Here is a 97,263-nt window from a genome sequence, read left to right on the forward strand (position 1 = left end):
CAAGTGGGTAAAAGCACTTTTAGCAGTATTTTTTGTTTTTGTAATAGGTGCTACAGTCTTTATTTTTAGTAGAGTGCCAAATGAAGTTGCTGAGAAAACTAAAGAAGTACCAAGAAGTAACGAAAATCTAAAATTAAGTTTGGAAGCTCTTGCGCAGAAGGATATTTTAGACTCTTTAACGAACTTAAAATTAGCTTATGATGTTGCTATACTTGAGAAAACATCATTGGCACAGCAATTAGAAATCGAAAGAGAAAACGTTGAAAATTTGATGGAAATCATTAAGGCTTCCAAAAATCCATCTATTGAGCAAATTCATATTTATCGAAAACAACTTTCAAAGATGAATGCTTCACTAGTTTCTAAAGGTATAGAAGTTAAAAATTTAAAATCTCAAAATAAAAGTTTGTTAACCGAAATTGAAAGCCAGAATGTTGTCATGTACAAACAAAAGGTTGAAAATGATACTTTGATTTCGAAACAGAAAAAATTAGAATCGACACTAAAAGATGCTTCGAGACTGTCCTTGAATAGTTTTAAAGTCATTGCGCTTCGGGAGAAAAAATCAGGAAAAGAACTTGAAACAAATAAAGCAAAAAGTACAAAGAGACTCAAAGTAAGTTTTTCTATCAATGGAAATACGGTTGCTAAAACAGGAAAAAGAATCTTTTATATTCAGGTTCTGGATCAAAAAAACACTGTTTTGGGAGAAAATAAATTGATTGAATTCGGAAATGATAAGGCTTTAGTTTATAGTTTTATTGTTGCGGTCGATTTTCAGGGTAAACCGGCAAATGTTTATGGAGTTTTAAACTCGGATGAAAATCCATTTACTAAAGGAACTTATTTTGTCAACTTCTTCGACAAACAAGAAATAATGGGAAGCGCATCGATTACGCTTGAATAATTTATTGGAGCGTTTTTAATTTGAATTTTTTAGCATAAGGAGATTGGATTTCCTAGCTTTGTTTTCTTATTAGAAATTTACGCTCATGAAACTTTACCCTATAGAATCAGGAAATTTTAAGTTAGATGGAGGTGCAATGTTTGGCGTTGTACCCAAAACAATCTGGAATAAAACCAATCCTGCGGACGCCAATAATTTAATCGATATTGCTGCACGTTGCCTTCTTATTGAAGATCAGAATCGTCTGATTTTGATTGATACCGGAATGGGAGATAAACAATCGGAGAAGTTTTTTGGCTATTATTCGCTTTGGGGTTCTCACTCTATTGATAAATCTTTGGCAAAATATGGTTTTCACCGAGATGATATTACGGATGTTTTTATGACGCATCTGCATTTTGATCATTGTGGTGGAAGCGTGCAATGGAACGCAGATAAAACGGGCTACGAACCAGCTTTTAAAAATGCTAAATACTGGAGCAATGAAAGCCATTGGGAATGGGCGACAAAGCCTAATCCTCGAGAGAAAGCTTCTTTTTTGTCTGAGAATATTCTGCCAATGCAGGAAAGCGGACAATTGAATTTTGTAAATCGTTCTGAAAGCGATTTTGAGTTTTCTGAAGAATTGAATTTCGGAATTTACTATGTTGATGGTCATACCGAAAAGCAGATGATTCCGCATATTAAATACCAGGGCAAAACCATTGTTTTTTGTGCAGATTTATTGGCGACAGCCGGACACATTCCGTTGCCGTATGTTATGGGTTACGATACACGACCTTTATTGACAATGCCCGAAAAATCAAAATTTCTGAACGCAGCGGCAGATCATAATTATTATTTGTTTTTAGAACACGATGCACACAACCAAATTATAACGGTCGAACATACAGAGAAAGGTGTTCGATTAAAAGAAGTTTTTACTTGCGAAGATGTTCTTTAAAGGATATTAAAAATCATAAAAAAATCCCATTTTCAGTATGTCGAAAATGGGATTTTTTAGTTAACTAATTGTAATTGTAAAATTTTAATTGGTTTTGAATTTCCAAACCTGACCAATAGTTTCTCCTCCTTTATTGTCTTTTACAACAACTTTCCAGAAATATTCTTTTGAAGCTTCAAGTGTGACATCAAATGAAGTTGAGCTTGTATTTTCGCTAACTTTTGCCGTTGGCGGATTTGTAGTTCCAAAATATACATCATAAGAAAGAACATCTGTTGCATCAACATCAGCCGCATTCCATTTAAGGGTTGCAGTTGTTGTGCTTAAAGTTGAATTTATTGCAGGCTGAACCAATTCAGGAGCAAAAGGCAAATGGTTGACTACAGCTTCACCAGCAGTATAAAGCTTAAATGTTGACGAAAAACTGCTTGATAATCCTTTGCTGTCAGTAGCTTTTATTCTCCAATAGTAAGCTGTGTTTTTTTCTAATTCTGTAGAAGCGCTATTAGTTGTTGCTTCTAAAGTTTTTACAACTTGAGAGAATGCATTGTCTTTTGAGACTTGAACCTGATAGGTTATTGCGTCTTTATTTTCGTCAGTAGACAAACCCCATTGAAAAGGAACTGTATTGCTCACGCATAATTTATTATCAACCGGCGCTACTAAAGTGGGTACTGTAGGAGCAACATTTGCAACTTCGGGAGTTGCTGGATCATCGCTTCCGCCACCACATGAAACAAGTGAAAATCCAATAATTGATAGGTATATAAATTTCTTCATTTTTATTTTTTTATAATTTTTAGATATTCCGGAGTTTCTAAATAGACCTTGGCAGCATAAATTCCAGAAGCTTGGTTTTCAAGATTTAATTGCGCTTTTCCATTTTCGATGATATATGCTTTGTTAGAGATTAATTGGCCTCCAAAATTGTATAATTCTATTTTAACCGCATTTTTACTTGTTGGGATTTCGATTTCAAAACTTCCAGAAGTTGGATTTGGATAAGCAGATAATGTTTCTAAAAGATCCAATGTTGCAATTTTTTTAGAAAAAATACCTTCGCAAGCTTTAGCGGTAGCAACTTCTAATAAACCGCCAGAATTTAAATTCAGACTGAAATTTGAATCAGTTGTTTGAAATTGCTGTGTTCCATCTAAAAATACAGTAAAAGGGGCAGTTCCATCTGTAATTTCAACGTTCACTTTTTTGCCTGTTGTATTCGAGTTTCCTGAAACTGTAGTTGCTTTAGCAATTGCCAGATTAAAAGTTTGTTCATAAACTTCTCCTGGAATTGTTATGATAACTGTATAGGTTCCCGGTGCGAGATTATTAGCTTTTAAACTATTATTTGTAAATGTGGCGGGTTTTCCATTTATGCTTGCAACATAAGGGAATTGTGCAGTTGCTGTAATGGTAATTTCGCCATTATTTTCACCAACACAAGATTCGCCTTTTGATGCTACAGTAAAGTTTTTAGAAGGTAAGCTAAAACTACATTCTGTATTATAACTTGCAGTTGCATCTTTGTATTTGGCCCATGCTTTATTAGAATAATCAACATCATCAACAAGTATGCAAAGTAAATTTGGATTGTTTGAAAAAATACTTTGGTATTCAGTTTCAAACTTTGTATTGCTACCATTTTTTAAATTTAATTTGCTCATATTATTGCTGCCACATAACAGTTGTTTAAGGTTTGGATTGGCAGATAAGTCTAAACTAGCTATTTTATTGCCACTGCAGTATAGACGTTCTAATGCAGGGTTTTTTGAGACATCTAAGCTTGTTAATTGATTATACTCGCATATTAAAAAAGTTAATGCTGGTTTTTGCGATACGTCTAATGTTGTTAACTGATTAGAAGAGCATTGTAAAGTTTCTAAAGCAGGATATTTAGAAAGATCCAAATTTGTTATTTGGTTAGCTTCGCAAGAAATATTTTTTAAAAGTTTATTGGCAGAAAAGTCAATAGATGTTAGTTTATTATTACTCACATTAATAGATATTAGCTTTATGTTTTTAGAAACATCTAATCCGACAAGTTTATCGTTTGAACTGCAGTTTAAAACTTCTAATTCAAGATTTTGGGAAAGATCTAAACTTGTTAATAAGCCTTGTCGTGGACTGTAATCACTTTCTACATTAGATGCAGAACAAGCTAAACTTTTAAGCTTTTTGTTTGCAGTAACATCTAAACTTGTCAGCCTGTTTACAGAGCAGTCAAGTTTGGTTAATTCTGAGTTTTTAGATATATTAAGTGTTGTTAAATTATTTCTGTAAACATTTAATTCAGTTAAAGCTAGATTATTAGAAACATCTAAAGTAGTAAGTTTGTTTTGATAGCAATCTAAAATTTTAAGTTTTAAGTTGTGTGAAACATCAAGAGTACTTATCGTTCCGTTTACACTGTTAGGTAGTTTTAATACTTCCAGAGCAGTAAAATCCTGAATACCTGTTAAATCTGTTATTTTTAGATTATAGTAATAATCACTAAAGTTTAAAGTTGTAACGGTTGCGATTCTTTTAGTAAATACTTTTCCATCTTGGGGGCCATCAATTCCTTTTTGAATTAAGAACTTTTCAAAATCAGGATCTGGAATAAGAGTATATTTTGCCGGGGCACATTCGGTTTCAGAAAACGTAGCTGAATCATCTTTATTTGCAGACCAATTAGCATTCGAATAAGCTGCATTATCAACTAGTATGCAGTTTAAACTTGGATTACTTCCTAGAAATAAATCAGTAGTTGTTAATAATGCATTTTTCCCGTTTCTTAAATCTATAGAAGTTAGTTTTAAATTGCCATTACTCTGTAATTTGTTCAAAGCTACGTTCTGAGAGACATTCAGAGTTGTTAAGTCATTGTAGGAAGTTTCTAAAATCCTTAAAGCTATGTTGTTAGAAACATCCAAATCTGTCAATTTATTCGAAAAACATTTCAAAGTGTTTAGTTTTGTGTTTTTAGATAGATCAAGAGTTGTTATTTGATTTTGATAACATTCAAATGCCAGTAAATCAAGATTTTTTGAGATATCTACAGTTGTAAATTTATTACTTACACAAGACAAAACAGTTAATTTAGTATTATTTGATAAATCTAATGTACTTAGTTTATTTTGAGAACATTCTAAACGAGTTAAATTGATATTTTTAGAAAGATCCAAGGTTGTTAAGTTGTTAGAACCACAATTTAATTCGTATAAAGATGGATTGTTAGAAACATCTAAGGTGGATAAAGAATTCCATGACAAGTCTAGTTTTATTAAAGCAGTATTTTTAGAAATATTTACGTTTGTAAGTTTATTAAAATACATGGTTAAAGAAGTTAAAGCTGCGAAATCCTGAATTCCCGTCAAGTCAGTAATAGAACTATTGGAAATGTTTAATGATGTTACTTTATTGATATTATTAGTTGAAACTTTACCATCAATTGTACCCGAATCAATACCTAATGAGATTAATTTTTTCTCAAAATTAGCATCAGGAATAAGAGTGTATTGTGTAGGAGCATCGGCAATATCTATCATAGAAACATTGTCAACCAAAATTTCGGAATTAAGAGATCCTGTTGTCCAAATATCAACTTCTACATTTTCGGTAACTGTTGGAGTATATTCAAATTCGATTTTTCTCCATTCTGTGGTAGAAAAAGTCACATCTGATTTTTTTATTATTTCTTCTTTAAAAGTGCCAGGTTTATGATATAAACTTAAATCGACAGAAGAGAAAGTTCCTTTTACCGCTCTGTGATACAAAGTTACGCGATAGGTTTTGTTTGCCGTAACCGGAAAATATTCGCTATTAATGTAATTGAAAGTACCACTGGCAACCATCATATTTGTGCTTGATGCGCCATTTTGTGCTGTTGTGCTTTGAGAGACAAAACCACTAAAATAGCGATACCAATTGTTTGGTTGTGATGACGAAGACCAAGTTTCAAAGCTTCCATTTGGAACTAAATTGGTTTGCGCATAAATAGAAAAATTTGCCAATAACAGCAATAAGAGTAGTTTTGTTTTCATAGAAAAGGTTTAGAATTCAGTCGCGCAAGAGTACATGATTTAAACGGGATTTCCTTACGGGAAGCCGTAAAGAGGTGTTTTTTTTAAAGTTGTCTGATAGAGAATAGATAATTGTTTAAATTAAAAAATCTCATTTCCAAATGAATGAAAATGAGATTTTTGTTAATTAACAATTTATAATTATTCAACAATAACTTTCTTAGCCGAAGCTGCATCCTGATTGATTAGGAAAACATAATACACTCCTTTTGGTAAACCGGTCAAATCGATTTTATGATTTGTATTTGTAGAGTTTAAGGTAAATGATCTTACCAATTGCCCTAATGTATTGTAAACAGTTGCTTTTTCCAGAGTTGCATTATTGATGTTTATTTCACCTTTTGTAGGATTTGGATAAACGGCTACTTTATCAAAAATAGAATCTTCAATGCCTAGAGAACATGTTGCCGAATAAATAGTTGTTGATTCTTTAATCTTAGACCAATTCGCATTTGAGAAATCAGCATCGTCAATCTTCACACAGCCAAGTTTATTTAGACCAAGAAAAGTCGTGGCTAAATTATTTGTTGAATTTTTCCCGGTCACATTTAATATAAGCATGTTTTTATTATTTCCGTTTTGAAGATTTAAGTAAATCAAAGGATTTGATATCACATAAGTAATTGTAAGTTTGTTGTTTTTAGATAAGTCCAATGTTGTAATTTGATTTGAAGAAGCATTCAATGTCTCTAAAAGAACGTTCTGACTCAGATCTAAATTCGTTAATTGATTATTGCTGCAATCTAAAAACGTTAGTGAAGTAAAATTTTCAATTCCGCTTAAATTTTTAATATTGCTGTTTGAAAGGTCTAAACTAGTAACAGAACTTATGTTTGTAGTTGTAATTTTTCCGTTTAAGCCATCAGTATCAATTCCTAAATCAATTAATTTTTGTTCAAAATTTGGTTCTGGAATTAAAGTATAATAATCGCAATCTTCGTTATAAGTAGCCGTAACGTCTTTAAAATTCAGCCAATTAGTATCTGAATATGTTTTATTATCGACTTGTATACAGCTTAGATTTGGATTATTCTCCAGATGAATATTGAAAGAATGTAAATTAGTATTGTTTCCATTTTTTAAATTCAAGCTTATCAATTGATTTGAAGAACAATTCAAATCCTTTACAAGAATATTTTTGCTAAGATCTAATTTGGTTAATTGGTTAGAAGCACAAAATAATTGAGACAATGCTTTATGTTGCGAAAGGTCTATGGAACTTAATTGATTTCCACTGAAATCTAAAAGATCTAAAGCGGTATTATTAATAATGTCTAAGGTTGACAATAAGTTGTTCTCACAGGTTAATGCTACCAAATTATTACTTTTAGAAGTGTATAATTCTGTTAAACGATTGTTACTGCTGTCTAAAATTTGTAATGCATAATTGTTGCTAAGATCCAAAGACGTTAATTGGTTTCCACTACAAATTAAATTAGTTAAAGCTGAAAAACCATCAATTCCTTCTAAGCTGGAAATTTTAGCTCCAGATACATTTAAGAAAGTCAATTTATTAATATTTGAAGTTAAAACTTTCCCATCTGAAACTCCTGTGTCAATACCAAGTGAAATTAATTTGTTTTCAAAATTCGAATCTGGTATAAGTGTATAAGTATTACAGTTTGTCGAATAATTAGCAGTAATGTCTTTTGCGCTAGACCAATTTTTATTTGAATAAGTAACATCATCTACTTGAATACAAATTAGATCTGGGTTTTGTATAAAATTCACAGTGGTAAGTAGTGTATTTGTCCCATTCTTAATGTTTAAATCGCTTAGTTGATTATTAAAACATTGTAAAATGGTAAGTGCTTTATTCTTAGAAACATTTAAAGTGGTAAGCTTTCCATTTCCGCAATACAATTCTTTAAGTGCTGTATTATTAGAAATGTCGAGAGTTGTAAAAGTCATCTTTTCACATAATAAAGACTTTAGTTTAGTATTCTTAGAAACATCCAGTTTACTTAATTTACTGTCTGAACATGCTAAATCAGTCAATTCTGTAAGCATAGAAATATCTAAAGCAGTTAGTTTATTGTAATAACAATTTAAATAAAACAAAGCTGTACTATTAGAAACATCAAGAGCTGTCAGTTGATTGAATCCGCAGTCTAAATATTGCAGAAGTTTGTTTTTGGAAACATCCAAAGTTATCAGTTTATTGCCATTACAACCAAACCAATACAAAGCCAAATTATTAGTCACATCTAAAGAGGTCAGTTGATTAGCAGTACATAATAATGATCCAAGATTCAGCATTTTGGTTACATCAAGCGATGTTATTTGATTATAAATACAATCTAATGCAGTTAATTTTAAATTTGCTGACAAATCCAAAACGCTTAGATTATTGTATCTGCAGTTTAGATCTGTCAAAAGTTTGTTGTTTGAAATATTAAGAGTCAAAAGTTTATTGGTTCCACAATCCAATTTGGTCAGCGAAACAAAATCTTCAATACCTGATAAATTTGAAATATTACTATTAGAGACATCCAAAGAAGTTATAGTTGATATATTACTGGTAAGTACTTTTCCATCAACAGCACCTGAGTCAATACCTAATTCAATTAATTTTTTCTCAAAATTAGTATCTGGAATTAAGGTATAATCGCCACATAAAACATTAAAAGTAGCCGTAGCATCCTTTTTAGCACCCCAGTTTGTGTTGGCATATGCTACATCATCAACCTGAATACAAGTTAAATTTGGATTTGTTTTAAAATTCAATGATGAGTTTAAAATAGTGTTATTGCCATTTTTTAAATTTAACTCGACTAACTTATTATTAAGAACACTTAGGTTTGTTAAAGCTGTATTTTTAGAAAGATCTAAGCTAGTTAAAAGATTGTTTTCGGCATATAGAGAAATTAGTAATGGATTTTGAGACAAATTTATATTTGTTAATTTATTGTCGGAAAAATAAAGATCATCTAAAAGAATATTTTTGGTAACATTCAGAGATGTTAGGTTATTTTTAGAACAATAAAGCCAGGTTATTTCTAAATTATTTGAAACATCCAAAGACGTTAATAAATTGACATTACAATTCAGAGTTTTTAAATGAATGTTTTTAGATAAATTAAGATTAGTTAATTTATTGTTATCACAGTTTAGAGTTGTAAGTGCTATGTTTTTAGAAATGTCCAAACTTGTTAAATTGTTATTACTACAATCTAATGACTTTAAATTAGTGAAATCTTGAATTCCAGTTAGATCAGATATTGAACCCAATTGCATACTTAATTCTTGTACAGTACTAATGTTAGCTGTTAATACTTTTCCATCAACAACGCCAGAATCAATTCCTAATTCAATTAATTTTTTCTCAAAATTTGCATCAGGAATTAAAGTAAAAGGGGAAGTACACACTTCATTATATTTTGCAGTATCATCTTTAGCTGCTCCCCAATTCAATGTTGAATAGGCTGCGTCATCTACAGTTATGCAAGTAAGGTCTGGATTCCCCATAAAACCTATGCTAAAATATTTTAATAAGGTGTTTTTTCCGTTTTTCAGATTTAAACTTTGAAGTTTGTTTGACATGCATACCAAATAAGTCAAGGCTTTATTATTAGAAACATCCAAACTGATTAATTGATTGTAGTGACAAGTCAAACCAGTCAAAGCCACATTTTTGGAAAGATCTAAAGTTGTCAATTGATTGGATTGACAGTATAAACCGGACAATGCGGTGTTGCTAGAAATATCCAAAATTTTTAATTGGTTGGTATGACAATATAAATCAAGCAATGCGGTATTTTTGGAAACATTCAAATCAGTTAATAGATTGGAATTACAATCCAAATAAGTCAGGCTTATATTGTTGGAAACATCCAAACTAGTTAATAGATTAGTAGAACAATTTAAACTTGTCAAAGCCACATTTTTAGAAATATTCAAATTCGTTAAATTATTGCTCCAGCAATTTAAATTGGTCAAAGCTACATTTTGAGAAATATCCAAACCTGCTAATTTATTATTACTACAATTTAAATCAGTTAAAGCCATATTATGAGAAAAATCAAAATTAACGAATTGATTATATCTACACTCTAATGATTTTAGAGTCAAATTTTGAGAAATATCCAAACTTGTTAATTTATTAACGCCACAAGATAAATCGGTTAAAGCTATATTTTGAGAAACATCCAAATCGGTTAATTGATTATATGTACACTGTAATGATTTTAGATTCAAATTTTTAGAAATATTCAGACTCGTTAAATTATTTATGTTACAAGTTAAATTAATCAAAGTCAGATTTTTAGTAAAATCTAATGTTGTTATAGAATTGCTATCACAATTTAATGTTGTTAAAGCTGTATTTTTGGAAAGATCCAAAGTTGTTAATCTATTAGTGTTACAGTTTAATGTTATTAAGCTCACAAAACCCTCTATCCCTTTCAAGTTGAAAATAGAACTTGACGAAACGTCCAATGAAGTTAAAGTATTAATGTTGTTGGTTAGCACTTTTCCATCCAACACGCCAGAGTCAATCCCCAAATTAATTAGTTTTCTCTCAAAATTCACATCAGGAATACTTGTATATTGAGCATAAATAGAAAAATTTGCCAGTAAAAGCAACAAGAGTAGTTTTGTTTTCATAAATTCAGTTTAAGATCATCGCGCAAGTATACCTATTTTAATTAGATTTTCCTTACGGGAAGCCGTAACGGGATTTTCTTTTTAAATTTTCTATAAATTTCCATCAAAGCGAAATCAATATATTTGTTAGAAAATTATTGCAAATTATTGCCTTAAAGGGATTTAATAAACTTTAGAATCTATTCTGGCAAGGATTAAAATTCATAACGCATTGTTAACAGTTAGTTTTTTGTAACAAAAAATCATAATTTAGGCCCATCTTTTAACTTTACATTATATACAGATACATGAGTCATATAAAACCCTTTACTTTATCAGCTTGGGTATTACTTGTTTTAGCAGGTAGTGCAACTGTTCAAGCACAAGTTTCAACGCCTAAACAAGCTATTACTGCACCTTTAGCGATTGTAAAAAAAGCACCACTTAGCGAGAATGAATTAAAAAGATGGAGTCACCTTGATCTGATTAAAGATTCAATTCCTGGAATGAGTGTTGATAGGGCTTATGCCGAATTATTACAAGGTAAAACCGGTAAAAAAGTAATCGTTGGTATAGTAGACTCAGGTGTAGATATTGAACATCCGGACTTACAAGGAATGATCTGGACAAACCCTAAAGAAATTCCGGGTAACGGAATTGATGATGATAAAAACGGATTTATAGATGATATTCACGGATGGAATTTTTTGGGCGATGCTGTTCATGAAAACCTTGAAATGACACGTATCGTTAAAAAAGGCGATGACGGATCAGCGCAATACAAAGCCGCTTTAGCACAATACGAAGAAAGATCAAGTAAAGCTCTGGAAGACAAACAACAAGTAGACTTTTTATTAGATGTTCATAATACTATTAAAAAGGAGTTAAATAAAACAACTTACAAACTTGAAGATTTAAGTACAATTACTTCAACAGATCCAAAAGTGACGAGAAGTAAAATGATCATGACTCAAATTTTTACTAACGGAGGACCAACTTTTGATCCGGAAGCAGAATTAGAAGATTATAGAGAATCTGTTTACGATCAGTTAAATTATAATCTGAACAAAGAGTATGATGGAAGAAAAATCGTAGGTGATAATCCTGAAGATATTAAAAACAATCATTATGGTAATAATGTAGTTTTTGGTCCGGATAAAGAAAAAGCACTTCACGGAACTCACGTTGCCGGAATTATTGGCCAAGTTCGTGGAAATAACTTAGGAGGAGACGGAGTTTCTAATAATGTTGAAATCCTGACTGTGAGAGCGGTTCCTGACGGAGATGAGTACGATAAAGATATTGCATTGGCAATTCGTTATGCAGTAGATAATGGGGCAAAGGTAATTAACGGAAGTTTCGGAAAAAGTTTTTCTCCACATAAACAATGGGTTTATGACGCGATAAAATATGCCGCTAAAAAAGATGTTTTAATCGTTCATGCAGCAGGTAACGATGGATACAATATCGATGAAACAAAAAACATCAATTATCCAAATGACTCTGAAGATAACGTAAAAGAATTTGCTAATAATGTAATTACAATTGGAGCTATAAACAACCAATACGGAGAAACGGTAGTTGCAGGATTTTCAAACTTCGGAAAAATAAATGTTGACGTTTTTGCTCCAGGAGAAGAGATCTACGCAACAGTTCCAAACAATAAATACAAATATTTACAAGGAACTTCAATGGCGTCACCAAACGCAGCCGGAGTTGCAGCGTTGATTCGTTCGTATTATCCAAAACTAAAAGCAGCTCAGGTAAAACAAATTTTAATGGATTCAGGAGTAGCACTTCCATCAAAGATTGTTTTAGGTGAAAACCCAAATAGGGACGAAAAACCTGTAGCGGTTTCTTCTGCAGAGTCATCAAGAACGGCTAAAATGGTCAATGCTTATAATGCTTTGTTGATGGCAGAAAAAATGTCAAAGAAATAAATAAAAATAGAATACTAATCTAATGGAAGAGTGGCAACTCTTCCATTTTTATTAAAACAACCATGCGAAAAATTATATTACTATCTTTTTTGAGTTTAGGTTTAAACTCAGTATTTGCACAAAATGCTCCCTATTGGCAACAACATGTTGATTACAAAATGGAAGTATCTATGGATGTAAAAAACTATCAATACAAAGGGAAACAGGAATTGGTTTATACCAATAATTCTCCTGATACTTTAAGAAAAGTTTTTTATCATTTATATCCAAATGCTTTTCAGCCAGGAAGCGAAATGGATGCACGCCTGCATTCTATAAAAGATCCTGACGGAAGAATGGTTAGTAAAATAAAAGGCGCAGATGGTAAAGAGGTAAAGCAAAGCCGAATTGAAACCTTGAAACCAAATGAGGTTGGATATTTAAAAATCACAAATCTTAAACAAGATGGAGTAACGGCTCAAACCAGAACCTCAGGAACTATTTTGGAAGTTACTTTGGCTAAGCCAATTTTACCGAATTCAAAAACAACTTTTACCTTAGATTTTGATGGACAAGTTCCGGTTCAAATTCGTCGTTCAGGCCGTAACAATTCAGAAGGTGTAGAACTTTCAATGTCACAATGGTATCCTAAATTGGCTGAATTTGATTTTGAAGGCTGGCATGCTGATCCTTACATCGCAAGAGAATTTCACGGTGTTTGGGGTAATTTTGATGTAAAAATCACAATCGATAAAGACTACATAATTGGAGGTTCAGGATATTTACAAGACAAAAATCAAATTGGTCACGGTTATGAAGATGCCGGTGTAACTGTTGTTTATCCAAAAAAGACAAAAACATTAACGTGGCATTTTATAGCACCAATGGTACACGATTTTACCTGGGCTGCAGACAAAGAATATGTACATGATATTGTAAAAGGACCAAATGATGTTGATTTGCATTATTTCTACAAAAACAATCCAAAAACAGCTGAAAACTGGAAAAAGTTAGAGCCACTAATGGTTAAAGTAATGGATTTTTATAACCATAAAGTTGGAGCATATCCGTACAAACAATATTCATTTATTCAAGGTGGAGATGGTGGAATGGAATATGCAATGTGTACTTTAATGCTTGGAAACGGAACTCTTGAAGGTATTTTGGGAACTGCAACGCATGAAATGGGACATTCTTGGTTTCAGCATATTTTAGCTTCAAACGAATCAAAACACCCATGGATGGATGAAGGTTTTACAACTTATATCGAAGACATGGCTTTGAACGAATTAAAAGGAGATAAAAAAGTAGAGAATCCGTTTAAAGGAAATTATACAGCTTACTATAAATTAGTAGAATCTGGAAAAGAGCAACCACAAACGACTCATGGTGATCGTTATGACGAAAACAGACCTTACAGTGTTTCATCTTATGTAAAAGGAAGTATCTTTTTGTCACAATTAGAATATGTAATTGGAAAAGACAATGTAGATGCAACTTTAAAAAGATATTACAACGATTTTAAATTCAAACATCCATCTCCAAATGACATTAAAAGAACAGCCGAAAGAGTTTCTGGAGCTGAGTTAGACTGGTATTTGGTTGATTGGGCAGAAACTGCAAACACAATTGATTACGGTATTGCAGCTGTTGCAGATAATGCAGGAAAAACAACAGTTACATTAGAGAGAATTGGAAGAATGCCAATGCCAATCGATTTAACGGTAGAATATACTGACGGAACATCAGAGAGTTTTTATATTCCGTTAAGAATGATGAATTTCATTAAATCAAATCCAAATCCGAATGTGAAAAGAACCGTTCTGGAAGATTGGGCGTGGGCAATGTCAAACTACAGCTTTACAATTGATAAAAACAAAACAACGATAAAAAAAATCACCATAGATCCAAGTGGATTAATGGCAGATATTAAAGCATCAAATAATGTTTTTGAAGTGAAATAATCTTCTGAATAATCTTAAAAGAGAAAGCCCTTAAATTATTTAAGGGCTTTTTTTTTAATTTATAAAACAGGTTTTATGTCAGTTATAGTATTGCTTTGTGAGATCTTTTTTAATGGAAACATTTTTCTGTAACTTAATACTCTCCATAGCCATTCAACAGGGCCATAATTGTATTTTGAAAGCCACCATTTACTTATGAACAACTGAATTGTAAATACAAAAACAGCTAAGAAAAAGTAAAACCAATATGGCAAAGTATTGTAAATTTTGAAACCAATTCCCGAAAAAAGAAAAGCAGCCAAAATGTTTTGCATCATATAATTGGTCAATGTCATTTTACCACTAACCCTAAAATAATTAAAAATTGTTTTCCATTTTCCGTTAGTATATAATAAACATATTCCGGATGCAATAAATAACATTGTATTTATGATTATCCAAAAAACCGGATGAAAATACGTAAAAACTACTTTCTGCTTAATCGCAATCTCAAAAAGAACACCAGAAATTATTGCTAGAATCAGGGTTATTATAATTGTTCTTTTTAATAATTTTTTGAATTCAGGTAAACGATTAAAGAAGTTAATTTTTTGAGCGTAGAAACCTAAAAGCATAAGAGCAAACATCACGACATGTACTGTAACAGCATAAGCAAGATTAATCATTTCCTGATAATACGTTCCCAGTAAATTAAATTTGAATACATCAAGCCAGTTATCAGAATAAAACAATTTTAAGTATTTAGCGGTAGATTGTACATCAGGCAGGGTTTGTTTTATTGAATGAATATAGGCAGTAAGAAATGGAACAGTTAAAAGAAGTATTCCACATGTTATTAGAATTGTTTTGGATGAACTTTTGTAAAAGAATAAAAGTAATAAACCTAAAAGAGCATAATCTTTTAAGATATCACCCAGCCAAAAAGCAGAATTTATAAAGGCGAATATAAACAGGATAAACATTCTCCAGCAAAAAAAAGACACAGGATTTTTGCCTTTATCAGCTACATTATTAATAAGAACGGCAAATCCATATCCAAATAAAATACTTAACAAAGTCCAGGATTTGGCAGAAAAAATATACAGATTAGAATAATTGATAATCTCAGAAAAAAAACCTTTTTTTGCAATAAAGCGCTCTAATCCAATGAAGCGAAAATCAACATAATTTCCTATTGCGACTCCTAATAAGGCCCAGCCTCTTAAAATATCAACAATAGCTGTTCTCTTATCTTCTTGAATGGGCAGAAATGAATTTGTCATAGATTTAACTGGTCTTTTGGTTTTTATAACTATTTCCGATTCAAAAGTAAGAAAATAACAATAAAATTATGTGAACCATAAGTTTTATGTGAAAATAAATTTCATAAAAAAGGGTATTGTTCTAAGAAGAATTCTTCTAAAATAATACCCTTTTCAAAACAAAAAAATTGAGTTCATTACTATAAAATAGCTCCCCAGATTTTTTCGTCTTTCAAGAATATTTCTCTCAGGATTTCAATAGGTGGTGCTCCGTTATCAAGCATAGCGTCATTAAATTTCTGTAAACTATAATTGCTGCCTTCTTGCTTTTTATAATCTTCTTGCAGTTTTAGGATCTGTAATTTTCCTAAAGTATAAAATAAATAACCCGGATCATAAGTGCCGCGCATTGCTTCTTGTCGGGAAGGTTTGTCGCCTTGATACCAATTGTCCATAAAGAATTTAGTAGCGTCGTCAACACTCATTCCGTAGCAATGTGTTTTAATCGAAACACATAATCTACAAATACGCAAAAGTGAATTTCCAGATTGAGCCAAACGGTATTTTGCAGCTTTAATAGGATCTCCGGTATTCCCGTATCCTTCATCAATCATCATTTTTTCAGTATAATGTGCCCAGCCTTCAACATAAGCATAACTCATAAAAACTTTTTGAATTTTAGACGTTTTTGCAGCATTTGAATGTAAAAATTGAGTGTAATGTCCGGGATAAGCTTCGTGTATAGAAACAATATCTGTCGAGTAATAGTTAAATTGTGCCAGCCATTCTTCCTGTTGTTGCGGAGTCCACTTTGGATCTACAGGAGTAATGTAATAAAAAGCCTGAGTAGCTTTAGTCTCAAACGGGCCCGGAGTATCCATTGAAGCCGTACTTGTAGCCCTTGCATAAGCCGGAGTTTCCTGAATTTTAACGCGTACTTCAGATGGTATGGTTGTAATTTTATGATCGATTACATATTGGCGAATCGCTTCAATATTCTTTTTTGCATGCGGAATCAAATCTGCAGCTGTTGGATGTTCTTTTTGCATGTCATTATAAACATCAACCGGTTTTTTATTTGGGTTAATGATTTTTGCAGCACTATTAAAGGATTCCTGTTCCTTTTTTAATTCTTTTAAACCAATAGCTAAAATAGCATCGGGAGATAATTTAATTTCTTCCTGATACAGTAACATTTTTTTATAATTTTCTATTCCAATGGCATATTTGTTATTGGCTTTAGGTAGTTTTTCTTTTTCTAAATAAGCAGCATAATCATTAATGGCAGTAATTGCTTTTTTATTAGTTTCGTTAAAAGCCTTCATTAAGCTGTCATTTTTTACATCTTTTAAGGCTATCAAAAGATCGTTTCCTAAAAACGACGCAGACCCTCTTGCAATGTTAATCGCTAAATTAATGTATGGTAATGCCAGAGAATCCTGCAAGTTTTCTTTAGCCTCTTTAAACAATCTTGGAGCCTCTTTTTCGATTGCAATAATCGATTTTATCTGTTGCTCAATAGGAGCGAAATTACGTTGAACGTAAATATTGACATCAATTATCCCCGCATAAGACATTGGGTTTTTATTGTAAACTTTTAAATCCTCAATGGTATACAAATCATTCTTTGCATTCGATTTAATGACTTTCCAATCATAATATATTTTTTTACTTAAAGTAGTAGAATCAATTGCAGCAAACTCCTGTTGGAATTTTTTAAGAGCAGCAACTCGTTTGTCAATATCAGTTTTACTATAATGACCTAGTTTGCCATCGTATTCATGCAATCCAAGGTAAGAACCCATTTGCGGATTCCACTCAAGACTTTCAGTAATATATTTTTCAGATAATTTTAGAAAAGCTTCATCACCAGGTCCCGAAGAAGCATCAGTATTGTCTTGTTTTTTGTTGCAGCTAAAAAGAACAAAAAGTAAGGCAAAAGAAAAAATAAGGGGTTTTTTCATAAAGTTTTTGGTTTGAAAGTTAAGAGAAATAATGAGTTGTAATTCAGTTAAATAACAAATCAAAAATAGCGAATTTTCAAACCAAAAACAGAAATTGTAGTATTATTATCCTAAATGTTCCAACATATCTTTGGTCATAGTTTCAAGATCAAAAGTATGTTTCCAACCCCAATCTTTTCTAGCCTCAGAATCGTCGATACTTGCTGGCCAGCTATCCGCAATTTTCTGACGGAAATCAGGCTCATAAGTAATTGTAAATTCAGGAATATGTTTTTTAATTTCATTAGCAATTTCAGTTGGAGTAAAACTCATCGCTGCTAAATTGTATGCAGAATGTATTTTGATATCCTCAGCCGGTGCTTTCATAATATTAATTGTAGCATCGATTGCGTCATCCATATACATCATTGGCATTTTTGTTTCTGATGATAAAAAGCACTCGTATTTTTTATCGGCAATAGCCTTGTAGAAAATATCAACTGCATAATCAGTAGTTCCACCACCTGGAGGCGTAGACCAGCTAATTAAACCAGGATAACGGATGCTTCGAACATCAACACCATAAATGTTATGGTAGTATTCACACCATCTTTCTCCCGCTTGTTTACTAATTCCGTAAACTGTAGAAGGTTCCATGACAGTATATTGAGGCGTATTTTCTTTTGGAGTGGTTGGCCCAAAAACCGCAATACTTGAAGGCCAGAATATCTTTTTTACTTTTTTGGCTTTAGCCAAATTCAAAACGTGAAATAAGGAGTTCATATTCAAATCCCATGCAAAAGCAGGATTCTTCTCGGCTGTAGCCGATAAAAGTGCCGCCATCAAATAAATGTCTGTGATTTTATGCACTTCAACAAGATGTTCAATTTGATTGAAATCTAAAGCATTTACCACTTCAAAAGGACCTGAATTAACAACATCAGTATTTAATTTTCGAATATCAGAAGCAATTACATTTTCTGTTCCGTACAACTTACGTAGTTTTTGAGTCAGTTCTGTCCCAATTTGACCGCAAGCGCCAATGATCAATATTTTTGGATTCATTTTGAATAGTTTTTAGAGACGCAAATATAACGTTTTCGCAAATATTTTTACTTTTTAGAAAAACAAATTATAAATTTAACAACTATAAAGATTCTTTTTTGGATTATTCGTTGTGAGAGCATTAATACAAAATTTAATCTGTAGATGAATTTAGCCACAAATTAAAATGATTGACGTAGACTAAACGGGTTTTCTTTGCCACGAATTTCACGAATTATCACAAATCAATGTGCTTAAAACTTAAAAATAATTCGCGTAGATTCGTGAAATTCGTGGCAACCTTTTTAGCATTCCAGAGACTCTTCCAAAATACATTAATCTCTGTAATACATAGCTAAAAACAGAATTCGTAATTGTAAAATTACTTTGTAACTTTGTAGCTTAATGTTTTACCAAATGAAATATAAAATATCTCTTTTTCTACTTTTAATTTTTGTGCTGAATTCATGTCAAAATGAAGATGAAAAACGTCGTGCAGAGAATGCAAAAGAAGCTAAGAAAAACGAAATTATTTTTAATAATATCAATAAAGCCTGGACGTTTATTGACGAGCCAATTAACGAAGTTGCGGAACAAAAAGTAAGCTCGTGGACGGAGTGGCGTGATTTCCTGAAAGAACTTGGAGATAAACCCAGAAAAACAATAGGAGCTTTTCAGAAAAAATCAGCAGCGATTTCAAAAAAAGCATTTGCTTTAAACAACAATATTCCTGTTGAGTTTAATGTTCCTCAAATAAAAAGCCGAATTTCAATTTTGATTACCAAAGTCAAAATGATGGATTTATTTATTAATCTGAGTACAATTCCGGACAAGAAAGTAACGTTCCTGATTGGAGAAATTAATAAAGAACTAGTTTCATTAGAACGACAAATGGATCAGGTTGTGGCAAAAAGCAAAATTCCAAAAGAAGAAGGAGAAGAAGATTTCTTGAGAATGTTAGATACAACGCGCGCCATTCAGAGTGGGAATATAGCTCCAATTCCGCCGCAAAAAATAGATAAAAATTTACCAAAAGTTGAGTAAAAACGCCTTATATACAACGTATGATAATCTGCCAAAATCACAGCAGATTGCCACACAATTACTAGAGCAAAATCAAATAAAAATGCATCTTAACGGATTGTTGGGATCTGCAGTTTCATTTGTTATTCGTGCAGTTTTTAAGAAAACCGAGTTGCCATTTTTAATTGTTTTAGACAATAAAGAAGAAGCCGCATACTATTTGAACGATCTGGAGCAAATGATCGGAGAACAAGACGTATTGTTTTATCCTGCATCATTTCGTCGTCCGTATCAGGTTGATGAAACCGATAATGCTAATGTTTTACTTCGTGCTGAGGTTTTAAACCGAATTAATTCCCGCAAAAAACCAGCCATAATTGTTACGTATCCCGAAGCACTTTTCGAGAAAGTAGTTACACGTCAGCAATTAGACAAAAACACTTTAAAAGTCGCTTTAAACGACAAAATTTCGATCGATTTTATCAACGAAGTTTTGTTTGAATATGAATTTAAAAGAGTCGATTTTATTACAGAACCAGGAGAATTTTCGGTTCGTGGAGGTATTGTTGATGTATTTTCATTTTCAAACGATCATCCGTATAGAATAGAGTTTTTTGGTAACGAAGTAGACAGTATCCGAAGCTTTGATGTTGAGACACAATTATCTGTTGAGACACATAAAAAAATCACCATAATCCCGAATGTCGAAAATAAGATATTTCAGGAAAACCGTGAAAGCTTCTTAGATTATATTGCCGAGAAAACCGTTATTTTTATTCAAAACACCGACGGACTTTTTAGTCAGTTAGACAAACAATTTGCAAGGGCAGAAGAAGCCTTTGGAAAGCTTTCGGGAGAAATAAAACACGCCACGCCGGAACAATTATTCTTAAACCAAACTTCGTTTATCAAACGAGCTTTAGATTTTTCGGTTGTAGAATTGGCTTCAAAACCCATTTTTAAAACTACTAAAAAGTTTGATTTTCATATTCAGCCACAGCCATCATTCAATAAACAATTTGATTTATTGCTGAATAATTTGAGCGACAATCATTTTAATGGATATAAAAATTATTTATTCTGTTCGAATGAAGCGCAGGCAAAACGTTTTCATGATATTTTTGAAAGCTTAGACGAAGCCAATTCAGAGAATATCCGCAAGCAATACCACACGATTGTATTGCCTTTATACCAAGGTTTTATTGACGAAGAGAATCAGATTACCGCTTATACAGATCACCAGATTTTTGAGCGTTATCATAAATTCAACATCAAAAACGGTTATTCGAAAAAGCAGAATATTACGCTTAAGGAATTAACCGCGCTTTCTGTTGGGGATTATGTAACCCACATCGATCACGGAATTGGAAAGTTTGGCGGATTGCAAAAAATTCAGGTTGAAGGTAAAACGCAGGAAGCCATAAAATTGGTTTATGCCGATAATGATATCGTTTATGTAAGCATACATTCGCTTCATAAAATTTCAAAATACAACGGAAAAGATGGAACGCCGCCAAAGATTTATAAGTTAGGATCGAACGCCTGGAAAATTTTAAAACAAAAAACCAAAGCGCGCGTCAAACATATTGCGTTCAATTTGATTCAATTGTATGCAAAACGCCGTTTAGAAAAAGGTTTTCAGTTTGCGCCGGACAGTTATTTGCAAAACGAATTAGAAAGTTCGTTTATTTATGAAGATACACCGGATCAAACCAAATCTACACAAGAAGTAAAAGCCGACATGGAAAGCGATCGCCCAATGGATCGTTTGGTTTGTGGAGATGTAGGTTTTGGAAAAACTGAGGTTGCTATTCGCGCCGCTTTTAAAGCTGTAGACAATAGTAAACAAGTTGCGGTTTTGGTTCCTACAACTATTTTGGCATACCAACATTACAGAACTTTTACAGAACGATTAAAAGATATGCCGGTTTCTGTTGGTTACTTAAACCGATTTAGAACTGCCAAACAAAAAACGCAAACCCTAAAAGATTTAGCCGAAGGAAAACTAGATATCGTAATTGGAACACATCAATTAGTCAATAAAAATGTCGTTTTCAAAGACCTTGGATTATTGATTGTTGATGAAGAACAAAAGTTTGGTGTAAACGTAAAAGATAAATTAAAAACCATTGCAGCAAATGTCGATACGCTGACATTAACAGCAACGCCAATTCCAAGAACGCTTCAGTTTTCGTTAATGGCTGCGAGAGATTTATCTGTAATTACGACACCTCCACCAAACAGATATCCGATAGAAACGAATGTAGTTGGTTTTAATGAAGAAGTAATTCGTGATGCGATTTCGTATGAAATTCAGCGAAACGGACAGGTTTTCTTTATCAATAACCGAATCGAAAATATAAAAGAAGTTGCCGGAATGATTCAGCGTTTGGTTCCAAATGCCAGAGTCGGAATTGGTCACGGACAAATGGAAGGTGCCAAACTCGAGGAATTGATGTTAGGTTTCATGAACGGCGATTTTGATGTTTTGGTAGCAACTACCATTATCGAAAGTGGATTGGATGTACCAAATGCCAACACGATTTTCATCAATAATGCCAACAACTTCGGATTGTCAGATCTACATCAAATGCGTGGTCGGGTAGGGAGAAGCAATAAAAAAGCATTCTGTTATTTTATCTGTCCGCCATATTCTTCAATGACCGAAGATGCCAGAAAACGTATTCAGGCTTTGGAGCAGTTTAGCGAATTAGGAAGTGGTTTTAACATTGCCATGAAAGATCTTGAAATTCGTGGTGCAGGAGATTTATTAGGAGGAGAACAAAGTGGTTTCATTAATGAAATTGGTTTTGATACCTACCAAAAAATCATGAACGAAGCCATCGAGGAATTAAAAGAAAATGAATTCAAAGATTTATATCCGGCAGAGAACGATATTGAAACTAAGGAATATGTAAAAGATCTACAAATCGATACCGATTTTGAGTTACTTTTTTCTGATGAATATATCAATAATGTTACCGAACGTCTAAGTTTATACAACGAGTTAGGTTCTGTGAAAAATGAAGAAGAGCTGGTTATCTTTCAAAATAAATTAATTGACCGTTTTGGACCAATGCCTCCTCGTGCCAATGCCTTGATGAACAGTATTCGCATCAAATGGATCGCGACTAATATAGGAATTGAGAAACTGGTGATGAAAAAAGGCAAGATGATAGGCTATTTTGTTTCTGATCAACAGTCTGATTATTATCAATCGAAACGTTTTCATAAAGTGATAAAATTTGTGCAAACGCATAGTAATATCTGTACGATGAAAGAAAAAGAAACTCCGAATGGTTTACGTCTTTTATTGACTTTTGAGAATGTAAAATCTACCAAAAGAGCTTTGGAATTAATGGAGATGTTGGGAGAATAAAAGAAAAAACGTTGCCACGAATTTCACGAATTTTCGCAAATTTTATATTGTAATGCGAAATTTTCATTCGTGCTCATTCGTGAAATTTGTGGCGAAAAGAAAATTAAGTTTTATTTATCTTTTACTTAAGAAAAACCTTAGAACTAATAAGTTTTCTTTGATCAAAATTTCAAAGCAAACTTCTTTATGCAATACCACTTTATTCTTTTGTTCTTGTTTTTCGGATTAACTTCAATTTATGCTCAGGAAAAGAAACAAATTGTTTTAAACGATTCTATTAAATCAGAAACAATTGATCCTTTGCGTCCTGCCAAAGCAGCATTTTATTCGGCTATTTTGCCTGGTTTAGGGCAAGTTTATAATAAAAAATACTGGAAAGTTCCTTTGGTTTATGGAGCGATAGGAACAAGTGTTTATTTTTATATCGACAGTCAGAAAAACTACAATATTTATCGCGACGAATATAAAAACAGACTTGCGGGAAAAACCAGTGATTCAAAATATTTGGCAGATTTAAGTGAAAGTCAATTGCTTTCAGTTCAAAAGCAGTTTCAAAGAAATAGAGATTTATCAGCTTTATTTATTGTTGGTTTTTATGTTTTAAACATCATTGATGCCAATATTGATGCTGCATTATCTCAATTTAATGTAAGTGAAAATTTGGCTTTTAAACCAGTTATGAATACGAGTACAATCACTTCAAAAACTGATTTTGGGATTGCTTGTGCTTATTCATTTTAAAAGTTTGCAAAAAATTAAGATTATTGGCAAAAAAAAATCACCCGATAAGAGTGATTTTGATGGTTAATGCGGTTTTTTGGTTTAGATAATCTCGTCATGAACGTGAAAAATGACTTACATTGATTCTAATGCTTTGCTCATTTGGTCCCTGATGTATTTATAGAGATGCCGAATTTCTGGCTAATTTCTTCATGACTTATTCTCTTCTTATCTGTTGAGAGTTTAACAAATATATAAAAATATTATTCTCAGTAAATAGTATTGAAAAAAACTTAATTCTATTTTTTTTAATAAATTTTATAGAAAATAGCAGTAAAATGATTGTCAAGCCGCCTTTTATCAAGTCTGTAGCTTTGTGGCTGATATTTTGTGTAATAAGTATGATGAATTTTAATTCTTACGAATATTCTTATTCTAAAATAAAATGATTGATAATTTTGTAAGGAGTGTAAAAAAAATCCTTTCATCTTTTCATTGAAAAAAGATAAAAGGATTTTATAAAATGAAGAATCCGGAGGGATTCTGATATGTCAAATTTGGATTAATTTTTCAAGTCTTTGATCACTTTAAAAGCAACATCAACCTGATCTTCTCCAACTAAAATTGTAAATTCATTTGAAGTCGAAATTACCTCGTTTATGATAATTCCTTCCCAGGCCAAACGTTGAAAAATGAAGTAATAAATACCAGGAACAACGATATTTTCTTTAGGTAATTTTACTGTAATTGAGGCTAAATTATCTAATTTTTGAATTAGTTTTTCGCGCATAAAATGTTTTTCAACCAAGTTATTTACGCTGCTGCTTACTACAATATTTGTTTCATTTACACCACGAGATGAGGTATAAAAAATATCAGATAAAGCGTTGATATCAGAGATTAAATCAGCTTGTTTGTTTAAGACAGTTTCTGAAGCTGCAAAAGTGTAATCCGTCAATTCAGATCGAACCGTGATCTCTCCAATATTCTTGATTACCTTATTAATTTTATGATTTAATTTAAAATCCAGTTCTTCCGTGAGTCGTTTAAGTGACATTACAACAGCGCCTTGTTTTACCTCTTTGCCAAATTCACTTTCCAGTTCGGTCATAATGTTCCGGGAAAGAGAAGTCAGGTTGATGATACCAAGTGATAATGCGTTTAATAAAAAAGGTTTTGTTTTGATGTAATTTTCGACGATTGAAGAAACGGTTTTCATAATTTTTTTTCTTTTTTTTTGTAACTTAATTGGGTTGGTTTAGTTAATGGGGATGTTATAAATTTATGCAAATATAAATAAAAAAACAATTTGTTACAATTATAACAATAAAAAATTATGTTAAAAGTGATAAAAAGCATCGGTAAGATGTTCAATTGCAAATGTTTCGCCATTTTTATGGATGGCAATGATATCAAAACGTATTTCGAGATTTTCATCAAAATCCATTTCCCTATCGTTTATGTAGGCATTTACTGCTTTAATAAGTAGTTGAATTTTTTTTGGCTTCACAAAATCTTGTGGTGAACCAAAATCTAAGCTAGATCTTGTCTTTACTTCGATAATAGCAATTATGGAATCTTTTTGAGCGATTATGTCTATTTCTGCTTTTTGAAAAGTCCAGTTTCTATTTAAGATTTTATATCCATTTTGGCGAAGATATTTCACAGCAAGATCTTCGCCTTTTTTTCCTAGTTCGTTATGTTCAGCCATTTTTTGAATTATGAGTTGTGAGTTATGGATTATGAGTTTTTATGCTGTAACGAGAAATTTGCACGCAAAGTCGCCAAGACGCAAAGTTAAATTCTTTACGTCTTGGCGACTTTACGAGATTATGATATGTGGTATTTAAAATTCCTTCGAGAAAAGAAATTTTCAGATAATATTATTTTTGAAAAACAACAGTACTTCCTGTTTCATTTACTTCAATAGAAATGGTATTTCCCATAATTAAAGCTCTGTTATCCTGAATATGTCCAGCCGGGAAATTAAAAATCACCGGAATATTGTATTTTTTGGTTACATCGTCTACAATTTCAAGTGCATTTTTCCCCCACGGAACTTCATTGTCTTTCATTTTTGTCATTCCGCCAATGATAATTCCTTTTAGGTTTTCGATGCATCCGTTACGTCTCAAATTCATCATCATACGATCAATATGATACAAGTATTCATCAAGATCTTCGATAAATAAAATCTTATCCTTGCAATCAATTGCAGATTGTGAACCTAATAAACTGTATAGAATAGATAAATTTCCTCCAACCAATTCGCCGGTTGCTTTTCCAAAACGGTTCATCTTATCGGGACCAATTGAGTAGGAAAGAGGCTCCCCAAACAAACTAGATTTCATAGAACTTATAGCCGCCGGAGTAGCACGCGGAACCGTTACAGGCATAATACCATGGATAGATTTGTAACCCATCGTATTCAAATGATTGTGTAAAACCGTTACATCACTAAAACCAATAATCCATTTTGGGTGTTGTTTGAATTTAGTGAAATCCAATAAATCAATCATTCTTACCGTTCCGTATCCGCCACGAGCACACCAGATTGCTTTAATATTAGGATTATCTAATTGATGCTGAAAATCAGCAGCACGTTGCTCGTCAGTTCCTGCCAGTTGATTAAAATCGAGTCCGATTGTAGTTCCAACAACAGCCTCTAAACCCCAACTGTGCAGTAAGTCTATCGTAGGTTTTAAGTTGTCATCAATATTTTTTCTGGCAGTTGCTAAAATGGCAACAGTATCTCCTTTTTGTAAATAAGGTGGTGTAATCATCTTTTGTTGGGATTGACAGGTAAATGAATGTAAAGCAAAAATAAGAAATACGAATGTACCAAAAGCAAAGCTTTTCCTGAAGTCTTGGAGTTTGTTCGTATTCATGTTTTCTTTTTGCTTAAAATTATAAATTATTTTTTAAATCGGGCTGAGATTAAAATATCAACCGCCATATTTGTTTTGCAATTGTTCTAATAGTAATAGAAGTCCTTTGTCAGCTTCTTCAGATTGTACATTGGCAAAAATTATAAAAGCTTTGTTGATTGGTCCGCAAATATACACTTTGGTTAAAAAAGTTCCGGGATTTCCGTTATGAAAAGAATATTTCAAGTTACTTTTTTCATTAATTTCTGAATTCCATCCAAACGAAAATTCGGGTAAACCATAATGCATGTATTCAAAATCTTCTTTCGTAAGCACTTTCGATTTCCCTGATAAACCTAGAAGCTGCATTTGAGTAAATTTGCAATAATCAGGCAAACTAACATTTATATTTCCTGCTGATGAAAGCCAGTTTAACTTATAATTTAAGGCAGGTTCTTCTGGTTTCAATTCCTCATCATGTCCCCAAGGTTGGTTTTTGTCCTTTAAATTTGGCTGACCAAAATCAAAATCGATGTTCAGGTTTTTGCCCAATTCTTTTACTAATGATTCATAGGTTTTGCCGGTTGCTTTTTCGAGCATAAGTCCTACGGCAACATAACTAGGATTTGACCAATATACAGGTTGTTTTTCTGTAACCGGATTTTGTTGTAAAAACCAAGCGATAAATTCATAACGTTGTTGCTGATTATTACCTTTAATTTCTTCCTGAGTTGGAGTGTCATTTCCGTATGACCAAGTGTTGATTCCCGCACGAAAAGTTATAAAATCCTGTAGAGTAAAATTATAAGTTGCAGGATTGCTTTTGGCTTTTAGTTCAGGATATAAATCAAAGAATTTAGTATCCCATTTTATTTTTCCTTCCTTAACTAAAACCGCAGCAAGGTAACTGGTTACTGTTTTTGTGATAGACCCCAGTCTAAATTTATCATCAATTCGTGCCTTGTATTTTGAGTTTATTCGCTGATATCCCAAAGCTTGAATTTCTAAAACAGAATCAGCAGAAACTACGGCATACGCCAGTTCCGGAATATGGTATTTTACCCGAATACTATCAGCAAACGAACTGTTTTTTTGAGCATTTGTGTTATTAAAAAGAATAAGAAATAGAAAGACAAGAAAAAGTTTTTTCATTTTTTAGAAAAGGCGAGTTTAAACAAGCAAGTTACAAGACATTCTGTGATAATCAAAAAAGAAAGTAATAAATAAATTGGAAATTTCTTACAAAATAATTAAAATTTCTTACATTGACCATTCTAAAGAATTATTTATGCGATCACTCTGGTTTAAGTTTTATATAATGACATTTTTTTCATTGTCAATTGTACAAGCACAATCAAAAAAATATGCAATTCATACGGTTGCATTTTATAATTTCGAAAATCTTTTTGATACGATTAATGATCCCAATACGAGCGATGACGAATGGACGCCAACCGGAGCGCAGCATTGGACTCAAGAAAAATACGAACAAAAACTAAAGAATCTTTCCAGAGTTTTATCTGAAATTGGAACGCCGGAAAATCCAAATGCGCCAACTATTATTGGAGGTTCTGAGATCGAAAACCGTGGCGTAGTCGAAGACTTAATTAAACAACCCAAATTAGCAGACTTTGATTACGGAATCATTCATTTTGATTCGCCCGATAAACGCGGAATTGATGTTGCATTATTATATCAGAAAAAACATTTCAAGCCCACTTCATATTCAAACGTTCCTTTATTTATCTACAAAAATAAATTGCCCGCCAAAGAAGATAAAAAAGAAGAAATAGATGATGATCTTGAACCTAAAATTGAAAATAACAATCGAATTTTTACACGAGATCAACTTTTGGTTACTGGTTTTCTTGAAGACGAAGAAATACATATTATTGTTAATCACTGGCCGTCAAGATCTGGTGGTGAAAAAGCAAGCAGTCCTTTTCGGGAAGCTGCCGCAAATTTAAACCGGAAAATTATCGATTCATTGCAGCAAATAAATCCAAATGCAAAAGTGATCACAATGGGCGATTTAAACGACGGGCCTTTTAATAAAAGCATAAAAATTGCACTTGGAGCCAAAGCAAAAAAGTCTGAAGTTCCGGAATTTGGTGTTTTTAACCCGTTTGAAGAAATGGCAAACAAAGGAATGGGAACAATCGCTTTTAGAGATTCCTGGGATATTTTTGACCAAATTATAATTACTGAATCGCTTATAAAACCTAATTTCTCCACTTATAAATATTGGAAAGCAGGAATATTCAACCGATCGTATCTTATTCAAACTTCTGGACAATATAAAGGTTATCCGTTGCGCCACAGTTTAACCGAAGTTGGTTTTAGCGATCATTTTCCGGTTTATATTTATCTGATAAAAGAGATGAAATTGTAGAGACGCACTGCTGTGCGTTTCTACACAAAACTTTTTCCTTAACTTAGCTACTTAGAAACTCAGTACCTCAAAAAAATGTCAATAGCAAAACCTTTCAATCTTACCAAATGGATCGACGAAAACCGTCATTTATTAAAACCGCCTGTTGGAAATAAAAATCTTTATGTTGATTCCGGCGATTATATTGTCATGATTGTTGCAGGTCCAAATGCCCGAAAAGATTATCATTACAACGAAACCGAAGAGCTTTTTTATCAGCTCGAAGGCAGTATAAAAGTTGTAATCCAGGAAGACGGCCAACGCAAAGAAATGGAATTAAATGCCGGTGATATGTATCTTCATCCAGCTAAAATTCCACATTCCCCAGTTCGTTCTGAAGGTTCAATTGGTTTGGTAATCGAGCGCAAACGCGCCGGAAAAGGATACACAGACGGCTTGCTTTGGCATTGCGATAATTGCAATCACAAACTTTACGAAGTGCTTTTTGAACTTCATAATATAGAGAAAGATTTCTTGCCACATTTCGAACATTTCTACAATTCATTAGAATTAAGAACTTGTGATAATTGCGGAACCGTAATGGAATCTGATCCTAGATTTGTTGCTAAGAAATAGTTTAATTAGGAGCTAATCCCGCTATTCGTTTCAATCTTTTGTGGCTCCCGAAGCTTCGGGACCGGCACAAAAGGATTTCCACTTCTATCGGGGCTATTAGACCTCGTTGATAAACACAATTTATAGATTTAAAATAATAAATATGGAAGATTCAGATGAAATAGAAAACACTGATGCTATTGCAAGTAGTGTTAAAGAAAATAACTTTAAAGAATTAAAAGCAGAAATCGAACAAGGAAAATTAGATTTTAAAGAAGGTAGATTTATAACACATGAAGAAATGCTCCTTGAATTGAAAAGTAAAGGAATTATATAATTAACTTAATAAGTCCAATCTGAGGCTAAAAAGAAATATTTAAATTAAGAATAAGTTTAAAAGATCTTTGTCAAAGTTTTAAACTTTGATAAAGGTCTATATCTTAGGAAGAATCCGTTTAATCCGCAAAATCCGTGGGCAAACACGCACTATAACTCAAATCGTTTCCCTTGTTCCGGATAAATAATCTTCAAACCTAAATCATTCTGATTTTTAAGTTGTTCTTTAATTTTTACAATATTTTTAGTTGGTGGTTTTAAATGTGTAATGATGATTTTGAAGCCTTTCAAAGAATCTTTTCCGGCTAATTCTTCTAAAGTATGAAGTTCTTTCATTAAATAATTTGGAGTCAAATGTCCGAACAAAAACTTGTCGGGTTGCTCGTTCGGGAAAGAAATTTCAATGAAAACTCCTTTTAGTTGTTTGTCTTTGACAAGTGGCGCAATTGCAGTCCATAAATCATGTAAGTCAGTGCTTTTTTCGACAGCGTCAGGTCCTGTGTCTCCTAAATATAAAGCATAAGCATCTCCATTTTTAACTAAAAAAGCAGTGCTTTCAAACGGATTTACGTGGCTTAACGGAAACGCTTTTACCGTCATTGTTGTATTCGTTAACGGAGTTTCTTCACCAATTGTTAAAGTCTGAAAATGATATTTTTTTAAAGGAAAACCAACTCCGGCATCTCCAAAATTTGCCCAGGTCTGATCGTTGAAATAATGGTTTTCCATCATTTCCATGCATTTATTAGTCGCATAAACAGTCTTTGAAGAATCAGCTGGCGAATTAATTATCAAACCCGAAACGTGATCTAAATGTGCATGTGAGATCAAATATCCTTTGATATATTTTCGCAAAACTTCACTAGTTGAAATTTTAAAAGCTTTATTTTTTATGGCAACTTCAATTCCTGCATTTATAGTTCCCGCATCAAGACAGATGTAATCTTTTGTATTAACCGGGGCTAATAAATAAGCCGAAAGATTTTTTTCGTCAATTCCGCCTTTTACTCCTAAAGGAACAACCTGAAAAGCAGGTTTTTGTTCTTTTTGAGCAAACGTATTAATTGAAATTAAAAAGAAGCAAAGCAGAAGACGATTGAAAATGGTCATATTTGAGTAATTTTGTTAGTGCAAATTTCAGGAATTATGGCGAATAAATTATAGTGTATTCCTTTAAATGCTATTAATTAACCCTAAATTTACTTTGATTTTAACAGCGGATTTGAGTTTAAATTCAACTCTAAATAATATCTTTACATTAAAAATATAACAATTTTAACTAAAAAAGTTACAATGACAACAATAGCATCGCAATTTGGAATGAATGAGGCTCTGGAAAAATTGGGCATCAAATTGATAAATGACGGAACATCAACAGGAACGCAAAACTTTGCTTCGGGAGGAAATTTGGATAGTTTTTCACCAGTTGACGGAAAACTAATTGCTTCGGTAAAAATGTCAACACAAGCTGATTACGAAAAGGTAATGAAGGCAGCTACGGAAGCTTTTAAAACTTTTCGTTTAATTCCTGCACCACAACGTGGAGAAATTGTACGTCAGTTTGGGCAAAAGTTACGTGAAAATAAAGAAGCTCTTGGTAAATTGGTTTCTTATGAAATGGGAAAATCATTGCAGGAAGGTTATGGAGAAGTACAAGAAATGATTGATATCTGTGATTTTGCAGTGGGTTTATCTCGTCAATTACACGGCTTAACAATGCATTCTGAAAGACCTGGACACCGTATGTATGAGCAATATCATCCATTGGGAGTTGTCGGGATCATTTCAGCATTTAATTTCCCTGTTGCAGTTTGGGCTTGGAATACAGCTTTAGCGTGGATTTCGGGAGATGTTTGTGTTTGGAAACCTTCTGAGAAAACACCTCTTTGTGGAATCGCATGTCAAAATATTATTGCTCAGGTTATAAAAGAAAATAATTTGCCGGAAGGGATTTCATGTCTAATAAATGGCGATTATAAAATAGGTGAATTAATGACGGCTGATACCCGAATTCCGTTAGTTTCTGCTACAGGTTCAACCCGAATGGGAAAAATTGTAGCACAAGCAGTTGCGGGTCGTTTAGGGAAATCATTATTAGAATTAGGAGGAAATAATGCTATTATTGTAACTCCGGATGCCGATATTAAAATGACTGTTATTGGAGCAGTTTTTGGTGCTGTAGGAACTGCAGGACAGCGTTGTACATCAACTCGAAGGCTGATCATTCACGAAAGTATTTATGATAAAGTAAAAGATGCTTTGGTTGCGGCATACAAGCAATTAAGGATCGGAAATCCGCTTGACGAAAACAACCATGTTGGTCCGCTAATCGATACTCACGCCGTTGAGTTGTATGCTCAGGCTTTGAATAAAGTAGTGGCCGAAGGTGGAAATATTTTAGTCGAAGGCGCCGTACTTTCAGGTGAAGGTTACGAAAGTGGCTGTTATGTTAGACCAGCAATTGCTGAGGCTCAAAATTCATTTGCAATCGTACAGCATGAAACATTTGCTCCGGTTTTATATTTGATTAAATACTCGGGCGAAGTTGATAATGCGATTGACCTTCAAAACGGTGTTGCACAAGGATTATCATCAGCAATTATGACAAATAATCTTCGTGAAGCCGAAAGATTTTTATCTGTTGTAGGTTCTGATTGTGGAATTGCAAACGTAAATATCGGAACTTCCGGTGCTGAAATTGGAGGTGCTTTTGGTGGAGAAAAAGAAACTGGTGGAGGTAGAGAATCAGGTTCTGATGCCTGGAAAGTTTATATGCGTCGCCAAACCAACACAATTAATTACACCACAAGTTTGCCTTTAGCGCAAGGAATTAAATTTGATTTGTAAAACTAATATTCTAATACTGAAAACCGCTTTTCAAAATATGAAAGCGGTTTTTTTTGTGTAGTATTTTGCTTAAGTTTGATTTAAATATATACTAAATGAAATCTAAAGTATTTTTGTTGTTAATGGCAATTTCTATTATTAGTTGTAATAAAAAGGAAGATGTAAAAGCAGTAGTGTCAAAAAAAGACACTTTGAATCAAGAAGTTGTTGACGAAGAATATGAAGATAATGCTCCGGATGAAGTAGTTTTAAAGGGGCTGGATTTTCCAAAAACGGGGGGAAATGTAGAAGCTTTTGTACCAGAGCCATGTGAAATTAAAATGAAGGCGGAAGGTTTTTTAAATGACGACGATCTTAAAGATATTGTAATTGTTTTGCAGAATAAAGAAAATAATACCGATTCGCGCGCAACACTGGTTTTGTTGCAACAAGAAACAGGAGGGTATAAATTGCAGGAACTTTCATGGGAAGCAATGGAGCCTGAGTATACCAGTGATGGATATAAACTTTATGATTATGAAGAAATTTCTATAGATAAGGAAAAAAAATTGAGGATCGAGCTTCAGGGGGTAGGGGCTATTGGTAATAGAGAAACAGTATATAAATACATAAATGATAAATTAGTTCTTGTTAGAATTGAAACTTTTCATTCGGGAGCGGGTTCTTACACCTCGAGTGATTATGATCTTGTTTCTGGAGAAGTTGATCATGAAATAACGAATACAATGGTTGATAGTATGCCGAGTGTACATGAAATTGAAAAGTTTAAATTGAAAGGACAAATGTTATTTACAAATGATAATCCAGATAGAGTTTTAGAAAACATGTATAAGTAAATATTATTAATTTAGATTTTGATAATAAAAAAGGCTTCCAATTTTTTGGAAGCCTTTACTTTTAGTATTACAGTTCTATTTCTTTAAAATAGTTTGGTTAAATGAACCATTAGCAGTGTAAATTTTCGCTAAATAAGTCCCGGGAATTAATCTCGTCATATCAATATTTTGAGCCCCTTTTTGAGCACTTTGAATCAATGTTCCTGACATATTATAGATCAAAACTTTTTCAACTTGTTGGCTAGAATCTGATAAATACAAAATATCTGTTACCGGATTCGGGTATAAAATTGTTTTGCTGTTTTCTGTAGTTTTTATTACTTCCGCAGTTTGAACCATACGAGCTGTGCCTCCTCCCGTATATTCAGTACTAATATAGAAAAGATTAGCAACAGATCCTTTAGTTATTGTATTTGTTCCCGCAGGAATTGATGTAGTAACGATTCCGGCTGACGCAGTATAAGACACGTTATTTACTTTAATTGTTCCTGTAAAGTTGGAATCAAAAACCAAAGTCAATGTTGAGGCGCTTGTTGTTGTGTAGGTAATTGATGTGCTGGTCTCAATTTTTAAACGTGCAGTCAATGTCAATCCTGCATAAGTTACTGATCCTGGAGTAGAGTTCATGTTTCCTGTAATGGAATAGAACGTACTTGTTTTTCCAGAGGTAGTAAAATTATGAATTTCATTTCCTGTTGGAGTTCCGGTTGTTACTGTTATAGTTCCTGATCCCGTAGCCGGAGTTCCGGTTCCCGTAGTTGCTATAGAATATGATACAGTAGCAGTTGGCGTTCCTGTAATTGTGATTGTTTTAGCGGTTGTGTTTTTTACAAAACTAATTCCTGAAGCAGGTAATCCGGTTACTATGGCATCTGTAGCATTTCCACCCCAAGTAAAAACTATTGTACCTATTGCTGTTCCGCTTGCTACAGTTTGGTTATTGTTTGTTGTAGAAGTAAGCGTTTGGCTTCCTGCGGCTGTCACGGTAATAGTTCCTGATCCTGTTGCTGGAGTTCCAGTTCCGGTAGTTGCTATCGAATAAGATACTGTAGCCGTTGGCGTTCCTGTAATTGTGATTGTTTTAGCCGTTGTGTTTTTTACAAAGCTAATTCCAGAAGCAGGTAATCCTGTTACTGTTGCATCCGTAGCATCGCCACCCCAAGTGAAAACTATTGTACCAATTGCTGTTCCGCTTGTTACCGTTTGGTTGTTATTTGTTGTTGAAGTCAAGGTTTGAGTACTTGTTGGAGGATTTCCTTCACCTTGTACAGCCACTAATGAACCGGTGTAATTGGTAAGTGCTGATTTTAGAGCTGTAATTACAAGCGATGATGTATCGTCGACACTATTGTTGAATGTCCATTGTAAATCTCCTCCAGAAACACGTCCTGAATATTGAGTTACTTTGGTTTTTGCAGCAGCGGGCTGATCAATAACTAAGTTTTTTACATATAAAGTAGCATCGGTATCGAAGTTGTTATAGGTATTTGCACCAGATTTAGATTTAACTGCGCTGCTTACTGTTTCGCCTCTTGTTGAAGCAACATAAGCGTCAAAATCTGTTACAGAGCTAATTTTTCCTGTGATATTGTATAAAGGATTCGTATCGCCATAAGCAACAAAACGCATATTGTTAGTCGCATTATCAGCATCAAAAGTATTGTTGAAGGCTTTAATAGTTCCTCCGGCTTCTCCAGAAAAAGTTCCCATTGTTCCTGCATTATTTACCTGATTAGCTTCATCCCAAATATCAGATCCCTGCAATGAAGTAAGCATTGGATGTTTACTATTGCGGTAATAATTTCCTTCTACAAAAAGCGATGATCCCAAAGTTGATCCTGCTCCATATTTTGAAACTCCGTCATAATAATTATTGTAAATATGTGCCGAGTAATAACGAACACGTGGATGACGAGAGTCAGAATGGTCAAACCAGTTGTGGTGATAGGTGATGTATAATCCAGTTGTAGTTCCTTCGCTCAAACCTAAAAGGCTCGCTTTTCCGTTATCCCAAAAGTGATTGTATGACAAGGTTATATATGTCGAAGATTTGTTGTCAAGAGCTCCATCGCCTTTTATTTGGTCAGCGTCACTACCTGCATTTCCATAAAATAAATCGCAATTGTGAACCCAAATGTGGTCATTATCCTGCTGCATCCCCACATTGTCTCCTGCAGTACTGTTGCAATTCATAAAACCAAGATTGCTAACTTCAATATTTGAAGCTGTCTTAAGACGTACACCCCAGCCATTTGCAACAGCATCGGTTCCAACACCTTCTATAGTTACATAACTTGCGGCATTGTTAGCATTTTCGATAACAACGTCTCCGCCTTCCATTACAGTCATGTCGGTTATATTTCCAATTAAACGAATGATAAAAGGTCTTGTGTCTTTTCCTTTTTTGATAGCGTATAGAATATTCTGTAGACCAACGCAAGGGTTTGCACTAGCACCGGTGATATTCATCGAAATGGTATTTTTAGTGTTTTGTGTAATGTATAGAATTACTGCGCCATCTTTAGGAGTACCATCTATTTTGTATCCTCCCGGTATGCGACCGCCATCAAAAGCAAAACCATTTCGGTCTTGTGCTAAAACAGTTAAATTACTTGTTGTAGATCCGGTTCCTTCTGAGCCTGAAATTACTGGTTTTACTTTGACAGTATAGGTTCCAGCTTTAAGTCCCGGAATATCAGCTCTGAAATAATTTCCATAGCTTCGGATCAATTGATCGTCTATTTTTTGGTCTGTAATTCCTTGTCCGGAATAATAGACGTTATAGCTTTGAGCATTGCTAACGGGCTGCCATTTTACAAAAGCAGATTCGAGCCAACCTGAGGCTTCGTTAATTTGAACTTGCTGTGCCCACGTTTGAAACGCGACAAGGAGAACAGCAAGGAAAAGTAGGTTTTTTTTCATAATTGTTTGTGGTTAAGATTGTTGATAATTAGTTAGTTGTATAGATGCTTAAAATTGCAATTTCAAATTGTAATCGATTACACAAAAATATATATTATTTTTGAATTCGTATTATTTTTATCATAAAAAAATAAATACCGTAAAAAAATATCAATTAATTCAATCATTATGTAATAAATTGCATTAATTGTAATTTATTACATAATTGATTAAGTCTTTGCTAAGTCTTGTTTTTTATGGTTTTTTAATCAAAGTACTTCGTGGAATTTTATTTATAGAAACAGTTTTTTATCATTTTATTTAATTTTGAAAGCAATTTTTTTAAAATAAGATTTATAGTGTTAAATTTTAAGATTACTCATAGATTTTCTAAATGAAAAATCACTTTAAGGAATGTTTTTGACTAAAATATAATCAGGAAAAAGTCTTTTTAAGGAAAAACTAAGTACGTATTTTATGATTGTATAAAAATTTATAAGGGGAAGAAATTGAATGGAAAGCATTAAAAAAGATGACTTTTATAATGCTTTAAAATTTAGTTTTGGAGTTGAAAATAAGGCATAAAAAAAGCCTTTTTGAATTTCAAAAAGGCTTTTTAATATAGTTAGAAAGAAATTAATTCTTGCTCGATAATTTTGATAATAATCTTATGAATTCGATATACAACCAAACCAGTGTAATCATTAACCCCATTGCGCCGTACCATTCCATGAATTTTGGCATTCTTTCCTGAACTCCTTTTTCGATTTGATCAAAATCTAAAAATAAGTTTAAAGCAGCGATGATGATTACAAAAACACTAATTCCGATACTCATCATTCCATTTCCATAATGAACAGGAGTGAAATTAAAAATCAAAGAAGCTACCCATGAAATCAAATAATAAGTAGCAATTGCCAAAGTAGCAGCAATAACTACAGATTTGAATTGCTCCGTAACTTTTACAATTTTAAATTTATATAAACCTAAACAAACTAAAAAAGTAACTAAAGTCGCTCCAACAGCATTAACTACAATTCCAGGATACATAGCTTCGAAGATTGCAGAAATACCTCCAATAAACAATCCTTCAAATAAGGCATAACCTGGAGCCAAATATGGAGAAAGTTGTGGTTTGAATGCTGAAATTATAACTAAAATAAGTCCAACTATAGCACCACCAATTGTTGGTAACATTGCATTCATTCCGTTAAATGCCATCCACCATGTAACCATTGCAGATCCGCATAATATTAAAAATAAAATAGCTGTTTTATTAATAGTACCTGACAAAGTCATTTCCTGATTGTAATCAATAATTTGGGCATGGTGTACTTCTTCAGCTTTTGAAACAGCATTTGATGAAAAACGCTTGTTGCTTAAAAATGGATTTTTTGAATTGAAGCTCATAGTTCTAATACATTTAATTGTACTCAAATATATGGAGTTTTTTCGAGGTCTTATAGTTTAGGTTAAATTTTTAACATGATTTTTTCTTCTGTAAAAATCGGCTTTAAATAAAAAAGTCCATCAAAAGAAACTCTTGATGGACTTGTATTTATTTTGATTGTATTTTATTTCAATAAGTCTAAAACTAAAGATGGGAACAAACCTAAAACGATATTTAAACCAATTGAAATTATGGCAACTGCATAAATAAGGAAAGGTTTTCCGGTACGTTCCTGATTTGGTTCTTTAGAATACATTGCTAAAATTAGTTTGAAATAATATCCAACACTAATAATTGAGTTGATAACAGCAACGATTACTAAAGCAATATATCCGGCTTGAATTGTTTGGTTGAATAAGAACAACTTAGCAAAGAATCCAGAGAAAATTGGAATACCCGCCATAGATAATAATGAACCTGTAAGGATAGCAGCCAATAATGGATTTGTTTTTCCTAAACCGTGAAAGTTTGTAATATCTTCGTTATCCTGATTTTTGCATACATATAAAATAACGCTAAAAGCAGCGATTCCGGCTAATGCATAGGCCGCTGTGTAATATAATAATACACCTGCAGATGTTGCAACGGTAAGCAATGTCATCAACATAAAACCTGCGTGTGAGATTCCTGAGAATGCCAACATACGTTTTACGTTTACCTGACGTAATGCCATTATATTTCCAACAGTCATAGAAGCTATTGAAATGATTACGACAATCGTTTCAAAAGTTCCTAAAAGATCCTGATTGTCTAAAGATGGAACCAAATTTAATGCTGCAACTAATTTATAAAGTGTTGCAATTGCTACAACTTTAGCCAAAGTACTCATTAAGGCAGTTGTCAATGCAGGAGATCCTTCGTAAACATCAGGAGCCCAGAAATGAAAAGGAACTGCAGCTACTTTAAACAACATACCAATAGTCATTAAAATCATTCCGATAGGAAACCAAATTGGTAATTCGGCAGACAAAGAACTTTCGTGAATTTCTGCAACATCAAAACTTCCCATTGCTCCGTAGATCAAACAAATTCCGAATAAAATAATTCCAGAGGCAAAAGATCCCATTAGGAAATATTTCATACCAGCTTCATTGCTTTTTAAATTCAAACGCTCACTTGCTGCAAGAACATAAAGTGCAATTGATAAAATTTCGATTCCTAAGAAGAACATCGCTAAGTTTCCAAAAGAAACCATTGCAACTCCTCCTGCTAATAAAAATACTTTTATAGCAACAAAATCTGAGATTTTGGTTGGATGATTTTCATAAAAATTATGACTTAATGCTACTAAGAAAATGGTTAGAATAATAAACAATGATGAAAACGCAGTAGAGAATTTACTCACAGTAATCATATTATTGTAATAACTCTGCTCTAATCCAAATTCGTAAAAGTTAAGTGCCAAAACCCCCAATAAACCAATAATGGTAATTGGAACAATGGCCTTTCTTAAATTAAGAATTTCAAACAATAGGCAGAAAATACCCAATCCTGTTATAGCTATTAATGTATTCATTTTTGTTTTTTTGATTTAGGAAATCTAAAACTAATGACGCCCTAATTTATTTTTATTTAAAATATTAATTTTTATTGATAACGTTTAGAATTGTTTCTAAACTTGGTGTAATCAAATCTGTAATTGGTTTTGGATAAAATCCGAAGAAAATTAAAACCGCAATAATTACGACTAATGAAATTCCTTCATTAACAGAAACATCAGCAAAAGTTTTTGAATTTGTTTCTCCCAACATTACATTTTGAAACATTTTAAGCATATAATAAGCTCCTAAAATAATAGTTGTTCCGCCTAAAACAGCAAACCAAATATTAATTTGAGAAAGGCTATACAAAACTGTAAACTCTCCAACGAAGTTAAAAGTACTTGGTAACGCTACAGAAGCCAATACCAAAATTAAAAACATAGAAGTGAATTTTGGAGATTGTGTACGAATGCCTCCTAATTTTGAAATTTCTCTTGTTTCGTATCTTCTGAAAATAATTTCAGCAGCAAAGAATAATCCAACTACAACAAAACCGTGAGCGATCATTTGCAAAACAGCTCCGCGTAAACCATCAATAGTTAATGTGTAGGTTCCTGCAGCAATTAATCCAACGTGCGCAAGAGAAGAATAAGCTAATAATTTCTTTAAATCCTTTTGTCTTAACGCAACGATTGATCCGTAGATAACTCCGGCAATTCCTAAAGCGATGAAGATATTCATGTATTCTTTTGCAGCCAATGGTGCAATTGGCAACTGCCAACGAATAACACTGTATAATCCCATTTTTAACATGATACCAGATAAAAGCATAGTTCCAACAGTTGGTGCTTTTTGGTACACATTTGCCTGCCATGTGTGGAAAGGAATAATTGGAATTTTAATAGCATAAGCTAAGAAGAAAGCTAAGAAAATCCAAAGTTGCTCAGAAGCAGATAAATCTAATTTGTATAAATCTTCGATTAAGAAACTTCCAGCTTTTTGGTATAAATAGATGAAAGCAACTAACATGAACAATGAACCTGCAAGTGTGTAGATAAAGAATTTAACTACTGCTTTTCTGCGTTCTTCAGCGTCACCATTACCCCAAATAAGCGCAATGAAATAAATTGGAATAAGTGCTAATTCCCAGAAAATATAATATAATAGACCATCTGCTGCAAGGAAAGTTCCTGTCATAGCAAAAGCCATAAATAAAATTAAAGCATAAAAAGCTTTAGCATTTTTGTATTCATTTCCAAAAGAAGAGAATATAATAATCGGTGTTAAAGCTACAGTTAATAAAAGCATTGCCATACCTAAACCATCTGCATTTAGAGCAAATGAAATTTTAGGTTGTGTAATCCAGGCATTGATCAAGCTGATGTTTTCGCCTGCACAAAAATGATTTAGTAAAACAATTGAACAACCTAAAGCCGCCAAACTAAAGAACAAAGCTACTTTTGATGCTAGTTTGTCACCAACAAAATAAGTGGCAAATGCACCAATTAGAAGAATAATTAATATAAGAGAAACGTTCATAGTTGTAAAATTATTTAGCTAAAAATATATAGGAAACAATGGCACAAAGCCCTAAAACAAAAGCAAAAAGATATAATCCGATACTTCCGTTTTGTAGTTTTTTACCTTGAAAAGCTAATTCGTTAGTTACTTTTCCTAATCCAAAAACAAGTGCAGATAATCCTGTTTCAACACTGTCTCTGAAAAATCTTGATAATCCGTTGATAGAGCGAACAAATATTGCATCGTAAGCTTCGTCTACATAATATTTATCATATAAAACTTTTGTCAAGCCAGTAATGTTTTCGTCTGCTTCAGGAACATTATCTTGTTTAAAGTATTTAATGTAAGCAATTAAAATACCCAATAATCCACCTACTACAGCAACAGCCATTAAGGTATATTCTGTTGTGCCTAAATGATGTTCTTCGCCTGCCACTTTTGTAAAAAGTGGAGCTAAATATTCATTCAACCAGCTATTTCCAGGTAAACTGATAAGTCCGCCAAAAGTAGCTAGGATTGCTAAGATGATTAAAGGGAAAGTAATCAATCCGTCACTTTCATGTAAATGATGTTTTTGTTCTTCAGTACCTCTAAAATCTTTAAAGAAAGTAAGGAACATTAAACGGAACATATAAAACGCTGTCATAATTGAAGCGATAGATCCAACAATATAAAGTGAAATATTGTGGTGGAAAGCCGTCATTAAAATTTCATCTTTAGAGAAGAAACCAGAGAAAAACGGAACACCAGAAATTGCTAATGAAGAAATCAACATTGTCCAGAAAGTGATTGGCATTGCTTTACGCAAACCACCCATTTTACGCATATCTTGTTCTCCGTGTAATCCGTGAATCACAGATCCAGAACCTAAGAACAAACAAGCTTTAAAGAAAGCATGCGTAATTACGTGGAAAACTGCTACTTCATAAGCACCGAATCCTAATGCTAAAAACATTAAACCCAATTGAGAAACGGTAGAGTAGGCCAAAACCTTTTTAATATCTGTCTGAACTAAACCAATTGTTGCAGCTACTAATGAAGTAATTGCTCCAATAACAGCAATAACAGTTTGAACATCGGGAGCTAAATCAAATACAAAGTTTAATCTTGTTACCATAAAGATACCAGCTGTAACCATTGTTGCAGCGTGAATCAATGCAGAAACCGGAGTTGGTCCAGCCATCGCATCAGGTAACCAAGTGTACAACGGAATTTGTGCTGATTTACCACAAGCTCCAATAAATAAACATAATGCAGCTAAAGAAAGTAACGGTAAATTCAGGTTTGTTGCTCCAGCAATTGCAGTTTTTAAAGTTGCATAATCTAAAGTAGAGAACATTGAACCAATAATGAACATTCCGATTAATAAACCTAAATCTCCAATTCTGTTCATGATGAAAGCTTTTTTCGCAGCATCATTGTAATCCTGGTTTTTATGCCAGAATCCAATTAATAAGTACGAACAAAGTCCAACACCTTCCCAACCAATAAATAGAACTAATAAGTTACTTCCAATTACAAGTGTAATCATGAAGAACACGAACAGATTCAAATACGCAAAAAACTTGTGTATATTCTCATCGTCGTGCATGTAACTAATAGAATATAAGTGAATCAATGATCCAATACCAGTTACAAAAAGTAACCAAAGCAAAGACAATTGATCTAATAAGAATCCAAGATTGATATGTAGATTACTAATTTGAATCCAGTCAAATAAAGTAACCTGAATGGCTTGTTTTGTTTGGCTAATTTGATTGAAAAAGAAAAGCGTAACGGCAAACGAAACTACTATAACAGCAGTTCCAATGATTCCTGATACTGTTTTTCCTAAGCTTTTCCCAAAGAAAACATTGATTAAAAATCCTAAAAAAGGAGCTAATACTAAAACTAAAGCTAAATTGGTATCCATTTCCATTTATCCTTTTAAATTTTTTAAATTATCGATACTAATCGAACCTAAATTTCTAAAGATCGAAACTAAAATAGCCAATCCAACTGCAACTTCTGCTGCAGCAACAGCCATCGAGAAGAATACAAAGACTTGTCCTTGTGCATCTTGATGATAAGTCGAAAAAGCAACAAATAAGAGGTTTACAGCATTCAACATGATTTCGATAGACATGAAAACGATAATAGCATTTCGTCTGTACAATACACCAAAAATACCAATACAGAAAAGTACAACACTTAAAAAGATGTAGTTTTCAATACCTATTTGATTTAATATATTACCCATTATTTATTTAATTTTTCTTTTTTAGACAATAATACAGTTCCAATCATTGCCACTAAAAGCAAGATCGAAGCAAATTCAAACGGAACCATATATTCGTTCAATAATATTTTACCCAAAACTTTAATAGATTGGAAATCTTCACCAGTCGAATCGTATTCACCAACAATTGGTTTAGAGTTGATAAAAATTGCAATCAATACAATACAAATCAAACAGAAAGAAACAATCGCGCCTAAACGTGTAATTCTAGGTCGGTGTACTTCTCGTTGTTCATTTAAATTCATTAACATGATTGTAAACAGGAACAGAATCATGATCGCTCCAGAGTAGACTATAATATGTACGACAGCCAAAAATTGAGCGTTTAATAATAAATAGTGACCAGCGATTGAGAAAAAACAGATTACTAAATAAATAGCACTATGAATTGGATTTCTACTATAGATAGTCAGGAAAGCCGTAATTACCGTAATAAACGCTAAGAAACAAAATATAATTTGTACAGTTGTTGCGTGTGCAAAATCAGGAATATGTATCATTTAGTTAGCATTATTAAGTTGAGCGTTTTTCATTGCCACGTCAAGAGGCATCACTAATCTGTCTTTTCCAAAAATGAAATCTTCTCTTTCATAGCTAGAAGGAACCAAAACTTTTGATGTCGTCAAATAAATTGCATCTTTCGGGCAAGCTTCTTCACATAAACCACAGAAAATACAACGCAACATATTGATTTCATATATCGAAGCATATTTTTCTTCTCTATATAAATGTTTTTCGTCTGCTTTACGTTCTGCAGCTTTCATCGTGATTGCTTCAGCAGGACATGATAAAGCACATAATCCACAAGCTGTACAGTTTTCACGACCTTGCTCATCGCGTTTCAACTGATGTTGACCACGATAAACCGGACTCATTTCACGCACTTGTTCAGGGTAGTGAATCGTCACTTTTTTTCTGAATAAGTGTTTAAGAGTGATAAGCAATCCTTTCACAATCGCCACAAGATACAATCGTTCCCAAAAAGTCATCTCTTTATTAGAGACCATCTTTTTTCTACCCGATAATGATATAGTTTCTATTGACATTTTTTAATGTATGATTTACGATTCGCAATTTGACGGTAAAATCAAATCCAAAATCTATTTTATTTTTTATTTGTAGCTAATCCTGCTATCCGCTATATCTTTTATCTGCCACGGCAGATAAAAGGAGCCGCTTCTATCAGGGCTAGGCATTACGGTTCTTACAATCCTAAAGCTGCTGCGATATCGTGTCTTAAAATAACAGCTCCGGTAATCATGATATTAATGATCGAAAGTGGAATTAAAATTCTCCAACCTAAATTCATTAATTGGTCATATCTAAATCTTGGAATTGTCCAGCGTACCCACATATAGAAAAATATGAAGAAACATAATTTTGCAAACAATGCTGCAATTCCTAATAGATTAGCAATATTTACTCCTGCATGTTCTACCATCCAGCTCATTCCAGGGTAGTTATATCCTCCAAAGAATAAAACAGAAATAATAGTAGCCGAGATAAACATACTTGCATATTCAGCAAATAAATAGAATCCCATTTTCATGGATGAATATTCTGTATGGTAACCTCCAATTAATTCAGATTCACATTCTGCTAAATCGAAAGGAGTTCTGTTTGTTTCTGCAAAAGAACAAATCAGGAAAATCAAGAAAGATAAAGGTTGGTAAAATACATTCCAGTTCATTTCTTCTTGTTGGTGAGAGATTTCTCTTAAACTTAAAGTTCCGGTCATCATCAACAATGCAATCATTGATAATCCCATTGCAACTTCATAAGAAACCATTTGCGAAGCTGCACGAACAGCTCCCATCAAAGAGAATTTATTGTTAGAAGCCCATCCACCAATCATGATGCCATAAACTCCAATAGAAAGTACTCCAAAGATGTATAGAATACCAATATTAATATCGGTTGCTTGTAAAAGAACATCACGACCAAAAATATGTAATTTGTCTCCCCAAGGAATTACTGCACTTGTCATTAAAGCTGTACTCATGGCAATTGCCGGTCCTACAACGAATAGGAATTTGTTAGGCGTATTTGGGAAAAATTCTTCTTTTGAGAATAATTTCATACCATCAGCAAGAGGTTGTAATAATCCTCCCCATCCAGCGCGGTTTGGTCCTACACGATCCTGAAGGTAAGCCGCAACTTTACGTTCAGCCCAAGTAGAATACATTGCCATAATCATTGTTATAGCGAAAACCACAACAATCACAACACTTTTTTCTATAATAAATGTACCATCTACCATCGTTATGAATTTTTGTTGTTAGTGTTTAATGGAATTTCTGCCATACTAATTTTTTTACGGTCGATATCTCTACCCATAAGGATTGTTTTTTCGGTATCGATTTCTACTTTCTCTAATTTCTGAGTGTAGTTATTTTGATTGATAACAGAATCTTTTTCAAATTCTCTTGGTCCTTCGATAACCCAGTCAGTTACATTTTTGTGTTCAAAACGGCAAGAGTTACAGATGAATTCTTCTACTTCATGGTACTCATCTTTACGACCAGTTACACGTTGAATTTCTCCTCCAAACATCCAAACTGTAGTTTTCCCACAACATCCGGGAGTTGTACACTCTCTGTGTGCGTTATAAGGTTTGTTGAACCAAACTCTTGATTTGAAACGGAAAGTTTTATCAGTCAATGCTCCAACTGGGCAAACATCGATCATATTTCCTGAGAATTCATTGTCGATAGCTTTTGAGATTCCGGTTGAAATATTAGCGTGATCTCCACGATCTAATACTCCGTGAACTCTGTTGTCTGTCAATTGATCTGCAACTTGTACACATCTCTGACATAAGATACAACGGTTCATATGTAGTTGAATATTTGGACCAATATCTTCTGGTTCAAATGTTCTTTTTTCTTCAATAAAACGTGTTTTTGGATTTCCGTGCTCGAAACTTAAGTTTTGAAGATCACATTCTCCAGCCTGATCACAAATAGGGCAATCTAACGGGTGATTGATCAATAAAAATTCTGTTACAGATTTACGAGCTTCTGTTACACGATCAGAAGATTTGCTGTTTACTTCCATTCCGTCCATACATCCCGTTACACAAGATGCCATCAATTTTGGCATTGGTCTAGGGTCAGCTTCGCTTCCTTTAGAAACTTCAACTAAACAACAACGACATTTACCGCCGCTGCCTTTTAATTTTGAGTAATAGCACATGGCTGGCGGCACCAAATCTCCACCAATCATACGTGCAGCCTGCAGGATCGTTGTTCCTGGCTCTACGTCTATACTTTGACCGTCTATGGTTACTTTCATCTCTTATTGATTTGAATGTTGAAAGTCGGAATATTGAAAAGAATTGCTGTCCTTTTTGATATTATTAACTTTATAACTTTCTGCTTTATATTTCTTTATACGATTACTTTACCGCCTACTAAATGTTTCACTTGCGAGAAAGGTTCAGCAACAAAGTGATCTCTGTTTTTTATTTTTTCAGGGAAACGAACGTGATATTCAAACTCATCTCTAAAGTGACGAATTGCTGCTGCTACTGGCCAAGAAGCTGCGTCGCCAAGTGGGCAAATTGTGTTACCCTCGATTTTGCTTTGAATACTCCATAACAATTCGATATCCTCTTCACGGCCTTGACCGTTTTCGATTCTCCATAATATTTTTTCTAACCATCCTGTTCCTTCACGGCAAGGCGTACATTGTCCGCAAGATTCGTGGTGGTAAAAACGTGCAAAATTCCAAGTGTTTCTTACCACACAAGCGGTGTCGTTATAAACAATAAATCCTCCTGAACCTAACATCGATCCGGTAGCAAAACCACCATCACTTAAAGATTCGTAAGTCATTAAACGATCTTCACCATTTGCTGTTTTGAAAATTAATTCGGCAGGTAAAATTGGCACTGAAGACCCTCCAGGAACAAACGCTTTTAAAGGTCTGCTAGAAGACATTCCGCCTAAGTATTCATCAGAATTCATGAATTCATCAACACTTAATCCTAATTCAATTTCATAAACTCCCGGGTTTTTAATATGCCCTGAAGCAGAAATTAATTTAGTTCCGGTTGAACGACCAATTCCGATTTTTGCATAATCATCACCAGAGTTGTTGATGATCCAAGGCACAGTTGCAATAGTTTCAACATTGTTTACCACTGTTGGATTTGCCCAAAGTCCAGAAACCGCTGGGAAAGGTGGTTTAATACGAGGATTTCCTCTTTTACCTTCCAGTGATTCGATAAGTGCAGTTTCTTCACCACAAATATAAGCTCCGGCTCCACAGTGAACATAAAGTTCTAAATCGTAACCTGTTCCTAATATATTTTTTCCTAACCAACCGGCAGCTTTAGCTTCGGCGATTGCTCTTTCTAATATTTTATAAACCCACATATATTCTCCACGAATGTAGATATATGATAGGTTAGCACCCAAGGCAAAACTTGAAGTAATCATTCCTTCGATCAATAAGTGAGGAATAAATTCCATCAAATAACGATCTTTAAATGTACCTGGTTCAGACTCGTCGGCGTTGCAAACTAAATGTCTTGGTTTTCCTGATTTTTTGTCAATAAAACTCCATTTCATTCCGGCAGGGAAACCTGCACCACCACGACCACGAAGTCCTGATTTTTTTACTTCTTCAACAACTTCGTCTGGCGTAAGTGTTTTCAAAGCTTTTTCTACAGAAGCATAACCACCATTTTGGCGATATACTTCGTAGGTTTTAATACCTGGAACATTGATTTTATCTAATAATATTTTCTGTGACATATTATTTATCGTGTAATATTATTTTATCATCTCTACAATCAGCAATTAACTGATCGATTTTTTCTTCTGTCAATTTTTCTTTGTAGAAATCTCCCAACTGCATCATCGGAGCATATCCGCAAGCACCTAAACATTCTACACCAGCAATGGTAAACATTCCGTCTGGAGTTGTTTCTCCCATTTTAATGCCTAATTTTTCAGAAGTATAATCCATTAAATTTTCAGCACCATTTAAACAACAACAAGAAGTTTGGCAGAATTCGAACATGTATTTTCCAATTGGTTTTTGGTTGTACATGGTATAAAAAGTAACCACTTCGTAAACTTCAATTGGTTTGATGTGCAAAATTTCAGCAACTTTATCCTGCAACTCAGTACTTAACCAGTTGTCGTGAGCATCTTGCACTTCGTGCAAAACAGGTAACAAAGCTGATTTTCTTTTGTCCTCAGGATAATGACTGATTAATTCATTGATGCGAGCCATCAATGCTTCAGTCATGTTTATTTCTTGTTTGTAATGTTTTCTTTCCATTCTTAATTTTAGATTTTAGATTTCTGATTTTAGATTTTTCAATCTGCAACCTATAATCTACATTCTGCAATCTTTTAATTTTAGATTTCTGATTTTAGATTGTTTTTAATCTACATTCTAAAATCTAAAATCGACAATATTTTTAGGCGTCTAATTCTCCAGCAATAACATTTAAACTTGATAGGATAACAATTGCATCAGATAATAAAGAACCTTTAATCATTTCAGGATATGCCTGATAATAAATGAAACAAGGTCTTCTGAAATGTAATCTGTATGGAGTTCTGCTTCCGTCTGTAACTAAATAAAATCCTAGTTCTCCATTTCCTCCTTCAACTGGGTGGTAAATTTCTGCAACTGGTACAGGAACTTCTCCCATTACGATCTTAAAATGGTAAATTAAAGATTCCATAGAAGTGTAAACATCTTCTTTTGGAGGAAGGTAGTAATCCGGAACTTCAGCATGGTATTCGTTTCCGGCCGGCATTTTAGCCAAAGCCTGACGAATAATGCTTAAACTTTCCCAAACTTCAGCATTACGAACACAGAAACGATCGTAAGTGTCACCTGATTTTCCAACAGGAACAACAAAATCGAAATCTTCGTAAGATGAATAGGGTTGTGCAACACGAACGTCATAATCAACTCCGGCAGCACGTAAGTTTGGACCTGTAAATCCGTATGCCATTGCTTGTTCTGCTGAGATTGCACCTACGTCTACAGTTCTATCAAGGAAAATTCTGTTTCTTTCAAATAAGTTTACAAATTCTTGCCAAGCGGCAGGAAAATCTTGTAAAAACACATCTAATTTGCGGAATGCTTCTGGTGACCAATCTCTTTCGAAACCACCAATTCTTCCCATATTTGTTGTTAAACGAGCACCACAAATTTCTTCGTAGATCTCGTAAACTTTTTCTCTAAATTGAAAAACGTATAAGAAACCAGTATATGCACCAGTATCTACACCTAGAATCGAGTTACAGATTAAGTGGTCTGTAATACGAGCCAATTCCATTACGATTACTCTTAAATACTGTGCTCTTTTAGGAACTTCAATATTTAATAATTTTTCTAAAGTCATCCACCATCCCATATTATTAATAGGAGAGGAGCAATAGTTCATACGGTCAGTAAGAGGAGTAATTTGATAAAAAGGACGATTTTCGGCGATTTTTTCGAAAGCTCTGTGGATATAACCAATAGTTGGTTCAGCCTCAAGAATTCTTTCACCATCCATCAACAGGATATTTTGAAAAATACCGTGAGTCGCCGGGTGCGTAGGACCTAAATTTAGCACTGAAAGTTCACTTCCGTCTTCGTTTAGTTTATCCTTAATTATTTTAGCATATCGATGCTCTGGTGGTAATAATAGTTCTGACATTTTATAATGTTGAATTATTTATTTTTTAGCAATTTGTTGTTGTTCTTCCAAAGAATCTGTCGTCTTTATCTGTTCTTCCGCTGTCTTCCATTGGGAATTCTTTTCGCATCGGGAAAGATATCATTTCGTCCATATTCAAAATACGTTTCAATTGTGGATGTCCAATAAAGTTAATCCCGTAGAAATCGTACGTTTCTCTTTCCATCCAATTTGAACTTAAGAAAATGTTTGAAATGGTTTTGATCTCTGGTTTTTCACCGTTTAAGAATACTTTGATTCTAATACGTTTGTTTTCGTACCAGTTGTGTAAATGGTATACGATTGCAAACTGACGCTCTGTTTCGTTGTCCGGATAATGAACACCGCATAAATCGGTTAAAAAGTGGAAACGTAAATCAGAATCGTTTTTCAAAAAAAGAATCAGGGCTGTGATTTTGTCAGCAGAAGTTTCTAGTGAAAAAATATCTCTTTCTTGTTGAAAGTTAAAAACACTTGTGTCAAATGTTTCTGTAAGTTTATCTTGAATCAGGGTATTTTCTAAAGCCATCTTATGAAATATTATATGAAGCTAGTAATTCTTGGTATTCTGGAGAGCTTCTGCGTCTAACAGATTCGCTTCTTACCAATTCTTGAAGTTTCATTACTCCATCAACAATTTGCTCTGGTCTTGGCGGACATCCCGGAACGTAAACGTCAACCGGAATTACTTTGTCAATTCCTTGTAAAACTGAATAAGTATCGAAGATTCCACCTGATGAAGCACAGGCTCCAACTGCAATTACCCAGCGAGGTTCAGACATTTGTTCGTAAACTTGTCTTAAAATAGGTGCCATTTTTTTAGAAATAGTTCCCATTACCATCAACATATCTGCCTGACGAGGAGAGAAACTCACACGCTCAGAACCAAATCGTGCTAAATCGTAATGTGACGCCATTGTAGCCATGAATTCGATACCACAGCATGAAGTTGCAAAAGGTAATGGCCATAATGAATTGGCTCTTGCTAAACCTACAACATCATTTAGTTTTGTAGCGAAGAAACCTTCTCCTACAACTCCTTCCGGCGGCGCAACCATATTTACATTTGAATCGCTCATTTTATTTTAGATTTCTGATTTTAGATTTTAGATTTGGGAAATCGTAAAAGTTAAAATCAATTTTTTTAATCAGTATATTAATTCGAAGAAATCAAATTTCAAATTGTGGTTTTATTTAAGCTCAGACATTAGCTAATTCTTAAATCTAAAAGTATCAATTTAAAATCTAAAATCGTGTTATTCCCAGTCTAATGCTTTTTTCTTGATGATGTAGAAAAAGCCAACTAAAAGAAGTGACATAAATACGATCATCTTAAGCATTCCTTCAATTCCTAATTCTTTGAAGTTTACTGCCCATGGATAAAGGAAAATTACCTCTACGTCAAACAATACAAACAAAATAGCAACAAGGAAATATTTTACTGAAAAAGGGATACGTGCGTTACCAACAGATTCGACACCACACTCAAAGTTTTTATCTTTTACTTCAGAACTTCTTTTTGGTCCTAATTTTCCAGAAATAATGATTGTTCCTACCACAAATCCAATAGCTAAAATTGCTTGCATTAAAATAGGAATGTAACTGTATTGATCAGATTGCATAAACTTAGGTTTTTTACTTAAAGAATAAGCCACAAAGATAACTTTCAACTCTGTAAATCACAAGCTAAAAAAGGATTTAAGTGTGTAACAAAAGGGTTAATATTTGTAATTTTTATTGATTATAAATAACAACTTGTTATTTTAAGTTTTTTTTAAGATTTGAGCAAAAAAAAACGTTTCGAAATTAATCGAAACGTTTTCAAAACCATTCAGAGGCAAAAAAAATAAATTGCTATATTTTTCTTAGATTACTGCTACTTTAGCAGCAACTTTCCCTTTTCTTCCTTCTTCTTCTTCATAGCTTACACGGTCACCTTCGCGTAATTCTTCCGCGTTAATTCCTGAAGCGTGAACGAAGATATCTTTTCCTGTTTCTTCGTCTGTAATGAATCCATAACCTTTAGATTCATTGAAAAATTTTACTGTACCTGTACGCATTGTAATTGTAATAATAATTTATAATGAAGCAAATGTAATATATAAATTCATACAAAAGACAATAAGGTGTTAATTTTTTGTAAAAATTATTGATTCACAGTGTTTTCGCTATTTATATTGCATCAATTTTGATATGCAGATACTTTATTTGAGAATCATCAATTGTCAAAATAAAAAGTTAAAAAAGTAGCTTATAGTTTACAAAAATTTTGTATATTATGCCAAACCCTTTCTGTAAATTTGAGTTTCTGTGAGAGAATACTTGTATTTATTGACTTCGCCTTTTTTAGTTAGTATTTTTTTAACACTCAGGCCGGAAGAAAATGCATAAAAAAACGGCAACTAAATCTTATTAGTTGCCGTTTTTATGTTTTTAAATTTATAAGAATTTATATCGTATCAAGTTTGATATGAAGTTCTTTTAATTGTGCATCGTCAATTTTTGCAGGAGCATCGATCATAACATCACGCCCTGAATTGTTCTTAGGGAATGCAATAAAATCTCTAATCGTTTCCTGACCTCCTAAAATAGCCACCAATCTGTCTAAACCAAAAGCTAAACCTCCGTGTGGTGGTGCTCCAAATTGGAATGCATCCATTAGGAAGCCAAATTGTGCTTTTGCTTCTTCTTCAGTAAAGCCTAAATATTTAAACATTAATTGTTGAGTCGCTTTGTCGTGAATACGAATCGAACCTCCTCCAATTTCATTTCCGTTAAGAACCATATCATACGCATTAGCACGAACCTTTCCTGGGTCAGTTTCTAATAATTGCATGTCTTCTGGTTTTGGAGATGTAAACGGGTGGTGCATCGCATGGTAACGACCGCTTTCTTCGTCTAGTTCTAATAGTGGAAAATCAACAACCCAAAGTGGTGCAAATTCCTCTGGTTTACGCAATCCTAAACGAGTTGCTAATTCCATACGAAGTGCCGAAAGTTGCGCACGTGTTTTATTTGCCGGTCCTGAAAGTACAAAAATCATATCGCCAGGTTTTGCTCCTGTGATTTTTGCCCATTGTCCTAAATCGTCCTGATCGTAGAATTTATCTACAGATGATTTAAAAGTTCCATCGTCATTACATTTTGCATACACCATTCCTGATGCTCCAACTTGTGGACGTTTTACCCAGTCAATTAATCCGTCAATTTCTTTACGGGTATAATTTCCTGCTCCCGGAACTGCAATTCCCACAACTAACTCGGCAGCATTGAATACTGGAAAGTCTTTGTGTTGTGCAAATTCGTTTAATTCGCCAAACTCCATTCCAAAACGAATGTCCGGTTTGTCGTTTCCGTATGTTTTCATGGCATAGTCGTAAGTAATTCTTGGGAATTTGTCTACTTCAATACCTTTAATTTCTTTTAGTAAATGTCTTGTCAATCCTTCAAAAACATTTAAAATATCTTCTTGCTCCACAAAAGCCATTTCGCAATCGATTTGCGTAAACTCAGGCTGACGGTCTGCACGCAAATCTTCGTCACGGAAACATTTCACGATTTGGAAATATTTATCCATTCCGCCCACCATCAATAATTGTTTGAAAGTTTGTGGCGATTGTGGCAATGCATAAAATTGTCCTTCGTTCATACGGCTTGGTACAACGAAATCTCTCGCTCCTTCAGGAGTCGATTTGATTAAGTAAGGAGTTTCAACTTCGCAAAAATCTAAATCAGATAAATATTTACGGACTTCCATCGCTACTTTGTGACGGAACAACAAGCTGTTTTTTACAGGATTTCTTCTAATATCTAAATAACGATATTTCATTCTGATATCTTCTCCACCGTCCGTTTCATCTTCAATAGTAAAAGGAGGAGTTAATGCAGCATTTAGAATCGTTAATTGGGTAACTAAAATTTCTATGTCACCGGTAATCATGTTTTTGTTCTTGTTCTTGTCTTCACGCTCAATTACAGTTCCTTTTACCTGAATTACAAATTCTCTACCAAGAGTTTTTGCTAATTCAAAAACGGTTTTATCGGTACGACTTTCGTCGAAAATTAATTGTGTAATTCCGTAACGGTCGCGTAAATCAACCCAATTCATAAATCCTTTATCGCGTGATTTTTGAACCCAACCCGCAAGTGTAACTTCCGTATTAATATTTGAGGCGTTTAATTCGCCACAATTATGACTTCTATACATGATCAAAATTTTAGACTGCAAAAGTAAACACAAAATTCAAATTAATATAATAAAGTGCATAACTAGATGACTATTAATTTGAAATATTTTGTTAATTCTTAAATTTTGCCGCTGTAATTTCTTTAGATTTGAATTACTAAAAACAAACTTTAATAATTATGAATAAATTTTTTGTAACTGGTCTGTTGATTTTTAGCGCTTTGAATGTCATCGGTCAAACTAAAAGTCAAGTTAAATTTACAGCTAAAATAGAGAACAGAAATAGTGACACTTTGGTCATTAAAGGGAAAAATAATTTTAGACAAGTTATTCCTATCAATAAAAAAGAGTTGTTTGTGGCTTCTTTTGATGCTCCAAAAGGGTTTTATATGTTTTCTGATGGTACAGAAGGTTCTAATTTGTATTTAAAACCAAATTCGGATATCAATCTGACAATGAATGCTAAAGAATTTGATGAAACTATTGTTTATAAAGGTAAAGGTGTGAACGAAAGTAATTTTCTGGCGCAGCAAGCGTTAAAAGACGAAAAGTTTCAGAACGAAGCTTTTTCTAAAGAGGCCGTAGAATTTGCTAATTTATTAGAGCAAAAGAAAAAAACGGATTTAGAGAATCTAGAGAAAGGAGATTTTGATCCTGAATTTAAAACAGCATTGAAAACTAGTTTCGAAAGTTTTAATCAATATGCTTCTGAAGAATATGAAAGAGCTTCAAAAACAAAAGGTTTAATAGGGAAAGTGTCGCCTGATTTTGATTATGAGAATTTTAGAGGTGGAAAAACAAAACTTTCTGATTTAAAAGGAAAGTATGTTTATATTGATCTTTGGGCAACCTGGTGTGGGCCATGTAGAGCTGAGATTCCTTATTTGCAAAAAATCGAAGAGAAGTATCACGGAAAGAATATTGAATTCGTGAGCATTTCTGTCGATAAAGCAAAGGATAACGAAAAATGGAAAAAATTTGTGACAGATAAACAATTAGGAGGAACTCAATTGTTTGCAGATAAAGATTGGGAATCTGAGTTTGTAACGAGTTATGGTGTTACGGGAATTCCGAGATTTATTTTGATAGATCCAAAAGGTAATATTGTGGCTCCAGATGCTGATCGACCATCCTCTCCAGAGCTTCAAACGCAATTAGACGCATTATTGAAGTAATTTATTTATCAAATTTATAACGTTATAGTAAGTTTTCGCTTTCGCGGAAATACCAGTAAAACCAATGCTTCGGCGTTGGTTTTTTTGTTTTTCAACTATTTCCAATGTTAAGTTTTTATTCAATGTTACCAAATTGTTAAGTAAAAGTTTGTTTAATGTAAACAATTAACTATATTTGATAACGATTTGATAACATTAAATACCTAAAGATATGAAAAAGTGTGTAATTTTAGTTGCAATATTGTTCTCTGGAATTCTAGTTGCACAAGAGGTAAAACCAGAATTAGAAGCTGTTGGAAACAAAGTAAAAGCTACTTACTATTATGAAAATGGTAATGTACAACAACAAGGTTTCTTTAAGGATGGTAAACTAGATGGCGTTTGGGTATCGTATGATGAAAAGGGAAATAAATTGGCAGTAGGAGAGTACACAGACGGAATGAAAACTGGAAAATGGATTTTCTTCAATGAAAAAAGTCTTTGTGAAGTTGCTTATGAAAACAGCCAAGTAAGTTCAGTAAAGAATTTACAAAAAAATGCTTTGGCAAACAGAAATTAATAAGATTTCGAAAACATAAAAAAACCGCTGACTAAGCGGTTTTTTTATGCTTTTATTTTTTTGCAGGATTTGTTTTTTCTTCCGTACCAAATTACAAAACCTGTTACGGGTAGTGCAGTAGCTATTAAACTAATTATAAAAGCGATTATTTTTCCGGGTAAATCCAGAATTTGACCTGTATGAATTCCATAATTCATTTCGACAACCTGTAAGCCTAAACTCTTTTTGTCATAAGGATCACTTTGAATTAATTTTCCATCATTTGGGTGAAAGTAATAATTGCTTTGATGATCGTATCTTAAAGTATGCGGATATGCTCCTGTACTAATAATATCACCTTTTTGTTGTGGAAAAATAACAAAACACATTTCGGCTTTTGGCTGAAGTTTCATGGTTTCGATAAAAGCACGATCAACTGCAACAAGCGAGTTACTATTAAATTTAGTAGTATCGATTACCGGAGTTTTTGTTTCGGCAGCTTTGTTTCCTCCAAAATTGAAAGTTTTATAAATTCCGTCACCAACCCATTCATACGTAAAAGTTAGACCTGTAATGGCAATAATTGCAGCGATAATAGCAATATAAAACCCGGAGGTGTTGTGCCAGTCATAGTTCACTCGGCGCCATTTTGCTGACCATTTTACGGTAAAACTTCGTTTGATATCATGCTTTCGTTTTGGCCACCACTGAATAATTCCTGAAATCAGCAATAAGATAAAGATGATTGTTGCGCCGCCAATAATATGCTTGCCAATATAATCAGGCAAAAGCAAATACAAATGAATGTATTCGACGATGATAAAAAAGTCTGTTTTAGGGTTTTCTGTTTTAAGATATTTTCCTGTATATGGATTAAAATAGAGGTATAGATTTTCAGAGTCAGAATACGTATAGACAATTGCAGATCTATTTTTTCCATAATAAGAAACCATACTTGCTTTGTTTTTTGGAGCAATTTCGTTGGCTTTTTCCTTTAAAACAGATGGTAATAAAAAGGGTTTGTTTTCAGGTTCGACCAAACGCCATTCTTTGCGGGTGATGTCTTTTATTTCGTCATGAAAACAAAAGATACAACCGGTAATACTTATAATAAAAACAATAAGCCCGGAAATTAATCCAAGCCATTTATGTAGAAAACGTACTTGCTTTTTGAACCCCATTTTTTAATAAAAACGTAAAAGTATATCCTTAATCAATAAGAGACAAATATTTTCCTTCATTTGAAATAAAAGCGATTATTTAAAATATATTGTTACTATTTTTCTTGAGCAAAATAGTAAGCAAATTTCAATTATTTTTCAGCAACAACCTCTTTTTTGGCTTTTAAATGATAAGCCACATATAATGAAATTGAGGCGAGAACAATCCAAAAAACATCAATAAAGAAAACCTGAACTTTATTTTGCATAAACGAATTCCAAAACCAGTTTCCGGAAACTATTCCGTTTGTAATTGGAATCAGAAATCCTAAAATGCTTCCTGAGATCAAACAGAATTTATTGGTAAAAGCATCGTTCTTTTTAATAATAAAAAAGATTGTAAGCACTAACCATCCTGCAAAATAAACAAGATACAAATTGTCCTGAGTCAGTGGATAAAATATTTTGGTTACAATAAAAGCAAGTGCTGTAATAGGGTACATGCTCAAACAAATTGCCAAATAAATGCGAACAACCGCAGCATTAAAACGTCTTTTCTTCTCTGGTAAATTGTTTTTCTGTCTGGCAACTAACCAAATCATTACACCTGAAATAATGACAAAACAAGTGATGATTCCTAAAACGAAACTCACGATTTTTAAAGCATATCCTCCATAATCTCCAAAATGGATTCGGTATAAAACATTCTTTACAACATCTAAATAATTGTTTTGTGTAACAGGATTTTTTCTGGCGATTTCTTTCCCATCGGCAATTCGGTAAACGACTTTTCCAATTCCTGTGAATTTTTTATGGTTTAGCATTTCACCTTCAACTAAAACGTGCATGTTGGCATCGCCATAATTTTGAATAAAAACGCGGGTAATTTCAAAATCTTTCCAGTTGTTTTTTGCTTTTGCAACTAATTGATCGATGTTAAAGGGTGTTGCTAATTTTTTGTTGTCAAATTTATACTCAGGATCGTTGTATTCTAATTCTTTGTATAATTTGTCCTGATCACCTTTGTACAGAGCCATTACGGCCGGAGCTACAATTAAAAGTTTAATCATGAAAAAAGCTCCCGTTACGGCATAAACAAACTGAAATGGCAATCCAATCATTCCTAATGCGGTGTGAGCATCGGTCCATAATGTTTTCAATTTCTCTTTTGGACGGAAAATATAAAAGTTAGAAACAATTTTTTTCCAATGCAATAAAAGCCCGGTTACAATGGCAAATAAAAAGAATAATGCCGTAAAACCTGAAAGGTAATAACCAACAGGATAAGGTATCTGAGCTAAGAAATGTAAACGGTATAAAAATTCACCTAACGAATAAGACTCTTCATAAGTATAGGTTTTGTGCGTTTTGGTATCAAGATAGAAAAATGATCCTTCTTTTTGTTTGGCTGGAGCCAAAGTATCTTTGGTACCTTCCATATAAATGGCAACTCTACGTTCGTTACTTGGTTTAGAAATAGTAATATTTCTACCGTGTAAAACATATTCTTTGTCGATTTTTTTTAAAGCCGTGTTGTAATCCAGTTGAATTTCTTTGGTAATTGCAGCTGACTCATTTCTTTCCCAATCGTTAATTTCATCTCTAAAAAAAGAAAAAGACCCTGCAAAGAAAATGACAAAAAGTACCACACTGATCACAATTCCGCTAACAGTATGCGTATGAAAATAGATGTTATAATTTCGGTTATTCATAGGTTAGTTATTGCGCCGTTGGATTATAGGTTTGACCTAAATAAATGAAAAGACAAAAAAGTAAAGTTAACAGGAGATAAACACCCCAGATTTTCCATCCATTTTTAGCTAAAAAAGCAATCACCATTAGCACAACCCAAAGAATGAATCCGCTAAAAGCCATCGTCATTAAGATATTAGCACGGTTAAACCAAGATGCTAATGCCAAATGAAAAGTGACTGAAACAAAATAGCCGCCTAAAATAGCAGCAGTTATTTTGGCAAATCGTTGCCATTTTGATTGGGTTAAATATTTTGGATTTGCTGGCATATTTTGGTTAGAAATGGTTTAGTTGTAGTAGAATTCTAATAAAGCAATTAGTATAAAAAGTGCCAGTATAACTTTACCGTTTACTTTTTTTAATGGTTTTAAAATGATTATTAAACTTCCGATAGTCATTAACTGAATAAAGAACATCAATGTGCCACAGCCCAATGATTGTGTAAATAACCATAAGGAGTAGGCTAATAACAAAAGTACGAATCCGCTAATTTTGGTTTGCTTCGGATTTTTTTTCATCCATTTCTCAAAACCTAAATCATAAGACAGAACGGCTCTTTTTGAAGTGTAATACAAAGTATAAAATGCTAAAAAAACGATAAGGCTGGCTATTGTTATCATGGTTTAATAGAATTTAAAAAGCATCTTTCATAAACAGAAAGATGCTTTTTGTTTAATTTTATTAGAATCTATAAGTAAAACTTGCGGCAAAAGTTCTAGGGTCTTTAGGATGAATTGTTGACCATCCATCATAAATCTCCTCGTTTGTAATATTGTTTACTTTAAGCGTGATATTGAATTTATCTGCATTGTAGAATAAAGACGAATTTAATACCCCATATTCATGAATTGTGAATGTTCCTGCAGTAGCTCTGTTCATGATTTTATTGTCACCAACATAATTTCCTCCGGCACCTAATCCAAATCCTCTTAATACACCGCTTGTAAATTTATAACTAGCCCAAAGGTTTGCTAAGTTTTGTGGTCCTGAACTTTCAGGTCTGTGATTTACAAAGTCAGGATCTCCAGCAGTTAATCTTGCGTCATTGTAGCTGTATCCCAAAACAATGTTTAAACCAGTAACTGGATTTGCAACGATTTCAGCTTCAAAACCTTTGTTGTGTTGTCCTCCATTTTGATAACTTGTTTGATTGTTTGGCTGAGGAACATCAGGTTGAGTTGGGTCTACATACGGGGTTTCTATTACATATACCTGATCAGAAACTTTAATATCGTAGTAACTAAAAGTAGCATAAAGTTTGTCATTAAACAGGTTCAATTTTGTACCTGCTTCAAATTGATTAGCATGTTCAGGATTGAATGATAAAGGAGTAACAATACCCGCGTTACGATTTTGACCCGGAGCAACATTTGCAAAACCATTCATATAGTTTGCAAAAACAGAAACTTTGTCTAAAACAGGCTGGTATACCAATCCGAATTTTGGAGAAAAAGCAGTTTGATTGTAATCGTCAACATCTGTAGAAGTATCTCCACTGTTTATAAAACGGTCTGCACGTAAACTTACCATTGCAGATAAAGCAGGAGTAAAGTTGATTACATCTGAGAAGTATGCGCTGAAAACCTCTTGTTTTGTTTTACTGTTATTTCTAGGACTATTGCCTACAATTGCATCTGATGCAGCTTTTGTTAAAACACCGCTATCCCCATTTGTAGTTTTATAAAGAGAATTGAAAGTTGCTACATCATCGCCTATGTAGATCGTACCATTTCCAAAATATCCTGAGCTGCGATCAAAAGTCGTTCTGTTAAAGTAATCAAGACCAACAACGATTCTGTTTCTTAGATTTCCTATTTTAAAATCTCCGTTAAAATTTTGTTGAACATCAATTGTTGAATTTTTATTGTCCTGATAATTGAAAAATCTATTCAGTACAATTCCTTCTTTAATCTTCGGAACGTATGCCGTTCCTTCATACAAATAAGCATAATTTCCAGTTGATTTTGCAGAGCTAGAAGAGAAAATAGTTTGTGAAGTCCATTGATCAGAAATCTTATAAAACATTTGCCCTTGCAAATTGTAGGAAGGTGTTTTTATAGTAAGTTCGTTACTAGTGTAAGAACGTTCGTTGTTGTATTTTAATTCAGAAATATTGTGAACTCTTAAAGGATTGCTTCGGTCTAAAAACAACATTGTTGGATTTGTTGTTTCATTGCTCATGAATTCAGTATTTACCAGAAATGATAATCTGTCATTTACTTCGTATGATAATGATGGAGCAATAAAAAATGATTCTCTAAAACCGGCATCCTGAAAGCTTTCTTGTTTGTTGTAAGCTGAAATAGCTCTAAAGTTTAAAGTTTTTTTATCGTTTAATGGTGTATTAATATCGGCAGTTACACGGTTTAAACCATAACTTCCAACAGTATAATTTACTTCTCCTCCAAATGTTTTGTAGGGTCTTTTTGTAGTTGTGTTGATTAATCCTCCGTAAGAGATTAAACTGCTTCCAAATAAAGTTCCTGATGGACCTTTGATAATTTCAATTCGGTCAACATTTGCAGGATCCAAACTTCCGTTTGTTAATCCAGGTAAACCGTTAACCATAGTTGGCTGAACCGCAAAACCTCTAAGAGCATAATAACCTGCACCATCGCCACCACGGCCAGTTGAAGCCCAAAGTTGTGTAATACCTGATGCGTTTTTTAAAGCATCATCAAAATTAGTTACTACTTGTTCTTTTAGAACTTCTCCTGTAATAGTGGTATATACTTGTGGATTTTCTAAGTTTTTAAGTGGTAATCTGGATACTTGTTGATTTTCTTTACGTGCAAAACGGTTTTTTCTACCACCATTTACAACTACTTCTGTTAGCTCTTCAGAATTTGAAGCCAAATTGAAGTTTTGAGTTAGTTCATCTCCTTCTTTAACGATGATTTTTTTTTCGGTAGGAGTATATCCAACAGCAGAAACTTTTAAAGTATATGTTCCGGGTTTTACATTTTTTATTTTGTAGTTTCCATTTTCGTCAGTAATGGTTCCTAATCTTGTTCCTTTTAATGCAATCGAAATACCTTCAGGAGAGTCATTGCTGCTTAAAGATATTTTACCTTTTAAGGTTGCTTTTTCTTGTGCGGAAATTGTTGTGCTTGCTAATAGAAAAAAACAAAAGCTTAAGAAAGAAATTGTAAATTTATATTTCATTTTTATTTAGAATTGATTTTAATAGCGCAAATTTAGTTGTTGAGTGTCAACTATACAAGCTATTTTTATTTATTCTAAATAAAATAATTTTTAAAGGGTGAAATTTACGTTTGTTTAAAAAATTAACATCTTAAGCAAGATTTAAGCTAATATTAAGAAAAAAAGCCTGTTCAAATTAATGAACAGGCTTTCTATTATTGTGGAAAATTATTAAAATTACAATTCTAAAGCACGTTTAGCATCGCCATTCATTAATAATTCTACTGGATTTTCTAAAGCTTCTTTTACAGCAACTAAGAAACCAACAGACTCACGTCCGTCGATGATTCTGTGGTCATAAGAAAGAGCCACATACATCATTGGGTGAATTTCAACTTTACCATTTACAGCAATTGGACGCTCAATAATATTGTGCATTCCTAAAATTCCTGATTGAGGAGGGTTGATAATTGGAGTACTTAACATACTTCCAAAAACACCACCGTTTGTAATTGTGAAAGTTCCTCCAGTCATATCGTCAACAGTAATTTGACCATCACGAGCTCTTAAAGCTAATCTTTTGATTTCAGCTTCAATTCCACGGAAAGTTAATAATTCAGCATTACGAACAACAGGAACCATTAAACCTTTTGGTCCAGAAACTGCGATTGAGATATCAGCAAAATCGTAAGCGATTTTGTAATCACCATCCATCATTGAGTTAACATCAGGATACAATTGTAAAGCTCTTGTAACTGCTTTTGTAAAGAATGACATAAAACCTAATCCTAAACCACCATGTTTTGCTTTGAAAGCATCTTTGTATTCGTTACGAATTTGGTTAATTGGAGTCATGTTAACTTCGTTGAAAGTTGTTAACATTGCTGTTTCGTTTTTAGCAGCAACTAATCTCTCAGCTACTTTACGACGTAACATTGATAATTTTGTACGCTCACTTCCACGGCTTCCACCAGTTGGAGTTCCCATAGAAGGTACTGCATTAAGAGCATCTTCTTTAGTGATTCTTCCGTCTTTACCAGTTCCTGAAACAGTTGCTGGTGCTATGTTTTTCTCGTCTAATATTTTTCTAGCCGCTGGAGATGGAGTTCCAGAAGCATAAGTTGCTGCTGCAGGTGCTGCTTTTGGAGCTTCTGCTTTTACTTCAGCCTTTGGAGCTTCTGCTTTCGGTGCCTCAGCTTTTGGAGCTTCTGCTGCCGGAGCAGATCCTGAAGGTTTTACACCATCTGTATCAATTAAACAAACTACAGCTCCTACTGCAACTGCGTCACCTTCTTCTGCTTTAAGCGTAATAATTCCGCTCATTTCAGCCGGTAATTCAAGAGTTGCTTTGTCTGAATCAACTTCAGCAATAGCTTGATCTTTTTCTACATAATCTCCGTCTTTTACTAACCAAGTTGCAATTTCAACTTCTTTTATTGATTCCCCTGGTGATGGGACTTTCATTTCTAAAATCATCTTATTTTTTGTTTAAGGTTTTTATGGTTTCAGTCCCGATAGCTATTGGGATTGAAACTTGAAACATTCTTTTTATCTGAATAAATTTTTATCGAAAACCATTCTAATTGCATCTGCATGACGACGTTTTGCACGTGTGTAACTTCCTGATGCTGGTGCAGCATAAGCTTTTAACGAAGCTAATCTCCATTTTACAAGATCAAAGTTCATTAACATAAAGCTGTAAGCTCCCATGTTTTTAGGTTCTTCCTGAGCCCAAACATAATCATCAGCATTTGGATATTTTGCAATGATTTCTTTGATTTGCTCAACCGGGAAAGGGAATAATTGCTCGATACGAACAACTGCAACGTCATTTCTTCCGTTGTTTTCTCTTTCAGCAACAATGTCATAGTAGAATTTACCAGTAACAAAAACCAAAGTTTTTACCGCTTTTTTATCTACTGCATTATCATCAATTGTTTCCTGGAAACTTCCTTTTGCTAATTCTTCTACTGTAGAAACACATCTTGGATCACGTAATAAACTTTTTGGAGAGAAAACTACCAAAGGTTTACGGAAATTCGTTTTCATTTGTCTTCTTAACAAGTGGAAGAAGTTGGCTGGAGTTGTACAATCTGCAACATACATATTTTGTCTTGCACAAAGTTGTAAGTAACGCTCCATTCTTGCAGAAGAGTGTTCTGCACCTTGTCCTTCATATCCGTGAGGCAATAATAAAACGATACCATTTTGGTTGTTCCATTTATCTTCACCACAAGAAATATATTGGTCAATCATGATTTGGGCTCCATTAGAGAAATCTCCAAATTGTGCTTCCCAAATCGTTAATGCATTTGGATTTGCTAATGCATATCCGTAATCAAAACCAAGAACTCCGTACTCTGATAAAAGAGAATTGAATACTCCGAATTTTCCTTTTTTGTTCTCGATAGCGTCCAGTAGAATTACTTCTTCTTCAGAATCTTCAACTTTTACTACAGCATGACGGTGAGAGAATGTACCGCGCTCTACGTCCTGACCAGAAATACGAACATCAAATCCCTCTGTCAAAAGAGATCCGTAAGCAAGAGCTTCTGCAGTTCCCCAATCGATAGTGTTATTATCGTATCCAGTTTTTCTGTCTGTGACAATTTTAGATATTTTACTGATGAATTTCTTGTCAGCAGGTAATGTCGAGATTGTATTGATGATAGAATCTAATCCTTTTTTGTCAAAAGCAGTATCTACTTTTTGAAGCATTTGAGTATCTGTCACCTGAACAAATCCGTTCCATTCGTTTTTCATGAATGGAGTTATGATTGTCAAATCTTTTTTACGAGAAGCTTCTAAATTCTCCTCCATATTAGATTTGTATTCTTTTTCTAAAGCATTTACATAAGAAGCATCGATTACGCCGTCTGACAATAATTGCTCTGCATAAATATCTCTTGGATTTTTATGTTTTGCGATGATTTTATATAAAACCGGTTGTGTAAAACGAGGTTCGTCACCTTCGTTATGACCGTATTTTCTGTATCCTAATAAATCGATAAATACGTCACGTCCAAATTGCATTCTGTAGTCTAATGCAAAAGATACTGCGTGTACAACAGCTTCAGCGTCGTCAGCATTTACGTGTAGTACTGGCGATAATGTTACTTTGGCAACGTCTGTACAATAAGTAGAGGAACGAGCGTCTAAATAATTCGTTGTAAAACCAACCTGATTGTTGATTACAATGTGGATTGTTCCTCCAGTTTTGTAACCGTCAAGTTGAGCCATTTGGATGATTTCATACAAGATACCTTGTCCTGCAATTGCAGCATCTCCGTGAACGGCGATAGGTAATACTTTAGAGAAATCGTCAGCATAATATTTATCTTGTTTTGCTCTTGTGATTCCTTCAATTACAGCTCCAACCGTTTCTAAGTGAGAAGGGTTTGGTGCTAAATTGATATTGATGCTTTTTCCTGATCTTGTTTTTTTGTCAGCCGTAAGACCTAAGTGGTATTTTACGTCACCATCAAAATATTCCTGATCATAATCTTTACCGTCAAACTCACCAAAGATATCCTGAGTTGATTTTCCGAAGATGTTTGCCAAAACGTTCAAACGACCACGGTGAGCCATTCCCATTACGAATTGTTCAACACCTTTTTCAGCAGCTTGTTCGATCAAAGCGTCTAAAGCCGGGATAATAGATTCACCACCTTCTAGTGAGAATCTTTTTTGCCCAACATATTTAGTATGTAAGAAGTTCTCGAAAGAAACTGCTTGATTTAATTTGTTTAAGATAGTTTTCTTTTCTTCAGAAGAAAAATTAGGCTGATTAACATTTACAGCTAATTTATCCTGAATCCATTTTACAACGCCAGGATTTCTGATGTACATATATTCAATACCAATGTGTTGGCAGTAAATAGATTTAAGACGCGTTACAATGTCTTGTAATGTAGATGGTCCCACTCCGATAGTCTGAGCAGCATCAAAAACTGTTGAAAGATCAGCAGTTGTTAATCCAAAATTTTCAATATCTAAAGTTGGAGACGAAGTTCTACGGTCACGAACAGGATTTGTTTTTGTAAACAAGTGTCCTCTTGTACGGTATCCATCAATTAATTTTAGAACGTTAAATTCTTTTTGCAGTTTTTCTGAAACTTTACTGTAATCTGTGTTGTCGCTAGTCACATATTCAACAATTCGTTGAACTGGATTTTCGTCATTATAAGTCGTTTGTCCAAAGTCGAAACCTTGAAAAAAACTTCTCCAGCTTGGCTCAACGCTATCTGGATTTACTAAATACTGATCATATAATTGTGCGAAAAACTCTGTATGCGCTGCATTTAAAAATGAAAACCTATCCATAATATGAGTGAATATACTTTTTGTTAAATAGAATGGCAAAAGTACAACAATCGCATTTATTTAAATCTTTTTTTTACGTACTTTTACGTAAAAATTTGTTAAAAATAGCTCTTACTATGAATATAAATCAAATTTCAATCGTTTTCAAAAGCTTTTTTGTGATTTTGATAGTCTCATTTTCAAGTTCTGCAATTGCACAGCAAAAGTATGTTATTGATAACAGCAATCATTTTTGGGAGAAAGTTCAGTTTGGCGGTGGTCTTGGTTTAGGAATTGGTTCTGGTTATACAGATATTTCGGTAATGCCAAGTGCGATCTATAATGTAAATGAAATAGTAGCGGTTGGAGTTGGTTTGCAATTCGGATATTTATCTTCAAAAAACTATTATGACTCCTTTGTTTACGGCGGAAGTTTGGTTACACTTATAAACCCAATTCCCGAAATTCAATTGTCTGCAGAGTTAGAACAAGTGCGTGTAAACACCGATTATGATGCAACGCAATATAGACCTTCTTACTCCGATAATTATTGGAATACAGCCTTATATCTTGGTGCAGGTTACAGAACCGGAAGCGTAACTATCGGTGCACGTTACGATGTTTTATATAATGCCGAAACTAGTCTTTACGGATCTGGATTTATGCCTTTTGTTCGTGTATATTTCTGATTTAAAGTTGCTAAGACTATGAGTTGCTAAGTTTCTAAGATTTAAAAAATACAAATTTGAAAAAATATATTTTTGTCCTTATTGTTATTGTAATTTCGAGTTGTAACAATTCTATTAAAGTAGATGTTGTGGATAAAAAAGTTGTAGAGAAAGAATTAACACCTTTTTTCGATTCAAATAAAATCGATCATTATTATTTGAATTTTTCTGAGGAGGATTTTGTGAAACTTACTAGTAAAATTCCCTCTACTAAAAAAGAAAAAGAATTCTCTAATTTATATATGGGGTATTATCCGGATAGTATTCCAAAAGAAAATTTTGAGAAAATACTATTAAAACACAATTATAAAAAATCAAACTTATCCATAAAGCAAGAAAAAAAGATTCAAAATGTTTTTAGTGCGCAAGATTCTTTAATGACCGAAGGGTATGCTTGTGTGGCAGAATATCGAGATATTTTTATTTTTAAGAAAAAAGAAAAAACAATAGGAATAGCAAAGATTTGTTTTAAATGCGGTCGCTTTCAAATTATAGGAAGTAAACTTGATGTTAGCGGATTTGGCCTTTGGTCTGAATTAGACAGATTAAAAAGTATTATCAGGCCCAACGAAAAACCTTAGTAACTCAGTATCTTAGCAACTTAGAGCCTTCTACTTAAAATTCTTTCGAAACCAAACCTTCTGCCATTCTCTTTTCAATACCAAAAACGAAACTTGTTCAGCCAGAATAACCAAATCAGAACCGTCTAGTTTTTTGATTTCACTTTCCGATACATCGATAATATAAAGCAGGTTTAAATATTCAGCGAATTTGTACTGAATCATTCGGTAGATTTTTTCGTGAAACTGAATTTTTAATTCGTCGGGAGAAATGCTTAACGGAAAATCGATGCCTTCATTTGCCAAATTAAAGTCTTTATTAATTTGTTCAATCAGGTTTAGGTATAGGTTTTCTTTTTCGGCATCAGCCAATAAAAAATCGGTATTTTCAGGAATTGGAAACATTGATGCTTTTTAAGAATTGACGCAAAGTTAAAACTAAAAAATCATTTAACGGTTGATTCTCTTTCAATGATTCTTGTAGGAAGTTCAATAATTTGATGTGTTACCGGTCGATGCTCTTTTATGTCCATAATTTCATCAATTAAAAGAGAAACTGCCTGATGTCCCATTTCGAATCCGGGTTGATCAATTGTCGTTAATTTGGGTGAAATAACCGTACTCATAAACCAATTACTGAATCCAAAAACAGCAACTTGTTCCGGAGTTTTTATTCCCGCTTCATTAAAATATTTTATAATCCCGATCGCAACCAGATCTGTAATGGCAAAAATGGCATCAATATCTGGATGCTCCGTCATTATTTTTTGAGCATTTTCGTAGCCATCTTCAAAATCAGTATTGTTGTCGCAAACATAAACCAGTTTGGAATCGTACTCAATTCCGTGTGCTTCAAGCGCTCTTTTATAACCTAGAAAGCGATCGATAGAATTTTGCGGAACATACGAACCTCTAAAATGGGCAATTTTTTTATATCCTTTATTAATAAGGTAGGTCACGGCATCATAAGCCGCTTTGGCGTCATTAATAACCACTTTAGAACAATCAACTCTTTTGGCAATTTTATCAAAAAGAACAACAGGAGTATTTTTTCGAATGGCTTCATTAATATGAGTGAAATCATCCGTTTCGTTAGAAAGTGACATTAGAACGCCGTCAACTCGTTTTTGAATTAATAATGCAAGTTGTTTTTTCTCGAGTTCGTACTTTTCATTTGATTGTAATATAATGACCAAATAACCTCTTTTTTCGGCTTCTTCCAGAATACCATTTAATACACTCGAGAAAAAATGATGCACAGTGGCCGGAATAATGACGCCAATTGTTTTGGTTTCATTAGTTCTAAGATTCACCGCAACCGAGTTTGGCATATAGTTCATGGTTTCGGCCATTTCGATAACTCTGGCGCGTGTAGATTTACTAATATCCGTATATCCTTTTAACGCTTTTGAAACCGTTGTAACCGAAATTCCCAGTGCCGAGGCTATATCTATTAATTTTGTGTCATTCATGAAATAAAAGTACTAAAAATAAACCGCATTGATAAAATTTTAAGTTCCGAAAACGTTTTAGGTGTTTTCGAAAACGTTTTCGATTTTTAATTCCTATATTCCTTATTATTAGTTACTAAGTTTGACAGTGATAACCATAATTACTAACTAACCGAACAAAAAAAATGAAAAAGCTACACTATTATTTAGGCACATTACTTTTGATGTTTTGCCTGTTTTTTTTACCAAATAATCTGTTTGCCCAAAATCAAAACACTGTTTCAGGAAAAGTACTCGACGATAGCGGAGTAACGGTTCCGGGAGCCAATGTATCTATTAAGGAAACAGGAAAAAGTACGATTACGGATGAAAACGGAGGATATTCATTCTCGAACATCGAAGCCGGAACTTATACTATTATTGCAACAAATGTGGGTTACAAAACCTTCGAGAAAAAGATTGCAATAAAAGAAGGAGAATCTTTAGAAGTGAATTTACTTCTTGAAGGAGAATCACAAAGTTTGAAAGAAGTTGTGGTTACAGGATCTTCAAGTCCGAGATCAAAACTTGAATCGAGCGTTGCAATTACTACAATGGGAGCCAAAGCAATCGAAGACAGAGCGCCATCAAGTACGGCGGCTTTATTGCAAACCATTCCGGGATTTGTAGTTGAGGCATCTGGGGGAGAAATTGGAAACAACCTTTTTGCAAGAGGAATTCCATCAGCGGGAGCTTATGAATATGTGCAAATTCAGGAAGATGGATTACCGGTTTTTGAAGACGGTGCATTGCAATTTGCGAATGCCGATACGTTTTATAGATTAGACGAAACCGTAAGTAAAATGGAAGCGGTTCGTGGAGGTTCGGCATCTATTTTTGCCAACAATGCTCCAGGGGGAATTATCAATTTCATTTCGAAAACAGGTCAGAATGAATTTATGGGAAGAGCAAAATTCACGACTTCAGATTACGGAATGTTCAGAACTGATCTTAATTTATCTGGCGCTTTAATTAAAGATAAATTATTCTTTAACGTTGGAGGTTTCTATAGAGCTGATAATGGCGTAAGAAATACTGGATTTACAGCAAATAAAGGAGGTCAGATAAAAGGAAACATTACCTATAAATTTGATGATGATGATTATTTGAGAGTTAACTTCAAACATCTTGACGACAGAAACACCTTTTATTTACCAATTCCGCTAAAAAGTAATAACGGAAAAATTGAAGGAATTCCTGGTTTTAATCCAAATTACGGAACATTGACTTCAGTAAACTTTAGTCATTTGAATGTACCTCAATATGGTGGCGGAACTTTTAGCGCAGATTTAGAAGATGGTTCTCATCCGGTTATCAACTCAATTGGAGCTGAATTCAAAAAGAAAATTTCTGAAAAAGTAACGTTCAAAAATGCTTTCAAAAACACCAATATCGATTTAAATTACAATGCAATTTTTCCAAACGGAGGTCCTTGGACACAAGATGCTTACGCAACAAGCGTTCAAAACACAACGGCTAGTAATCTAACCTATTCTTATGTAGATAACGGACAAACTCTTGATCCAAATGCATTGATTATGAGAGCTGATCTTTGGCATATTGATAAAAAGATGAACAATTTTGCCAATAATTTCTCTTTCAACTTTGATTTAGATCCTGTAAAATTAACTGCTGGTTACTATTATTCTAACTGGAAATCAAATCAATACTGGAACTGGAATTCTTATTTGGTAAATGTTTCAGACAATCCAAGATTATTAAATGTAAAAGACAATACAACCGGAGTTGATCATACCTGGAATGGTGTAGAAAGAATCACTTGGTTAGAAAGAGATGCACAAACCAAAGGACTTTTGAATGATATTTATGCTGACGCCGAAATTAAAGCAACAGATAATTTGACTTTTAACGCTGGTTTAAGATACAACAAAGACAAATATTCAGGTTACAGAGATAACGCCAGATTTTTTGCTGAAGATTTAGGAATTTTAGACAATAATACGGCCGATGACAAAGTTACAACGGTAAAAGGTAATCCTTATACATACTGGAGATATGATGTGAGCGAATGGTCGTATACTGCTGCAGGAAACTATAAATTCAATGACAATATGGCTTCGTATGTTCGTTACAGCCACGGTTTTAGATCGCCAATTGAAGAGTCATTTTATGATAATGCTGCCGATTTAAGCAAATTAGAAAATACCGAAGTAAATCAATTCGAATTAGGTTATAAATATTCTAATTCATTCTTTAATGTGAATGCCAATTTATTTCACATGGGCTTGAAAAATGTTGCCTTTACTGATATCTTATCTGACGGAAGTTCTGAGAATAAATTTGCTGATGTAAACAATATTGGTCTTGAAGTAGAAACCAATGCAAGATACAAAATGGTAAAAGTGAACTTTACATTTACGGTTCAAAAACCGGAGTACGATAATTTTACAGGAACAAATGCTGATGGTTCTACTTTTGATTTTAACGGAAATACAGCACGAAGAATCCCTAAGTTTTTCTGTAATCTAAGACCAGAAGTAGATATTACAAAAGATCTTACAGCGTATGTTCAGTTCTCTTATTTTGATAAAAAATTTACAAATCAGGATAACAAACAAGTTTTACCGGCTTATAAAGAGGTTGGAGCAGGTTTAAATTATACCTATAATAATCTTCGTTTTGCAGTTGATGCTTCGAATTTATTCAACGAAATTGGTTTAACCGAGGGAGACCCAAGACAAACGACATCCGCGGCAAGCGATGTGTTTATGGCAAGACCAATTTTAGGACGTGCCTTTAGATTTTCGGTAGCGATTAATTTCTAAATTTATATAAAATCAAATGGTATATGGTATTGTAGAGGCGCACAGCAGTGCGTCTCTCACACCATAACCACAACGTAGGGAAACAAATCACATCCAGAAAAATGAAAAACTTAGGAATCAAAATCTCTCTTTATCTTAATTATTTTGTCTTCGCTATTTTGCTAAATAGTGTAGGCATTGTGATTTTAAAATCGCAAAGAAATTATGGAGTAGATGAAGTTCAGGCAAGTATTCTTGAAGCTTTCAAAGACATGCCAATTGCCATTGTATCTTTTTTTATAGCCTCTTTTTTACCCAGAATAGGCTATAGAAAATCGATGCTTATCGGTTTAGGCTTAGTTACTTTGGCTTGTATTTCTATGTATTTTGGAAACTCATTTGATAATGCTAAAATCCTTTTTGCGACCGTTGGAGTTTCATTTGCTTTGATAAAAGTTTCCGTTTATTCATTAATAGGAACCGTAACCGAAACCAAGAAAGAACACAACGCTTTGATGAGCAGTATCGAAGGTTTTTTTATGGTGGGAATTGCATTGGCTTATTTTTTATTTCCGGCTTTTAATAATGAAGAAGATCCTAATTCATGGTTGAATGTATATTGGTTTTTGGCAGCATTATCATTCTTATCGTTTCTGTTTTTGCTTTTTGTAAAATTCGAAGAAGCTGAAGTTTCCGCAGGAGCAAATCTCAAAGACGATTTCATGCAAATGTTCAAATTAATAGCAAAATTGCTTACTGTTATCTTTGTTATCAGCGTCTTTTTGTTTGTCATGATTGAACAGGGAATTTTGTCATGGCTGCCTACGTTTAATACAAAAGTGCTTCATTTACCGGAGAATATCAGTATTATGATGGCGAGTATTCTGGCGATTTCATTAGCAATCGGGAGATTGATTGCAGGTATTGTAACCAAAAAAGTAAATTGGATTTGGGTTCTGAGTTTTTGTATACTTTCTGCAATGCTGATTGTCATTTTTGTACTTCCAAAAACAGTTGGATTAGAAGTAAAAAACATTAATACACTTTCAGATATTCCCTTAATTGGATTTGCATTCCCTTTAATAGGATTGTTTATTGCCCCAATTTATCCTCTTTTAAACTCGATTGTATTAAGTGCTTTACCAAAGAATTTACAAAGTTCAATGACAGGATTAATTGTGATTTTCTCGGCTCTTGGCGGCACATTAGGTTCCAGAATAACAGGTTGGCTGTTTAAAAATGAAGGACCGGAAAACGCATTCTATTTTACTTTAATTCCAATGTCTTTATTATTAATGTCCTTTTTTATTCTTAAAAAAATAACTGCAAAAGATGAAATTTAAATTACATATAACCCAAACGATCGAAAAATTATTGGCTCAGGAAGATACTGATGGCGATAAAAAAATAACGATTGATGATAATGGACCGAAAAGTTTTTTGCTGCATGATCTGAGTGGAAATCCAACAGTTATTGAAGGAACTTATCAGCTTTCAAACTTATTGCAGGAACTCGCTTTAGCGAAAAAAAACAATACTGAATTTGCGGAAATCGATTTAAACGAAATCACTGAAGACCCTGTAAAAAGGATTTCAAGAAAAATAAAAAATCTTTATTGGAAGGGTTTAACGAGAACAATTGATGCCAATGGCGTAAAGAAAATTCTGGAAGATAATAAGATCGAAAATGAAATAGCTTATTTATATGTTCCTTTTGGAGATGAAATTGTATTTGATTATTTCAAGAAATTAGAAGCTGCAACACCAAAGTTAAAAGTGGTTCAAATGCCTAAAAACATTTCGCCCGAATATGTTCTTTCGCTAAATAAACAACCTGGGATTCTGGCTTTAGCGCTTCAAATTAAGAACAATGAAATTTCAGGCGTTCCATTTGTGGTTCCTGGCGGAAGATTCAACGAAATGTACGGTTGGGACAGTTATTTTATAGCCAAAGGACTTTTGATTGACGATAAAATTGATCTTGCTTTAGGTATTGCAGAGAATTTTAAATATCAAATTGATCATTACGGAAAAATTCTGAATGCCAACCGAAGTTATTATTTAACCCGAACGCAGCCGCCGCTTTATACGTCGTTGATTATGGATGTTTTAGAAAAGTCAAATCCTGATATTTTCTGGATCGAAAGGCATTTAAAAACCGCCATAAAAGAATACCAAACCGTTTGGATGGAAGAAGGAAAACGACTTACAGCAAATGGATTGAATCGTTATAAAGCTGAAGGAATTGGACTTCCGTTTGAGGTTGAAGAGGGCCATTTTGATGATATTCTGGAGCAATACGCACCAAAATACAATTTATCGACGCGCGAATTCGAGAAAAAATATTTAGAAAGAGAAGTTGTAGATGCCGAACTTGATAAATACTTTATTCACGATCGAAGCATGCGCGAAAGTGGTCACGATACAACGAATAGATTGGTTGGGATTTGTGCCAATTTAAATACGGTTGCGATCAATAGTTTGCTTTATAAATACGAAACTGATATTGCTTTTCTAATTAAAAAGTACTTTAAAAACGAATTTCAATATTTTGAAGACAAGTCTTTTTCAAGTGAATATTGGATTTCGAAAGCTGCTTCGCGAAAAGAAAAAATCAATAAAATGTGCTGGAATGAGGAAAATGGAATTTATTTCGATTACAATTTTGTAACCGAGGAACAGCATTTCTTTGAAGCTGCAACTACTTTTTATCCGCTTTGGGCGAAAATAAGTACACAGGAACAAGCAGATATTTTGGTAAAAAAGACACTTCCGAAATTTAAAATGAAAGGGGGAATTGCGGGATGTACCAAAGAATCTATTGCAGATTTGGATGAAAATTCACCAATACGACAATGGGATTATCCGTTTGGATGGGCGCCGCACCAAATGCTTTTGTGGGAAGGTTTGCTGAATTATAATTTTCATGAAGAAGCACAGGAAATGGTTTATCGCTGGCTTTGGCTGATTACCAGAAACGCTGTCGATTATAACGGAACGATTCCGGAGAAGTTTGATTTATCGATAAGTTCACACAAGATTTTTGCAGAATACGGAAACGTAGGAACCGAGTTTGATTATATAACCGAAGAAGGTTTTGGATGGATGAACGCTTCTTATCAATATGGTTTAACGATTCTGGAAGAGGATTTGAAACAAAAATTATCGGATTTAGTTGATCCGGATGATTTGTTTTAGGTTTTAAATGACAAACCCGACAGGTTTTTAAAACCTGTCGGGTTTACTGTATGTAAAAATTTATTGCCACGAATTACACCAATTTTCACGAATTATTGATTGTAATAAATTAGTGAAAATTGGTGTAATTCGTGGCGAAAAAAAATCATTAAAATCTTTTAATCTGTGGCAAAAAAAAACTAAACTTTTCTGCTCATTAAATTCTCGCCAAAAGTTCTCAGAATATCTTTCTTTTCAGCGTTAATATCCATTTTTTCTAAAGTTTCAAAAGCTTTAAAAGTGTACATTTCTATCGCATCTTGTGTCGCTTTTGAAGCGCCTGATTCGTTAAAAATAGTTTTTGCAGTTTCTATCTTATCCGTATTATTTTCTAATTGGAGACTAAATAATTTTTCTAATTCAGAAGCTTTTTCAGGTGTTGAAAACTCTTTTGCTTTTAGATATAAATAAGTTTTTTTGTTTTCGATAATGTCTCCGCCAACTTGTTTTCCAAAAGTTTCAGGATCGCCAAAAGCGTCTAAATAATCATCCTGAAGTTGGAAAGCTAAACCTAAATTAAGTCCGAAATCATAAATTAAATCGCCATCTTTTTCAGAAGTTTTGGCTACAATTGCACCCATTTTCATGGCAGCAGCAACTAAAACAGCTGTTTTATATTCGATCATTTTTAGATATTCGGGAATCGTAACGTCGTTTCTTTTTTCAAAATCGACGTCCCATTGCTGTCCTTCACAAACTTCAAGAGCAGTTTTACTAAATAGTTTTGCTAAGTCTCTAAAAACGGTTGGTTCGTATTGCTCAAAATATTGATATGCTAAGATTAGCATTGCGTCTCCGGAAAGAATTCCAGTATTTAAATCCCATTTTTCATGTACCGTTTCTTGTCCTCTTCGCAAAGGCGCATCGTCCATAATGTCATCGTGAACCAGTGAAAAATTATGAAAAACTTCAACTGCCATTGCAGCCGGAAGCGCCACTTTATAATCGGTATCAAAAACTTCTGAAGCCATTAAAGTTAGTACCGGACGCATACGTTTTCCGCCAAGACCTAAAATATATGTAATTGGTTCGTAAAGGTTTTTAGGCTCTTTATTGATGCTTTGTTTTTCTAAATATTGTATAAAAAAATCCTGGTACTGACTTATATCGTGCATAAAATGAAATTCTGATTTACGAGGCTCAAAGATACAATTCAAATATGAATAATTCCTTTCTAAAAGTTAAATGCTGAGGAATATCTAAAACCGTTCATTTATAACCTTTTAAAATATTTTAAAAAAAACTTGGAAACTTTTTTGGTATTTAGAGTTTCCTGTCTATATTTGCACCGTTGATTGGAAACTCAGAACACTAAAAAAGTTTCCTTAGCAAATTTGAGTAACTTATAACCTCACTAAAATCAGATATTTATGAAAACAACATGGACCTTAGATTCAAGCCAATCAGATGTTTTAATTAAAATGAGACATTCGATAATTGCCTACATGGGAGGAACTACAAATAAATTTGGTGGTTATGTAAATATAGAAGACAACGAAATTGAAGATGCTTCGGTTGAGTTTTCTTTAGACATTAATAACAAAAAAGATAGCTTTCAGCAAATAGATACATACTTACAACTTCAGGATTTTTTTGATGTTGATGAGCATCCAATCATTAGTTTTAAATCGACTTCATTTCAAAAAGTAAACAATAATATCAATTTCTTTAAAGGTGATTTGACCATCAAAGATGTTACTAAAGTGGTAGAGCTTGATGCAGAATTTATTGGTGTGAACACGTATAATGGAGAAAGAAAAGTTGCTTTTGAAATTAAAGGCGATATCAAACGTCAGGACTTCGGTTTAGATTATAATTCATTTAATCATAATGGTGGTTTGGCATTAGGTAAGGATATTAAGCTTATTGCAAATTTAGAATTTAGCATATAAATCTTACTTAGTGAATAAATTAATGTAAAATTATTACAAATATATTGGAAACTATTTTTCAGTTTTTAGTTTCCTAAGTATATTTGTAATGCAATTTGAAAATCAAAATGAAAGAGAAAATTATAGCAAAAGCGAGTGAGTTATTTTTAAAACTCGGTTTTAAAAGCGTTACAATGGATGACATTGCAGGTGAAATGTGTATTTCTAAAAAAACGATTTACAAATATTTCTGTAATAAAGAAGTCCTGATCGAAGAGAGTACTTCAACTGTTCACAGACAAGTGCATGAGGTAATTGATTCGATTGTAGCAAAAGATTTTAATGCAATTCATGAAAATTTTGAAATTAGAGAATCGTTTCAAAATATGTTTCAAAACAATATTGATACTTCGCCTCTTTATCAGCTTAAAAAGCATTATCCTGAAATCTATCACAACTTAATGACACATGAAATAGATCAATGCAATCATTATTTTAAAGACAATATTTTAAAAGGAATGCGCGAAGGTTTGTATCGTAAAGATTTAAATATAGACATCTATGTCAAATTTTATTACACTCTGATTTTTCATATCAATGAAACTACGATTTCAGAAAGAGAAGCGCAAAAAATAGAATTAGAAGCGCTGGAGTATCACACCAGAGCAATGGCAACCGAAAAAGGAATAATCGAATTAGAAAAGCAACTTAAAAAAATTACTACTTAATCATCAATCTATGAAAAGAATAATTCTTATATTTTTGTGTACAATTGGCTTGTCTGCCAACGCACAAGTCAAAACATTAACCCTAAAAGACGCTCTTACGTATGCGCTTCAGAATAAAGCTGATGCTAAGAAAGCAAAATTAGAGGTTGAGAATAGTGAGTATCAAATTCAGGAAATACGTTCGAGAGCATTACCTCAAATTTCTGCAAACGGAAATTTAACTTACAACCCAATTTTACAGACAAGTGTAATTGACGGAGCAAGTTTTGGACAACCAGGAACAAGTATTCAGGCTACATTTGGTCAAAAATGGACTTCAGGAGCCGGAATTTCATTAACTCAGGCTTTGTTTGATCAGGCTGTTTTTACTGGATTAAGAGCTGCAAAATCTACTCGTGAATTTTATCAAATAAACGATCAGTTAACAGAAGAACAAGTGATTGAAAGGGTCGCAAATAATTATTACTCTGTTTATGTACAACGCGAAAGATTAATATTATTAGATAGTAACTATGTTAATACAACTAAAGTTCGTGATATCGTAAAAGGACAATTTGATAATGGTCTGGCTAAAAAAATTGACTTAGATCGTATCATCGTAAAAATGTCAAACATTGATACAGAACGTCAACAAATTAAAAATCAAATTACATTACAGGAAAATGCTTTGAAGTTTTATATGGGAATGCCTATTGAAACTCAAATTGAGATTCCGATAGAAGAATTTGAAGTAGTGCCAGCTTCTTTAACGGAAATTCCAAATGTTGAAAATAGATCAGAATATTTGCTTTTGAAAAAACAAGAAGAATTGTTAGTGTTTAAAAAGAAATCAGTTCAAGCAGAATATTATCCAACACTTTCTTTGACTGCCGGTTACAACTATATTGGTCAGGGTCCTGAATTTCCTTGGTTCGAAAAACCATCTTCAGGTGTTTACTGGTCTGATTATTCAGGAATTGGGTTGAATTTAAAAGTGCCAATTTTTACAGGTTTTGGAACTCGTGCTAAAGTAAGACAAGCCGATGTAAGTATCAGATCGCTTCAAGAGGATATCAAAGATACTAAACTTTCACTTGACTTAGATTACAGAAATGCAATGGCTCAAATTGAGAATAACCTTGTAACTATTGAAAATCAAAAAGAAAATATGCGTTTAGCATCTGAGATTTTAAGCAATACAAAAAACAATTACCTTCAGGGATTAGCATCATTAACAGATTTACTAGATGCTGAAAATGCATCACTTGAAGCACAGAACAACTATACCAGAGCAGTCTTGAATTACAAAATTGCCGAAGTAGCATTAATTAAATCAAAAGGCGAACTAAAAACTCTTATTAAATAACTAAATAAAATGAAGAAAACTATTATAACAATCGTAATCATAATTGGAGCTCTGGCTTCGATTGGATTTGTCTTAAATAATAATAAGAAAGAGAACAAAGCTAAAACAGATATCGTAGCAGAAAAAAATGCTGCAGTTTCGGTTAAAATTTCTCCTGTAAAAACAGAAGAAGTTTCATTGGACTTTGTTGCAAATGGAAATTTTCAACCAATTCAACAATTGACTTTCTCTGCTGAAAAATCAGGAAAAGTAATTAGTGTTTTGGCTAAAGAAGGAGACTATGTAAGAGTAGGTCAAACTTTGCTAACAGTAAGAGGTGATGTTATTAATGTAAGTGCACAACAAGCTCAGGCAGTTTATCAAAATGCAAAATCTGATTACAGCAGATACGAAAATGCATTTAAAACCGGAGGTGTTACAAAACAACAATTAGATCAGGCAAAATTGGCTTTGACAAATGCTGAGTCTAACCTTAAACAAGCTAATATTAATGTTGGAGATACTAAAGTAAAAGCACCAATAAACGGATTCATCAATAAAAAATATATTGAACCGGGATCTATTTTAGCTGCAACGCCAGCTACTGCATTATTTGATATTGTAAATGTTTCTAAATTAAAATTAGTAGTTACAGTAAACGAAAATCAAGTAGCTAGTTTAAAAGTTGGAAATAATATCAATGTATCTGCTAGTGTTTATCCTGATAAAACGTTCTCTGGAAAAATTACTTTTATTGCTGCAAAAGCAGATGAGTCTTTAAACTTCCCAGTTGAAATTGAAATCGCAAATAATACTAACAACGACCTAAAAGCAGGTATGTACGGAACTGCAAATTTTGCATCAAACCAACAAAAACAACATTTGATGGTTGTACCTAGAAATGCATTCGTAGGAAGTGTGAGCAGTAATGAAATCTTTGTGGTAAAAGATGGTGTTGCAAAATTAAGAAAAGTAACTGCGGGAAGAATTTTAGGAGATCAGGTAGAAATCATCAATGGATTAACTGACGGAGAAACTGTAGTTATTACAGGTCAAATTAACTTACAAGACGGTAATACAGTAGAAATTATTAAATAATTATAGGCTGTAAGCCGTAAGCAATAAGCTTTAAGCAATTTAAAAGCGTAAAGCCTATTGCTTATAGCCTAAAGCATAAATAAACATATATGAAATTAGCCGAAATATCCATAAAACGTCCGTCGTTAGTAATCGTATTGTTTACGATTCTAACACTTGGTGGACTGTTTAGCTACAGCCAGTTAGGTTATGAGCTGATCCCGAAATTCGAACAAAACGTTATTACAATTTCTACTGTTTATCCAGGAGCTTCTCCAAGTGAGGTAGAAAATACCGTAACCAAGAAAATTGAAGATGCGATCGCATCCTTAGAGAACGTTAAGAAAATTGACTCAAAATCATACGAAAGTTTGTCTATCGTTTCGATTACATTAACATCAAATGCAAAAGTCGATTTCTCTTTGAATGATGCACAGCGTAAAATAAACGCCATAATTAGTGATTTACCAGACGATGTTAAAACACCGGCACTGACCAAGTTCTCGCTGAGTGATTTACCAATTATGACACTTGGTGCCAACGGAAAAATGGACGAAGCAGAGTTTTATGACTTAATTGACAAAAAAATTGCGCCTATTTTATCTCGTGTACAAGGTGTGGCTCAGGTAAACATTATTGGTGGTTCAGAGCGTGAAATTCAGGTAAATCTTGATGCATTAAAAATGCAGGGTTATGGTTTGTCTGTTCCGCAGGTACAACAAAACATTTTGACTTCGAACTTAGATTTCCCAACAGGAAATATCCAGACTCGTAATCAAAAAATATTAATTCGTTTAGCGGGTAAATATAAAAGTGTTGAAGAATTAAGAAACTTAGTAGTTTCGTCTCAAAATGGAATTCAGGTTCGTTTAAGTGATATTGCCGATGTTCAGGATACTCAAAAAATTGCTGAAAAAATATCACGTGTAGATCAAAAAAGTGCGATTGTTTTACAAATCGTAAAACAATCAGATGCAAATGCGGTTGCGGTAAGTGAGCATTTATTAAAAACAATTGCTACTCTTGAAAATGATTATAAAGGAAACCAATTAAAATTAGAAGTTGCAAAAGACAGTACTGTTTTTACGCTTGAAGCGGCAGATTCTGTAGTACACGATTTATTAATTGCGGTAATTCTGGTAGCTTTTGTAATGTTGTTCTTCTTACACAGTATTAGAAACTCATTGATTGTAATGGTGTCTATTCCGGCATCTTTGATTGCTACTTTTATCGGAATTTATTTTATGGGATATACCTTAAACTTAATGAGTTTATTAGGATTGTCTCTAGTTGTAGGTATTCTGGTGGATGATGCGATTGTGGTATTAGAAAATATCTACAGGCACATGGAAATGGGTAAAAACAGAATCCGTGCCTCTTATGATGGAACTGCAGAAATTGGTGGAACCGTAACTTCGATTACATTAGTAATCGTGGTAGTATTCTTGCCTATTGCGATGAGTTCCGGTCTGGTATCAAATATTATTACACAATTTTGTGTTACGGTAATTATTTCAACGATGCTATCGCTTTTAGCTTCATTTACAATTATTCCATGGTTATCATCTCGTTATGGTAAATTAGAGCATATTGAAGGAAAGAATTTATTTGGAAGAATTATTCTTGGTTTCGAAAGTTATTTAACACGTTTTACAAACTGGGTTTCTCATTTATTAACCTGGTGTTTGGATCATTATGTTAAAACTATTTTAGTAGTTCTTGTATTGTTCTTCGGATCAACAATAGGTTTAATGGGTGGAGGTTTCATTGGAGGAGAGTTTTTTGCTTCTTCTGATAGTGGAGAGTTCCTAGTTCAAATCGAGATGCCAAAAGATGCTTCGTTAGAACAAACGAACTTCATGACTCAAAAAGCCGAAGCTTATTTAAAAGCACAAGAATACGTTCACAGTCAAATTACAACGGTAGGACAAACTTCTGAAGGTTTTGGAGCATCACAAGCAACAGCTTACAAAGCTGAGATTGACGTAAAAATGATCGAACAAAAAGATCGTACTGATGATGCTAACGTTTACGCAGCAAAAATCAAACGTAAATTAGAAAAAGTATTAGTTGGTGCAAAAGTAAAAACCGTTCCTGTAGGTATCTTAGGAACTGCTGAAGATGCTACGTTAGGATTAATCGTAACAGGTCCATCTACAGAAAGTGCTATGGCATTTGCTAAATTAGCTGAAGCTGAATTACGTACTATTCCCGGAACAACAGAGATTAAATTAACAGTTGAGGACGGAAACCCTGAGATCAACGTTAAAGTTGACCGTGATAAAATGGCTGCATTAGGATTAACACTTCAAACTGTTGGTTTAACGATGCAAACTGCTTTTAGCGGAAACACAGATGGTAAATACAGAGCTGGAGAATACGAATATGATATCAACATTAGATACAATGCATTCGACAGAAAAAGTATTACGGACGTTAGTAACTTAATATTCATTAACTCAGCAGGGCAACAAATTAAATTGTCTCAATTTGCTACCATTACAGAAGGTTCAGGACCTAGCCAGCTAGAGCGTAGAGATAAATCTGCCTCGGTAACTGTAAAAGGACAAAACGTTGGAGTACCATCAGGAACAATCGTTCAACAATGGCAGGTTAAATTAGATAAACTTAAAAAACCAGCTGGAGTAAACTATATCTGGGGTGGTGACCAAGAGAACCAATCTGAAGGATTTGGTACATTAGGAATTGCTTTATTGGCCGCTATTATTTTGGTTTACCTTGTAATGGTTGGACTTTATGATAGTTTCGTTCACCCGTTTGTCGTATTGTTTGCAATTCCACTTTCATTTATTGGTGCAATGTTGGCATTAGCTTTGACTAATAACTCATTAAACATCTTTACGATCTTAGGTATCATCATGTTGATTGGTCTGGTGTGTAAGAATGCGATCATGCTTGTTGATTACACCAACCAAAGAAGAGCAGCAGGAGAATCAATCAGAACGGCATTAATTCAGGCGAATCACGCTCGTTTGCGTCCGATCTTGATGACAACAATTGCGATGGTATTTGGTATGTTCCCAATTGCATTAGCATCTGGAGCTGGAGCTGAATGGAAAAACGGATTGGCATGGGTAATTATCGGAGGATTAATTTCTTCTTTATTCCTAACCTTGATTGTGGTTCCTGTAATTTATAATATCATGGAGAAAATTATTCATAAATTCTCTAAAGGAGAGAAAATCGATTACGAAGCTGAAATGTTTGCAGATTATACGCCAACAGAATTAAGCGAAGACGGTTTTAATCCTAAACATACCCATTAATTGATTTAATTTTAGACTGAAAAATCCCAAATTCCTTACAGAGTTTGGGATTTTTTTTTGAGATCAGTTTTGGAATTTGGAATTTTCAATATTGTAATTTATATTTTCAATATTTGTAATTTCTTATTTCAGGTACAAATAATGGTTATAATAATCTATAATTGCTTTGCCTTCAAGTAAAACATCAGCGCCAATGATACCATGAACAGGTTTTGTCTTAAAAGATTCTAAAGCCTCATTGACATGCGAAAGATCAAAAATTACGATTCCAAAGTCCGTATTTTTCCAACTTCCGAGTTGAAGTTTATTATGTGCAGAAATCTGGGTTTTCATTCCGGTTCCGCCAGCGCCTGAAGCCTTAGTTTTTGATTTTTTCGCATTTAATTCAAAATGCTCGATACTTTCAAATCCAACACAGGAATTTGATGCTCCAGTATCTAGAATAAACTTTCCAGAAACGCCATTGATTTTGGCTTTAACTAAAAGGTGTTGTGTCTTGGTAACTTTGAATTTTATTTTTTTGTATTTCTCTTTTTTGAGAACTTCGTGAAGATTTTCCATTTTCGATAATGATTGAAAACCAAAAATAAACCAATTACAGTCAATAAACTAATGATGTAAAAGATATAATTTGTTGATTTCTCTTCTGCCGAAATAGATCCATAATACACAAATGAACTCCAATAATAAGGAGACTTTTTAGCATTTGGAATAGATTTGTCGTTTAAAAAATCAAGTTTGGCATTGGCATTAGCTTCAAAATAAGGAACACCGTTTTTAATGTTTTTATAGAAATCATCCATAAATACAGATGTTGTATAATCGTTTACCTTCCATAACGAAAATAATAGATTCTGAGCTCCGGCAAACTGAAATCCTCTGGCAACACTCATCGCACCTTCTGCTTTGTACAATTTTCCAATTCCGGTTTCGCAGGCACTTAAAACCACTAAATCAGGATTAATATTCAAATTGTACAATTCCGAGTATAAAATTTCCTGATCGTAAAATTTGATGCTTGCCGGAGTTTCAATATCTCCCGAAGAAGCGTGAGTACTCAAATGTAAAATCGAATATTTGCTTGCATTATTTTTAAAGTTAGAAAAACTAGCTCCTGAATTTTCTAAATATTTTCCTTTGAAGTTATTTCGAATGGATTCCAATTCATTCTTAGAATACGCCAATTCAAAAGGTGTTTTTTCGAAAATTGGAAAAACTCCCAAAACTGTTTTTTCAGATTTTGAATTAGGTTTAGAATTCAGATAAATATTCGCCGAAGTATTATAAGTAATTTTAAAGTCATTCAATAAATAATGCATTTTGGCAAAATTTGTCGTTGATGATTCTTGTGTAATTAAAGCTTCAAAAGGAAGAAAATTCAAAATACCATCTGGAACAATGATGAGGTTTTTATACACAGAATTATTTGGCAATTTTAAAATATCAAAAACTTCTTTACCACATTTATTATAGCCAGGAATATCATTTGTAATGGCATCAGCCGAATCAAAAAAATCGACAAACTGTGCAATTTTTGGAATTGATACGTGAGACGTATTAAGGCGATTTAAACTAATTAAGTTGTTTTGCAAAGTAAAGTAATATTGATTCTCAAATCCCATAAAATAAAAAACCATAATGGCTTTGTCATTTTTTAATTTTGAAAACAACACCTTTAAATCACATTTTTCGGGAATATAATCTTGATTTTGTGATTGAGTTTCCTTAAGTGCAAGCATTAATTTATTCTGCCATTTAATAAAAGCATTTATTTCTGAAATATCTGCCGAATTTCCTTTTTGCTGTTCTTTTAAAATCGCATTATTTACATTTTGAAGTTCAAGAAAAAGCTGTTGTTCTTCTGAAGTAGCATTTTTAATATTCAAGCGATAACCTTTTAAAATTCCTGATTTTGTTTTTTCAGATAATTGAAAAGCAGTTTCCAAATAAGTAATTTTTCTTTCTTTGTTGTATAAACTTTCATAAATCGAAATGCATTTTTCAGTACGATTACGCGCCCGTAATTGTGCAATAATTTTTGAATTTTCGTAAACCAAAGAATTCATCAATAAGTCTTCAATGTAAAAAGAAAGTTCAAAAGCTGTGAGTGCATTTTTTGGTTTCTGAAGTCGCAGAATTTCTGCCTCTAAATCGAGCGCATCAACTAAAACCGTTTCCGCATACAATTGATTTTGGTTTGGAAGAATGTTTTTTGAATTATAATTCGGGATTAGAATTTTAAAAATGTCTTTTATTTGCTTTTCACTTTCATCATATTTTTGCTCATCAAAAAACAGTAAAGCTTTATCATAATAGAGTTTTGCCATTTTACGAGGTTGAAAGTTCGTTTCTGAAAGCAACTTTTCTGCTTTTACTAAATAAGAATTAGCAAGATCAAATTTTTCTCTTTTGCGACTTAATGTTGCCAGATTACGATAACAATTTGACAAAGATTCGGATTGATCTTTTTCATTTTTCAAATATTGAACAGCCAATTCAAATGAAGTTTTGGCTTTTTCATAAATCTCCGGTCGCATCAAATTTCCTATTGAACTCAACAAATAATTATTCCCAAGATTATTCAGTAAAATCCCTTTTTGGGCATTTGATAGTTTTTCTGTTTTTAAAGTGCTTTCTAATAATTTAATTGCCAAAGAAACCTTGCCGGAACTTTGATATACATTCGAAAGATTAAGAATCGCAGCAAACCTTTGTTTCTGCGCTTCAGGATAATTTTTAGAAGTATTTATAATAAAAAAGTATTGCTTTATCGTATTTTCGGCATTGTCATAATCACCCAAAACAGTATATAAATTGCCTAAAGGTTTTAGGCAAAATTCAATAATATCGTAATTTGAAAGTTTCTTTTTTTGATAAATTTGCAAGGCTTTTTCGTAACTCGCAATTGCTTTGTCGGTTTGCCCGAATTGATTTTCATAATAAGCTTTATTGCAGTTTAAAACCACAATTGCCAATAGTTCATCTTTGGTTTTTGGTTTCGGATTTTTCCAAAAATCAGTTTCTGTACTCGTTAAATTTTGCAACGCTTTCGCGGAAGGATTCGCCACAAAAACATCAACTGCATTGTATATTTGATCTTCTTGAGATGCCGATTTCTGTCCGAATGAAATCAGAGTGAAGAAGAAGAAAATGTAGCAATATAGTTTTATCATATTAAAGTTTTTTCTGCCACGAATTGCACGAATTTGCACGAATTATTTTTTAATTTAATTTGCGCATTGTTTTGCGTCCTGTATTTGTGAAAGTTTGTGCAATTCGTGGCAAACTTTTTTCTTTGTGAATCTCTACGGTTTAAGTCCTAAAACTTCCAGATTCCATAAAACTGGAAATAGTTAAAATTCTGTTCGAAATTAATCACATAACGAGCGCCTAAACTTGGACCAATTCTGGCAAAACCAGCTGTTAAATCAAATAAAAGGCCTGTTTTTAAATTGCCAAATGAGTTTTTAACCGAGTTTGACTCTATTCTCGTGTCTAATAAAAACTGATCCGTTCCACCTTCAAAACTTTCAATTTTTCGGGTTTTGGTTTGTTCGGATGAAACATCAAAATTCGCCTGAATCCCCGCGCCAATTCCAATATAGGTATTAATGTTGTATCGCAGTAAAATAGGAATTTCCCAGTTTACATTTTTGTTTTCCGTTGTCGTTGTGGTACGCTGAAATTGTTTTACCCCATTTAGGTTCACCACAGTCTGATCGACTACAGTTGCTCCACTTTCGTATTTATTTAAAGCATTTAACCATTCGGCTTGCCAATAAAAACGATATGATTTAAAAGGCGAAATCGTTGCACCTACAAAATAACTTGTCGATTTTTCTAAATCAGGATAAAGATTATACCCCGCTTTGACACCAATTGAGATTCCGGGTAAAAATCGGGTAGTGGCATAATTGGTAATTATAGGTTCGTTTTTATCAAAGATAATGGCAGTGCGGCTTCTGGTTTTTACTTTATGAAAGTCTTCATTAAATTTCATGGAGTATTTGACAAAACCTTTTGTGCTGTCTTTTTCGTGTACATTTTTTTGTTCGCTTCCGGGTAAATAAATGTTTTTGAACGTAAAGAAAATCTGTTTTTGTTTGATAATGGTATCGAGACAACTTACGGTTGGTTCTTCGCCTTTTGGACAAATTGGACATTTAGGATACATATCTTCTACCTGAAATGTTTTTTTGTCAAACATATCCGGAATATCAGTTTCAAGCCTGATCATTCTTGCCGGACCTTCGCCATTGTTCTGAAAACGTGTTTTAAAATTCACTCGTTTAAAACGAACCAATCGATAATTGATAAAACTTCCGTTTGAGCCCATTTTGTTGGGATCGTGAGAAGTTACGATTTCCATTTCTAAGTTTTTTATTTTATGGTTTTTGTAACTTCTGTTCGGGACAAAAATACCACGCATTGTAACTGTCGCGCTGGTATCTTTGATCATTTCCGGAGTAGTTTTAAAAGTATAAAATACATTTCGGGTTTCAGTAGGGTTTGCATCGTCAAATTCCAGAACAGACACATTATGATATAATTTATTAGCTTCTAATAACGATGCGTCAAGATCTTCTTCGGTAGTTGTATTTCTGTATTTTTTGGTCTTAAAATTGTTTTCGGCAGAAGCCAAATATGATTTTGTATTGTCTAAATCGTCTACAGAAGCAACGGTTTTTTCTTGTATTTCGCGCTCATTTGCATAAGTTCTAAAATCGACTAATTCGAAGTTGTTGCTTTTAAATTGTTTCTCATTATAAAAAAGATAAAGCTTTCCGCTTGAAACATAGTTTTCCAGATTTTGATAACTTACTACGACTACCATTTCCTGATCCGGAATGGGATCACAGTTTTTTAAGATCGCAAATCCGTTTTGATCTTCGATTGAGGCAATGTCTTTATAATTGGTATCGGTAATGTCGTTTATGACAACTTTTTTTGGTCGTGTTGCAGGAGGTTTTCCGTTGTCGTAATTGTTGGTTACGGCAAGTCTGGTATTATAAGTCCCTTTGTTTTTATAGACATGTTTGGGTTCGGCTTCTTTGCTATAATGTCCGTCTCCAAGTTCCCATAAATAAGAATAACTTGGTTTTGGCGCGCCCGCAATCGGAATTAATGACGGAGTTTCCGGTTTGTAAGTAACAACGTTTCCGTTTTGGATAAAACCAATATTGGCTCTTCGGGTTATGGTGTCTTTTACTTTGGTTTGTGAGAAAGAGAATATAGATAAAAGAAGAAAGAAGATAGATGATAGTGGTTTCATAACTAGAGGTTTTTTAGCCCTGATAGTAGTGGAAATCCTTTTGTGCCGGTCCCGATAGCCATCGGGAGGCATAAAAGATTGCAACGAATAGCAGGATTAGCTTCTGAAAATCATCAGAATAAATTTGAAAACTTGATTAAATGTAAAAAAAAGTGATGAGCAAATCACCACTTTTTCTTAAAAGTATTTTGTAAGTTACTGAATAGCATTGATTGCCGCTACCAGTTGAGCTTCGGTGCCGACTGTTGTTTCGGCAAGAGTAAAGGTGTAAACATCGTTGGCAGCAACGGTTACAGCTTTGATCGCATAGCGCCATTGTCCATTATCTTCGGTCACAAAAATCACATGACAAGCTAAACCAATCGGGATTTGACCGTAATGTTCGCTAAATAATCCGGCAGGCGTATAAGTGTCTAATTTAGCAAGTGCATTTGTTCCTTCGCCATCATAAGACAGATAAACGGCGCTGTTTTCGTTATCATAACCATCAGGAGCATCAACAAGAAGTGTTGTTTTTGGTCTTGGATCACTGTAAAAACGGTCAACATTTGTCCATCCAAAGTTTCCAAAAGTTACATAGTAGTTGTTTCCTTCACCTTGTACACCACCTTTTCCGCCAGTTCCGTCAGCATTTGGTTTAGGTTGTTCCCAGGCAAGTTCGCCTTTGTCATTAATTACCCCATTCCATAAAGTCATCGTATTGTCTACACCATCGGTTAAACTTGCCGGAACGATCATATTCATATAACAAGACGTTTTAAGTTCAACTCCGCCTTGTGTAGCTTTGATGAAAAATTCTCCACCAGAAATCAGCAAGTTTTTCTTGCCGTCAGCTGTAACTCCCATTGTTGGTTTGTTGGTAACCAACATCGTTCCTTTGTCAAAAAGTTCGATGTATTCGATATCAACAGCTCCGGTTACAGCAACTCCATTTTTAGTCAAACAATCTCCATTGATGTTTAGTTTTACTCCTTTTGCAGATGTTATCGTTACAACACCAGTTCCTGCTGTAATGGTAAATTTTTGAGTGATTTTCGTCACTCCTTTTGAGCTGATGCTTTTAAATGCTGCTGCGGTTGGAGGCAAAACAAGATTGTTGTCACCTTCGTCGCTTGTACTGCAACTTGCAAAAGTGATCACTAATAAAAATAAAAGTCCGATTTTCTTAAAGTGTGTGTTCATGATTTCTAGTTTTTATAAATCTGTCCTGATTATTATCAAGTGGTTTTTCAGATTTGGTTGTTAATTATAGTTTTATGTTGTTATATCAATTAGGGTTTGATATTGTTACCCTTGTTTTTGAAATTATTTTTTTTGAACGTATTTTATAATGCTATATCAACTGGTTTCTAAAATTGTTACCCCTGATTTTTATTTTTTTTAATTTATGCTGAAAGGCATTTGTCTTCAAACAAGTTTCCGTCTTCGTCTACGGCAACAAGAATGTTTTTTTTCCGCGAAAGCGTAACGATTAAATAAACCCAAACAATTGCCCAAAGCCCGAATGTGATACAAGTAAGAAAGAGATGAAGGAAATGGTTAATGGCTTTTTTTTCTTTGGATAAAACCACATAAGGTAATTTCTCATTGTGTTCAATGATGATAAAACCATTGCGTTTTTTGGCAGCAATCATTTCGTTGAACTGATCTAAAGTTTTCTCGTTTGTAAATTGATACGTTTCCATTTCTCTTAAATTTTGATGGTTTTTCCGCCACGAATTGCACGAATCAGCACGAATTTTAAATTAAAGAATCAAAAAAAATCTGTGTCAATCTGTTTGATCCGTTTAATCTGTGTGCTATTTCTATCAATAATAATTCTGCGAAAAAAATATTGTTTTGATTTATATCAACTTGATTTTATAATTGTTACCCCATTGTTTAAAATTTATTTCAGATTCTTTTTCTTAAATTAGCTAACAAAATGTTTTTTTATGAGTCAAACTAAAATTCATCCTGATCAAATGTATATTGAAGGACTTGCTGCAAATGACTCGGCAATCATTCAGACGATTTACAAAAAATTTGTTCCTAAGGTCGTTATGTTCATTATGAACAATTCTGGCGATAAAGAGCATGCGCAGGATGTGGTTCAGGAAGTCATGATTTTACTTTTTAATCAGGCAAAAGCCAATACACTACAATTGACTTGTCCGTTTGATGCTTACTTTTTTTTATTGTGTAAAAGAAAATGGCTCAACGAACTCAAAAAAACATCAAATAAAGGGGTAACAATAAATGAAGATGCGGTATCTATGAATGAATCTGCACTGGAATTAATTGGGCAAACAGAAGAATTTGACGAAAAACAACAGCTTTTTGACACGATGTTCCAGAAACTGGGCGAGAAATGTCAGGAATTATTAAAGTTGAGTTTTACCATTAAATCAATGGAAGAAGTTGCCGAGAAACTAAACGTAACGTACGGCTATGTTCGCAAGAAAAAATCGTTATGCGTTGGTCAATTAACACAGTGGATTCAGGAAGCCAAAAATTTTAAATCTCTAAAAAATAATTAGTCATGAATGAAGAACGCTATATATTATTCGATCAATATCTTCAAGGCGAACTAACGGTTGATGAAAGAACTAGTTTTGAAAAACAATTATCTCAGGATCCCAAAATGGCAACGGAATTTGAGACTTTCAAAAATCTGCATGCTCAACTGGAAAATAAATTTGGATATGAAGAAGAAAGAGAGGCGTTTAAAGCAAATTTAAAAACCATTTCAGATAAACATTTCAATACCAGTAAACCAAAAGTTATAGGGCTAAATGGCTGGTATTTTGCGGCAGCGGCTTCTGTGATAATTTTATTTGGATTGTTCTTTTTTAACTATAATCAGAATCCAACTTTTGAAGATTATAATCATCCTGAGCAAGCTTCTTTTACCGAGAGAGGAAAAGAACAAGAGAATTTGCAACAAGCACAAGCAGCTTTTAATGAAAGACAATATGCAGAAGCAATTCCGCTTTTTGAAGCAATTTTAAAAGAAAAGAAAACGCCTGAAGTTCAATATTTTTATGGGGTTTCTTTATTAGAAGAAAGTCAGTACAAAAAAGCTGAAACAGTTTTTAATGAATTGATATCCGGAACTTCTGTCTATAAAGACAAAGCAAAATGGAATCTTGCTTTATCTAAATTAAAACAAAAAGATTATAAAGGATGTAAAGAAATTTTGGGGACTATATCTGAAGATTATGAAAATTATGACGATGTTCAGGATCTTCTGGACGAATTAGATTAGGTCTTCCATAGAGATACACAAAGAATTACACAGAGATTCGCAAAGAGTTAAAATACTTTGCGAATTTTTTTATGTTCAGACCTTTGTCAAAGTTTTAAACTTTGACAAAGGTTGTTTTAAATAACAATTAAAAAATCTGTTTTTATCCGCGTTTTCACGAAGTGAACCCGTTAAATCCGCGTACCATTTAGCAGCAAAATTCATTTTTACGTAAACCCGTAATTTAATTTAGGATTTTAGTTCTAAATTCGATTTTAATTTTATAAAAATTAACCAAAACCATTTTACAATTCTAACCTTTATTGAATGAAAAAAACTGCCCTTTTTTTTCTCTTAGTTCTTTCACAAATTACCTTTGGCCAAGCCAAAATTACCGAAACCGAAAAACTTGCCGCAACTTGCAAAGTCTGGGGTTTCCTGAAATATTATCATCCAAAAGTAGCCAACGGCGACTTTAACTGGGACAAACAACTTCTGGATGTTTTACCTAAAATCGAAAAAGCAGAAACTCAAAAAGAATTCTCCTTAATTCTCGAAAACTGGATCGACGATCTTGGTCCAATAAAAGAAATAGCACCAATTTCGACTCCAAAAGAGGTTGAATTTTTTGATAAGAATTTCGATTTAAGCTGGTTTAATAATAAGCTGTTCTCAAAAAAACTTTCTAAGAAATTGAAATTTATAGAAGACAATAGATTTCAGGGGGAACAGTTTTATATTGAGGGAGCAGAACATGTTGGCAATGTTAATTTGAAAAACGAAAGTTATAAAAATCCGGACTTTACAAATAAGAATTCAAAACTTCGAATGATATTTATGTACTGGAATTTAGTAGAGTACTTTTTCCCTGATAAATATCAAATGGATCAGAAATGGGATACAACTTTAGAAAAAATTATTCCTCTGGTGGTAAAAGCGGAGAATCACGACGATTTTTACTTAGCAATGCAAAAATTAGTATCCAGACTTGATGACAGCCATACAGAGTTTTTTATATATCCGTCATCAACAGAACCTAAAAGTAAGAGATTTTTTCCTGCCGATGGGAAGATAATTGATGAGAAACTTGTGGTTACAGAAATTTTAGGTGACAGTTTAGCTCAGGCAGATGATATAAAAGTTGGAGAGGTAATTACTAAAATTAATGATAAAACAATAAAGGAGCTAATTTTAGAAAATAGAGATTTGATTTGTGCTTCTAATGAGCCTAAATATTTAGATAAATTGGTTAAGAGAATTTTATTTAGCTATTCGGATACTGTAAAAGTTGAGTTTTTTAAAGATGGTAAGTATATTACAAAAACAATGACGTGGTTTGATTATCATGATTCTCACAGAAACGAGTTTAAGAAAGGAGCACAGAAAAAGAAGGAAAAATTTAAACTTTTAGATCATAATATTGGGTATGTTGATATGGGAGTTATAAAAGTTAGACATATTCCTGATATGATAGAAACTTTAAAATCTACCAAAGCAATTATTTTTGATATGAGAAATTACCCAAACGGGACTTTCAAAGAAATATCAAAGTTTTTAAATGCTCATGAAAAGGTATTTGCAGTTTACACACGTCCAGTGTTAAGTTATCCGGGAAGATTTATATGGAGCGGAGACAGTAAAGGTGGGGTTGATAACGAGAATAATTATAAAGGAAAGGTTATTGTGTTACTAGACGAAAAGTCTGTAAGCCAGTCAGAATGGACAGCAATGTGTTTTCAAACGGCTGGTAACACAACTATTATAGGAAGCCAGACTGCTGGCGCAGATGGTAATGTTTCCGAATTTGATTTTGAAGGATTTCATACGCTATTCTCAGGAATCGGAGTGTTTTATCCAGACAGACGAGAAACTCAAAGAATAGGAATAGTTCCTGATATAGAAGTAAAACCAACGATAAAAGGAATTCAGGAAGGAAAAGATGAAGTTCTGGATCGTGCTTTAAAGTTTATTGAAACTGGAGCTTAGTATTAGCATTCATTTAAATGGCACGCTGATGACACGGATTCACTTCATGAAAACGCAGATTTGCACGGATTTTTTTTGGGGATAAAACCCGTACGCAAACATGTGCCCAAACCTTTGTCAAAGTTTAAAACTTTGACAAAGGTTTTTTTAGTATTAGATAATCACGTTGTGGGGCTTCGACTCCGCTCAGCCTGACAGTTTTGACTTCGCTCAGCCTGATAAAAATGATAGAAAAAAATCCGTGCAAATCTGCGTTTTCACGAAGTGAATCCGTGTCATCCGCGTGCCATCACATTCAAATTGGGAAAGTTTTTAATATTATCGTAATTTTGACCCTTTAAAAATTACAACAATTGAATTCAACACTTATAATTACCGATACGCACACACATTTATATTCAGAAGAATTTGACCAGGATCGTGACGAAATGATGCAACGCGCTATAAATGCCGGAGTAACACGTTTTTTTATCCCTGCGATTGATGCCGCTGCAACACAATCGATGTACGATTTAGAACAAAATTATCCTGATTATGTGTTTTTAATGATGGGTTTACATCCCACTTACGTGAAAGATAATTACGAAGAAGAGTTGAAACACGTAGAAACCGAATTGGCAAAAAGAAAGTTTTATGCCGTTGGCGAAATCGGAATTGATTTGTATTGGGATAAAACACATCTTAAAGAACAGCAAATTGCTTTTAAGCGACAAATTCAGTTAGCAAAACAATACAAATTACCAATTGTGATTCATTGCCGTGAAGCTTTTGATGAAATTTTTGAAGTTCTGGAAGAAGAGAAATCAGATGATTTGTTTGGAATCTTTCATTGTTTTTCCGGAACACATGAGCAGGCACTTCAGGCGATTTCTTACAATATGAAGTTAGGAATTGGTGGAGTAGTGACGTTTAAAAACGGAAAAATTGATCAGTTTTTAAATCAAATCGATCTAAAACATATTGTTTTGGAGACAGATTCTCCTTATTTAGCGCCAACTCCGTATCGTGGTAAACGCAATGAAAGCAGTTATTTAGTAAATGTTATTAGCAAATTAGCCGATATTTATGATGTTTCTGAAGAGGAAATTACGACAATTACGACACAAAATTCAAAAGACGTTTTTGGGATTTAACCCATACCTTACAATACTTTGATTTTTTTTTTGTTCATTTGCCCACTAAAATAGATATTTATAATGCAGAAATTTGATGCCATTCGACCGTTTTATGATTCCGAAATAAATGAAGCACTTCATGATGTTGTCAATCATCCGATGATGAAAACCATGATGAACTTTACTTTTCCGGAAGTAGAAGATGAGGTTTGGAAAGAGCAACTTAAGAAAACACATTCGATTCGTGATTTTCAATGCAACTTTATTTATAATACTATACAAAGGGTTTTAGAGAAAAGCTCTGAAGGTCTTACCACTTCGGGTTTTGAGAAACTGGAAAAAAACACTTCTTATTTGTTTATCTCCAATCACAGAGATATTCTTTTAGATACAACATTACTAAATGTTTGTTTGTTTGAACATGGTTTAGTTATGACGGCATCTGCAATTGGTGATAATTTGGTTAAAAAAGCATTCCTGAGCACATTGGCAAAACTAAACAGGAACTTTTTGGTTTTAAGAGGTTTAACGCCAAGAGAAATGTTGCAAAGCTCTAAATTGCTTGCCGAATATATGGGACAATTATTGCTTCGCGAAAATCGTTCGGTTTGGATTGCTCAAAGAGAAGGACGTACCAAAGATGGAAATGACGAGACCAATCCGGGTGTTTTAAAAATGATCGGAATGGGTTCTGACGAGCCAAATTTGATGGATTATTTTAAGAAACTAAAGATCGTTCCGGTTTCAATTTCATACGAATATGATCCTACAGATGTTTTAAAAATGCCACAATTAATGGCAGAAGCAAACAATGAGGTTTACGTTAAAGATAAAAACGAAGATTTCATGACCATCATAAGTGGTATCATGGGAACTAAGAAGAGAATACACATTTCGGTTGGAGATGTTCTGGATACCGAAATTGATCAGATTGTTGCCGAAAATGACAATGCCAACAAACAAGTTCAGGCTTTGGCACAAGTAATCGACGATTCGATTTTGAAGAATTACCAATTATGGCCAACTAATTTTATTGCATACGACATCTTAAACGAAACAGATCGATTTGCTCATTTGTATAAAGAAAATGAGAAATCGTTGTTTGAGCGTCGTTTAGAAATGCGTATCGGAAGTGATAACCCAGTTACAAGACAAGGATTTCTGTGTATGTATGCAAATCCAGTTGTCAATAAATTAAAATACCAAGATGTCATCTAAAGCTAAAATATTGCTGATTTATACCGGTGGAACTATTGGTATGAGTAAGGATTTTGAAACAGGCGCACTCAAAGCGTTCAACTTTAGTAAATTATTGCAAAAGATTCCCGAAATCAAGCAACTAGATTGTGAGATTGAATCGGTTTCGTTCGAAAATCCAATCGATTCTTCAAATATGAATCCTGGAGAATGGACAAAAATTGCGACAATCATTGAAGAAAACTACGCTGCTTACGACGGATTTGTAGTACTTCATGGTTCAGATACGATGTCGTATTCGGCTTCGGCATTGAGTTTTATGTTAGAGAATTTAGCAAAACCAGTAGTGTTTACAGGTTCTCAATTGCCTATTGGTGATTTACGTACCGATGCTAAAGAAAACCTGATTACAGCAATTCAGATTGCTTCGCTTCAGGAAAACGGAAAACCGGTAATCACCGAAGTTTGTTTGTATTTTGAATATAAATTGTACCGAGGAAACCGAACTTCAAAAGTAAATGCAGAACATTTTAAAGCCTTTACAGCACCAAATTATCCTGAATTGGTGGAATCTGGCGTACATTTAAAATTAAACACACATTTATTTCTTCCTGTAAAAACAGATGCAAAATTGATCGTTCATAAAAAGTTAGACAATCATGTTGCCATCATAAAAATGTTTCCGGGAATGAGCGAAATTGTTTTATCGTCAATTCTCGCAATTAAAGATTTACGAGGAATTGTTCTAGAAACGTATGGTTCAGGAAATGCACCAACAGAAGATTGGTTTTTGAATTTAATTCAGAAAGCAATTCAGTCTGGTTTGCATATTGTAAATGTAACACAATGCTCCGGCGGAAGTGTCAATATGGGGCAATACGAAACCAGTACTGTCTTAAAATCTCTTGGAGTTATTTCAGGAAAAGACATTACAACCGAAGCCGCAATTACAAAACTAATGTATTTGTTGGGGCACAATATTCCTAAAGAAGAATTTAAGAATGTCTTTGAAACTGCTTTACGCGGAGAGATTTCTTTATAAACTTTTCACCATATAAGTGATTTCTTTATCTTATAAAGTGATATAAGTTCATAGTAGTTTTTTTCAGGAGCTAATCCCGCTATACGTTTCAATCTTTTATGCCGAACCCCGGCACAAAAGGATTTCCACTTCTATCGGGGCTAGGGCACCCATTTCCATAATAATATTTTCGTGTAAT

At 33.5% G+C, this 97,263-nt stretch carries 74 protein-coding genes (1 of these 74 cut by a window edge); 30 read left to right on the forward strand and 44 right to left on the reverse strand.

From position 1 onward, the window contains the following. Positions 1–907 carry the 3' portion of a hypothetical protein gene (locus LPB88_RS07500; RefSeq protein WP_230714154.1) on the forward strand. 20 nt of this gene lie to the left of the window's left edge, so only the last 907 of its 927 coding nucleotides appear in the window; its start codon lies beyond the left edge, outside the window; the stop codon is at positions 905–907. Between the two features lie 85 nt (positions 908–992). Then, positions 993–1,850 (forward strand): MBL fold metallo-hydrolase, encoded by an 858-nt coding sequence (locus LPB88_RS07505; RefSeq protein ID WP_230714156.1) that lies wholly within the window; start codon positions 993–995, stop codon positions 1,848–1,850. Between the two features lie 84 nt (positions 1,851–1,934). On the opposite strand, the gene LPB88_RS07510 is transcribed toward LPB88_RS07505, so the two are convergent. The 3 genes from LPB88_RS07510 to LPB88_RS07520 form a co-directional block, all read right to left on the reverse strand. Next, a complete protein-coding gene (locus LPB88_RS07510) occupies positions 1,935–2,630 on the reverse strand; it encodes a hypothetical protein (RefSeq protein WP_230714158.1) in 696 nt (231 codons plus the stop codon). A gap of 2 nt (positions 2,631–2,632) precedes the next feature. Next, positions 2,633–5,872, reverse strand: coding sequence for a T9SS type A sorting domain-containing protein (locus LPB88_RS07515; RefSeq protein WP_230714160.1), 3,240 nt, complete (start codon positions 5,870–5,872; stop codon positions 2,633–2,635). Positions 5,873–6,052: 180 nt separating this feature from the next. After that, positions 6,053–10,516 carry a T9SS type A sorting domain-containing protein gene (locus tag LPB88_RS07520; RefSeq protein WP_230714162.1) on the reverse strand — a complete coding sequence of 1,488 codons (4,464 nt, stop codon included), beginning with the start codon at positions 10,514–10,516 and terminating at the stop codon, positions 6,053–6,055. A gap of 287 nt (positions 10,517–10,803) precedes the next feature. On the opposite strand from LPB88_RS07520, the gene LPB88_RS07525 reads away from it, so the two are divergent. Together LPB88_RS07525 and LPB88_RS07530 are read left to right on the forward strand one after the other, a co-directional pair. Further along, positions 10,804–12,435 carry a S8 family peptidase gene (locus LPB88_RS07525; RefSeq protein ID WP_230714164.1) on the forward strand — a complete coding sequence of 544 codons (1,632 nt, stop codon included), beginning with the start codon at positions 10,804–10,806 and terminating at the stop codon, positions 12,433–12,435. Between the two features lie 62 nt (positions 12,436–12,497). Continuing rightward, complete coding sequence (locus LPB88_RS07530; protein ID WP_230714166.1) at positions 12,498–14,378, forward strand: M1 family metallopeptidase; 1,881 nt, start codon at positions 12,498–12,500, stop codon at positions 14,376–14,378. A 59-nt stretch (positions 14,379–14,437) separates the two neighbouring features. On the opposite strand, the gene LPB88_RS07535 is transcribed toward LPB88_RS07530, so the two are convergent. The 3 genes from LPB88_RS07535 to LPB88_RS07545 form a co-directional block, all read right to left on the reverse strand. After that, a complete protein-coding gene (locus LPB88_RS07535) occupies positions 14,438–15,640 on the reverse strand; it encodes a DUF418 domain-containing protein (RefSeq protein ID WP_230714168.1) in 1,203 nt (400 codons plus the stop codon). 179 nt (positions 15,641–15,819) lie between these two features. Next, positions 15,820–17,583, reverse strand: coding sequence for a DUF885 domain-containing protein (locus LPB88_RS07540; protein WP_230714170.1), 1,764 nt, complete (start codon positions 17,581–17,583; stop codon positions 15,820–15,822). A gap of 105 nt (positions 17,584–17,688) precedes the next feature. After that, positions 17,689–18,627: an L-threonine 3-dehydrogenase gene (locus LPB88_RS07545; protein ID WP_230714173.1), complete on the reverse strand. Its 939-nt coding sequence runs from the start codon at positions 18,625–18,627 to the stop codon at positions 17,689–17,691. Between the two features lie 396 nt (positions 18,628–19,023). On the opposite strand from LPB88_RS07545, the gene LPB88_RS07550 reads away from it, so the two are divergent. The 3 genes from LPB88_RS07550 to LPB88_RS07560 all read left to right on the forward strand — a co-directional run bounded on the left by LPB88_RS07550 (position 19,024) and on the right by LPB88_RS07560 (position 23,749). Beyond that, the gene (locus LPB88_RS07550) at positions 19,024–19,650 is read left to right on the forward strand and encodes a hypothetical protein (RefSeq protein WP_230714175.1); all 627 of its coding nucleotides are present in this window, start codon (positions 19,024–19,026) and stop codon (positions 19,648–19,650) included. Next, positions 19,643–23,008 carry a transcription-repair coupling factor gene (gene mfd / locus LPB88_RS07555; protein WP_230714177.1) on the forward strand — a complete coding sequence of 1,122 codons (3,366 nt, stop codon included), beginning with the start codon at positions 19,643–19,645 and terminating at the stop codon, positions 23,006–23,008. The genes LPB88_RS07550 and mfd overlap by 8 nt, the downstream gene beginning before the upstream one ends. Before the next feature lie 186 nt (positions 23,009–23,194). After that, on the forward strand, positions 23,195–23,749 hold the full coding sequence (locus LPB88_RS07560; RefSeq protein ID WP_230714179.1) for a DUF5683 domain-containing protein: 555 nt from the start codon (positions 23,195–23,197) through the stop codon (positions 23,747–23,749). 541 nt (positions 23,750–24,290) lie between these two features. On the opposite strand, the gene LPB88_RS07565 is transcribed toward LPB88_RS07560, so the two are convergent. From LPB88_RS07565 to LPB88_RS07580, 4 genes are all read right to left on the reverse strand, one after another. After that, positions 24,291–24,947 (reverse strand): aspartate kinase, encoded by a 657-nt coding sequence (locus tag LPB88_RS07565; protein ID WP_230714181.1) that lies wholly within the window; start codon positions 24,945–24,947, stop codon positions 24,291–24,293. Between the two features lie 120 nt (positions 24,948–25,067). Beyond that, positions 25,068–25,439, reverse strand: coding sequence for a YraN family protein (locus LPB88_RS07570; protein WP_230714183.1), 372 nt, complete (start codon positions 25,437–25,439; stop codon positions 25,068–25,070). 172 nt (positions 25,440–25,611) lie between these two features. After that, positions 25,612–26,511 (reverse strand): LD-carboxypeptidase, encoded by a 900-nt coding sequence (locus LPB88_RS07575; protein WP_230714185.1) that lies wholly within the window; start codon positions 26,509–26,511, stop codon positions 25,612–25,614. 162 nt (positions 26,512–26,673) lie between these two features. Further along, the gene (locus LPB88_RS07580; protein WP_230714187.1) at positions 26,674–27,747 is read right to left on the reverse strand and encodes a serine hydrolase; all 1,074 of its coding nucleotides are present in this window, start codon (positions 27,745–27,747) and stop codon (positions 26,674–26,676) included. A 166-nt stretch (positions 27,748–27,913) separates the two neighbouring features. Between LPB88_RS07580 and LPB88_RS07585 the strand changes: the two genes are divergently transcribed. From LPB88_RS07585 to LPB88_RS07595, 3 genes are all read left to right on the forward strand, one after another. Then, complete coding sequence (locus LPB88_RS07585; RefSeq protein WP_370635821.1) at positions 27,914–28,987, forward strand: endonuclease/exonuclease/phosphatase family protein; 1,074 nt, start codon at positions 27,914–27,916, stop codon at positions 28,985–28,987. 75 nt (positions 28,988–29,062) lie between these two features. Next, positions 29,063–29,602: a 3-hydroxyanthranilate 3,4-dioxygenase gene (locus LPB88_RS07590; RefSeq protein WP_230714190.1), complete on the forward strand. Its 540-nt coding sequence runs from the start codon at positions 29,063–29,065 to the stop codon at positions 29,600–29,602. Positions 29,603–29,744: 142 nt separating this feature from the next. Next, a complete protein-coding gene (locus LPB88_RS07595) occupies positions 29,745–29,918 on the forward strand; it encodes a hypothetical protein (protein ID WP_230714192.1) in 174 nt (57 codons plus the stop codon). 149 nt (positions 29,919–30,067) lie between these two features. Here LPB88_RS07595 and LPB88_RS07600 read toward each other — a convergent pair whose 3' ends face one another. Continuing rightward, entirely contained in the window at positions 30,068–31,027 is a 960-nt protein-coding gene (locus LPB88_RS07600) for an MBL fold metallo-hydrolase (RefSeq protein ID WP_230714194.1), read from the reverse strand. A gap of 183 nt (positions 31,028–31,210) precedes the next feature. On the opposite strand from LPB88_RS07600, the gene LPB88_RS07605 reads away from it, so the two are divergent. Both LPB88_RS07605 and LPB88_RS07610 read left to right on the forward strand, forming a co-directional pair. Continuing rightward, complete coding sequence (locus LPB88_RS07605; RefSeq protein ID WP_230714196.1) at positions 31,211–32,764, forward strand: aldehyde dehydrogenase family protein; 1,554 nt, start codon at positions 31,211–31,213, stop codon at positions 32,762–32,764. Between the two features lie 95 nt (positions 32,765–32,859). Further along, complete coding sequence (locus tag LPB88_RS07610; RefSeq protein ID WP_230714198.1) at positions 32,860–33,600, forward strand: hypothetical protein; 741 nt, start codon at positions 32,860–32,862, stop codon at positions 33,598–33,600. Positions 33,601–33,675: 75 nt separating this feature from the next. Here the strand turns inward: LPB88_RS07610 and LPB88_RS07615 are convergent, their stop codons facing one another. From LPB88_RS07615 to aspS, 18 genes are all read right to left on the reverse strand, one after another. Further along, positions 33,676–36,522: a T9SS type A sorting domain-containing protein gene (locus LPB88_RS07615; RefSeq protein WP_230714200.1), complete on the reverse strand. Its 2,847-nt coding sequence runs from the start codon at positions 36,520–36,522 to the stop codon at positions 33,676–33,678. A gap of 615 nt (positions 36,523–37,137) precedes the next feature. After that, on the reverse strand, positions 37,138–37,911 hold the full coding sequence (locus LPB88_RS07620) for a Bax inhibitor-1/YccA family protein (protein WP_230714202.1): 774 nt from the start codon (positions 37,909–37,911) through the stop codon (positions 37,138–37,140). 164 nt (positions 37,912–38,075) lie between these two features. After that, positions 38,076–39,467, reverse strand: coding sequence for an NADH-quinone oxidoreductase subunit N (locus LPB88_RS07625; RefSeq protein WP_230714204.1), 1,392 nt, complete (start codon positions 39,465–39,467; stop codon positions 38,076–38,078). Between the two features lie 64 nt (positions 39,468–39,531). Continuing rightward, complete coding sequence (locus tag LPB88_RS07630; RefSeq protein ID WP_230714206.1) at positions 39,532–40,971, reverse strand: NuoM family protein; 1,440 nt, start codon at positions 40,969–40,971, stop codon at positions 39,532–39,534. A gap of 10 nt (positions 40,972–40,981) precedes the next feature. Next, positions 40,982–42,865 (reverse strand): NADH-quinone oxidoreductase subunit L, encoded by a 1,884-nt coding sequence (gene nuoL, locus LPB88_RS07635; protein ID WP_230714208.1) that lies wholly within the window; start codon positions 42,863–42,865, stop codon positions 40,982–40,984. A gap of 6 nt (positions 42,866–42,871) precedes the next feature. Beyond that, positions 42,872–43,192 carry an NADH-quinone oxidoreductase subunit NuoK gene (nuoK, locus tag LPB88_RS07640; protein ID WP_017494599.1) on the reverse strand — a complete coding sequence of 107 codons (321 nt, stop codon included), beginning with the start codon at positions 43,190–43,192 and terminating at the stop codon, positions 42,872–42,874. Beyond that, positions 43,192–43,731 (reverse strand): NADH-quinone oxidoreductase subunit J, encoded by a 540-nt coding sequence (locus LPB88_RS07645; RefSeq protein ID WP_230714214.1) that lies wholly within the window; start codon positions 43,729–43,731, stop codon positions 43,192–43,194. The genes nuoK and LPB88_RS07645 overlap by 1 nt, the downstream gene beginning before the upstream one ends. Beyond that, the gene (locus tag LPB88_RS07650; RefSeq protein ID WP_110835900.1) at positions 43,732–44,277 is read right to left on the reverse strand and encodes an NADH-quinone oxidoreductase subunit I; all 546 of its coding nucleotides are present in this window, start codon (positions 44,275–44,277) and stop codon (positions 43,732–43,734) included. Between the two features lie 158 nt (positions 44,278–44,435). Beyond that, positions 44,436–45,491 carry an NADH-quinone oxidoreductase subunit NuoH gene (gene nuoH / locus LPB88_RS07655; RefSeq protein WP_230714216.1) on the reverse strand — a complete coding sequence of 352 codons (1,056 nt, stop codon included), beginning with the start codon at positions 45,489–45,491 and terminating at the stop codon, positions 44,436–44,438. 2 nt (positions 45,492–45,493) lie between these two features. Next, entirely contained in the window at positions 45,494–46,525 is a 1,032-nt protein-coding gene (locus LPB88_RS07660) for a 2Fe-2S iron-sulfur cluster-binding protein (RefSeq protein WP_230714218.1), read from the reverse strand. A gap of 95 nt (positions 46,526–46,620) precedes the next feature. Continuing rightward, the gene (gene nuoF / locus LPB88_RS07665; protein ID WP_089350078.1) at positions 46,621–47,991 is read right to left on the reverse strand and encodes an NADH-quinone oxidoreductase subunit NuoF; all 1,371 of its coding nucleotides are present in this window, start codon (positions 47,989–47,991) and stop codon (positions 46,621–46,623) included. Between the two features lies 1 nt (position 47,992). Next, a complete protein-coding gene (nuoE, locus tag LPB88_RS07670) occupies positions 47,993–48,523 on the reverse strand; it encodes an NAD(P)H-dependent oxidoreductase subunit E (RefSeq protein ID WP_230714220.1) in 531 nt (176 codons plus the stop codon). 142 nt (positions 48,524–48,665) lie between these two features. Further along, a complete protein-coding gene (locus tag LPB88_RS07675) occupies positions 48,666–49,904 on the reverse strand; it encodes an NADH-quinone oxidoreductase subunit D (protein WP_230714222.1) in 1,239 nt (412 codons plus the stop codon). Between the two features lie 25 nt (positions 49,905–49,929). Then, the gene (locus LPB88_RS07680) at positions 49,930–50,451 is read right to left on the reverse strand and encodes an NADH-quinone oxidoreductase subunit C (protein WP_230714224.1); all 522 of its coding nucleotides are present in this window, start codon (positions 50,449–50,451) and stop codon (positions 49,930–49,932) included. 1 nt (position 50,452) lies between these two features. Then, complete coding sequence (locus LPB88_RS07685; RefSeq protein WP_029271568.1) at positions 50,453–51,001, reverse strand: NADH-quinone oxidoreductase subunit B; 549 nt, start codon at positions 50,999–51,001, stop codon at positions 50,453–50,455. Positions 51,002–51,178: 177 nt separating this feature from the next. Next, positions 51,179–51,544, reverse strand: coding sequence for an NADH-quinone oxidoreductase subunit A (locus LPB88_RS07690; protein WP_230714226.1), 366 nt, complete (start codon positions 51,542–51,544; stop codon positions 51,179–51,181). A gap of 243 nt (positions 51,545–51,787) precedes the next feature. Further along, entirely contained in the window at positions 51,788–51,982 is a 195-nt protein-coding gene (locus LPB88_RS07695) for a cold-shock protein (protein WP_007137066.1), read from the reverse strand. A 389-nt stretch (positions 51,983–52,371) separates the two neighbouring features. Further along, complete coding sequence (aspS, locus tag LPB88_RS07700) at positions 52,372–54,129, reverse strand: aspartate--tRNA ligase (RefSeq protein WP_230714228.1); 1,758 nt, start codon at positions 54,127–54,129, stop codon at positions 52,372–52,374. 158 nt (positions 54,130–54,287) lie between these two features. Here aspS and LPB88_RS07705 point away from each other — a divergent pair, with 158 nt between their 5' ends. Beyond that, the gene (locus LPB88_RS07705; RefSeq protein ID WP_230714230.1) at positions 54,288–55,283 is read left to right on the forward strand and encodes a TlpA disulfide reductase family protein; all 996 of its coding nucleotides are present in this window, start codon (positions 54,288–54,290) and stop codon (positions 55,281–55,283) included. Positions 55,284–55,494: 211 nt separating this feature from the next. Continuing rightward, a complete protein-coding gene (locus LPB88_RS07710) occupies positions 55,495–55,842 on the forward strand; it encodes a toxin-antitoxin system YwqK family antitoxin (protein ID WP_089350073.1) in 348 nt (115 codons plus the stop codon). A gap of 44 nt (positions 55,843–55,886) precedes the next feature. Here the strand turns inward: LPB88_RS07710 and LPB88_RS07715 are convergent, their stop codons facing one another. The 7 genes from LPB88_RS07715 to LPB88_RS07745 form a co-directional block, all read right to left on the reverse strand. After that, positions 55,887–57,002 carry a PepSY domain-containing protein gene (locus tag LPB88_RS07715; RefSeq protein ID WP_230714232.1) on the reverse strand — a complete coding sequence of 372 codons (1,116 nt, stop codon included), beginning with the start codon at positions 57,000–57,002 and terminating at the stop codon, positions 55,887–55,889. Positions 57,003–57,133: 131 nt separating this feature from the next. Beyond that, positions 57,134–58,693 (reverse strand): PepSY domain-containing protein, encoded by a 1,560-nt coding sequence (locus LPB88_RS07720; RefSeq protein WP_230714235.1) that lies wholly within the window; start codon positions 58,691–58,693, stop codon positions 57,134–57,136. 7 nt (positions 58,694–58,700) lie between these two features. Beyond that, positions 58,701–59,003 (reverse strand): hypothetical protein, encoded by a 303-nt coding sequence (locus LPB88_RS07725; RefSeq protein WP_230714237.1) that lies wholly within the window; start codon positions 59,001–59,003, stop codon positions 58,701–58,703. 18 nt (positions 59,004–59,021) lie between these two features. Further along, positions 59,022–59,354 carry a hypothetical protein gene (locus LPB88_RS07730; RefSeq protein ID WP_230714239.1) on the reverse strand — a complete coding sequence of 111 codons (333 nt, stop codon included), beginning with the start codon at positions 59,352–59,354 and terminating at the stop codon, positions 59,022–59,024. Positions 59,355–59,415: 61 nt separating this feature from the next. After that, entirely contained in the window at positions 59,416–61,899 is a 2,484-nt protein-coding gene (locus tag LPB88_RS07735) for a TonB-dependent receptor (RefSeq protein ID WP_230714241.1), read from the reverse strand. Between the two features lie 216 nt (positions 61,900–62,115). Continuing rightward, positions 62,116–63,354: a 2-oxoglutarate dehydrogenase complex dihydrolipoyllysine-residue succinyltransferase gene (odhB, locus tag LPB88_RS07740; protein WP_230714243.1), complete on the reverse strand. Its 1,239-nt coding sequence runs from the start codon at positions 63,352–63,354 to the stop codon at positions 62,116–62,118. A gap of 72 nt (positions 63,355–63,426) precedes the next feature. Further along, positions 63,427–66,201, reverse strand: coding sequence for a 2-oxoglutarate dehydrogenase E1 component (locus tag LPB88_RS07745; RefSeq protein ID WP_230714245.1), 2,775 nt, complete (start codon positions 66,199–66,201; stop codon positions 63,427–63,429). A gap of 116 nt (positions 66,202–66,317) precedes the next feature. On the opposite strand from LPB88_RS07745, the gene LPB88_RS07750 reads away from it, so the two are divergent. Together LPB88_RS07750 and LPB88_RS07755 are read left to right on the forward strand one after the other, a co-directional pair. After that, complete coding sequence (locus tag LPB88_RS07750) at positions 66,318–66,869, forward strand: hypothetical protein (protein ID WP_230714247.1); 552 nt, start codon at positions 66,318–66,320, stop codon at positions 66,867–66,869. A 56-nt stretch (positions 66,870–66,925) separates the two neighbouring features. Beyond that, a complete protein-coding gene (locus tag LPB88_RS07755; RefSeq protein ID WP_230714249.1) occupies positions 66,926–67,489 on the forward strand; it encodes a hypothetical protein in 564 nt (187 codons plus the stop codon). Between the two features lie 30 nt (positions 67,490–67,519). Here LPB88_RS07755 and LPB88_RS07760 read toward each other — a convergent pair whose 3' ends face one another. Together LPB88_RS07760 and LPB88_RS07765 are read right to left on the reverse strand one after the other, a co-directional pair. Further along, positions 67,520–67,873 carry a hypothetical protein gene (locus tag LPB88_RS07760; RefSeq protein WP_230714251.1) on the reverse strand — a complete coding sequence of 118 codons (354 nt, stop codon included), beginning with the start codon at positions 67,871–67,873 and terminating at the stop codon, positions 67,520–67,522. 41 nt (positions 67,874–67,914) lie between these two features. After that, positions 67,915–68,940, reverse strand: coding sequence for a LacI family DNA-binding transcriptional regulator (locus LPB88_RS07765; RefSeq protein ID WP_110835913.1), 1,026 nt, complete (start codon positions 68,938–68,940; stop codon positions 67,915–67,917). 164 nt (positions 68,941–69,104) lie between these two features. On the opposite strand from LPB88_RS07765, the gene LPB88_RS07770 reads away from it, so the two are divergent. From LPB88_RS07770 to LPB88_RS07780, 3 genes are all read left to right on the forward strand, one after another. Beyond that, positions 69,105–71,744 (forward strand): TonB-dependent receptor, encoded by a 2,640-nt coding sequence (locus tag LPB88_RS07770; RefSeq protein ID WP_230714253.1) that lies wholly within the window; start codon positions 69,105–69,107, stop codon positions 71,742–71,744. A 101-nt stretch (positions 71,745–71,845) separates the two neighbouring features. Next, on the forward strand, positions 71,846–73,066 hold the full coding sequence (locus LPB88_RS07775; RefSeq protein WP_230714254.1) for a sugar MFS transporter: 1,221 nt from the start codon (positions 71,846–71,848) through the stop codon (positions 73,064–73,066). After that, positions 73,056–74,921 (forward strand): alpha,alpha-trehalase, encoded by a 1,866-nt coding sequence (locus tag LPB88_RS07780; RefSeq protein WP_230714256.1) that lies wholly within the window; start codon positions 73,056–73,058, stop codon positions 74,919–74,921. Before LPB88_RS07775 ends, LPB88_RS07780 begins: the two co-directional genes overlap by 11 nt. Before the next feature lie 179 nt (positions 74,922–75,100). Here the strand turns inward: LPB88_RS07780 and LPB88_RS07785 are convergent, their stop codons facing one another. Continuing rightward, complete coding sequence (locus LPB88_RS07785) at positions 75,101–76,075, reverse strand: polyprenyl synthetase family protein (protein WP_230714258.1); 975 nt, start codon at positions 76,073–76,075, stop codon at positions 75,101–75,103. A gap of 255 nt (positions 76,076–76,330) precedes the next feature. Here LPB88_RS07785 and LPB88_RS07790 point away from each other — a divergent pair, with 255 nt between their 5' ends. From LPB88_RS07790 to LPB88_RS07810, 5 genes are all read left to right on the forward strand, one after another. Then, on the forward strand, positions 76,331–76,852 hold the full coding sequence (locus LPB88_RS07790; protein ID WP_230714260.1) for a YceI family protein: 522 nt from the start codon (positions 76,331–76,333) through the stop codon (positions 76,850–76,852). Positions 76,853–76,959: 107 nt separating this feature from the next. Beyond that, positions 76,960–77,559, forward strand: coding sequence for a TetR/AcrR family transcriptional regulator (locus LPB88_RS07795; RefSeq protein ID WP_230714262.1), 600 nt, complete (start codon positions 76,960–76,962; stop codon positions 77,557–77,559). A gap of 10 nt (positions 77,560–77,569) precedes the next feature. Beyond that, on the forward strand, positions 77,570–78,904 hold the full coding sequence (locus LPB88_RS07800) for a TolC family protein (RefSeq protein ID WP_230714264.1): 1,335 nt from the start codon (positions 77,570–77,572) through the stop codon (positions 78,902–78,904). A 9-nt stretch (positions 78,905–78,913) separates the two neighbouring features. Further along, positions 78,914–79,981, forward strand: coding sequence for an efflux RND transporter periplasmic adaptor subunit (locus LPB88_RS07805; protein WP_230714266.1), 1,068 nt, complete (start codon positions 78,914–78,916; stop codon positions 79,979–79,981). Between the two features lie 89 nt (positions 79,982–80,070). Continuing rightward, positions 80,071–83,247, forward strand: a complete 3,177-nt coding sequence (locus tag LPB88_RS07810) for an efflux RND transporter permease subunit (RefSeq protein WP_230714273.1) — start codon at positions 80,071–80,073, stop codon at positions 83,245–83,247. 123 nt (positions 83,248–83,370) lie between these two features. Here LPB88_RS07810 and LPB88_RS07815 read toward each other — a convergent pair whose 3' ends face one another. The 5 genes from LPB88_RS07815 to LPB88_RS07835 all read right to left on the reverse strand — a co-directional run bounded on the left by LPB88_RS07815 (position 83,371) and on the right by LPB88_RS07835 (position 90,204). Further along, positions 83,371–83,808 (reverse strand): retropepsin-like aspartic protease, encoded by a 438-nt coding sequence (locus tag LPB88_RS07815; RefSeq protein WP_230714275.1) that lies wholly within the window; start codon positions 83,806–83,808, stop codon positions 83,371–83,373. Further along, complete coding sequence (locus tag LPB88_RS07820) at positions 83,760–86,420, reverse strand: CHAT domain-containing tetratricopeptide repeat protein (RefSeq protein WP_230714277.1); 2,661 nt, start codon at positions 86,418–86,420, stop codon at positions 83,760–83,762. The genes LPB88_RS07815 and LPB88_RS07820 overlap by 49 nt, the downstream gene beginning before the upstream one ends. Before the next feature lie 146 nt (positions 86,421–86,566). Continuing rightward, the gene (locus tag LPB88_RS07825) at positions 86,567–88,519 is read right to left on the reverse strand and encodes a PKD domain-containing protein (protein WP_230714279.1); all 1,953 of its coding nucleotides are present in this window, start codon (positions 88,517–88,519) and stop codon (positions 86,567–86,569) included. Positions 88,520–88,714: 195 nt separating this feature from the next. Beyond that, positions 88,715–89,701: a hypothetical protein gene (locus LPB88_RS07830; RefSeq protein WP_230714281.1), complete on the reverse strand. Its 987-nt coding sequence runs from the start codon at positions 89,699–89,701 to the stop codon at positions 88,715–88,717. Positions 89,702–89,904: 203 nt separating this feature from the next. Beyond that, positions 89,905–90,204, reverse strand: a complete 300-nt coding sequence (locus LPB88_RS07835) for a hypothetical protein (RefSeq protein ID WP_230714283.1) — start codon at positions 90,202–90,204, stop codon at positions 89,905–89,907. A 249-nt stretch (positions 90,205–90,453) separates the two neighbouring features. Here LPB88_RS07835 and LPB88_RS07840 point away from each other — a divergent pair, with 249 nt between their 5' ends. The 6 genes from LPB88_RS07840 (at position 90,454) to LPB88_RS07865 (ending at position 97,085) form a co-directional block, all read left to right on the forward strand. After that, positions 90,454–91,038, forward strand: coding sequence for an RNA polymerase sigma factor (locus LPB88_RS07840; protein WP_230714285.1), 585 nt, complete (start codon positions 90,454–90,456; stop codon positions 91,036–91,038). Positions 91,039–91,040: 2 nt separating this feature from the next. Next, positions 91,041–91,766: a tetratricopeptide repeat protein gene (locus tag LPB88_RS07845; RefSeq protein ID WP_230714287.1), complete on the forward strand. Its 726-nt coding sequence runs from the start codon at positions 91,041–91,043 to the stop codon at positions 91,764–91,766. Between the two features lie 306 nt (positions 91,767–92,072). Beyond that, a complete protein-coding gene (locus LPB88_RS07850; RefSeq protein WP_230714288.1) occupies positions 92,073–93,731 on the forward strand; it encodes a S41 family peptidase in 1,659 nt (552 codons plus the stop codon). A 353-nt stretch (positions 93,732–94,084) separates the two neighbouring features. After that, on the forward strand, positions 94,085–94,864 hold the full coding sequence (locus tag LPB88_RS07855; RefSeq protein ID WP_230714291.1) for a TatD family hydrolase: 780 nt from the start codon (positions 94,085–94,087) through the stop codon (positions 94,862–94,864). Between the two features lie 63 nt (positions 94,865–94,927). Continuing rightward, entirely contained in the window at positions 94,928–96,064 is a 1,137-nt protein-coding gene (locus LPB88_RS07860) for a 1-acyl-sn-glycerol-3-phosphate acyltransferase (protein WP_230714293.1), read from the forward strand. Beyond that, positions 96,054–97,085, forward strand: coding sequence for an asparaginase (locus LPB88_RS07865; RefSeq protein ID WP_230714295.1), 1,032 nt, complete (start codon positions 96,054–96,056; stop codon positions 97,083–97,085). Before LPB88_RS07860 ends, LPB88_RS07865 begins: the two co-directional genes overlap by 11 nt. The last annotated feature ends 178 nt before the right edge of the window (positions 97,086–97,263 follow it).

This window comes from Flavobacterium sp. JAS (assembly GCF_020991455.1).
GTDB lineage: Bacteria > Bacteroidota > Bacteroidia > Flavobacteriales > Flavobacteriaceae > Flavobacterium.

Excerpts from the sequence above, each read along its gene's own strand:
- LPB88_RS07505 (WP_230714156.1), top strand. The coding sequence starts at position 993 with ATGAAACTTTACCCTATAGAATCAGGAAATTTTAAGTTAGATGGAGGT.
- LPB88_RS07510 (WP_230714158.1), bottom strand. The coding sequence starts at position 2,630 with ATGAAGAAATTTATATACCTATCAATTATTGGATTTTCACTTGTTTCA.
- LPB88_RS07515 (WP_230714160.1), bottom strand. The coding sequence starts at position 5,872 with ATGAAAACAAAACTACTCTTATTGCTGTTATTGGCAAATTTTTCTATT.
- LPB88_RS07520 (WP_230714162.1), bottom strand. The coding sequence starts at position 10,516 with ATGAAAACAAAACTACTCTTGTTGCTTTTACTGGCAAATTTTTCTATT.
- LPB88_RS07525 (WP_230714164.1), top strand. The coding sequence starts at position 10,804 with ATGAGTCATATAAAACCCTTTACTTTATCAGCTTGGGTATTACTTGTT.
- LPB88_RS07530 (WP_230714166.1), top strand. The coding sequence starts at position 12,498 with ATGCGAAAAATTATATTACTATCTTTTTTGAGTTTAGGTTTAAACTCA.
- LPB88_RS07535 (WP_230714168.1), bottom strand. The coding sequence starts at position 15,640 with ATGACAAATTCATTTCTGCCCATTCAAGAAGATAAGAGAACAGCTATT.
- LPB88_RS07540 (WP_230714170.1), bottom strand. The coding sequence starts at position 17,583 with ATGAAAAAACCCCTTATTTTTTCTTTTGCCTTACTTTTTGTTCTTTTT.
- LPB88_RS07545 (WP_230714173.1), bottom strand. The coding sequence starts at position 18,627 with ATGAATCCAAAAATATTGATCATTGGCGCTTGCGGTCAAATTGGGACA.
- LPB88_RS07550 (WP_230714175.1), top strand. The coding sequence starts at position 19,024 with ATGAAATATAAAATATCTCTTTTTCTACTTTTAATTTTTGTGCTGAAT.
- LPB88_RS07560 (WP_230714179.1), top strand. The coding sequence starts at position 23,195 with ATGCAATACCACTTTATTCTTTTGTTCTTGTTTTTCGGATTAACTTCA.
- LPB88_RS07565 (WP_230714181.1), bottom strand. The coding sequence starts at position 24,947 with ATGAAAACCGTTTCTTCAATCGTCGAAAATTACATCAAAACAAAACCT.
- LPB88_RS07570 (WP_230714183.1), bottom strand. The coding sequence starts at position 25,439 with ATGGCTGAACATAACGAACTAGGAAAAAAAGGCGAAGATCTTGCTGTG.
- LPB88_RS07575 (WP_230714185.1), bottom strand. The coding sequence starts at position 26,511 with ATGATTACACCACCTTATTTACAAAAAGGAGATACTGTTGCCATTTTA.
- LPB88_RS07580 (WP_230714187.1), bottom strand. The coding sequence starts at position 27,747 with ATGAAAAAACTTTTTCTTGTCTTTCTATTTCTTATTCTTTTTAATAAC.
- LPB88_RS07585 (WP_370635821.1), top strand. The coding sequence starts at position 27,914 with ATGACATTTTTTTCATTGTCAATTGTACAAGCACAATCAAAAAAATAT.
- LPB88_RS07590 (WP_230714190.1), top strand. The coding sequence starts at position 29,063 with ATGTCAATAGCAAAACCTTTCAATCTTACCAAATGGATCGACGAAAAC.
- LPB88_RS07595 (WP_230714192.1), top strand. The coding sequence starts at position 29,745 with ATGGAAGATTCAGATGAAATAGAAAACACTGATGCTATTGCAAGTAGT.
- LPB88_RS07600 (WP_230714194.1), bottom strand. The coding sequence starts at position 31,027 with ATGACCATTTTCAATCGTCTTCTGCTTTGCTTCTTTTTAATTTCAATT.
- LPB88_RS07605 (WP_230714196.1), top strand. The coding sequence starts at position 31,211 with ATGACAACAATAGCATCGCAATTTGGAATGAATGAGGCTCTGGAAAAA.
- LPB88_RS07610 (WP_230714198.1), top strand. The coding sequence starts at position 32,860 with ATGAAATCTAAAGTATTTTTGTTGTTAATGGCAATTTCTATTATTAGT.
- LPB88_RS07615 (WP_230714200.1), bottom strand. The coding sequence starts at position 36,522 with ATGAAAAAAAACCTACTTTTCCTTGCTGTTCTCCTTGTCGCGTTTCAA.
- LPB88_RS07620 (WP_230714202.1), bottom strand. The coding sequence starts at position 37,911 with ATGAGCTTCAATTCAAAAAATCCATTTTTAAGCAACAAGCGTTTTTCA.
- LPB88_RS07625 (WP_230714204.1), bottom strand. The coding sequence starts at position 39,467 with ATGAATACATTAATAGCTATAACAGGATTGGGTATTTTCTGCCTATTG.
- LPB88_RS07630 (WP_230714206.1), bottom strand. The coding sequence starts at position 40,971 with ATGAACGTTTCTCTTATATTAATTATTCTTCTAATTGGTGCATTTGCC.
- nuoL (WP_230714208.1), bottom strand. The coding sequence starts at position 42,865 with ATGGATACCAATTTAGCTTTAGTTTTAGTATTAGCTCCTTTTTTAGGA.
- nuoK (WP_017494599.1), bottom strand. The coding sequence starts at position 43,192 with ATGGGTAATATATTAAATCAAATAGGTATTGAAAACTACATCTTTTTA.
- LPB88_RS07645 (WP_230714214.1), bottom strand. The coding sequence starts at position 43,731 with ATGATACATATTCCTGATTTTGCACACGCAACAACTGTACAAATTATA.
- LPB88_RS07650 (WP_110835900.1), bottom strand. The coding sequence starts at position 44,277 with ATGTCAATAGAAACTATATCATTATCGGGTAGAAAAAAGATGGTCTCT.
- nuoH (WP_230714216.1), bottom strand. The coding sequence starts at position 45,491 with ATGGTAGATGGTACATTTATTATAGAAAAAAGTGTTGTGATTGTTGTG.
- LPB88_RS07660 (WP_230714218.1), bottom strand. The coding sequence starts at position 46,525 with ATGAAAGTAACCATAGACGGTCAAAGTATAGACGTAGAGCCAGGAACA.
- nuoF (WP_089350078.1), bottom strand. The coding sequence starts at position 47,991 with ATGTCACAGAAAATATTATTAGATAAAATCAATGTTCCAGGTATTAAA.
- nuoE (WP_230714220.1), bottom strand. The coding sequence starts at position 48,523 with ATGGAAAGAAAACATTACAAACAAGAAATAAACATGACTGAAGCATTG.
- LPB88_RS07675 (WP_230714222.1), bottom strand. The coding sequence starts at position 49,904 with ATGTCAGAACTATTATTACCACCAGAGCATCGATATGCTAAAATAATT.
- LPB88_RS07680 (WP_230714224.1), bottom strand. The coding sequence starts at position 50,451 with ATGGCTTTAGAAAATACCCTGATTCAAGATAAACTTACAGAAACATTT.
- LPB88_RS07685 (WP_029271568.1), bottom strand. The coding sequence starts at position 51,001 with ATGAGCGATTCAAATGTAAATATGGTTGCGCCGCCGGAAGGAGTTGTA.
- LPB88_RS07690 (WP_230714226.1), bottom strand. The coding sequence starts at position 51,544 with ATGCAATCTGATCAATACAGTTACATTCCTATTTTAATGCAAGCAATT.
- LPB88_RS07695 (WP_007137066.1), bottom strand. The coding sequence starts at position 51,982 with ATGCGTACAGGTACAGTAAAATTTTTCAATGAATCTAAAGGTTATGGA.
- aspS (WP_230714228.1), bottom strand. The coding sequence starts at position 54,129 with ATGTATAGAAGTCATAATTGTGGCGAATTAAACGCCTCAAATATTAAT.
- LPB88_RS07705 (WP_230714230.1), top strand. The coding sequence starts at position 54,288 with ATGAATAAATTTTTTGTAACTGGTCTGTTGATTTTTAGCGCTTTGAAT.
- LPB88_RS07710 (WP_089350073.1), top strand. The coding sequence starts at position 55,495 with ATGAAAAAGTGTGTAATTTTAGTTGCAATATTGTTCTCTGGAATTCTA.
- LPB88_RS07715 (WP_230714232.1), bottom strand. The coding sequence starts at position 57,002 with ATGGGGTTCAAAAAGCAAGTACGTTTTCTACATAAATGGCTTGGATTA.
- LPB88_RS07720 (WP_230714235.1), bottom strand. The coding sequence starts at position 58,693 with ATGAATAACCGAAATTATAACATCTATTTTCATACGCATACTGTTAGC.
- LPB88_RS07725 (WP_230714237.1), bottom strand. The coding sequence starts at position 59,003 with ATGCCAGCAAATCCAAAATATTTAACCCAATCAAAATGGCAACGATTT.
- LPB88_RS07730 (WP_230714239.1), bottom strand. The coding sequence starts at position 59,354 with ATGATAACAATAGCCAGCCTTATCGTTTTTTTAGCATTTTATACTTTG.
- LPB88_RS07735 (WP_230714241.1), bottom strand. The coding sequence starts at position 61,899 with ATGAAATATAAATTTACAATTTCTTTCTTAAGCTTTTGTTTTTTTCTA.
- odhB (WP_230714243.1), bottom strand. The coding sequence starts at position 63,354 with ATGATTTTAGAAATGAAAGTCCCATCACCAGGGGAATCAATAAAAGAA.
- LPB88_RS07745 (WP_230714245.1), bottom strand. The coding sequence starts at position 66,201 with ATGGATAGGTTTTCATTTTTAAATGCAGCGCATACAGAGTTTTTCGCA.
- LPB88_RS07750 (WP_230714247.1), top strand. The coding sequence starts at position 66,318 with ATGAATATAAATCAAATTTCAATCGTTTTCAAAAGCTTTTTTGTGATT.
- LPB88_RS07760 (WP_230714251.1), bottom strand. The coding sequence starts at position 67,873 with ATGTTTCCAATTCCTGAAAATACCGATTTTTTATTGGCTGATGCCGAA.
- LPB88_RS07765 (WP_110835913.1), bottom strand. The coding sequence starts at position 68,940 with ATGAATGACACAAAATTAATAGATATAGCCTCGGCACTGGGAATTTCG.
- LPB88_RS07770 (WP_230714253.1), top strand. The coding sequence starts at position 69,105 with ATGAAAAAGCTACACTATTATTTAGGCACATTACTTTTGATGTTTTGC.
- LPB88_RS07775 (WP_230714254.1), top strand. The coding sequence starts at position 71,846 with ATGAAAAACTTAGGAATCAAAATCTCTCTTTATCTTAATTATTTTGTC.
- LPB88_RS07780 (WP_230714256.1), top strand. The coding sequence starts at position 73,056 with ATGAAATTTAAATTACATATAACCCAAACGATCGAAAAATTATTGGCT.
- LPB88_RS07785 (WP_230714258.1), bottom strand. The coding sequence starts at position 76,075 with ATGCACGATATAAGTCAGTACCAGGATTTTTTTATACAATATTTAGAA.
- LPB88_RS07790 (WP_230714260.1), top strand. The coding sequence starts at position 76,331 with ATGAAAACAACATGGACCTTAGATTCAAGCCAATCAGATGTTTTAATT.
- LPB88_RS07795 (WP_230714262.1), top strand. The coding sequence starts at position 76,960 with ATGAAAGAGAAAATTATAGCAAAAGCGAGTGAGTTATTTTTAAAACTC.
- LPB88_RS07800 (WP_230714264.1), top strand. The coding sequence starts at position 77,570 with ATGAAAAGAATAATTCTTATATTTTTGTGTACAATTGGCTTGTCTGCC.
- LPB88_RS07805 (WP_230714266.1), top strand. The coding sequence starts at position 78,914 with ATGAAGAAAACTATTATAACAATCGTAATCATAATTGGAGCTCTGGCT.
- LPB88_RS07810 (WP_230714273.1), top strand. The coding sequence starts at position 80,071 with ATGAAATTAGCCGAAATATCCATAAAACGTCCGTCGTTAGTAATCGTA.
- LPB88_RS07815 (WP_230714275.1), bottom strand. The coding sequence starts at position 83,808 with ATGGAAAATCTTCACGAAGTTCTCAAAAAAGAGAAATACAAAAAAATA.
- LPB88_RS07820 (WP_230714277.1), bottom strand. The coding sequence starts at position 86,420 with ATGATAAAACTATATTGCTACATTTTCTTCTTCTTCACTCTGATTTCA.
- LPB88_RS07825 (WP_230714279.1), bottom strand. The coding sequence starts at position 88,519 with ATGAAACCACTATCATCTATCTTCTTTCTTCTTTTATCTATATTCTCT.
- LPB88_RS07830 (WP_230714281.1), bottom strand. The coding sequence starts at position 89,701 with ATGAACACACACTTTAAGAAAATCGGACTTTTATTTTTATTAGTGATC.
- LPB88_RS07835 (WP_230714283.1), bottom strand. The coding sequence starts at position 90,204 with ATGGAAACGTATCAATTTACAAACGAGAAAACTTTAGATCAGTTCAAC.
- LPB88_RS07840 (WP_230714285.1), top strand. The coding sequence starts at position 90,454 with ATGAGTCAAACTAAAATTCATCCTGATCAAATGTATATTGAAGGACTT.
- LPB88_RS07845 (WP_230714287.1), top strand. The coding sequence starts at position 91,041 with ATGAATGAAGAACGCTATATATTATTCGATCAATATCTTCAAGGCGAA.
- LPB88_RS07850 (WP_230714288.1), top strand. The coding sequence starts at position 92,073 with ATGAAAAAAACTGCCCTTTTTTTTCTCTTAGTTCTTTCACAAATTACC.
- LPB88_RS07860 (WP_230714293.1), top strand. The coding sequence starts at position 94,928 with ATGCAGAAATTTGATGCCATTCGACCGTTTTATGATTCCGAAATAAAT.
- LPB88_RS07865 (WP_230714295.1), top strand. The coding sequence starts at position 96,054 with ATGTCATCTAAAGCTAAAATATTGCTGATTTATACCGGTGGAACTATT.